The organism is Bartonella sp. AP331QHHD, assembly GCF_042195905.1.
GTDB lineage: Bacteria > Pseudomonadota > Alphaproteobacteria > Rhizobiales > Rhizobiaceae > Bartonella.
In genome coordinates, this window is record NZ_JBHIPG010000007.1 from 57,672 (window position 1) to 173,014 (window position 115,343).

The 115,343-nt window shown below is 38.3% G+C and carries 88 protein-coding genes and 8 pseudogenes (1 of these 96 only partly in view); 51 read left to right on the forward strand and 45 right to left on the reverse strand.

Annotated elements, in window-relative coordinates; translation table 11 throughout:
• The 3 genes from atpA to ACFIMS_RS00515 all read right to left on the reverse strand — a co-directional run.
• Positions 1-799 carry the 5' portion of a F0F1 ATP synthase subunit alpha gene (gene atpA / locus ACFIMS_RS00505; RefSeq protein WP_375696273.1) on the reverse strand. It extends 737 nt beyond the left edge of the window, so the window shows 799 of its 1,536 coding nt (coding positions 1-799); it begins with the start codon at positions 797-799; the stop codon falls past the left edge of the window.
• Positions 799-1,380: an ATP synthase F1 subunit delta gene (gene atpH, locus ACFIMS_RS00510; RefSeq protein WP_375611721.1), complete on the reverse strand. Its 582-nt coding sequence runs from the start codon at positions 1,378-1,380 to the stop codon at positions 799-801. Before atpH ends, atpA begins: the two co-directional genes overlap by 1 nt.
• A gap of 1,019 nt (positions 1,381-2,399) precedes the next feature.
• On the reverse strand, positions 2,400-4,595 hold the full coding sequence (locus ACFIMS_RS00515) for a primosomal protein N' (RefSeq protein WP_375681269.1): 2,196 nt from the start codon (positions 4,593-4,595) through the stop codon (positions 2,400-2,402).
• Positions 4,596-5,745: 1,150 nt separating this feature from the next.
• On the opposite strand from ACFIMS_RS00515, the gene fsa reads away from it, so the two are divergent.
• Entirely contained in the window at positions 5,746-6,399 is a 654-nt protein-coding gene (fsa, locus tag ACFIMS_RS00520) for a fructose-6-phosphate aldolase (RefSeq protein ID WP_375613172.1), read from the forward strand.
• Here the strand turns inward: fsa and ACFIMS_RS00525 are convergent.
• Together ACFIMS_RS00525 and leuS are read right to left on the reverse strand one after the other, a co-directional pair.
• Positions 6,396-7,004 carry a hypothetical protein gene (locus tag ACFIMS_RS00525; protein WP_375696274.1) on the reverse strand — a complete coding sequence of 203 codons (609 nt, stop codon included), beginning with the start codon at positions 7,002-7,004 and terminating at the stop codon, positions 6,396-6,398. The genes fsa and ACFIMS_RS00525 overlap by 4 nt on opposite strands.
• A complete protein-coding gene (gene leuS, locus ACFIMS_RS00530) occupies positions 6,991-9,633 on the reverse strand; it encodes a leucine--tRNA ligase (protein ID WP_375696275.1) in 2,643 nt (880 codons plus the stop codon). The genes ACFIMS_RS00525 and leuS overlap by 14 nt, the downstream gene beginning before the upstream one ends.
• A gap of 166 nt (positions 9,634-9,799) precedes the next feature.
• On the opposite strand from leuS, the gene ACFIMS_RS00535 reads away from it, so the two are divergent.
• The 6 genes from ACFIMS_RS00535 to ACFIMS_RS00560 all read left to right on the forward strand — a co-directional run bounded on the left by ACFIMS_RS00535 (position 9,800) and on the right by ACFIMS_RS00560 (position 17,689).
• On the forward strand, positions 9,800-10,489 hold the full coding sequence (locus ACFIMS_RS00535; protein WP_375696276.1) for a YggS family pyridoxal phosphate-dependent enzyme: 690 nt from the start codon (positions 9,800-9,802) through the stop codon (positions 10,487-10,489).
• A gap of 1,099 nt (positions 10,490-11,588) precedes the next feature.
• Positions 11,589-11,876, forward strand: coding sequence for a hypothetical protein (locus tag ACFIMS_RS00540; RefSeq protein WP_375671751.1), 288 nt, complete (start codon positions 11,589-11,591; stop codon positions 11,874-11,876).
• A 597-nt stretch (positions 11,877-12,473) separates the two neighbouring features.
• The gene (gene acs, locus ACFIMS_RS00545; RefSeq protein ID WP_375696277.1) at positions 12,474-14,417 is read left to right on the forward strand and encodes an acetate--CoA ligase; all 1,944 of its coding nucleotides are present in this window, start codon (positions 12,474-12,476) and stop codon (positions 14,415-14,417) included.
• A gap of 994 nt (positions 14,418-15,411) precedes the next feature.
• Positions 15,412-16,071: a cell division ATP-binding protein FtsE gene (ftsE, locus tag ACFIMS_RS00550; protein WP_273723097.1), complete on the forward strand. Its 660-nt coding sequence runs from the start codon at positions 15,412-15,414 to the stop codon at positions 16,069-16,071.
• The gene (locus ACFIMS_RS00555) at positions 16,064-17,017 is read left to right on the forward strand and encodes a cell division protein FtsX (protein ID WP_375611715.1); all 954 of its coding nucleotides are present in this window, start codon (positions 16,064-16,066) and stop codon (positions 17,015-17,017) included. Before ftsE ends, ACFIMS_RS00555 begins: the two co-directional genes overlap by 8 nt.
• Positions 17,018-17,020: 3 nt before the next feature.
• Complete coding sequence (locus tag ACFIMS_RS00560) at positions 17,021-17,689, forward strand: YdcF family protein (RefSeq protein WP_375696278.1); 669 nt, start codon at positions 17,021-17,023, stop codon at positions 17,687-17,689.
• A 1,369-nt stretch (positions 17,690-19,058) separates the two neighbouring features.
• Here ACFIMS_RS00560 and ACFIMS_RS00565 read toward each other — a convergent pair.
• Complete coding sequence (locus ACFIMS_RS00565; RefSeq protein ID WP_375696279.1) at positions 19,059-24,020, reverse strand: DEAD/DEAH box helicase; 4,962 nt, start codon at positions 24,018-24,020, stop codon at positions 19,059-19,061.
• Between the two features lie 731 nt (positions 24,021-24,751).
• Between ACFIMS_RS00565 and ACFIMS_RS00570 the strand changes: the two are divergent.
• Positions 24,752-24,938, forward strand: a pseudogene (locus ACFIMS_RS00570) (integrase); the annotation flags it as partial.
• 1,172 nt (positions 24,939-26,110) lie between these two features.
• On the opposite strand, the gene ACFIMS_RS00575 reads toward ACFIMS_RS00570, so the two are convergent.
• From ACFIMS_RS00575 to ACFIMS_RS00605, 7 genes and pseudogenes are all read right to left on the reverse strand, one after another.
• Positions 26,111-28,099, reverse strand: a complete 1,989-nt coding sequence (locus ACFIMS_RS00575) for a MacB family efflux pump subunit (protein ID WP_375645575.1) — start codon at positions 28,097-28,099, stop codon at positions 26,111-26,113.
• Between the two features lie 3 nt (positions 28,100-28,102).
• Positions 28,103-29,329 (reverse strand): efflux RND transporter periplasmic adaptor subunit, encoded by a 1,227-nt coding sequence (locus tag ACFIMS_RS00580; protein WP_375638250.1) that lies wholly within the window; start codon positions 29,327-29,329, stop codon positions 28,103-28,105.
• Positions 29,326-30,807 carry an efflux transporter outer membrane subunit gene (locus ACFIMS_RS00585; RefSeq protein WP_375696280.1) on the reverse strand — a complete coding sequence of 494 codons (1,482 nt, stop codon included), beginning with the start codon at positions 30,805-30,807 and terminating at the stop codon, positions 29,326-29,328. Before ACFIMS_RS00585 ends, ACFIMS_RS00580 begins: the two co-directional genes overlap by 4 nt.
• 61 nt (positions 30,808-30,868) lie before the next feature.
• On the reverse strand, positions 30,869-31,684 hold the full coding sequence (locus ACFIMS_RS00590) for an exodeoxyribonuclease III (protein WP_375611707.1): 816 nt from the start codon (positions 31,682-31,684) through the stop codon (positions 30,869-30,871).
• Positions 31,685-31,717: 33 nt separating this feature from the next.
• Positions 31,718-32,326, reverse strand: a complete 609-nt coding sequence (locus tag ACFIMS_RS00595) for an outer membrane lipoprotein carrier protein LolA (RefSeq protein ID WP_375696281.1) — start codon at positions 32,324-32,326, stop codon at positions 31,718-31,720.
• Between the two features lie 121 nt (positions 32,327-32,447).
• Positions 32,448-32,708 (reverse strand): annotated as a pseudogene (locus ACFIMS_RS00600) (DNA translocase FtsK); the annotation flags it as partial.
• Positions 32,709-33,432: 724 nt separating this feature from the next.
• On the reverse strand, positions 33,433-35,874 hold the full coding sequence (locus ACFIMS_RS00605) for a DNA translocase FtsK 4TM domain-containing protein (protein WP_375696282.1): 2,442 nt from the start codon (positions 35,872-35,874) through the stop codon (positions 33,433-33,435).
• A 733-nt stretch (positions 35,875-36,607) separates the two neighbouring features.
• Here ACFIMS_RS00605 and ACFIMS_RS00610 point away from each other — a divergent pair.
• Positions 36,608-37,885: a ubiquinone biosynthesis hydroxylase gene (locus ACFIMS_RS00610; RefSeq protein WP_375681261.1), complete on the forward strand. Its 1,278-nt coding sequence runs from the start codon at positions 36,608-36,610 to the stop codon at positions 37,883-37,885.
• 1,577 nt (positions 37,886-39,462) lie between these two features.
• Here the strand turns inward: ACFIMS_RS00610 and ACFIMS_RS00615 are convergent.
• Positions 39,463-39,750 (reverse strand): H-NS family nucleoid-associated regulatory protein, encoded by a 288-nt coding sequence (locus ACFIMS_RS00615; protein ID WP_015857007.1) that lies wholly within the window; start codon positions 39,748-39,750, stop codon positions 39,463-39,465.
• Between the two features lie 128 nt (positions 39,751-39,878).
• On the opposite strand from ACFIMS_RS00615, the gene ACFIMS_RS00620 reads away from it, so the two are divergent.
• The 28 genes and pseudogenes from ACFIMS_RS00620 (at position 39,879) to ACFIMS_RS00755 (ending at position 59,317) form a co-directional block, all read left to right on the forward strand.
• On the forward strand, positions 39,879-40,493 hold the full coding sequence (locus ACFIMS_RS00620; protein ID WP_375696283.1) for a hypothetical protein: 615 nt from the start codon (positions 39,879-39,881) through the stop codon (positions 40,491-40,493).
• Entirely contained in the window at positions 40,493-41,122 is a 630-nt protein-coding gene (locus tag ACFIMS_RS00625; protein WP_375696284.1) for a TrwN protein, read from the forward strand. The genes ACFIMS_RS00620 and ACFIMS_RS00625 overlap by 1 nt, the downstream gene beginning before the upstream one ends.
• A 117-nt stretch (positions 41,123-41,239) precedes the next feature.
• Positions 41,240-41,539: a KorA family transcriptional regulator gene (gene korA, locus ACFIMS_RS00630; protein ID WP_375681258.1), complete on the forward strand. Its 300-nt coding sequence runs from the start codon at positions 41,240-41,242 to the stop codon at positions 41,537-41,539.
• Positions 41,502-41,819: a VirB2 family type IV secretion system major pilin TrwL gene (gene trwL, locus ACFIMS_RS00635; protein ID WP_375681257.1), complete on the forward strand. Its 318-nt coding sequence runs from the start codon at positions 41,502-41,504 to the stop codon at positions 41,817-41,819. The genes korA and trwL (ACFIMS_RS00635) overlap by 38 nt, the downstream gene beginning before the upstream one ends.
• Positions 41,820-41,965: 146 nt before the next feature.
• Entirely contained in the window at positions 41,966-42,286 is a 321-nt protein-coding gene (gene trwL / locus ACFIMS_RS00640) for a VirB2 family type IV secretion system major pilin TrwL (RefSeq protein WP_375621038.1), read from the forward strand.
• Between the two features lie 132 nt (positions 42,287-42,418).
• Entirely contained in the window at positions 42,419-42,736 is a 318-nt protein-coding gene (trwL, locus tag ACFIMS_RS00645) for a VirB2 family type IV secretion system major pilin TrwL (RefSeq protein ID WP_375621039.1), read from the forward strand.
• 76 nt (positions 42,737-42,812) lie between these two features.
• Positions 42,813-43,124, forward strand: coding sequence for a VirB2 family type IV secretion system major pilin TrwL (trwL, locus tag ACFIMS_RS00650; RefSeq protein ID WP_375681256.1), 312 nt, complete (start codon positions 42,813-42,815; stop codon positions 43,122-43,124).
• A 76-nt stretch (positions 43,125-43,200) separates the two neighbouring features.
• Positions 43,201-43,518 carry a VirB2 family type IV secretion system major pilin TrwL gene (gene trwL, locus ACFIMS_RS00655; RefSeq protein WP_375681255.1) on the forward strand — a complete coding sequence of 106 codons (318 nt, stop codon included), beginning with the start codon at positions 43,201-43,203 and terminating at the stop codon, positions 43,516-43,518.
• 76 nt (positions 43,519-43,594) lie between these two features.
• Positions 43,595-43,915 (forward strand): VirB2 family type IV secretion system major pilin TrwL, encoded by a 321-nt coding sequence (gene trwL / locus ACFIMS_RS00660; protein ID WP_375681254.1) that lies wholly within the window; start codon positions 43,595-43,597, stop codon positions 43,913-43,915.
• Between the two features lie 122 nt (positions 43,916-44,037).
• Positions 44,038-44,355: a VirB2 family type IV secretion system major pilin TrwL gene (gene trwL, locus ACFIMS_RS00665; RefSeq protein WP_375610330.1), complete on the forward strand. Its 318-nt coding sequence runs from the start codon at positions 44,038-44,040 to the stop codon at positions 44,353-44,355.
• A gap of 57 nt (positions 44,356-44,412) precedes the next feature.
• Complete coding sequence (trwL, locus tag ACFIMS_RS00670; RefSeq protein ID WP_375652478.1) at positions 44,413-44,736, forward strand: VirB2 family type IV secretion system major pilin TrwL; 324 nt, start codon at positions 44,413-44,415, stop codon at positions 44,734-44,736.
• A gap of 124 nt (positions 44,737-44,860) precedes the next feature.
• The gene (gene trwL, locus ACFIMS_RS00675) at positions 44,861-45,181 is read left to right on the forward strand and encodes a VirB2 family type IV secretion system major pilin TrwL (RefSeq protein ID WP_375681253.1); all 321 of its coding nucleotides are present in this window, start codon (positions 44,861-44,863) and stop codon (positions 45,179-45,181) included.
• 125 nt (positions 45,182-45,306) lie between these two features.
• Positions 45,307-45,615: a conjugal transfer protein gene (locus ACFIMS_RS00680; RefSeq protein WP_375681252.1), complete on the forward strand. Its 309-nt coding sequence runs from the start codon at positions 45,307-45,309 to the stop codon at positions 45,613-45,615.
• A gap of 12 nt (positions 45,616-45,627) precedes the next feature.
• Positions 45,628-45,936 carry a type IV secretion system protein VirB3 gene (locus ACFIMS_RS00685; protein WP_375613868.1) on the forward strand — a complete coding sequence of 103 codons (309 nt, stop codon included), beginning with the start codon at positions 45,628-45,630 and terminating at the stop codon, positions 45,934-45,936.
• A gap of 2 nt (positions 45,937-45,938) precedes the next feature.
• Positions 45,939-48,410, forward strand: coding sequence for a VirB4 family type IV secretion/conjugal transfer ATPase (locus tag ACFIMS_RS00690; protein WP_375696285.1), 2,472 nt, complete (start codon positions 45,939-45,941; stop codon positions 48,408-48,410).
• Positions 48,407-49,174 (forward strand): type IV secretion system protein, encoded by a 768-nt coding sequence (locus ACFIMS_RS00695; RefSeq protein WP_375613870.1) that lies wholly within the window; start codon positions 48,407-48,409, stop codon positions 49,172-49,174. Before ACFIMS_RS00690 ends, ACFIMS_RS00695 begins: the two co-directional genes overlap by 4 nt.
• A gap of 191 nt (positions 49,175-49,365) precedes the next feature.
• A pseudogene (locus ACFIMS_RS00700) lies at positions 49,366-49,614 on the forward strand (type IV secretion system protein); the annotation flags it as partial.
• Positions 49,591-50,534, forward strand: a pseudogene (locus ACFIMS_RS00705) (type IV secretion system protein). The pseudogenes ACFIMS_RS00700 and ACFIMS_RS00705, both read left to right, overlap by 24 nt.
• A 242-nt stretch (positions 50,535-50,776) precedes the next feature.
• Positions 50,777-50,920: a TrwH protein gene (locus ACFIMS_RS00710; RefSeq protein ID WP_273791747.1), complete on the forward strand. Its 144-nt coding sequence runs from the start codon at positions 50,777-50,779 to the stop codon at positions 50,918-50,920.
• A complete protein-coding gene (locus ACFIMS_RS00715) occupies positions 50,917-52,305 on the forward strand; it encodes a type IV secretion system protein (protein WP_375696286.1) in 1,389 nt (462 codons plus the stop codon). Before ACFIMS_RS00710 ends, ACFIMS_RS00715 begins: the two co-directional genes overlap by 4 nt.
• A 96-nt stretch (positions 52,306-52,401) precedes the next feature.
• A pseudogene (locus tag ACFIMS_RS00720) lies at positions 52,402-52,653 on the forward strand (type IV secretion system protein); the annotation flags it as partial.
• A 178-nt stretch (positions 52,654-52,831) separates the two neighbouring features.
• Positions 52,832-52,975: a TrwH protein gene (locus ACFIMS_RS00725; RefSeq protein ID WP_375696287.1), complete on the forward strand. Its 144-nt coding sequence runs from the start codon at positions 52,832-52,834 to the stop codon at positions 52,973-52,975.
• Positions 52,972-53,793, forward strand: coding sequence for a type IV secretion system protein (locus tag ACFIMS_RS00730; protein ID WP_375681560.1), 822 nt, complete (start codon positions 52,972-52,974; stop codon positions 53,791-53,793). Before ACFIMS_RS00725 ends, ACFIMS_RS00730 begins: the two co-directional genes overlap by 4 nt.
• A gap of 296 nt (positions 53,794-54,089) precedes the next feature.
• Positions 54,090-54,791, forward strand: a complete 702-nt coding sequence (locus tag ACFIMS_RS00735) for a virB8 family protein (RefSeq protein WP_375606007.1) — start codon at positions 54,090-54,092, stop codon at positions 54,789-54,791.
• Between the two features lie 13 nt (positions 54,792-54,804).
• The gene (virB9, locus tag ACFIMS_RS00740; protein WP_375606008.1) at positions 54,805-55,611 is read left to right on the forward strand and encodes a P-type conjugative transfer protein VirB9; all 807 of its coding nucleotides are present in this window, start codon (positions 54,805-54,807) and stop codon (positions 55,609-55,611) included.
• On the forward strand, positions 55,611-56,768 hold the full coding sequence (virB10, locus tag ACFIMS_RS00745) for a type IV secretion system protein VirB10 (RefSeq protein WP_375606219.1): 1,158 nt from the start codon (positions 55,611-55,613) through the stop codon (positions 56,766-56,768). Before virB9 ends, virB10 begins: the two co-directional genes overlap by 1 nt.
• A complete protein-coding gene (gene virB11 / locus ACFIMS_RS00750; protein ID WP_375612249.1) occupies positions 56,743-57,804 on the forward strand; it encodes a P-type DNA transfer ATPase VirB11 in 1,062 nt (353 codons plus the stop codon). The genes virB10 and virB11 overlap by 26 nt, the downstream gene beginning before the upstream one ends.
• A gap of 1,168 nt (positions 57,805-58,972) precedes the next feature.
• Complete coding sequence (locus tag ACFIMS_RS00755) at positions 58,973-59,317, forward strand: hypothetical protein (protein ID WP_375682789.1); 345 nt, start codon at positions 58,973-58,975, stop codon at positions 59,315-59,317.
• Positions 59,318-61,128: 1,811 nt separating this feature from the next.
• Here ACFIMS_RS00755 and ACFIMS_RS00760 read toward each other — a convergent pair.
• The 7 genes from ACFIMS_RS00760 to rimM all read right to left on the reverse strand — a co-directional run bounded on the left by ACFIMS_RS00760 (position 61,129) and on the right by rimM (position 67,267).
• Positions 61,129-61,908: a succinate dehydrogenase iron-sulfur subunit gene (locus tag ACFIMS_RS00760; protein ID WP_005774220.1), complete on the reverse strand. Its 780-nt coding sequence runs from the start codon at positions 61,906-61,908 to the stop codon at positions 61,129-61,131.
• Between the two features lie 14 nt (positions 61,909-61,922).
• On the reverse strand, positions 61,923-63,767 hold the full coding sequence (gene sdhA, locus ACFIMS_RS00765) for a succinate dehydrogenase flavoprotein subunit (RefSeq protein WP_375681424.1): 1,845 nt from the start codon (positions 63,765-63,767) through the stop codon (positions 61,923-61,925).
• A 6-nt stretch (positions 63,768-63,773) separates the two neighbouring features.
• Entirely contained in the window at positions 63,774-64,160 is a 387-nt protein-coding gene (gene sdhD, locus ACFIMS_RS00770; protein WP_375612246.1) for a succinate dehydrogenase, hydrophobic membrane anchor protein, read from the reverse strand.
• Positions 64,161-64,178: 18 nt separating this feature from the next.
• Positions 64,179-64,580: a succinate dehydrogenase, cytochrome b556 subunit gene (gene sdhC / locus ACFIMS_RS00775; protein WP_375606014.1), complete on the reverse strand. Its 402-nt coding sequence runs from the start codon at positions 64,578-64,580 to the stop codon at positions 64,179-64,181.
• A 495-nt stretch (positions 64,581-65,075) separates the two neighbouring features.
• Positions 65,076-65,516: a 50S ribosomal protein L19 gene (rplS, locus tag ACFIMS_RS00780; RefSeq protein ID WP_375612245.1), complete on the reverse strand. Its 441-nt coding sequence runs from the start codon at positions 65,514-65,516 to the stop codon at positions 65,076-65,078.
• A 209-nt stretch (positions 65,517-65,725) separates the two neighbouring features.
• Positions 65,726-66,424 carry a tRNA (guanosine(37)-N1)-methyltransferase TrmD gene (gene trmD, locus ACFIMS_RS00785; RefSeq protein ID WP_375612244.1) on the reverse strand — a complete coding sequence of 233 codons (699 nt, stop codon included), beginning with the start codon at positions 66,422-66,424 and terminating at the stop codon, positions 65,726-65,728.
• A gap of 285 nt (positions 66,425-66,709) precedes the next feature.
• Entirely contained in the window at positions 66,710-67,267 is a 558-nt protein-coding gene (gene rimM, locus ACFIMS_RS00790) for a ribosome maturation factor RimM (RefSeq protein ID WP_375618306.1), read from the reverse strand.
• A 132-nt stretch (positions 67,268-67,399) separates the two neighbouring features.
• Between rimM and ACFIMS_RS00795 the strand changes: the two genes are divergently transcribed.
• Positions 67,400-68,221, forward strand: coding sequence for a SapC family protein (locus ACFIMS_RS00795; RefSeq protein WP_375612242.1), 822 nt, complete (start codon positions 67,400-67,402; stop codon positions 68,219-68,221).
• Between the two features lie 3 nt (positions 68,222-68,224).
• Positions 68,225-69,193, forward strand: a complete 969-nt coding sequence (locus ACFIMS_RS00800) for a tyrosine recombinase XerC (protein ID WP_375653380.1) — start codon at positions 68,225-68,227, stop codon at positions 69,191-69,193.
• Positions 69,194-69,211: 18 nt separating this feature from the next.
• Here ACFIMS_RS00800 and ACFIMS_RS00805 read toward each other — a convergent pair whose 3' ends face one another.
• Positions 69,212-69,484: a BolA family protein gene (locus ACFIMS_RS00805; RefSeq protein ID WP_375612716.1), complete on the reverse strand. Its 273-nt coding sequence runs from the start codon at positions 69,482-69,484 to the stop codon at positions 69,212-69,214.
• 124 nt (positions 69,485-69,608) lie between these two features.
• Here ACFIMS_RS00805 and ACFIMS_RS00810 point away from each other — a divergent pair, with 124 nt between their 5' ends.
• From ACFIMS_RS00810 to cobT, 3 genes are all read left to right on the forward strand, one after another.
• Entirely contained in the window at positions 69,609-70,229 is a 621-nt protein-coding gene (locus tag ACFIMS_RS00810; RefSeq protein ID WP_375696288.1) for a J domain-containing protein, read from the forward strand.
• A gap of 202 nt (positions 70,230-70,431) precedes the next feature.
• Entirely contained in the window at positions 70,432-71,412 is a 981-nt protein-coding gene (gene cobS / locus ACFIMS_RS00815) for a cobaltochelatase subunit CobS (RefSeq protein WP_375608469.1), read from the forward strand.
• A 14-nt stretch (positions 71,413-71,426) separates the two neighbouring features.
• Positions 71,427-73,322: a cobaltochelatase subunit CobT gene (gene cobT / locus ACFIMS_RS00820; RefSeq protein WP_375696289.1), complete on the forward strand. Its 1,896-nt coding sequence runs from the start codon at positions 71,427-71,429 to the stop codon at positions 73,320-73,322.
• A gap of 49 nt (positions 73,323-73,371) precedes the next feature.
• Here the strand turns inward: cobT and ACFIMS_RS00825 are convergent.
• From ACFIMS_RS00825 to rpmB, 3 genes and pseudogenes are all read right to left on the reverse strand, one after another.
• Positions 73,372-73,521: pseudogene (locus tag ACFIMS_RS00825) on the reverse strand (HaeIII family restriction endonuclease); the annotation flags it as partial.
• Positions 73,522-74,711: 1,190 nt separating this feature from the next.
• Complete coding sequence (locus ACFIMS_RS00830; RefSeq protein WP_375612236.1) at positions 74,712-75,395, reverse strand: VUT family protein; 684 nt, start codon at positions 75,393-75,395, stop codon at positions 74,712-74,714.
• A 119-nt stretch (positions 75,396-75,514) separates the two neighbouring features.
• Positions 75,515-75,832, reverse strand: coding sequence for a 50S ribosomal protein L28 (gene rpmB, locus ACFIMS_RS00835; protein ID WP_375612235.1), 318 nt, complete (start codon positions 75,830-75,832; stop codon positions 75,515-75,517).
• 296 nt (positions 75,833-76,128) lie between these two features.
• Between rpmB and ACFIMS_RS00840 the strand changes: the two genes are divergently transcribed.
• From ACFIMS_RS00840 to ACFIMS_RS00850, 3 genes are all read left to right on the forward strand, one after another.
• Complete coding sequence (locus ACFIMS_RS00840; RefSeq protein WP_375612234.1) at positions 76,129-76,911, forward strand: SURF1 family protein; 783 nt, start codon at positions 76,129-76,131, stop codon at positions 76,909-76,911.
• 719 nt (positions 76,912-77,630) lie between these two features.
• Positions 77,631-79,250, forward strand: coding sequence for a bifunctional phosphoribosylaminoimidazolecarboxamide formyltransferase/IMP cyclohydrolase (purH, locus tag ACFIMS_RS00845; protein ID WP_375638442.1), 1,620 nt, complete (start codon positions 77,631-77,633; stop codon positions 79,248-79,250).
• 346 nt (positions 79,251-79,596) lie between these two features.
• Positions 79,597-79,749, forward strand: coding sequence for a DUF1127 domain-containing protein (locus ACFIMS_RS00850; protein ID WP_273790070.1), 153 nt, complete (start codon positions 79,597-79,599; stop codon positions 79,747-79,749).
• 926 nt (positions 79,750-80,675) lie between these two features.
• Here the strand turns inward: ACFIMS_RS00850 and ACFIMS_RS00855 are convergent.
• From ACFIMS_RS00855 to htpX, 3 genes are all read right to left on the reverse strand, one after another.
• Positions 80,676-82,421, reverse strand: coding sequence for a heparinase II/III family protein (locus tag ACFIMS_RS00855; protein ID WP_375696290.1), 1,746 nt, complete (start codon positions 82,419-82,421; stop codon positions 80,676-80,678).
• A gap of 64 nt (positions 82,422-82,485) precedes the next feature.
• Positions 82,486-83,850 carry an RsmB/NOP family class I SAM-dependent RNA methyltransferase gene (locus ACFIMS_RS00860; protein ID WP_375696291.1) on the reverse strand — a complete coding sequence of 455 codons (1,365 nt, stop codon included), beginning with the start codon at positions 83,848-83,850 and terminating at the stop codon, positions 82,486-82,488.
• 47 nt (positions 83,851-83,897) lie between these two features.
• Positions 83,898-84,944, reverse strand: a complete 1,047-nt coding sequence (gene htpX / locus ACFIMS_RS00865) for a zinc metalloprotease HtpX (protein WP_375638440.1) — start codon at positions 84,942-84,944, stop codon at positions 83,898-83,900.
• An 83-nt stretch (positions 84,945-85,027) separates the two neighbouring features.
• On the opposite strand from htpX, the gene ACFIMS_RS00870 reads away from it, so the two are divergent.
• Entirely contained in the window at positions 85,028-85,243 is a 216-nt protein-coding gene (locus tag ACFIMS_RS00870) for a DUF1674 domain-containing protein (RefSeq protein WP_273790074.1), read from the forward strand.
• Positions 85,244-85,379: 136 nt separating this feature from the next.
• Here the strand turns inward: ACFIMS_RS00870 and rpsP are convergent, their stop codons facing one another.
• From rpsP to ACFIMS_RS00890, 4 genes and pseudogenes are all read right to left on the reverse strand, one after another.
• On the reverse strand, positions 85,380-85,754 hold the full coding sequence (gene rpsP, locus ACFIMS_RS00875) for a 30S ribosomal protein S16 (RefSeq protein ID WP_375612227.1): 375 nt from the start codon (positions 85,752-85,754) through the stop codon (positions 85,380-85,382).
• Positions 85,755-85,770: 16 nt separating this feature from the next.
• Positions 85,771-86,099 (reverse strand): annotated as a pseudogene (locus tag ACFIMS_RS00880) (chorismate mutase).
• Positions 86,100-86,123: 24 nt separating this feature from the next.
• Complete coding sequence (ffh, locus tag ACFIMS_RS00885) at positions 86,124-87,692, reverse strand: signal recognition particle protein (RefSeq protein ID WP_375696299.1); 1,569 nt, start codon at positions 87,690-87,692, stop codon at positions 86,124-86,126.
• A gap of 230 nt (positions 87,693-87,922) precedes the next feature.
• Complete coding sequence (locus ACFIMS_RS00890; RefSeq protein ID WP_375612226.1) at positions 87,923-88,579, reverse strand: carbonic anhydrase; 657 nt, start codon at positions 88,577-88,579, stop codon at positions 87,923-87,925.
• A 266-nt stretch (positions 88,580-88,845) separates the two neighbouring features.
• Here ACFIMS_RS00890 and ACFIMS_RS00895 point away from each other — a divergent pair, with 266 nt between their 5' ends.
• Positions 88,846-93,555 (forward strand): NAD-glutamate dehydrogenase, encoded by a 4,710-nt coding sequence (locus ACFIMS_RS00895; RefSeq protein WP_375696292.1) that lies wholly within the window; start codon positions 88,846-88,848, stop codon positions 93,553-93,555.
• 1,303 nt (positions 93,556-94,858) lie between these two features.
• Here the strand turns inward: ACFIMS_RS00895 and ACFIMS_RS00900 are convergent.
• The 5 genes and pseudogenes from ACFIMS_RS00900 to ACFIMS_RS00920 form a co-directional block, all read right to left on the reverse strand.
• Positions 94,859-95,845, reverse strand: a complete 987-nt coding sequence (locus tag ACFIMS_RS00900; RefSeq protein ID WP_375696293.1) for a DUF2125 domain-containing protein — start codon at positions 95,843-95,845, stop codon at positions 94,859-94,861.
• 587 nt (positions 95,846-96,432) lie between these two features.
• Positions 96,433-96,537, reverse strand: a pseudogene (locus ACFIMS_RS00905) (DUF4102 domain-containing protein); the annotation flags it as partial.
• 204 nt (positions 96,538-96,741) lie between these two features.
• Complete coding sequence (locus ACFIMS_RS00910) at positions 96,742-97,488, reverse strand: glutamine amidotransferase (protein WP_375606037.1); 747 nt, start codon at positions 97,486-97,488, stop codon at positions 96,742-96,744.
• Between the two features lie 146 nt (positions 97,489-97,634).
• Entirely contained in the window at positions 97,635-99,194 is a 1,560-nt protein-coding gene (locus tag ACFIMS_RS00915; RefSeq protein WP_375632428.1) for a heme biosynthesis protein HemY, read from the reverse strand.
• Positions 99,195-99,205: 11 nt separating this feature from the next.
• Positions 99,206-100,390, reverse strand: a complete 1,185-nt coding sequence (locus ACFIMS_RS00920; protein WP_375696294.1) for a COG4223 family protein — start codon at positions 100,388-100,390, stop codon at positions 99,206-99,208.
• 308 nt (positions 100,391-100,698) lie between these two features.
• On the opposite strand from ACFIMS_RS00920, the gene tsaD reads away from it, so the two are divergent.
• From tsaD to ACFIMS_RS00935, 3 genes are all read left to right on the forward strand, one after another.
• Positions 100,699-101,793: a tRNA (adenosine(37)-N6)-threonylcarbamoyltransferase complex transferase subunit TsaD gene (gene tsaD, locus ACFIMS_RS00925; RefSeq protein WP_375696295.1), complete on the forward strand. Its 1,095-nt coding sequence runs from the start codon at positions 100,699-100,701 to the stop codon at positions 101,791-101,793.
• 677 nt (positions 101,794-102,470) lie between these two features.
• Entirely contained in the window at positions 102,471-102,905 is a 435-nt protein-coding gene (locus ACFIMS_RS00930) for an EVE domain-containing protein (protein WP_375612221.1), read from the forward strand.
• A gap of 907 nt (positions 102,906-103,812) precedes the next feature.
• Positions 103,813-104,493 carry a response regulator transcription factor gene (locus ACFIMS_RS00935; protein ID WP_375612220.1) on the forward strand — a complete coding sequence of 227 codons (681 nt, stop codon included), beginning with the start codon at positions 103,813-103,815 and terminating at the stop codon, positions 104,491-104,493.
• Positions 104,494-105,394: 901 nt separating this feature from the next.
• Here ACFIMS_RS00935 and ACFIMS_RS00940 read toward each other — a convergent pair.
• From ACFIMS_RS00940 to argH, 5 genes are all read right to left on the reverse strand, one after another.
• On the reverse strand, positions 105,395-106,165 hold the full coding sequence (locus tag ACFIMS_RS00940) for a class I SAM-dependent methyltransferase (RefSeq protein ID WP_375612730.1): 771 nt from the start codon (positions 106,163-106,165) through the stop codon (positions 105,395-105,397).
• Between the two features lie 222 nt (positions 106,166-106,387).
• Entirely contained in the window at positions 106,388-108,817 is a 2,430-nt protein-coding gene (locus tag ACFIMS_RS00945; RefSeq protein WP_375628587.1) for a TIGR02302 family protein, read from the reverse strand.
• Positions 108,818-108,943: 126 nt separating this feature from the next.
• The gene (gene lysA, locus ACFIMS_RS00950; protein WP_375628585.1) at positions 108,944-110,224 is read right to left on the reverse strand and encodes a diaminopimelate decarboxylase; all 1,281 of its coding nucleotides are present in this window, start codon (positions 110,222-110,224) and stop codon (positions 108,944-108,946) included.
• Positions 110,225-110,232: 8 nt separating this feature from the next.
• The gene (locus ACFIMS_RS00955) at positions 110,233-110,412 is read right to left on the reverse strand and encodes an LPS translocon maturation chaperone LptM (RefSeq protein WP_375622099.1); all 180 of its coding nucleotides are present in this window, start codon (positions 110,410-110,412) and stop codon (positions 110,233-110,235) included.
• Between the two features lie 51 nt (positions 110,413-110,463).
• The gene (gene argH / locus ACFIMS_RS00960; protein WP_375612734.1) at positions 110,464-111,864 is read right to left on the reverse strand and encodes an argininosuccinate lyase; all 1,401 of its coding nucleotides are present in this window, start codon (positions 111,862-111,864) and stop codon (positions 110,464-110,466) included.
• 32 nt (positions 111,865-111,896) lie between these two features.
• Between argH and ACFIMS_RS00965 the strand changes: the two genes are divergently transcribed.
• Positions 111,897-112,592, forward strand: coding sequence for a TlpA disulfide reductase family protein (locus tag ACFIMS_RS00965; protein WP_375612735.1), 696 nt, complete (start codon positions 111,897-111,899; stop codon positions 112,590-112,592).
• A 2-nt stretch (positions 112,593-112,594) separates the two neighbouring features.
• Here ACFIMS_RS00965 and ACFIMS_RS00970 read toward each other — a convergent pair whose 3' ends face one another.
• The 3 genes from ACFIMS_RS00970 to ACFIMS_RS00980 form a co-directional block, all read right to left on the reverse strand.
• The gene (locus ACFIMS_RS00970; RefSeq protein WP_375612882.1) at positions 112,595-113,071 is read right to left on the reverse strand and encodes a YaiI/YqxD family protein; all 477 of its coding nucleotides are present in this window, start codon (positions 113,069-113,071) and stop codon (positions 112,595-112,597) included.
• A 30-nt stretch (positions 113,072-113,101) separates the two neighbouring features.
• Complete coding sequence (locus ACFIMS_RS00975) at positions 113,102-113,956, reverse strand: YihY/virulence factor BrkB family protein (RefSeq protein WP_375612736.1); 855 nt, start codon at positions 113,954-113,956, stop codon at positions 113,102-113,104.
• Positions 113,957-114,366: 410 nt separating this feature from the next.
• Complete coding sequence (locus tag ACFIMS_RS00980) at positions 114,367-115,296, reverse strand: prephenate/arogenate dehydrogenase family protein (protein WP_375612737.1); 930 nt, start codon at positions 115,294-115,296, stop codon at positions 114,367-114,369.
• Between the last annotated feature and the right edge of the window lie 47 nt (positions 115,297-115,343).

Genomic DNA, 115,343 nt, shown 5'->3' on the forward strand with positions numbered 1-115,343 from the left:
AAGCATGTTGCCCATTATCACGGAAATACTCACCCATAGCACACCCAGCAAGAGGTGCAATAAATTGCAGTGGTGCTGGATCAGAAGCGGTCGCTGCAACAATAATAGAATATTCCAGCGCTCCACGTTCTTCTAAAACTTTAACGAATTGTGCCACCGTCGAACGTTTTTGACCGATAGCCACATAAATACAATAAACTTTGTCTTGCTCTCGTCCAGCCCCTTTTTCATGAAAAGGTTTTTGGTTTAAAAATGTATCGAGCAAAATTGCTGTTTTTCCTGTTTGGCGATCACCAATCACCAATTCACGCTGCCCCCGTCCAATAGGGATGAGTGCGTCAATCGCTTTCAATCCGGTCGACATCGGTTCATGGACAGACTGACGCGGAATAATTCCAGGAGCCTTAACATCGACACGACGACGCTCTGTTGCTTTAATGGGCCCCTTACCATCGATAGGGTTTCCCAACGCATCAACCACACGCCCAAGCAAAGCCGGCCCCACAGGAACATCGACGATAGCACCTAACCGCTTTACACAATCACCTTCACGAATATCACGATCTGAGCCAAAAATGACCACACCAACATTATCAACTTCCAAATTGAGTGCCATACCACGCACACCGTTTGGAAAGGCGACCATTTCCCCTGCTTGGACATTATCCAAACCATAAACGCGAGCAATACCATCCCCTACAGAGAGAACCCAACCAATTTCTGAAACCTCAGCCTTTTGGTCAAAGTTTTTGATTTGCTCTTTTAGAATTTTTGAAATTTCAGATGGTCTAATATCCATCAGCTGACCTCTTTTTTCAATGCAAGCTTAAGTGAAGACAATTTTGTGAGAAGAGACGTATCAATTTGAGACGATCCCACACGAACGATTAATCCACCAAGAATTGTTGGATCCACAATGATGTGCAGCAAGACTTTTCCTCCAACAACACCTTGCAAAGCCTCACACAACTCTTGTCTTTGTTGAGAACTTAAAGGGCACGCAGAAACAATTTGCGCAGTAACCTGCCTACGAGCGCGTGCAACACAATGCTGGAAAGCACGTAAAATACCAAATACGGCACTAAGCCTACGGTTTGTTGCAATAACGCGTAAAAAATTACCAATGACCTGCCCTGCGTTTTTATCAGCAAATTTGATGTTTGCACAAACAGATTGCATCACCTTAATTTGCTCTTTAACTGAAAAGAATGGACTAAGCACAAAGCGTTTTAAATCCTTATGCTCCAAAACAAGTAAAAGATCCTCTACTGCCTTTTCAACCTTTTCAACGTTTCCGGCTTCTTGAACGCAATCAAAAAGCGCTTGCGCATAGCGTTGATCTACCAACGGCAGCGGTATGAGAGAAAATGAATCCGACACGAAATACCGCCTCTTTCCCTTGAGCGACTCTCTGATAGTTATCAGATGAAATGAAACAGACATTCTCAATCTTAAGAATCTTTTTCTTAAAACCTAGAACAAAAATCACTTGGTTTCTAGCATAGACATAGCCGACTCGCAACACCACAAATCGCTGCTTTTTAAAAATTTTAATAAAATATTCAAAATATTTTTGAAAAGCATTTTTTTTAGATATACAGGATGGCATCACAGTTTTTTTATGCCTCTTTTTGACATTCTCTGAGCGATTTTTTCACTCTCTTTGATTTTTCTTCAAATGCCCTTGCCACCATAATAAAACACTTCTTCTCTAAAAAACACTCCCTTTATCACCACAAGACCTTTAATGAGATGCAGCTGCGATTGAAAAAGTCTATTATTTCAAACTGATAAGAAAGAAAAAATAATGAATATCCTCCTAAAAATTAAAGAAAACATTGCTCTTTTTTCTTCAAATACCCACTCCTTTTAAAAAATTTCACCAAGTAATATTTTCTTGTAAGCACACTCTTTAAATATACAAAACATTGATTTATAATGATAATATATCATTTTTCATACCGGACAAGCTTCAAATATCGACAAATTCTCTCTTTTCAAATTTTTTTATCAAAATCACGCCCTTCATTAAGCCCGCATAGCTTCACTTTATATGGCACTATATTGCACTGATTTAGAAAAAGCATAGATCAATTTGAACGCGAATAGAATTGGGTATTTTGGGTGTACAGCTAAGCATTTTCAGCCCTTATAAAAAGAATCCGCCTATCAAAAGAATACTGTCCCTCATACAAAAAAGAAGTAAAAGCCGAAATGATAGTGCCCTCGAAGAAGAGAGGCGCTTCTGCTGGTTCTATAACAAAGATATTTTTTCCCGTGGCTCTACTTAATGCAATACATGTATCATATTTTGCTGCTTGGATGCTTATTCTGAATAATATAAGAGTTCAAGTAAAGCACCTTAAGCAAAGAGACCTTCACTTTATGCGATACTGGTTTTAGAAAAAACTTTGCGGATCAATATCAATTTGAACCCGAACGGAACTGGGCATTTTGGGTGTACCGCTAAGCATTGCACGTATAAACCCTTGTATATCAAAAGAACGCTGTCCTTGCAGCAAAAGCCGAAAACGATAACGCCCCCGAACCAAAGCCAAAGGCGCTTCTGCTGGTCCCATAACCGAGATATTTTTTTCCCGTGGCGCTGCCTGACGCAATGCGCGCGCATAATGTTCTGCTGCTTGGCGCTGTTGTGCAGACACGATCAAAGAGGCAAGCCGCCCATAGGGAGGCAAATGATAATGCTGACGTGCTGCAATCTCACGTGTGTAAAAATCTTCTGGCTGGCATGCAAGTAAGGCTTTGATGACCGGATGATCTGGTTGATAAGTTTGCAATAATCCTAAACTTTTCAATCCCACACGCCCTGCTCTTCCGGTAACTTGAGAAAGCAGCTGATAGGTACGTTCACTTGCGCGTAAATCGCCATTGGCAAGACCAAGATCAGCATCAATAACGCCAACCAGAGAGAGCTTGGGAAAATGATGTCCTTTAGCGACCAACTGTGTTCCAATAATAATGTCCACATCGCCATTTGCAATGGCTTGTAATTCGCTTCGCAACTTCCCAATCCCTCCTTTGAGATCTGTTGAAAGGATCAATGATCGCGCTTGAGGAAAAAGCATTTGTGTTTCTTCGGCAATTCTTTCCACACCCGGTCCACAAGCCACGAGATGATCTAAGGTTCCGCATTCAGGACAGGCTTCAGGAAGTGGTTCATGATATCCACAATGATGACATTTCAGTTGCCCTTGCGCACGATGTTCTACCAACCAACTTGAACAATCGGTACAATGAAAACGATGTCCGCAAATTCGGCATAAAGTCAAAGGTGCATAACCACGACGATTAAGAAAAAGAAGAGCTTGTTCGCCCTTATCAAGCGTTTGTTTTAAAGCCCTTTCAAGAGCAAAGGAAATAAAGCGCCCCTTTTGCACCCCTCCTTGGCGCATATCAACCACCCGCAACTGTGGAAGTGCAGCTTCTTTAAAACGGGAAGGTAAATGCACCTTTTGATAACGCCCTTTTAAAACATTGGCTTGGCTTTCAATCGACGGTGTGGCTGAAGATAAAATAACAGGAAAATGCTCAAAAGAGCCCCGTGCAACAGCCATATCACGCGCATGATAAAAAATGCGCTCTTCTTGTTTATAAGCGCTATCGTGCTCTTCATCGACAACAATCAAGCCAAGTTCATGAAAGGGAAGAAAAAGTGCTGAACGAGCCCCCGCAACGACACGCACCCGCCCTTCTGCAACTTGCCGCCAGACGCGTTCTCTACGACGTGGCGTCAGATCAGAATGCCATTCTGCTGCCGCAGCGCCAAAGCGTGCATAAAAACGATCTAAAAACTGCTGCGTTAAAGCAATTTCCGGCAATAAAATTAAAACCTGCTTACCTCCTCTGAAGGCTTGAGCGACCGCTTCAAAATAAACTTCCGTCTTTCCTGATCCGGTAACACCATCAAGCAAAAAAACTTGAAACTGAGAAGATAAAACACCTTCCCGCAATAATGTTGCTGCTTCATTTTGCGCTCCCTGCAACTGAGGGGGACAAAAATCAGGATCAGGCATTGCCACAAGATCAGGAGCAGGAACCTTAACATCTTCAAAAATTCCTAGCGCTTTTAAACCTTCAACAACAGAAACCGAAGTTCCAGCCGCATGTGCCAGACCAGAACGTGTCCATATCTTCTCATTACGCACCAATTCCAAAATCCGTGATCGCGCTGGTGTGAGACGTTCTACATTTCCACCACAATATCGCAAACCCAGCATCTGCGCTTCCGGCTCTAAAGCAGCCGGTACCGACAAAACCAATCGTGCTACAAGACCAAAAGGTGCCATTGTATAGCGACTAACAAAACGCAAAAATGTGATCATTTCTGCCTTTAATGGGGGACAATCAAAAACATGAAGCAGAGAGCGTAATTTTTCACGCGCCACAGGAGCAGACTTTTGCCCATCGGCTGTCTGCTCTCCAACGTCCACAACAAAACCGCAAAGCTCACGCCCCATCAACGGAACCCGAACAAAGGAACCAACGTTCACCTCCATAGAAGATGGAACTTTATAACTATAAGCGTGAGCAACAGGAAGAGGAACCAATACGGATACAATCTTTTCCTCTATCATGTTTGAATTCATCTTTTAAACCAATCTACGACCTATTGAACACCAACAGGCCTAAACCTTAATCTTTAAACACTCTTATAAAATTCATTGCAGGATTCAATCCCCCCGATTACAACACTTTTCTAACAAAAATTCTTTTTAATACTCATTTCATCACCAAAGTGCCAATAAAAGAACCAATCTCATCGTCTATAATAAAAAACTCTATAGCAAAAAAAACAGCGCCATTCTTCTGTGCAAATAAAGCGCATCACTATTAAGCATTCAACATGCTATCGGTTAAGTGCATCCTTCAACAAAGCGATCCCATAATATGACTTCTTCCCAACGCACACTTTTATTTTTTTACCGCCTCATATCTCAATTTATCTTCAACAAACTGATTTATAAAGATATAATCATCATTTTACCTATTGTAATAAAACCCTCAATACGATGAATTTTTCTCATTTCAACCCCATCGAGGAACATTTGTAAATCCTTATTGATGAAAGAGTATCCCATGATTTTAATTATAGGGAGAATAATATTGCAAATGGAGCCGTTACAATATTCACCTTGGCTTTGTGCCAAAACGTGAAAACACGTGTATACATCTTTCAGCTTGATTGAGAATCAAGCAACAATACAAGCAGCACAAAAGCGTATTGTTGAAGAATGGAGAACACAGAATAAATCAATGTAATTGACCATAAAAAAACCCTTCATGCGTAAAATTTTACAGGCGTTCTTCAACAGTGTTTTACGACAAAATAAATCCATCCGCTTTCATCAAAAACAAAGTTAAACATACCCCCTAAAAAAGGAAGGTATCTTATGATGCACTCTCAAATATCAAGAGCAATCGCAAATAGGAAATGAGCAAAGTGTTTGATAATGCTAGCTTATTTCCATAAATATAAAAACACCGCTACGCAAAGATGCCAATACGCAAAAATGTTGGTACGCAATGAATTCTATACCTTATCACGAGTAACACTATGAAATGGGTGTGGAAACGATAAATCATATTTCTTTACCGAAAACGGGTACATGATTAACACCATAGCATTCTTGTTCTTTACACAGATATTAATTCTTTCTCTTGCTTTTGCAGTCAACAATAGCGCATAACAAAAAATAGGATAAAGCTAAAAAGAAGAGGTTAGAGATGAAATTTTTTGTGGATAGCGCCAATATTGAAGAAATTCAAGAGTTACAGAATTTAAGCCTTGTTGATGGTGTTACCACCAATCCCTCTCTTATCCTAAAATCAGGACGCAATATTCTTGATGTTACAAAAGAAATTTGTGCTCTCGTTAGCGGACCTGTTTCTGCTGAAGTTGCAGCAACGGAATTTGAAAGCATCATGAAAGAAGCAGCTGTTTTAGCAAAGATTGCCGACAATATTTGTATCAAGCTTCCTTTAACACTCGATGGATTAAAAGCCTGTAAAGCCCTCACAGCAGCAGGACTAAAAACAAATCTCACACTTTGTTTTTCTGCCAATCAAGCCTTATTAGCCGCCAAAGCAGGCGCAACATTCGTTTCACCTTTTATTGGTAGACTTGATGATTGTGGAAATGATGGAAGTGAACTGCTTCATGAAATTCGCACAATTTATGATAACTATAACTTTGAAACACAAATCTTGGCCGCTTCAATCCGCACCGTTAATCATGTCAAAGAAGCAGCACTCAGTGGTGCTGACATTGCAACAGTTCCACCAGCAATCTTAAAAGCACTGGTCAAACACCCTCTCACCGACAAAGGGTTGCAAATATTCCTCGACGACTGGAAAAAAACAGGACAAAATATTGCTTAATATCTAGAATTTTTATTGGAAAGATCTTTTGAAAGTAACAAAAAGATCTGTTCAGCCAACTCTTCCGCAACACGTTTTTTTGCATCTTCTTCTGCTTGCAGCGTTGCATATTCTTGACGAAGTCGCTCAAAAGATGCATTCATCATTGCTGTTCCTTTTGCAACAAGAGTATTTTTCATATCCTGCAAAGTGTAAGAAGCTCTGCTCATAACAGTTCCAACAGAAGGTCGTCCCTTTCTCTTTTTCTCGAAATCAACCTCTATCTGCATAGATTCTCTTGTAAAGACGGATATCTGTAATGCCAATTGATAAGCAGGTAGAGAAGGTTTAGCATCATTTCCATACAAAAGAAAAAGCAGATGGTTGCGCACCATTTGTCCAAAACGATCCGAAGGTTCTTCCACAACAATAGAAGCAAGCTTTTGCGCTAATCCCAAAGAAGCTTGTCCAGAAGGGTATCCAGAAGCAGGATTCCCATAAGAAGCAGAATCCATTGTCATTGCACTCTGCAACTCTTGACGGTAAAGCGGTTCAACTTTGCATCCACACAACAGTGTGAATACACCAGCTAAAATGACAAGAATAGAACTTCTAAAAAACGACATTCACAATCCTTTGTGGAACAACAATGATTTTTTTCACAGGCTTTTCAATTAGCTGCGCCTTTACAAAATCTAACGCCAAAACCGCTTCTTTAATCATCACCTCATCAGCAGTTGCTGCAACGCTCACCTCACCACGTTTTTTACCATTAATTTGTACTGGCAAAGTATAGCATTCCGCAACGGTTAACGTGGGATCATAAATAGGCCAAGCAAGCGCAGATATTAAATTTTTTCCCCCTAAAGCAGCATGACATTCTTCTGCTAAATGGGGCATCATGGGTGCAATCATAGCAAGAAAAAAATCCATAGCTTGACGTAAAGAAGCTTTCATTTCATCGTCAACACTTTCTATCCTATTTAACAACGGCGCCATAATATTCAAGAATTCATAAAGGCGTGCAATAGCCCGATTAAAAGCGAATTTTTCCAAATCATCTTCTACAGCGTGGAGCGTGCGATGTGCGACCTTTGAGAGTTCCAAAGCCGCTCCCTGATGCCCTGCACAAGGCGCCACATCCTTTAAAATAGAAGCACTCACAGCCACATGGCGCCAAACACGCTGTACAAAGCGATGTGCACCTTCAACACCAGATTCTGTCCAAATGACATCCCGCTCGGGAGGAGAATCTGACAACACAAACCAACGCACAGTATCAGCGCCATAAGATGCAATAATATCATCAGGATCAACGACATTCTTTTTTGATTTTGACATTTTCTCAATCAAACCAATCGTCACTTCACTTTGATCGGTTAATTTATAAGCACACCGCTTTCCATCTTTTTCAACAATGGAAATATCCGCTGGAGAAACCCACCCTTGATCATCTCGATAGGTTTCATGCACCACCATACCTTGGGTAAAAAGCCCCTTAAAAGGCTCATCTACCGTCACATGACCGACCAATTTCATAGCACGCATAAAAAAGCGCGCATAAAGAAGATGCAAAATCGCGTGCTCAATTCCACCAATATATTGTTGCACAGGCAACCATTCAGCTGTTGCTTGTTTATCAACAGGTTCCTGCGCAAAAGGAGCCGTAAAGCGTGCATAATACCAAGAAGAGTCAACAAATGTGTCCATGGTATCGGTTTCGCGTTTGGCCGGTTGACCACAGGAAGGACAAGTAACATTTTGCCATGTTTCATGTCGTGCAAGAGGATTGCCCGGTTGATCAAAAGTAACATCATCAGGCAACACAACCGGTAAATTGGCACGTGGAACAGGAACAACCCCACAAGTTGTACAATGGATCATGGGAATGGGGCACCCCCAATAACGTTGCCGTGAAATCCCCCAATCACGCAAACGAAATTGCACTGTTTTCTTCCCTTGCGGTTGCCCATTGAGCATTTGTTTTTCAAGCTTTTTAGCAGCTTCTTCAAAAGCTTGTCGGGGTGTCAAACCATCCAAAAAACTGGAATTGATCATCACCCCATCACCCGTATAAGGTGTTTCAGGTGTGACAAAATCTTCTGCTTGCTCTCCTTTTGGCAAAACCACGGGTTTTATTGGAAGATCATATTTACGCGCAAAATCGAAATCTCTCTGATCATGAGCTGGACAACCAAAAACAACCCCTGTTCCATAGTCCATAAGCACAAAATTCGCGATATAAACAGGAATATGTACTGTTGAATCGAAAGGATGAACTGCCAAAAGGGGCGTGAGAAACCCTTGTTTTTCAGCTGTTTCAAGTGCTGCCGTTGTCGTTCCACCACACCGACAATTTTCAATAAAATCACTCAACGCTTTGTCTTTTCTTGCCAAAGCTTGTGCAATAGGATGATCAACAGACAGAGCCAAAAAGGAGGCACCAAAAAGTGTATCAGGACGCGTTGAATAACAAACAACCTCATCAAATTTCTCACAAACATCATCAGCATCACCTGTCGACTTTAAAGCCCAACGAATCAGCAAACCTTGTGATTTTCCAATCCAATTTTTTTGCATGGTGCGAACTTTTTCAGGCCACTGTTCAAGCTCTTCAAGCCCTGCCAAGAGATCTTCACTAAAGTCGCTAATTTTGAAAAACCACTGCGTCAATTCCCGCTGTTCAACCAACGCACCAGAACGCCATCCCCGTCCATCAACCACCTGTTCATTAGCCAAAACAGTATGATCAACGGGGTCCCAATTCACCTTAGCCACTTTACGCGCAACCAACCCCTTTTGATAAAAATCAAGAAACAGCATTTGCTGGCGGTGGTAATATTCCACATCACAAGTCGCAAATTCCCGAGTCCAATCTATCGAGAGCCCTAATTGTTTTAATTGCCCACGCATCACCGCAATATTTTGATAAGTCCAAGTTTTAGGGTGCACTTTATTTTGCATAGCAGCATTTTCAGCCGGCATCCCAAAAGCGTCCCACCCCATAGGATGAAGCACATTAAACCCCTTTGCGCGTTTATAGCGTGCCACCACATCCCCCATGGCATAATTGCGCACATGCCCCATGTGAATGCGCCCAGAAGGGTAAGGAAACATCTCTAAAACATAATATTTTTCACGAGCATCTTCTTGGACAGTCTGAAAAATTTTCTTTTCATCCCAAATTTTTTGCCATTTTTTTTCTCTCGCCCGTGGATTATAGCGTTCGCCTATCTTATAATGCTCAATCGTCATTCCCATTATACTCTTTTAATAAAACTGAACCAAAAAACTTGTTTTATTATGCTTGACCATGGATTAACCTCATCGTCAACATTTTCGTGAAATATTTCCCTAAGTATTTTATAAAACTTTAAAAAAAACGACCAACTCTTGAACAAAAACGGTAAAGCACAAACATATGAAGATACAAACTCCCCTTGATGCCCCTTCCATTGAATCATGGCAAAACCTTCAAAAAGATATTGCAGCAATATGCCAAGAGTTACAACGCCCTGTAGAAGAAATTGAACTTATCGCTGTTTCAAAAACTGTTTCTGCTATTGATATACGACCCCTTTTGCAAGCAGGCCAATCTTTGTTTGCAGAAAACCGCGTACAAGAAGCAGCACAAAAATGGCCTGCTTTACGTCAACAATTTGAAAATATTAAACTCCATCTCATCGGTCCCCTACAATCAAATAAAGCTGCTGAAGCTGTCAAAATTTTTGATGTTATTCAAACGGTTGATCGTGAAAAAATAGCCAAAGTTTTGATGGAAGAAATGCAAAAGCAAAAAAAGCATCTTCCCTGCTATGTTCAAGTCAACATTGGGTTAGAACCGCAAAAAAGTGGTGTTGCACCCCAAGAAGTGATCCCTTTTGTTTCTCAATGCAAAAACAACTATGGACTCGATATCATCGGTCTTATGGGCATCCCCCCCTTAGACGAAAATCCCGGTCCCTATTTCGCACTGTTAGCAAAGCTGGCAAAACAAGCCGGTCTTCCAAAACTTTCCATGGGCATGTCCAGTGACTTCAAAACCGCTCTACAGTTTGGCTCTAACGTCCTTCGCATTGGCTCTGCTTTATTTGGAAAACGCCCTGTTTAAAGCCATTATGTAAATTCATTCTCCCTTAACACAAATTCCCATTGAAAATTCTACGAACAAGCCAAAAACAGCAGAAATGAGAAAAATATTCCCCTCAATCTCAATAAAGGAGCAATTCTAGCAAAAAAGATTCCAGTCCCTCTTTCATCCTGTTAGCAAAATAAGCAAAAAAGCTAGTCTTCTCAAATTTCTCACCGGCACATCCACAACCCGTACAATAGCTTCAAAATAGTATTGAAATTTGGCTCTCATATTCTCGCACATTGGTTCTACTTCACCTCCCCTCTGACCGCCTCTCCACCAAAAGCACGCAAAAAAGAAATCCTGAATGTAAAAGCAAAATAACAAAAATAGAGGCGTTGCACATGAATGAAAAAACTGTCGCGAAATAAATAATTGCAAAAAAATATTGACTACGATTATCGCAATGATTGCCATTAAAAACCACGAATTCTCTTAACTTCTCCAACACGCGTAAACAATTTCCCCACATGCCAATGGCATAAAGCAGACAAAAAGAGGCTTATGGTTGCATAATACAGTAACAAAACTCTTTCATGTAAGCCACTTAGCAAAATAAACATCTCAAATGCCCAATAGAGCACCAAAAGCCGCGCTAAACAACATGAATAGCAATCTATAAAGTCTAACGATAGCATAAAGACTTTCTATGCTCTACAAAGCGTAACATACGATCAATATTCGCCTGAAACATAAAAGAACAAATCCCAAGCATATGCGCATAATACATGCAGGCAAAACAATGGCAATGAGATAGATCCCAATAACGATATTTCTTTATCGTTCTCGTAAACAAAGAGAAAAACTTCAACTTTTCATATACGCAATTTTTCTAAACTTAAACTTCAATTAAGAAAAAATATGGTGTCATTTCTTATATCTTAAAAAAATTATAAGTAATATTATTATCTTTTTAAGAATAAAATTTTATATATACATAATGTATATATGATTTATAAAGTATTTTTATTGTTATTTTTAAAATTTATCTTTGACATTTTTCTAAAAATACGCGATAGCCATTTGAAATGTATCATTGTGATACTACTTTTAATGTAGATAATTAAGGAGAATTAATATGTTTGGTTCATTCAACACATTCGGTCATATGGTGACAAAGCCTTCTTTTGGTCATTCGCACAATTCAAGACCTACTCATGGAAATGCATGCAGTCCTAATGCTTTTCTTTCTCACATGAATGCACAAGGTTTTGACTATGCAGTTGCAGGAGGGATAACCGGAGCAGCATTGGGAGCTGCAACTGGTCCAGGTGCACTTATGGGTGGACTTACTGGTGCCACGACTGGTTTCTTCGGAGGTTTTGGTTTAGGGTTCGTACAGAAAGTTCATGAGTGTTGGTTCTAATTTTTAGAGAGCAACTATAAAGATATCTCTGAAGTTAATAATTTGTAATTTTTTTCGAAAAATATCTAAATTATATTATCTACAATTATTATTGAGACGGACTTCAGAGATATTTATAATTTGTAATTATATTATAATTTGGATTGCGTGATGACAGATCTTATCTCTAAAATTATTGAAACGCTTATAGCAACATTTTTTTTTTGGTTTAATATATCTTTTTTATTATAATTTTATTTCTTATAGTTGGAAAGATTCTCTAAAAAAATCATTATTAATAAGCTCAATATTCTTTCTTGTTAGTCTTTTATTTAACTATATTGGTTTATATCAAATTCTGAGAAATATTTTATAATAGACATTTTTAAAATGTCTTAGTGTGTTTATAAAAAGCTCTATACCGCAATAGGTTTTGCTATATTTGAGTATCCTAAAAACATAGAATACCTTCTTTAATATCATCACATCAGATTTAAAAATTGACTATTCTAATCTTTGTCATTTAGTCTAACCTCACAATAAAAAGCTTTTGGAATAACTCTGCCAAAATATAAAAATACAATGGCTGATTTTTCTAAAAAATAAAAAGAGGGAAACATGACTGAAAAAATTTATCCAATATCAGAAGAGATCAAAAAAAATACTTTACTCGATGAGGAAACTTATCAACAATGGTATCGAGAAAGCATTAATGATCCAGAAAGCTTCTGGGCAAAACATGGTCAACGCATTGAATGGTTTAAACCTTTTACAAAAGTAAAAAACACTTCTTTTAACGGAGATGTCTCCATTCAATGGTACGAAGATGGGATAACAAATGTTACCTATAATTGCATTGATCGCCACCTGAAAACCCATGGAGACAAAATCGCGCTCATTTGGGAAGGAGATAATCCTTATCATGATAAAAAAATAACCTATAACGAGCTTTATGAACATGTTTGTCGTTTTGCCAATCTTTTGAAAAGTCGTGGCATTAAGAAAGGCGATAAAGTAACCATTTATCTTCCTATGATTCCCGAAGCAGCCTATGCCATGCTTGCTTGTGCCCGCATTGGAGCCATTCATTCGGTTATTTTTGCTGGCTTTTCTGCTGAAGCAATAGCAGGACGCCTTGTCGATTGTGAATCAACCTTTATGATTACCGCTGATCACGGCTTGCGTGGCGGCAAACGGATTAACTTAAAAGACAACGTTGACCATGCCATTGAGATAGCCGCGCGCCAAAATGTGCATGTGGACCAAGTTATGGTTATACGGCGAACTTGTGACCCCATTCAATGGGTAGAGGGGCGTGATTTTTGGTACCACGAAGAGATAGCTCATACCCAAAGAGACTGTCCAGCAGAACCCATGAATGCTGAAGATCCACTTTTTATTCTTTATACTTCAGGCTCAACCGGCAAACCCAAAGGTGTTTTGCATACCACAGCAGGCTATCTTATTTTTGCCTCGATGACTCACCAATATGTTTTTGATTACCACCCCGATGAAGTTTACTGGTGCACAGCTGATATTGGTTGGATAACCGGTCATTCTTACTTGGTTTATGGACCTTTATGCAATGGTGCGACCACTTTAATGTTTGAAGGCATACCAACCTTTCCTGACAAAGGCAGATTCTGGGAAATTGTCGACAAGCATCAAGTCAATACACTCTATACCGCACCAACAGCTATCCGCGCCTTAATGGGAGCAGGAAATTCGTTTGTTGAACACTCAGACAGAACATCGTTGCGTCTTTTAGGCACAGTAGGAGAACCTATTAACCCAGAAGCATGGGAATGGTTTTATCATATAATTGGAAATGACCGTTGTCCGATTCTCGATACATGGTGGCAAACAGAAACAGGGGGGCATATGATCACGCCCCTGCCCGGTGCAACCCCCCTCAAAGCAGGATCGGCCACACGTCCTTTCTTTGGTGTTCAACCCCAAATTGTTGATGCCCAAGGCAATGTTTTAGAAGATGAAGCAGAAGGCACTCTTTGTATCAGTGATTCATGGCCCGGACAAATGCGCACACTTTATAAGGATCATGAACGCTTTATTCAAACTTATTTTTCCTCCTATAAAGGAAAATATTTTTCAGGCGATAGCTGTAGGCGCGATAGTGACGGTTATTATTGGATCACAGGACGGGTTGATGACATACTCAATGTTTCAGGGCACAGGCTAGGAACCGCTGAAATTGAATCAGCGCTTGTTTCGCATCCCTCTGTATCAGAAGCAGCTATTGTGGGTTACCCGCATCCCATTAAAGGACAAGGAATTTATAGTTTTGTGACCCTCATGGAAGGAACAGCGCCAAGTGAAGAATTGCAAAAAGACCTTATCAAGCATGTGAGACAAGAAATAGGTTCTATTGCCATATTGGATAAAATTCAGTTTGCTCCGCAGCTTCCCAAAACACGATCAGGGAAAATTATGAGACGTATTTTACGAAAAATCGCTGAAAACGATTTTGATACTCTCGGAGATATTTCAACCCTTGCCGAACCACAAGTTGTTGAAGATCTGATTGCCAACCGACAAAATTAAAGAAACCATGGTTTAATGCACAATACCACCGGTAAGCTTTAGCCTTTTACTGAAATAAACCTAGCATTTTTGCTAAAGCTACCGGTAAACATCCAAACCAGCACCACTATTCTGTTTGCAACCCAAAATATTGCCACCACTCTTATAATATAATCCTTAGACAAGGTATTGATTTATAATGATAATTCACTGTTTTGTATGTTGAATGAGAGTCTCGAATAACGTAGGATTCTCTCATTTCAAAGCTGTTTATCTTGAATCAATCAAAACCACTCATTTGCATATAACAAGTGGGATGAGTGTGTGGATCAAATTTGTATAAAAAAGGAATAAAATAGCTTTTATGAACCGTCTTAATGCAAGATCTGTCGCAACATTGGGGAGCTGGCAAATATAATGATGGTGCCAGCTTGTTACTTCATAAGAGATATATTTAAACTTCAGATGTTTTTATCCACACACACACATTTCAAGTCGCAAACGAATGCCATAAAAAACTTACCATAAGTAGTAAATTTTACTGTCGGTAAAACTTTTTTATCAATTTATCAAATTGTAAAATGATAAACTATTCTTATAAATCAATCTATTTCAGCAAAAGAAAAAACAATAAACAGACTTTCAAAGTCTTTGAAAAAAATAGTTTTTTCCATAACCAATAAAAAACAAACTAAAGATTAAAATTATAAAAGATGCGCTTTAACGCACATTAAAGCGAAAAAAGCACAAGCCCCATCAACCACAAAACGAGTAAGATCAAGATCAAATCGAAAAACAGGTAAAGCAGTTCTTATGTTTCTGCTAGAAACGCCTTGGAATTCCTGCTAAAATCATAAATAAAGATAAAATAAAGCAATATAAGAGATTTTTACAAACAATACTTCTCAAGCACAAATTAAGAAATATTGGAGGCTGTGAAGCATGAATAAGATATAAAAATAGGAGCAAAAGTTCTGAAAGTAATACACTATAAAAACGGAAGTGGTAACGAAAAGTGATTCATTTTGAAAATGTCGGCCTACGCTATGGAATGGGCCCTGAGGTCCTTCGTGATATTAGCTTTCATATTCCTCCTGGATCATTTCAATTTCTCACAGGTGCCTCTGGAGCAGGGAAAACGTCGCTGATGCGTCTTATGTTTTTGGCACTCAAACCCACCCGCGGTCATATTGATCTCTTTGGAACAGACACAGCATTACTCAAACGACAAGAGCTCCCTGCGCTGCGACAACGTATTGGGGTGGTTTTTCAAGATTTTCGTTTACTCGACCACATGACCACTTATGAAAATGTCTCCTTACCTTTACGCATTAAAGGACAAGAAGAAGCAACCTATCGCAGTGAAGTGGAAGATCTTCTCTGTTGGGTAGGTCTTGGAGATCATATTCATGTTTTACCACCGGTTCTTTCCGGTGGGGAAAAACAAAGGGTAGCCATTGCACGCGCACTCATTGATCAACCTGAAATTCTACTTGCCGATGAACCCACCGGAAATGTCGATCCGCCCTTGGCAAAACGCCTACTGCGTTTGTTTATTGAATTAAATCGTTTTGGAACAGCTGTTATCATTGCTACCCATGATATTGCCTTAATGGAACAAGTTGCAGCACGGCGTATGCTTCTCCATAACGGACGGATGACGATTCATGAATAAGTCTTTCCCCATTTTTACAAGCAATAAAAAAAATACAACAGCGATTATTCCCAGTGGTAATATTTCTGGAAAAGCATTAGTTGCCGTGATTGCTATTATGACATTTCTTTCAAGCCTCACCTTAATCGGTGTTGATTTGGTCCAACGTGCCGCCCAAAATTGGAGTAATCAGATTAGCTATGAAGCAACAATACAAATACGCCCCATTGACAATGTTGATATCAACAAAGCACTCCGTGATGCCGTACAATTGGTTAAAACATTTTCTGGTGTACAAGATGCAAAAATTGTTGACCAAAAAGCTACAGAAAAGTTACTGGAGCCATGGCTTGGAACAGGCTTCAATGTCAATGAACTACCCCTTCCCCGCCTCATCATTGTGACCCTGAAGAGAGATGAAAAAATCAATTTTGCAGCCATTAATCACGCCATTAAAACCCAAATTCCAGGAGGTCAATTTGATGATCACCGTGTTTGGGTTCATCGTTTTGCGACCATGGCACACACCACTGTTTTCATTGGTTTTTCAATTTTAGCATTGGTTTTAGGCTCTCTTATCCTCACCATCATTTTTGCCACCCGCAATGCATTGGCAGAAAATACACATATTATCAATGTCTTATATTTCCTTGGTACTGAAACTCTTTTCATTGCTCGCCAATTTGACTGGCATTTTTTTAAAACTGCGCTGCGTGGTGCTTTATATGGTGGTCTCACAAGCATATTTCTATTTTCAGCCTTTTGTCTCTGGACGAATTATAACTTGGGAAGAGTAGAAGCTAGCCAAGTAACAGCTTTGTTTGGACATCTTTCCATAAGTTCCATCCCCTACGGAAAAATCATTTTTCTTATTATTTTCGTTTCTTTTCTCACCACCCTTACAAATCGCATGACTATTTTAGCGCAACTGAAAAAAATCGATCAATGTGAAAACGGTTTATTTTAATTTATGACTCACAACACTTTCAACTCATTGACGCAAAACAATTTAGAACGTCCTCTTCCAAAACGGCCCCACTATAATAGTTGGTCTCCATGGCTTTTATTTCGCTATTTTCCACCGACAACCCTTACTCTTTCAATCATTGTTTTAATTTTCTGGGGCGGTTTTATTATTTTTTCTGAAAAAACTGAACGACTCTCTCCCCCAACACCTCTCCCCAAAGCGGATGCCATTATCGTGCTTACAGGCGGAGAAAACCGAATAGAGACAGGACTTAATCTCTTACAAAGGGGGCTTGGTTCACGTCTCCTCATCAGTGGCGTAAACACCACAACCAATCTGAAAAGTCTCATGTACAACATGCATATTACCCCACGGCTTATCTCCTGTTGTATTGACATCGGGCATCAAGCGATTAACACCAGAGGAAATGCTAAAGAAAGCGCCGATTGGATCAAAAAACACCACTATAAAACCCTTTATATCGTCACCCATGATTACCATGTGTGGCGCTCAATGCGAGAACTTAAATATTTAATGCCTGATATCCATTTCATTGCCTATCCTGTTAAAAAGAACAATGCTGAAAGCGCAATACAACAGATCAATCAAATCCGCATTCTTATATTCCAATATATTAAAACGCTCCAAGTCTATATCAGAACCGCATTCTGACCTTTCTCCCTGATCTTTATTCTTGTGACTTTAAACCTTGCTACCCTCTGACTGCTTTACCCTTCTCTCCATACCTTTCCACACGAATTACCGCCATAAAAGCCCGCCAGAACTTCCCCCCATACAAAGCACAACGCCCCGATACACGTGTCACTGTCTTGCACATTAACCAAAAAACATCTCTTACATCCCAAACTTGATCTCACAACACGTGATCTATCTAATGCCATCCCCAATATAGAAGACAGCTCTTGTAAATAAATCTTCCCAGATAGCTATAAAATCAAACTTGTCATAAAAATCTATTTACACCACTGTCTTACCCTTCATAAAAAATGCAAACCGCCCCACCCTATATTTTGCCACCCCCCAAGTATTACGATAGCTCTTAAACCTCTTGGGATGATTGGTAAGAGGCATGCATTACGCCTTTCTTAAACACGAACATACCAACCTCATATGACATGCAAAGAAGTAATTTTAATAGATTTAAAATAAGAAAATTTATAATACTTAGATTTCTCATTTAACAGAGAGAACATTAAACTATCATTATAAGTCAATATATTAGTAACAATCTCTTATTCTAAAAAGCATCTTCATAAGAGCATTTTAGATCACAGATAGGAATAAGCTCAAAACGCACACCGCGACAAATACCCTACATTTTTTATCGCAATCTTTTTTGAAATCATTTCGCTCTCTAAGATCACTTTTTGTCTGGTTTCCTCTCCCAAAAAGAACGAAAATTTTTAAACTCTATTGATCTGTAAACAATAATAACTCAGCTTCTTGTCTAACGCGTTCCACCTGCTCACTTCAATATCAGAACATCTCAAAAGACAGATTTCATGAGAATTGTCATTTCCTCTCAACATCTCAAAAGGCGACGATTCTTATTAGCAACGATTTGTAAACAATCCACTTTCTCTGGACAAGTTCCTCTCAGCTTCCCCATTTATATGGTTTACTCACATAAAGCTCGATAAGAAAACCCTGCCTGAGAATATTCATCACTGCCGCTAAAGCTCATGCGTCATAATTTTAGCGACCTCACTGCCTAAGGTGCTTTATCACATACAATATATTGATTTATAATGAAAATTTATTACGCTACAACTTGAATGAGAGCTCTCAATATCATCAGATTCTCTCATTTCAAATCTGTTCTCTATTGAATCAATCAAAACCATTTTCTTGCACATCACATAGGACTTGCACATCACAAAGGAAGAGAGCCTGCGCAGCGTAAAACTGTACAAGAAAGACATGCCTCTTATGGACTTGTCTCAAGTGCCAAGGGCTGTCGCAATACCCACGAGCTGGCAAGGTGTATGATAGTGCCAGTTTGTTACGACTCAACACTTTTTTACCGCACAATGGATAATTTAACCTTTTCAGTTTCTCTCACTTCCAATTTTGGCAGGTTGCGCACAATTTTCATTGTTTCCAAGCTTACAGTAATAACCCGCTGAAACAATTCCAATGGATAAGCTGGATTACCCACCGTTTCAACAGCATAGCGATTGGCATCATTCACAATCCCACTCGCTTTATCCGTTTTGACAACCTGCCGCTCCATAACCCATTCAAGAGCAGGCCTGCCATTGATCACATACTCATAAGCTTCAAGAGGAATATTCTGCATCGTGATATGCGCATTATAAATCACTGTGCTTTTGTCAATAGCACCACGCTTACCAGCAAATTTCATTGCTTCAACACGATAAAAACTCTTCTCATCAGAAATCACCCAAGTTCTTGGATCACCCTGTTTATAGGTAACGGGATAGGGTTCAACTTCTTCATAATTCATATGCAAATCACCAAGCTTTCGCCCCGCTGTAACAAAAGCCCAAAAATCCTCTACCTTTTTAACTGTTGGAATACGCGGCAATTGTTTAGACAGATTATGCGCATAACGAGCACGATAATCTTCAGAATGCAAAATCCCATAAACATAATAAAACAAATCATCCTTTGTAATCATTTCACCAGGATAAGCTGCCTTAAAATAAGCCAACCCTTCATCCGTAAGAGCATCACGCCGCTGTAAACCAGTTTCTTTGCTTTCCTCTGCAAAATTTGCAAACAAATGAACCTGATTCCCTTTTTTAGCTCCTAAGGGTGCAACATCTTCATAAACATACCGTGGAAAACATTGACCAGTATCCATTGCATGAAGATTAGATAAATTCTTAGTCATCAGAACAGAAAATCCACTGCTTGCTCCAACTCCCGTAACTTGTATTACTCTGTTTTCAACCGCTTGCTTCATAGGGAATATACGCGGCATTTGATATACTCTTTCGTTAAAAGTACGGTTATAATAAAGCCATTGTTGTGTAAAAGGACGATAAAGACTTTGAACTAAGCAATTACTTTCAAATTCAGAAAACTTTCCTCTTACCAATTCCTCTTTAAGACTACTGCTCCAACTGATTTTTTGGGTATCTGTATCAACAAAATCGTTCACAGCATTTGCACGTGCTTTGCGGTCAGAATGCGCATAAACATTATTAAAACGTTCCACTTCATTGTTATAGAAAGTTATCGTGTTACGCATATTCTTCGCTAGATTTTCACGGCTTGAATTATATGCCCAGGCATCGCGAGTAGTTATAATCCCACGAGAAAACGTTTCAAAGAGCTTTTTATCACTGCCTTTCTTATCACCTAAGGCCAGAAATTTTTTAAAATCACTGTTGCGCTGATTCAGCCAATCGCCATATTCATCTGGCGTAATCATCTGCCAGCCGTGTTCACGCTTGATACCGCCAACACTACCCAACCGCTGAAGTTGAGATAATTTCTCCTTTGTCGTGAGATTATCACCAATATTGTAATAGTGAATTTTGCAATGCTCCGTGACATTTGGATTTTTAATAAATAGTGTCACAGCGATTCCTGCCATACTTCCACTTCCGAAAACATTTTGCCCTTCTCGAGCAGCTCCTTTGCTCATCATATTTTTGCGAATATCACCACGCAAATTGAAAACATAAATGCTCGAAAATTCTTCATTCAATTCTTTTCGTAATCCACTCGTAGAATATCCATTGATAAAACCTGAATTTGTCACAAAACCAATAACACCACAGTCTTTTATGCGATCACTTGCCCAACGAATGGCACGAATATAACTGTCATAAAGTCCATTAACATTGCTTGCTTTGGATTGAGCAGCATAAGTTTCACGAATGCGACGATCCAATTTAGGATAGCCAATATTCTGCGCATTGTCGTTTTCACTTTTTTGTCCAGAAGAATAAGGGGGGTTGCCAACAATAACACGAATATCCAGTTCCTTCTGGTGCGCCCGACGTGTACTGTTATCCACCAGCAAATCACTGATCAGGTCTTTTTCTTGCTCATAAAGCTGGAATGTATCGGTCAAACAAATTCCCTCAAACGGAACATAATCGCCCCCCATCAGACCATGATAGGTCGTCTCAATATTAATGGCTGCAATATAATAGGCTAAAAGCACGATTTCATTGGCATGAATTTCACGACAAAATTTGTGTTTCATCTCCTCTAGTTTTATCAAACCCGATTGTAAAAGCCGTGTGATAAAAGTCCCCGTTCCAGTAAAGGGATCCATGATGTGCACACCCGATGAGCCAAGCGTTTGCCCAAATTCTTGCTCTAATACATCATTGACAGAGTGCAAAATAAAATCCACAACCTCGACGGGGGTATAAACAATGCCTAATTTTTCTACAGTGCGTGGAAAAGCATAACGAAAAAACTTATCATAAAGCTCTACAATCAACCTCTGTTTTGCTTTTGGATCCGTAATGCCACTGGCTCGTAATTTTACACTTGCGTAAAATTTTTCCAGATCTTTGGATTCCTTATCAAGATTTGCCTCATCAAGCACATCAAGCATACGCTGCATAGCACGCGAGACAGGATTCTCACGTGTGAACTGATAGCCTTCAAACAACACCTGAAAGACAGGACGCGTGATAATATGCTGTGCCAACATCTCAATCGCATCAGCTTCTGTAACAGCATCATTTAAGTCATCACGCAGTTCTGCCACAAACCTGTCAAAGGCTTGACGCGCCTCAGTATTTGGCTCTGCCAGAATGCCTGTTAAGCGCGTGATATGATTCTTAGCAATTTCAGCAATATTGCTCGCCCAATCCTCCCAATAATCACGTGTCCCACATTTCTTAACGATCTTTGCCAAAATCGCACGAGAAAGTTCATCTACGCAGAAAGAAAGCTCCTCGTTTACCTGCTCTGTAAGAAAGCAATCATGCTCCAGACTTCCAATTCCCGCTCGTGCAGGCTGTGAGCGAACCGGAAGATTGTCTACAACAGCCGTAACAGCCTGTAACTCAGTGCTCTGCGTGACACCAATAATCTCAATCACATTGCTGATATCTTGCCCGAGGGATGCCTTATTAATCGTCGCATCAAAACGATCATCATGCGCACGCAAAGCATTTAAAATTTGCCAGATAACCCGATATTTATCATTGTTGTTCAAAGCCTGTTCCACTGGAGTATCAGGAGGAATACCAATTGGCAAAATGACATATCCCATCTTTTTACCTTCAGAGCGACGCATCACCCGCCCAACCGCTTGCACAACATCAATCTGGCTTTTGCGTGGATTTAAAAACATGATCGCATCAAGAGCCGGAACATCCACCCCCTCAGACAAACACCGAGCATTGGTCAAAATACGACAAACATCCTCACCACTATCAGCTTTCAACCAGTCAAGTAATGCACCACGATCCTTCGCATTAAAAGTGCCATCAACATGCTCAATTTCACACTTCAGAAAATGCTCATTTTCTGTATCCTCTTTCGTATAATCAAGATATTCTCTAACAACCGTAGAAAACTCATCACGCACAAGTTCAGAACTTTTAATAGTTTTACAAAACGCTAAAGCACGATGCATAGGATATAAATCCGCACCAACATCAGCCTTCATATTTTGTTTTGTCAAAGCCTTATAACAGCCAATAATCTTTGTTGCATCATCAAGAATAAGCTCAGTATCGCTATCACTAAGGCGCTTCTGAACAGCGGAACTGACCAATTTTTCGTCCATTGCTAAGACAATAACCTTATAATCTGTTAAAAGATCATTTTGTACTGCCCATGAAAAACCCCGATAAAAAAGTGTTTTACCAAAAAGCTTTTCATCATCCATAGAAGCAAGAACAGCATTAACTTCATTCGCGCGACTTTTTGCGTTATCACCAAAAATACGTGGTGTCGCTGTCATATAAAGGCGTTTCTTGGCACGAATAACATCATTGGAATGCACCTTAACAAAATTGGATTCATCCTCGCCCACCAGCGTTGCCCCTGTTGTACGGTGCGCTTCATCACAAATGATAAGATCAAATGTTGGCAAACCATAGTTTTTCTGAGCATCAGCAATCACCTGAATAGATTGATAGGTTGCAAACACCACGATCATCTTATCTGCAACACTCTTCGCCACCTGTTCTGCAAGTTTAGCAGCATCGGTTGTCGCCGGAAAAGCAAGATCAAACACATCAATTTCAGCAACATCATCACTATTTTTACGACGCTTTCCCACTTGTGTATCGGAACAAACAGCAAAAGATCTCAATCCGATTCCTGCATCCGTTGTCCATTCACGAACCGTCTGTGACATCAGTGCCAAGGAAGGAACAAGAAACAAAACAAACTTGCCTTCACCCGCCAAATCCTCAGCAATTTTAAGACTGGTAAATGTCTTACCAGTACCACAAGCCATAATAAGCTTCCCCCGATCTGCTTGAGCAAGCCCAGCACGCACATCACGCAATGCTTCCAATTGATGTGGACGGATTTTCTTTTTATCCTCCAAAACAACTTTGCCCTGGGCTGCAAAAGTTTCCCAACGGATCGGACTTTGTTGTATATCGGAAAGATTAATCCGTATAACAGGAATATCCTGCCCCCGTATCATTGTTTCAGCGTTATCACTCCAAGTACTTTCAGTACTATCTATAATAACACGCCGCTTGAATGGAGCTTTCCCTGATGCCGAAATAAAACTATCAATATCTGCTTTTCTAATCCGATAGGCTGCATCATAAAATTTACATTGGATTGCCGCAAAACCCCCTCCATCACGAAGCTTTGCCACAAGATCGATACCAGTATCACGACCATCCCAATCATTTTCATGAGCCCAATCTTTAAAGGTTTGAACCTTCTCATAACACCCAGACTGAAGAGGATCATGTGTCAGATAAGCAAGAGCAAAACGCTCAAAATATGTACCTTTATCTCGTTCGGTACGCGCTTCATCACGATAGCTCTGTAAAAGCGATTGCAGCGTCGTCATGCTTTTCTCTCTATTAAAAACATCTTCAATTATCGAATCTAGACCTATTCATTAATGCCTCTTGTTCTACCCAAAAAACTTAAAAAAAGCTTAAAATTGCTTGATTTTAAGATATTTCTTCTATGCTTAATTAAATCAACAAGAGAGAATCTTTTGATCTTTTTGAGTATCCCCCAAATCATATGATGCATTTATTGATGTCTATATCCCTATGGAAATAAACGGTAAGGCGTGATGATTTTGAAAATATTTTTTGCCTTTTGTTAAGAATACACAATAAAGTGCGCAATAATTTTAGGATTTAGCTTAAGAATGAGAGGAGGAAATGGATAGGACACCTGCGAACACACAAGACACCAAGGAAGAAACTCTACACACAAAACAGCGCATTTTACGAACGATCATGCATATAATTTCACTATAATACGCAAAATATTAGTCGTGATATTCAAAATATTGATTTTTGAAATATTTCTTTTTCTTTTGTTCTTTCGTAGACTAATTATTCGCTTCTTATACTTTATAGCGGGTGGTTTTAGAATTCTTTTTTATATGTACAATATATTGATTTATAATGATAATATAGCGTCATTCATATTAAATTAGAACTCTGAATAACGTAAGATTTTCTCATTTCAAATCTGTTTATCTTGAATCAATCAAAACCACCTGCTTGCACATCACAAGCGGGATGAGTGTGTGGAGAAAAACTGTACAAGAAATGACTAAAAATGGCTCTTATGAACCGCCGCCTTAATGCAAGGTCTATCGCAACACCCACGAGCTGGCAAATATAATGATGGTGCCGGCTTATTACTTCATAAGCGTAAAGATGGAGGTGCTCAATAGATTTACCATGAACAGCGTCGCAAAATAGGCTTGGATACCTTGAGAAATGTTTCTTTAAAACAAGAGTGTTAATGTGCAACACAATGGCGCTCTGTATCGAACTTGTAGCAGGAGGAAGAATACCATACCAACTAGACATACCATTGCTCATCACTAGCGCCATTATGTTCTTTAGCAGCATAACTGCAGCTTGGTATTACTATGCTCTTACTTCATCTCACATCTGCTGAATATGAGCTTATTCTTTTTCAATAAATGAAAGCCCCTTTCATTTATACATCATTCAAAATAAGAAGTTATCCGCCTCTCAAACTTTTTGTCGTCCTCACCAAACTCATGAAATCAAACCCGCATCTCACGGTATTAGTTCCTAAGATCACGCCCCCTACCGAGTATCTGACGGCATCCTTACCCTAGAAACTCAAATGGTTTGTTTATCCTTCAGCTCCAAAATCATGAGATAAGGCAGAAAAAAGCGATGCCTTAAACAAAATATTCTAAAGAAAGCTAAGTTACTCGCATAAAGGAACAGAAAATGGCTGTGTCTTAGGTCACATTTTAAAACTTGAGCACGATCATAATTTATTTGCATAAACCTAAACACCTATAATTTGCACCACCTTCTGCAAAACTAAAAGTGAGAAATCCTCATAACCTCTTTTCCGAAAATCTTAAAAAGACTAAACGAAACCTCTTAAACTGCTCAACTATCTCGATACCAGTTCATTTTTTTGGAAGAACGGAGGTTTAAGCTGTTTTTGGCATCAACCTTCTTTTTTGTTCTTTTGTTTGTTAGCAGATATACTATTCCCTCGCCTCTTTTTAGGTTAAATCTTAAGAATCGCCGCGCAGTATATTTCATTTGTCCTCCTCTTCACATCTCAGAAGACGAGAATTTTTAACAAAATTCAGTCTGCAAGCAATCTCATTCTAACGGGTTCTATTTAATTTCTCCTTAATAGGATTTACTTCCATAAGACTCGACAAGAAAGATTTAAAATATTCATCATGCATTCTCAAAACATTTAATGCCTCAAGAAGGCTTATATGCCTACCATATCTCACATGATGGGGTGCCCTATAAAACGTTCACCTCTAGTGGTACGCTCCACTTAATGAACAAAGCGTTTTCTAAAATAGAGCAGCAAATAATGCTAAACTTTTTCCATTCATGTTTCGCTTCATAAATGCTTCATCCAAGTGGAAAGCATCACGAACAAACATGCCCCAATTGATAAAGCTTAATCGCGTGAAAGAGCGACAACAGGGTCAAGCCGTGAAGCTTGCCGCGCTGGAGAAAAGCCAAAACATATTCCTATGAGGGTTGAAAAAGTAAGAGACATAATGATCGATTCAATAGTATAAACCAAATGAATAGGTGCCTTAAACAGAAGAAACAAGCCACCGATAGAAAGTCCAAGCAAGATCCCCAAACCACCACCAATCACACAAACCAAAATCGCTTCAATGAGAAATTGCTGTAAAATATCACTTTGCCGTGCACCAACTGCCATACGCACGCCGATTTCATTGATCCGCTCAGAAACAGTGACCAACATAATATTCATCACCCCAATACCCCCCACAACCAAGGAAATAGCTGCAATTGAAGAAATTAAAAGTGTTAAAATATTTGTACTCTCCATAACACGTTCACGGAAAAATTCAGAATTTCTAATGAAAAAATCCTCCCCGCCATGCCGCATAATGAGAAAACGTTTTATCATGGTCTCCGCTAAATGTGAATCAATATCATCAGCAATCCTAACAGTAATCGCACGAACTTCTGTTGTACCAAGAAAACGCGTCTGCACTGTTGTATAGGGTAAATAAAGCTGTAAAGTATTTGATGTATCTCCACTTGCATTATTTTGCGAATCAACAACACCAATAATACGCGCAGGAACATTACCCACATTCACCACCTTTCCAAGGGGGCTTTCATGGCTATGGGGGAAAAGAACAGACAATGCTTCTTTCTCGATCACGAGATCAACCGCCCGATCATGGACACTTTTTTGATCAAAAAACTGTCCTTTGAAAACTTTGAGCCCCTGTGTCTGAAAAAATTGTTCTCCCACCCCCGCAATAATGGCATTGACTTCAACTGCACCAAAACGCACTTTCGAGCTTGCTGAAATCTGTGGTGTTACACCAGAAACATAAGGTAATCCAGACAAGGCTTCTGCATCAGCTTCAACCAAACTGGTTATTTTTTCTGCTTGTGGATCAGAAAAACTTTTACCAGGAAAAATGGTTAATGTATTAGTACCCAAACTTTTAAAATTTTCCAGAATTTTCTCTCGTGTACCATTCCCTAAAGCCACCATAGCAATAATCGCCCCAATACCGATAATCACCCCAAGCATTGTTAGAAAAGTCCGCATGCGATGTGCATTCATTGCCAACAGAGCCATCACAAACGCCTCACGGAATCGCTCAACAAAAGAACGAAAAAAGCCCAGTTTTTGTTGGCCTTTTAGATTTTGTTGTTCCTGAAGAGATTTTCCACCAACTTTTGTTTTTGCAACCTTTGACCGCTTATCAGCAATAATTTCCCCATCACTGATTTCGATAATACGCTCTGCTCTTTCAGCCACCTGCATATCATGGGTTACAATGATAATGGTACGCCCCTCTTGATGAAGTTCATCCAAAATATGCAATACTTCTTGCCCACTCTTTTTATCCAATGCACCAGTTGGCTCATCCGCAAGAATGACCTCCGCATTATTCATGAGCGCCCGAGCAATAGAAACACGTTGTTGCTGACCACCAGAAAGCTGATTTGGACGATGATTTATCCGATCCCCCATGCCCAAACGCGTTAAAAGATCCTGTGCCCGCTGTTTCCTTGCTTCCACGGCACATCCCGCATAAATAGCCGGAATTTCAACATTACCAAGAGCTGTCAATTCATTCAACAAATGGTAACGCTGAAAAATAAAACCAAAATGATTACGTCGCAAAGCCGACAATTCATCCGCAGAAAGAGAAGCTGTTTCTTTACCAGAGATCCAATAACGACCAGAAGTTGGACGATCAAGACAGCCTAAAATATTCATCAAGGTTGATTTACCTGAACCGGAAGCACCTACAATTGCCACCATTTCACCACGTTTAATGGTAAGATTGATGTCTTTCAAAATGGTAACAAACGCTTCGCCCGCAGGAAATTTGCGCACAATATTTTCCAAGACGAAGACAGCATCTGCTTGATTTGTGCTCATGCTTTAACTCTCGTCTTCGCTGTGCATGTGAGAAGACTCTGGCATCACTCCATCAGACGAACTGGTGACGACGACATCACCCTCGTTAAGTCCTGAAACAATCTCTGCCATAACCTTATTATTCAACCCAACGCTCACCTGTTTAGTAACCACCTTATTTTCCCCCACCAAAACAGAAACCCATGCTTTACGCTCTCTTGTCTCATCGCGTAAAGCATCACTTGGAACCAACAAAACATTCTGTGCGCGCCCTAAGATAATATGAACTTGAGCAGTCATATAGGTTCGCAAAAAATTGTCCGCATTATCAACATGTAGAATTCCATTGTAATAGATAGCCGATGATATTAAAGCACTAGAACCACTCACCATACCAGGATTAATACTCACATCAGCACGAATTGCTTCAGGAGCCGGCTCTACTTTTTCTAAAACGCCTTCATAACGACGCTGTGAATTACCTAGAACTGTAAAATAAAGTGGTTGTCCAGCTCGGACTTTAAGAACATCTGCTTCTGAGATTTGCGCCTTGATCGTCATCTTTGATAAATCACCCAAAATAACAATCGTTGGCGCCGACTGAACCGCATTCACATTCTGCCCTTCTTCCACAACTGTTGCCAAAACCGTTCCCGCTGAAGGGGCAGTGATGCGTGTATAACCTAAATTAACCTCTGCACTCTCCACATCAATTTGTGCTTGCACAATCTGCTGACGAAGTTGTTCAATTTGCGCCTCGCGTATTTTCACCTGTGTCGTAGCCTCATCGAGGTTCGCACGTGAAACCGCACGTGTTTCAATCATTTTTTTCTGACGCTCTAAATTTTTCTGTGCAAGAGAAAGATAGGCTTCTTGTTCTATCAAACTCGCATAATAATGCGATAATGCTGCTTTTTTTCTTTTTAAATCATTTTCCTGATCTGTAGGATCAATTTCTGCCAAGAGATCGCCTTCTTTCACAACACTCCCAGGGGAAACATGCATTGACACCACACGCCCTGTTGCTCGCGCACCAACAGCCACCAACCGGTAAGGACGTACAAGACCAGAAGCTAAAACACTTTCCTCAATATCCCCACGTTTCACCACCGCTGTTATATAAGTTGGAGTAGATGTTCCAAAAAAAACAGAACGTAACCATAACAACAAGAGAATGAGAAATATAGCAGTTAAAAAGAAGGAAAGTTTTTTGTGTTTTGTAATGAAATTTTTGAGTAAGTTTTTTTTCATTTCCCTACCTTTGCACGCGAACGAGGTGCATTATCAACGACTTCTGGACGCGATACATCAACAACGCCATCCCAGCCCCCCCCCAATGCTTTCATCAACGTGATATATTGCGTAACCAAAGAAACACGGCTATCTTTAAGCGCCATTTGTGCAGAATAATAAGAGCGATCAGCATTTAACAATTCAAGAAAACTAGTATTTCCATTCTCAAAAAGGTTCCGTGAAAGTTTTAAGGAATGAAGAGAAGCTTTATTCGCAACGATTAGCTTTTCTAAGCGTTGATGTTCCTTCGTTAATCTTACAAGCGCATTTTCTACATCTTCTAAAGCTTCCAACACAGCAGCTCGATAAGTAATAAAAGCTTGATCACGCTGCGCGCGCGCTACCGCAATAGAAGCCTCGACCTGACCTCCATTAAAAAGAGGAAAACGAAGACCAGGTCCAAAAGACCAGCCAATCGTTGAATTTTTCCATAATTGATCAATTGCCGTTGCTGCTGTCGAAATATTACCTGTTAAAGTAAGTGATGGATAACGATCTGCTTCACGTTGACCAATCCGTGCTGTCGCTTGCGCATATTGACGCTCTGCCCGTCGCAAATCTGGACGTGTTAACAAAATATCGGCTGGAATTCCTGCTGGTATCGGCCAGCGTGGTTGTGGAATCTTTGCATGCTTAGCATTTTTTTGTAAAAGATCCTTCAATGCCGTAGGCACACGACCAGTTAAGACAGAAAGGCGATGAACGCTCATTGCTAAATTCGCTTCCATCTGTGATATATCTGCTTCTGTATTTGCCATTTGTGCTTGCGCATTTGAAACATCAAGCTCAGAAACATCACCAGCTGTTAATCTAGCGCGCATCAGTTCATAAGTTTTACGTTGTGATACAGCAATTTGCCGCACAATAAACAACTTTTGTTGCCAGCCACGCATTTGCACATAATTTGTTGCCACATCTCCTAGTAATGTCACCATGGTAGCGCGCATATCTTCCACAGCCGCATCAAGGCCATAACGCGCTGCTTCAACCGCACGTTTATGCCCACCAAAAAAATCAAGCTCCCAGCTTGCATCAAAACCACTACTATACTGGTTTAACAATGCATCAGACTGTCCAGAACGACTACGGGTTCCTGAAATTGAATTGGACACATTTGGCAAAAGAGTTCCCACAACCTGTCCTAAACCCGCACGCGCCTCACGTACCCGAGCTTTGGCAACAGCAACATTATTATTTCCAGAAATCGCGTAATCCATTAACGCATCTAGAACAGGATCATTCAAATGCCGCCACCATCCGGCAAGCGCAACGGGCTGCCCAGCAGTCTGTGCAGATTTTTCTCCCCAAACTGCTGGAACACGAAAAGATGTTTTCTGGTAATTAGGACCAACCATACATCCTGACAAAAGCAAACACAACAAGACACTAAAAAATAATCCACGAGAAGCGCCCCATTTGAGATTTCTGATATACATCCAGTCTCCCGCATTCTTTCAGAATCATTATTTAATATTAATACTTTATTTACCTCTTATTTCAAACTTGACGTGAAAAATCAAATACAGTTTGCACAGGAATATGATCTGAAGGACGTTCCCATCCGCGCGCATCACGAAAAATCGAAAGATCTACAACAAAAGGGGCTAAATCTTGAGAAGACCAAACATGGTCAAGCCGCCGCCCATAATCAGTAAATGCCCAATCGCGAGCACGATAACTCCACCATGTGTAAAGCTTGGTAGGAACAGGAATATGCAACCGCATCAGATCAACCCATCCACCTTGACAACACAAATCCTGCAAACGCTCGGTTTCAATGGGAGTATGGCTTACAACCTTCAACAATTGCTGATGAGACCAAACATCCTCTGCCAAAGGAGCAATATTTAAATCTCCCACCAAAAGAGAAGAAAGACCATCGCCTTGATCCGCACGAATGGAGGACATTTCTTCTAAAAAATCAAGCTTATGACGAAACTTTTCATTCACATCAGCATCAGGGATATCTCCCCCAGCAGGAACATAAAAATTATGAATCCGCAAGCTTCTCCCATGGGCTTCCACAATAACTGAGATATAACGGCAATCTTGGTTTTGGCAAAAAAAACGCTTTTCTACCTTTTTAAAAGGCAAACGAGAAACAATAGCCACCCCGTTATAAGATTTTTGTCCACTCAATGCGATATGCTTATAACCCGCTGCTTCAAAAGCCTCCACTGGAAATAAAGCATCTGGACATTTTGTTTCCTGTAGACACAAAACATCTGCGGAAAAGAGTTCCAAATACTGAAAAACCTGTGCAAGACGCAAACGAATAGAATTAATATTCCAAGTCGCAATACGAAAGAACATTTGTTTTAATCCCAATGACGTAACACTCTTTCTTCATTTCTTCGAAGGAAGTGTGAACATCCCATTAGCGAACCGGACGTCTGTCCGCACATTCATAATCTGCACAGTAGTTTCCAAATTTTGTTGGTCAACAATTGTCCACTGTCGCAAAGCAGAGCCTTTAGAATCAAAAACCATCCTTATTTGCCCTGCCCCAATCGTCTGATCACGCAGAACAATCGTCACGGCCCCTGGATCTTCGCGAAATGCGAACAAGCGCCCAGAAGATACATCAATTTTATCATCCAACAGAAATTTCATTGGCGTTTGCGAAAGTTGTGAAAAGTTCCAAGTATTCAAAGCCCGATTGTTAATGCCCACAAATTGGCCATCTGAAATAATCTGTAAAGGCATTTTTTTGTAAATGAAACGAATTTTCCCTGGACGCTCTAAATAAAATGTCCCCTGAGACATTTTTCCCTTTGGACTAAACTGAATAAAATCACCTGTCATTGTTTTGATTGCCGCAAAGTGATTCACAACATTTTGCGCCTTTATCACTTTATTAGATACTTGCGAAAAAACAGGAAAAGTTAAACACCAAAAGATAATAATTCCCACCAACCCAAAGATTCTTCTTTGCGGTAAAAAAGACGTTTTCATAAAAAATGCTCCCAAGCAATACTTAATTGACTTTATAATTCATAACTTAAGTGATCAACGACGAATAAATACCCTTCTTTATAAGATAAAGATATTGTTTGAAAAAAATATCAAAAGATTTTTAAAAGTATTCTTCTTCGACAGTCTCCAAAACTTTTCGCTTACCCATATCATTTACTGGACTAATGATGCCTTCTTCTTCCATCATTTCAATCAATGTTGCAGCACAGTTATAACCAATGCCTAAACGACATTGAATATAAGAAGTTGAAGCCTTACGATCACGAAGCACAATAGCAACAGCTTGACAATAGAGATCATTTGCTAAAGAAAAAACTAAAGAAACATCCTTTTTTATTTCTTGCGGTATCGTTTCCAAATAACCAGTCTGCGTTTAAGTTTCCGAAATCATCAAATTTTCCTGCTTTTCTGCTGATTTTCTAAACGCATAATGTATTCTTTCCCACCCCTAATCTATGAAGCAACATAAATTATAGTCAATACATAATGGATTAAGGACTAAACATATTACTCGCGAACCTGAAAGCTCTTTTAAGTATCAAAAATGCTTTTTTGACTTCCTTCCCACCCAAAAGAATAAAAATCTTCATCCGAACCACTCTGTAAACAGTTTGGAGTTTAGCAAATTTCACTTAGCTTCCCACCCCATATAATTCATTTATATTAAGACTCGACAGATCAGCCTTGCCCTAAATATTTAGAGCGCACTTAAAAAGACACTTAAATACCAAACCTTACATGCTTTTACCCCCCTCTACACTCGCAATGACATTATTTTATACCAAGATATTGATTTATAATAATTTATCTTTTTAACTTAAATCATAACGCCAAATACAATAAGATTCTCTCATCACATACTCTCTCATATTAAATCAATTCAAATCATTTGCTTGCACATTACAAGCAAGGTTGATGTATGGATAAAAGTTATATAAGATTAAAGAATCCCCTTATAAGGAGTCTCAAGTACCAAGGAGCTATCGCAAATTGAGAGCTGGTATATGAAAATGCAGACTTTCTACGATACAATAGGATAAACACTTATTTTATAAGGTATTATAAAAAACAACTATAAAGATTTTTCAAAAGCGCTCTTCTTCAGCAGGCACTAAAATTTCTCGTTTCCCTGCGTGATTTGCTGGACTAATAATACCTTCTTCTTCCATCCTCTCAATCAATGTCGCAGCGCGGTTATAACCAATGCCTAAACGGCGTTGAATATAAGAGGTCGAAGCCTTACGATCACGAAGCACAATAGCAACAGCTCGACTATAGGGATCATCTTCTGAAGGAGAAGACAAAGAAACATCAGCACCATCCTCTTCAACTTCTTGCGTAATTGTTTCTAAATAATCAGGTCGTGCTTGCGCTTTGAGATGCGCAACAACCTGCTCCACTTCATCATCCGCAACAAAAGGCCCATGCACACGCTGAATACGTCCTCCTCCCATCATAAAGAGCATATCTCCTTGTCCCAATAATTGCTCGGCCCCCTGTTCGCCTAAAATTGTTCGGCTATCAATTTTTGAACTCACAGAAAAAGAAATACGTGTAGGAAAATTGGCTTTAATCGTCCCAGTAATAACATCGACGGAAGGACGCTGTGTCGCCATAATTACATGGATACCGGCAGCACGTGCCATTTGTGCTAAACGTTGAACCGCTCCTTCAATATCTTTCCCAGCAACCATCATCAAATCAGCCATTTCATCAATAATGACAACAATATAGGGCATAGGACTAAAATCAAGTGTTTCCGTTTCATAAAGAGGCTCACCGGTCTCGCGATCAAATCCAACTTGAATTGTCCGCACCATTGTCTCTCCCTGACTTGCAGCTTCCCTAAGACGTGCATTAAACCCATCAATATTACGAACGCCTAGTTTTGACATTTTACTATAGCGCTCTTCCATTTCACGAACAGCCCACTTTAAAGCAATCACGGCTTTTTTAGGATCTGTCACCACGGGTGTTAATAAATGGGGAATGCCATCATAAACCGAAAGCTCAAGCATTTTCGGGTCCACCATAATGAGACGACATTGTTCAGGTGTCATACGATAAAGCAATGATAAAATCATTGTATTAATAGCAACAGACTTTCCTGATCCTGTTGTACCAGCAACCAAAAGATGGGGCATTTTTGCTAAATCTGCAACAACAGCTTCTCCTCCGATTGTCTTACCCAAAGCAAGTCCTAGCTTTGCTTTGCTGTCAATAAATTCTTGCGCCTGCAACATTTCTCGTAAATAAACCATCTCACGCTTTGCATTAGGCAATTCTATTCCAATAACATTACGTCCTGGAACCACCGCAACACGCGCCGAAATCGCACGCATCGAGCGTGCAATATCATCTGCCAAACCAATGATACGGGAAGACTTAATACCTGCAGCCGGTTCAAATTCATACAAAGTTACTACCGGTCCAAGACAAGCATCTATAATTTTTCCTTTGACCCCAAAATCTAACAAAACCCCTTCAAGTTCCTGAGAATTTGCTCTTAAAACAGCAGGAGAAAGTTTTGCATCCCTAACAGACGGTGGTGGAACCGAAAGATAATCTACAAGAGGAAGAACAAAACCACCATTTGAAGAAGCTGTTAAAGACTTTCGATTTTTAACAGGAGAAACATAGGCTTTATTTTGATTTTTCTCACACTTTACTTTTTCACCCAAAAAAGTTGGCTCAATCCGATCAAATGGCTTTCCTTGCCCTTTACTCTGAAAACGCCTTTTGAAACAGAATAAACGAAAAAAACGCGCTTGTAAAAAATAAAAAAGATGCAAAAGAGCGCCACAAGTTGTCGCAAAAAAACCATGATTTTCACGATCCTCCTCTGCGGCATATTCCGTATCTTCTTCCAACTCAAAGACTGGATTAACGATTTCGTCTTTTGGAATGCTTTTTTCTTTTCTTTTCTTTGTTCGACGCCGCCATATCACATTACCAGCAAAAGCAGCGGTGAAAAAACCTAAAAGAATAAAAACAACACTGAAAAACACCGTGTAAGGAGGAGAAAGAAAAAGAGGAAAGACTGAAGAAGCAACACTTAAAACTTTATCTCCTAAAACCCCTCCCAATCCCATTGGCAATGGCCAATAAGTAAAAGAAGCAACAGGTGACATAAGGGCAAAAGCAATTAAAAAACAAATCGTTGATAGCACCCATAAAAAAAAGCGCAAAGTCAAATTGTAGATATTCTTTTGCGCCAACAAGAGAAAAGACCAAAATAACGGTGGCAACAAAACAGAAAGACTTGCCAAGCCAAAAAACTGCATAATAAAATCTGAAAAAATTGCCCCCATCCACCCCATAAGGTTTGTAACCTCATTTGTACTTGCATGGGTTAAAGATGGGTCCGCAACATTCCACGTCGCCAAAGCAAACACACAAAAAATAATAAAGCCCAAAAGCCCAAGCCCAATAAATACTCCTATCTGACGTAAAAACATCTCAATAAGACGCGAACCTTGAGAATTTCGCACTTCTAATGAATCATAAGGAGAAGAACTTCGGTGCATCTATCAATTCCAAATACAAAACTTTCATATTTTAAAGAGTTATAACTCCCTCTCTCTCTTAAAAAAGAATGAAGCTTAAACTCTGTGCCGATTTGTAAACAAATCGCCTGTAAACAATCCGACTTCTTATCTAGCGCGTTCTACCTTCTAATCACTTCATATCATTCATATACCCACCACCCTAAGAGACAATCGTTCATAAGGCGCACAAAAAGCCCTCCCTGAATATTTATCCACACGATCAACCAAAAAACACCTCATGTGTAAAGTGTTACATGGGTGCTATAAGCACCTTCCTAAACAAATAATATTTTTTACGCTACACCATGATAACGGCAAAATATGAATACTGTTTTAACCATCACGAATGACCACAATTTTTATCTATCATACTAACGAAATGGCCCCTTTCAGGACAAGCATACTGAAGCAACTCACACAACTAAAAAAATACACAACCATCTTTGTTTATTTTTAGTTTTCTTTTTTATCAACCAAGTGTAAAAAGAATTGAAGAAGATATTTAAAAAAGCTTATCCGATAAATCTGTAAGATGAATCACATAAATGATTAAGCAGAAAAACTCTGAAAAACCAATCTGTCATCAGATTGGCGCTAAAAAGAAACCTCGTTTTTGTAAAGCAGAGAGAAAAGTAAAGGTTAAGATATTTTAGCAATGTAAAAAGATATTCTTTTTAAAAGAAAGCAAACTATAAACAATGGAAGAAGTATTGTGTGTTCTAATCGCAATAAAAACGTACAACCCAATAAAAAAATTAAATCTCATAAAACTAAACAATGTGATCTGCTCATTGCAGGGGGGGCAGCTGTCGGTTTAACCCTAGCGATAGCACTCAAGCAAACAGCCCCTAATCTGAAAATAAAAATCGTTGATGCTGCTCCACAAGGAGATACCCCTGCTTCTAACATACGAACCATTGCCCTTGCTGCTGCTTCTATTCGTATGTTAAAACAATTACAATGTTGGGAATCTATAAAACCCTATGCGCAACCCATTCATTCAATGATCATCACAGATACAAGCACAAATGATCCTGTCAAACCCACTCTTTTAACCTTTGAAGGCGACATTAATCCCGGCGAGCCCTTTGCTGCTATGGTAGAGCATAGAGAACTCATCAACACTTTAAAAAAACGTGTCAAAGATCTCAATATCCCTGTTATTACAAACACCCGTGTCATTGATTTTCATCAAGAAGACCAACATACAACCGTCACTTTAAATAATGAAGAGGTTTGGCAAACAAAATTGCTTATTGCAGCTGATGGAGCCCATTCGAAATTACGCCAAAAAGCAGATCTTAAAAACTTTTCTCATCCCTATAAACAAACAGCAATCATCTGCACAGTTGAACATGAAAAACCCCATAATGGTCAAGCAATTCAACATTTTTTACCTGCCGGTCCTTTTGCTCTTCTCCCTCTCAAAGGCAACCGATCCGCCATTGTGTGGAATGAAGATCATAAAACTGCGCAATATTATCTCAAAGCTGATGCACTTATTTTTGAAACAGAACTCGAAAGACGCATTGGCCATCGATTAGGCAAACTCTCTTGGGATGGCGAACGTCAAGCTTTTCCTTTGAGTCTTTCTTTAACACGTCAATGCGTTAAACCACGTTTTGCTCTCGCTGGCGATGCCGCCCATACCATCCACCCCATTGCAGGACAAGGACTCAATTTAGGATTACGCGATAGCGCTGCGCTGGCTGAAGTGATTATTGAAACAGCACGACTAGGTCTTGACATTGGCTCCCTCACGGCTTTAGAGCGCTATCAAAGCTGGAGACGTTTTGAAATTGTCCGTATGGCTTTAAGCAATGATTGGCTTAATAAACTCTTTTCTAATGATAGCCTTCTTTTACGGATGCTCCGCGATACCGGCCTTGGAATCATTAATCAAGCACCAAAAATAAAAAAATACTTCATTCAAGAAGCTGCCGGACTCTCTCCAAATGCCCCACGTCTTCTACGCGGCTTCCCACTTTAAGCAAAAATTCATACTATTTCACTTTTTTTACAACCTTTGCCTTCCTCCTTCAAAGAACAAAAAATTCCTATCTCATCCAATCTGTTTACAAACCGGATTCCTGTCGAGTAATTTTTTCTTGACTTCCTCCTCCCATATTTCACTTAACATTAAACTCGACAAGCAAGCTACATTCTAAGAATATTCACCATACACTGAAAAAACGTTTAATATCTCAGAGAGGTTGTTGCTTTATATCACCACACCTTAAAAGAAGCCATTTCACGGCATAATAAAATAAACAAGACTTTTTAGCACACAACACTTTTATTTATAATAATAAGTTCATTGTTCTCATATTGAGTGAGAAATCTAAAGATCATAAAATACCCTTATTTCAAATCTCTCTCATGTTGAAGCAATCAAAATCATTCGCTTGCACATCACAAGCGAAAGTGTCGTATAAATAAAAACAATTAAACAAAGCGACAAAAGCCTCCCTCTCTCAAGAACTAAGGACTTTAGCAATATTGGAGGCGAGTAAAGTGTATAAGGACGCCGGCTTATACTTTTTATTGAAGTAAAAATGGTGGTGTACAATGAATTTTATATGATCATAGGGGCTTTTACGTTATACTATTCACGAGAAGCGCCATAAAATAAGCTTAGTTGCATTGAAAAATTTTTCTTTTAAAAAAGCGCGTAAATTGGAAACACAAATGCATTCCGTTTGGCGCATTCTGTTTCTCAGACAAACCCTTTAACTTATTGTGGAATACCACACAATTTTAGAAAAAATATTCCGATATATAACAAAGTATTCCGCACTCTATACCATCACACACAATTGTAAACCTGCATACCCCCCTATTTCACACCATAAAAGAAGATAAACCGCAATAGAAATGATCCAATCCTTTTATTTTCAAATACACTCTTTATTCATTATTCATAAACGCTCATAAATGAATTTTAATCACAAACGCTCAGAAATATGTCATAAATTCTATAAACCCCATAACAGCCATAGAAATTTTCCATTTTCTACACACTCACTCATCTCAACTAACGATAAATAAAGTAAATGCCTCATATATAATCTTACAGAAAAAAGCCCAAACAAAATCTATAACATCAGGCTTGTTCTACAGAACAGTATTTCAAAAATATAAGTATACTAATTTATTAACATATTAATTGATAAAATTATCATTTTACATATTGAGTTAAAATCCCTATGCAATAAATTATTCTCATTTCGACCATTTTTGTAAATAATCAATAAAACTCTTTATTTACATAGACTAAAAAGAGCAACGTTAATGAAACGATAAAAAGAAGTAAAATATCCCCCCTCTCTCACATGCCAAAAGCAATTACAATATTCCAATCTGGCATCATCATTATGCTTGCCAGATTATGACAACAAGACCTTTTGCATTTAAATAAATTGTTCACGCTCCCTATCATTGTATTTGGTAACTCAATACTTTAATATATTCGTTCAGTATATTTATACAATTAAATTACCCAAAAGAGCATACTTCTTGCATTTACATTCCTTGGTATTCCCTTATCTTGTAAAGATCGCACACGTGTTACGTTACTTCGAGTTCATCAAGTGTATACCCATTCTCCAACCACTCTTTAATCCACTTAGGTCTACGTCCACGCCCATTCCATAATTCCCATTGGTTATTGGGATTTCTATAATGGCGCTCTTTGCTCACAAGATCAGCGATATCAATTCCATGGGCATTAGCAATTTCAAGAATTTTTCGTCGCGCATTTTGCTTTTCCTTTGCTTGCCGTTTTTTTAATTCCACATCGATTTGTGTACGCATCTCTTGTAGCTCATCAAAATTCATATTTTTGAGATCATTCACCTTAATTACTCCCCTTGCAAAAAAGAATCTTTTCTTGCCATATTTTAAACACAATTATAGACAATTTCTGTCTATTTATTATCGAAATTAAAATTACGATACATATATCACTTTGACGGAGATGTGCTTTGGACCACAAAGAGCTGTTTATTGGTATATCAGTTACCACCACTGCATCTTTTTTCAGTTCAATTTCTGAAACTACTAAATGCAGTGCTCAAGCGCCATCACACCTCTCTGAATCTTATGAATCAGTAGTCAAAAGTAAATATAAATCGTCACTCTATAAGTTATGGCAATACGCAACAAAGAACAAGCCCTCTCTGTATAATGATAGTGTAGTTCATTATGACAAGAAAACCTCCCCTCATACACAACGGCTTTTTACTTCGTATAAATTTTTTTTGAAAAGATTTTTGCAACTAGAGGATTATATAAAACAAGCAGCTTCAATACAGTATCAAAGATTATTATTTTTTAAAAGCAGCGCCTTTCTTCGTGATTCGAATAATATTGGTTGGCGTAATATGCTCTATTTTATTCAACACTTTTATCTTGTTGGTTGGATATTTGCATATATTAGAAATCTTCTTAGAAGAGAACAAAGCAATAATCACAAGGAATATTCTAAGCTAAACAATCTCATTCTGCAAATTTATAAAATCAAAAGACAACGAGAAAAAGCACAACACAGAATTAGCATTTGTATTAATAAAATTCTTCATAATAAGGTGTATTGCTAATGATTGTTCCAGATTTCACATTTTTTGCTGCTGCATACATATCCAATATGCCCCCCATGACATTTTCAGTTGTTGCCGAACAAGAAACGCGGGACAATGTCTATGTAACAGATGATAAAGATAACTTGTTCTATCAATCATCTCAGCTTAAGGAAACAATCGCAACAGCTGAACAGAATGAACATAATTTTAACATAATTTTAGGGCAAATTGATGTTGGAAATATGAAATTGTTTTCTCTTTTTGATGCGTTTGATTTTTGCGGAAATATTACAGCTGTACAAAGCGCTTTAACTTACTGCTATCAACAAACAACATCAAAGTGCATCTTTGAAAAAGCGACTTTGCAGTCTATGCTGAATTTTTACAATACAGAAAACTCAAGCCACACCCGTATGCAAAAAGTTACTTCATATGTTGGAGTAAAAGCTGCTGTACGAGGAAATGAAGGCTTGCAGGAGCCTATAAAGCTTAAAAAAGAAGAACCAGAACAGACAACTAAAGTAGATTCTCTTCCTCTCTCTTCAAAAGGAGAGGAAGATGCATTTACACATAAAGAAAGTAGCGCCCACGATGCTTTTTCAGCTGAAGATTTTTCTTCATCGAGAAGATCGCTGAGTGATGACTGATATTTTCACGAAACTCCAGAAATTTGATAGGATATTATAATGAAAGGTAGATAAGAAAATGTTAAAGCTCTAATTAGTAAGATTGAACAAAATCTCTTCTAATTGAGGGCAAAGATAATGAAAATGATAGAACAAAGCAGCGTTGATATAGCATTTAGTCAAAAAGCAGCACGTGAGATTACAGTCGTGATGCTTTCAGAAAGGGAATGGTATTTCACGTTTATTTCCGATGATCCAATCACCGGAAAGCCAAATAAATATACATTACTTACACAAAGAGGAAAACTAAGAACTTGGGCTGATCCAAAATATCTCTTTAAATTTCTTCATGAAAGAGGGGTCATTTGTGGGAGTTTTAATCTTAATCAGGATAAAGAACATGAAACAATTAAATATTCTTCACACAACAGCTCGTAATAAAATTGCTGCATTTTCTGCAGCTTTAACTGTATTTTTTATGACCGCTCCTGTATCCACCCAAGCAGCGGGTTTAGAGCCTGCAAAAAAAGCTTTAGGACTGCTTCAAACAGATTTAAAAACGATTATCCCTATCGCTGCTGCCGTAATACTTTTGTGCTTAGCAATTGGTTATGCAGGGCGCTATATCGGAAAAGACACATTTGTACGGTGGGCAATCGGTGTTGTTATCGCTGGTTCAGCAACTGAACTTGCTAGTTTATTATTTAAACCCAACTAATAAATCTTTTGAAACATGAAATGCTTCTTTCATGAAAAAAGAATTTTAGACTTTAATACTTTTATTCCACATCAATTCAATGAAATTATCCCTTATTTCATGGAAAAAATACTTGCGCCAAATACAATTTGATAAGGTTGAACAATATGAAAAAATTAATCAATTTTCAATTGAATGATAATAATAAAATTACCGCAACCTCTGCAGTTTTAACTGTATTTTTTATGAACAATCCCGTATGGGCTCAAGCAGCAAAAGGTTTGAAAAACGCAGATACAGCTTTAAACGCGCTCCAAAAAGACTTGAAAGAAATTATTCCTATTGCTGCAGCCGTGATACTTCTGTGCTTAGCGATTGCTTATGCAGGGCGCTATATCGGAAGAGATACATTCGTACGATGGGCAATTGGTGTCGTTATCGCTGGTTCAGCAACTGAACTTGCTAATTTGTTATTTAAAAACCCCTGATAAATCTTATTAAACACTAAGTGTATCTATTATAAAAAACTTAGATTTCTGTATTTTATTTAGTGAAATAACAAACTATATCAAAAAAAGAGATTATTTATACCAACTGTAATCTAAATTGGAATAAGCAATATGAAACAATTAAAAACTCTTCAAACAATAATTTGGAATAAAGCTACTAAAACCTCTGCAGCTTTAACTGTATTTTTTATGGCCAATCCTGTTTTAGCCCAAGCAGTAGTTCTACAACCTGCAAATAACGCTTTAACTGCACTCCAAACAGACTTAAAAACGATTATCCCCATTGCTGCTGCCGTGATACTTTTGTGCTTAGCAATTGGTTATGCAGGGCGCTACATCGGAAAAGATACATTCGTACGGTGGGCAATTGGTGTCGTTATCGCGGGTTCAGCAGCTGAACTTGCAAATATGTTATTCAAAAGCGCGTAATAAAAATGACTATAAAAGTCATGCTGTATAAAATATCTTTTTATCCTAAAGAGAAATCTAAATTGAGATAAACAATATGAAAAAATCAAAAACTCTTCAAACAATAATTCGGAATAAAGCTACTAAAACTTCTGCAGCTTTAACTGTATTTTTTATGGCCAATCCTGTGTATGCTCAACAATTAACAACTGCAAAAAGTGCTTTAGAAAAACTCCGTGATGACTTAAAGTTGCTTATCCCTATTGCTGCTGCCGTGATACTTTTGTGCTTAGCAATTGCTTATGCTGGACGCTACATCGGAAAAGATACATTCGTACGGTGGGCAATCGGGGTCGTTATCGCTGGTTCAGCAGTTGAACTTGCAAATATGTTATTCAAAGGCGCGTAATGAGAATGACTATTAAAGTCATGCAGTATAAAATATCTTTTTATTCTAAAGAAAAATCTAAATTGAGACAAACAATATGAAACAATCAAAAACTCTTCAAACAATAATCTGGAATAAAGCTACTAAAACCTCTGCAGCTTTAACTGTATTTTTTATGGCCAATCCTGTGTTAGCCCAAGCAGTAGTTTTAGATCCTGCCAACAAAGCTTTAACTGCTCTCCAAACAGACTTGAAAGCGATTATCCCTCTTGCTGCTGCCGTGATACTTTTGTGCTTAGCAATTGCTTATGCAGGACGCTACATCGGAAAAGATACATTCGTACGATGGGCAATCGGTGTTGTTATCGCTGGTTCAGCAACCCAACTTGCAAATATGTTATTCACAGGCGCGTAATGAGAATGAATATTAAAGTCATTCAGTATAAAATATCTTTTTATTCTAAAGAGAAATCTAAATTGAGACAAACAATATGAGACAACCAAATACCCTTCAAACAATAGTTAGAAATAGAAATATTAAAATTTCTGCAACTTTAATTATATTTTTTATGAGCAATTCTGTATATGCTCAAGTAAAATTAGCAAATGCAAAAACTGCTTTGGAGGCTTTACAGAACGACCTCATTGGAAACATTATCCCTATTGCTGCTGCTGTTATACTTTTATGCTTAGCCATTCTCTATGCAGGGCGCTACATCGAAAAGGATACATTTATACGATGGGCAATCGGTGTTATCATTGCTGGATCAGCAACCCAACTTGCTAAAATGCTATTTACAGGTGTTGTGTGAATAAGTATAATACAAAATGTTTTTAAGATAAAATTGTATCTAATAATTATTAATATGGCAAAATTCTATTCCATTTATGATAGAAATACAAAGCATTCATGAAACTTTAATAAGAGTAAAATATGCAAAAACTAATCAACCTTCAATCAAAAAATAACAACAGAATCATTGTAATTTCTGCGACTATAGCTGCGTTTTTTATAACGTATCCCGCATATGCAGAAATAAAGAATGCTAAAGACGCTTTAACAGCTCTACAAACAGACCTTATTACCAATATTATTCCTGTTGCTGCTGCCGTTATACTTTTATGCTTAGCAATTGGTTACGCAGGACGTTACATTGAAAGAGATACATTTATACGATGGGCAATCGGTGTTATCATCGCTGGATCAGCAACCCAACTTGCGAAGCTGTTATTCACAGGTACAGTTAGTTAAAACTAAAGATAGTAACTATGATACAAAATGTTATCTATAACCTTCAATGAGAGAAATATGCGAAAATTAATTAGCTTCCAATCAAAGAACAATAACAAAATCATCACACTTTCTGCAGCTATAACTATATTTTTTATGATACATCCCGTATGGGCCCAAGCAAACGGTTTAGCTCCTGCAAAAAAAGCTTTAGAAGAACTCCAAAAAGATCTTAATACTAATATTATTCCTGTCGCTGCTGCTGTTATACTTTTATGCTTAGCAATTGGTTATGCTGGACGCTACATCGGAAAAGATACATTTATACGATGGGCAATCGGCGTTGTCGTCGCTGGCTCAGCAACCCAACTTGCGAGCCTGTTATTCAAGGGGCAAGTGTGAGTCTTTATAATACATAATGTTTTTAAATTAAGAGTTTATATTTGCTAATTGTAACATATAAAGATAGTAATTTGTTTATGTTAAAAAATATAAAATATTCATGAAAATTTAATGAAAGCAAAATATGCGAAAATTAATTAATGTCCAAACACAAAATAACAACAGAATCATAGTAATTTCTACAGCTATAATTACATTTTTTATAACACAGTCTGCATATGCAAATGCGCAATTAGCTCCTGCTGAAAAAGCTCTGACTGCTCTAAAAAAAGATCTTATTGATCACATTATTCCTGTTGCTGCTGCCGTGATACTTTTGTGCTTAGCAATTGGTTACGCAGGCCGCTATATAGGAAAAGATACATTTGTACGGTGGGCAATCGGCGTTGTCATTGCTGGCTCGGCAACCCAACTTGCTAAACTGCTATTTACAGATCAAGCATAAATTAGTATAATACGTAATGTTTTTAATGTTCGTTGATTATAGATTTGTACCAGTAATAATATCGCTCATACTACGAAAAAAGGAATATTATTTATAGTAACTTTAATTAAAAGGGGATAAAAGATATGAAAAAATTAAATACGCTTCAATCAAAAATATGTAAGATTAGTGCTATTTTTATAACTTTGATTATGTTATTAATAACTCAATCTGCATATGCTCAGACGGAAACAAAGAGTTTAGATGTTTTCATAGGGATGCAATATGGATTAAGTATAATTATTCCTATCGTTGCTGCTATCATTCTTTTATTACTTTTGCTTATTTATATATTTCGCATTATCGCAAGAGCTACATTTATGCGATGGGCATTCAGTGTCATTATTGCTGGTGCAGCTTTTTATATTAGCCACATATTATTTCACCTCCAGTGACGAGAACATTCCATGAAATCGCAAGAAAAAAAAGAATTCCCCCTATTCAAGGGAGCAACACGTGTTCCAACGATATGGGGTGTCCCCATGATGCCATTTATCGTTATGGTTATGGGGGTTGCTGTTATTGCTATGACAGTAAGTATCTTTTTGTGGATTATAGCACCTCCATTATGGTTTATTATGGTGCAAATTACTAAAAACGATGATAAGGCGTTTCGTATCTGGTGGTTATGGATCGATACTAAATTTCGCAATCGCAACAAAGGTTTTTGGGGCGCATCAAGTTATAGTCCCTCTGATTATAGTAAAAGGAGATAAACATGACAGCTGTTGAAAGCAGCAAACGCCTTGCATCAGAGACACCTGTAAGCCTGTTTCTGCCTTATTCACATCATATTACAGATACGATTATTTCTACTAAAAATGCGGAATATTTGTCAATTTGGAAAATTGATGGGCGTTCGCATCAAAGCGCTTCAGAAGAAGATATTTTTCAATGGATAAAAGAGCTTAACAATACTCTACGGGGTCTTGCATCAGCCAATTTATCATTTTGGACGCATATTGTGCGCCGCCGTGTTTATGAATATCCTGATTCAACATTTGATCAAATGTTTTGCTATCAACTTGATGAAAAATATCGACAAAGCTTTACTGGTTATAATTTGATGGTCAATGATTTATATCTGACTGTCATTTTTCAACCGATAGCGGATAAAATTATGTCGTTCTTTTCTAAACATGAACGTGAAACGCTTGATCAAAAAAAGATGCGACAAGACACATGTATCAAAGAACTCAATGACATCAATCGTACTTTAGGCCAATCTTTAAACCATTACGGTGCAGAACTTCTTGGTGCTTATGAAAAAAATGGGCATGCTTATTCTTCTGCTCTTGAATTCCTTGGAATGCTTGTCAATGGTGAATATCGCCCTATGCCAATTTGCCATAACCGTTTTGCTGACTATATGTCTGTCAATCGACCTTTTTTCTCAAAATGGGGCGCTCTTGGTGAACTGCGAACAACCAGTGGAATGCGTCGATTTGGAATGCTTGAAATTAAAGAATATGATGCAACAACCAAACCAGGACAATTAAATGTTTTGTTGGAAAGTGACTTCGAGTTCGTATTGACGCAGAGCTTTTCAGTGCTCTCCCGACATGCTGCTAAAGACTATTTACAACGGCATCAGCGTAATCTTATTGATGCACGAGATGTGGCAACGAGCCAAATTGAACAAATTGACGAAGCACTAAACCAGCTTATCAGTGGGCATTTTGTCATGGGAGAACATCACTGCACATTGACGATCTATGGTGATACAATTCAACAAGTTCGCGACCATATGGCCAAAGCAAGTGCAGCATTACTAGACGTTGCGGTACTGCCCAAACCTGTAGACTTAGCGATAGAGGCTGGCTATTGGGCACAACTTCCTGGCAATTGGAAATGGAGACCACGTCCTGCTCCGATTACATCATTGAACTTTTTGTCATTTTCATCTTTTCATAATTTTATGTCAGGAAAACCCACTGGCAACCCATGGGGACCAGCCGTCACAATTCTTAAAACAACCAGTAAAACACCGCTTTATTTCAACTTTCATGCCTCCAAACTTGAAGAGGACTCGACAGATAAACGTTTACTTGGTAATACCGCACTTATCGGACAATCTGGTTCCGGTAAAACCGTGTTACTCGGCTTTTTGTTAGCACAAGCACAAAAATTTAAGCCGACAACTGTTGTTTTTGATAAAGATCGTGGCATGGAAATTGCCATTCGGGCGATGGGTGGAAAATATTTAACATTCAAGCCAGGCAGAAAAAGTGGTTTCAATCCTTTCCAACTCCCACCCACACAAGAAAATCTTATTTTTCTGAAACAATTTGTTAAAAAATTGGCAGAAGCTGGTGGTGAAGTCACGCATCACGACGAAGAAGAAATTAACAAAGCAGTTATGTCTGTTATGAGTGCTAACATTGACCGATCACTCCGTCGTTTGTCCTTTCTAGTACAATTTTTACCAAATCCACGTTTAAGTGATTATAATGCTCACCCATCTGTTCATGCTCGCTTACTAAAATGGTGTGAAGGTGGTGATTATGGGTGGTTGTTTGATAATCCCCATGATGCTCTTGATCTCTCAACACATCAAATTTACGGCTTTGATATCACGGAATTCTTAGATAATTTTGAAACTCGCACTCCAGTGATGATGTATTTGCTTTACCGCACAGAAGGCATGATTAGCGGACAGCGGTTTATGTATATCTTTGACGAGTTTTGGAAGCCTTTGCAAGATCCGTACTTTGAAGATTTAGCCAAAAATAAACAAAAGACCATCCGTAAACAAAATGGTATTTTTGTTTATGCAACACAAGAGCCTAGCGATGCCTTGGAAAGTAATATTGCCAAAACACTTATTCAACAGTGTGCAACTTACATTTTTCTAGCCAATCCCAAAGCAAATTATGAAGATTATACAAAAGGCTTTAAACTAACAGATGCCGAATTTGAACTCGTTAAAGGACTTGGTGAGTTTAGTCGCCAATTCCTCATTAAGCAGGGTGATCAATCTGCGCTTGCAGAACTGAATCTTGGTAAATTCCATCTAACACGCGATGGAAAAACCATCGAACACGACTTTAGTGACGAGCTCTTAGTGTTATCAGGAACGCCTGATAACGCAGAGTTAGCCGAAAGCATTATCGCAGAAGTTGGTGATGATCCGGCAATATGGTTACCAATTTTCTTACAGCACGCAAAAAATGACAGGAGGGAAACATGAAAAAAAAGGTCATTTCAATAGTAGTTGTAATAACTTTAGGGGTTTCAAACCCAGCGATGGCTTGGGTTTGGGGCGCTGGGTCGGCGGATTTATCGGCATCCGTTCCAACGAAGTGGCCCAATTTTTTTGGAAGTTCATCTTCAAATACATCAAAGTCTAAAAAAACTCCACAGCAAAAGAAAGCGCCACCTGATGCCCAACTTCTCGATATGCTAAAAAAACACCTTGAGGAAGTAAAAAAGATACACGAGTCTATAACGGGAAGCCAAAAATTCGACACTAAAAAACTTAAAAATGTACAAACAGATCACAGTAGCTTTTTTCTCAAAAATCCAGAGAATCTCTACAATAGAAATAAAACTTCTGCTCTATCTACATCACTTGAAAATATTTTAAAAGAAGAAGAAATTCCTGTCACTATCCATGAATCTAGCAGTTTTATCAACAAGCGTATCCAATATGCAGCCATCACTGATAAAGCCGTAAGTTTAAAAACTTTTCAAGAAGCAAACAATCGTTTTCAGCAAATTGAAGAACTATTAAACGAGATCACGACAACAAAAGATCTAAAAAGTATTGCCGAGTTACAAGCACATATAATTGGAATGCTTGCTATGCTACAAAATGAAACAGCAAAACTACAAATGGTTACACATTTACGCAATGCTGAACATACACTTATCAAACAACAGAAAGATAAACATAACATAAAAATTTTGAATAGTAAAAACACGAACATGCCTACCATAAGATTCATTAGGTAAAGCTTTTTGTAGCAATATTTTGTATATTATTTTTCCTGTATGCTCGTAAAAAGAAAAAGTTAATGCGTAATACTCAATTCTCTCTCATAGATCGAAAAGGTCTACGAAGTTTCATTTTATCCTTAAAAAAATTCAACGAAAAATGCTCAAAAAGCATATAAAAAGTTGAAAATTCGTTAAAGAGGAATTCCATGGACTTTACAGTGTTCACGCAACTTTTCAGTAAAATTGATCAGATAACAAAAACATATGTCACGGATATTTCCTCAAAAGCAATTGTTACAATTACACCCTTTGTATCAATCGGTATCACAATCGCTTTCATCATCTATGGTTGGCTCATCATCCGGGGCGCTATCGATATGCCTCTCTCCGGATTCGTAAACCGTTTCCTACGGATAAGTATTATTACTTCAATAGCTCTTACCACAGGACTTTATCNTTTTACAGTGTTCACACAACTTTTCAGTAAAATTGATCAGATAACAAAAACATATGTCACGGATGTTTCCTCAAAAGCAATTGTTACAATTACACCCTTTGTTTCAATTGGAATCACAATCGCTTTCATCATCTACGGATGGCTCATCATTCGTGGCGCTATAGATATGCCTCTCTCCGGATTCGTAAACCGTTTCCTACGGATAAGTATTATTACTTCAATAGCTCTTACCACAGGACTTTATCAACCAGAAATCACAAATTTAATAACACAAATGCCCTATGAGTTATCAAAAGCGCTCATAACAAATCCACTCGATGATNGAGTGAAATTGCCAATTTGATAACACAAATGCCCTATGAGTTATCAAAAGCGCTCATAACAAATCCACTCAATGATACACAATTAATGAATTTACTTGACAAAACAGCAGGCGGAGGATTTCAATATGCAGGCCGCCTTTTCCAAGAAACCGTCTTCTTCGAGTCCAATGGACTGCTTTACAGTCTCTTAGGCATCATTATCTTGCTAGCAACAAGCTTCGTCGTAGCAATCGGTGGTGGCCTCGTTCTACTGACAAAAATCGCTATTACACTTCTTGTAGGATGGGGACCATTCTTCATCATTGCTTTGCTCTGGCAACCAACTCATCGCCTTTTCGAGCAATGGATAATCCAAGTCGTGAATTATATAATCCTCTTTCTACTCTTAGCAACTGTATTTAATCTAATGATGAATATCTTTGCAAACTATTTGAGTGATATGAAACTCGATTACAATCAGAATGTAGCATACATGTTTGGAGGAGCTCTCATCTTGTCTATTATATCCATCATGCTGTTACTCAAACTATCAAGCATGGCCAATTCTCTCGCAAAAGGCATTACATTCGGACATCTATGGAGACATAAAAACTAGATGAGATAAAAAGCAATGGTTCCCGTAACAGACGCCCTTAATATCCATATGACAAAATAACGAGGATATCCAATCCTAAAGTAAAAAATATTTGCACTGAAATTGAGCTATTTTCATAAATTAAAAAATGAAATTAAGAAAAGATAAATTATCGTAAACTATACACTTTACTTTAGTGTCAAAATTATAATAATGACAACAAATATCAGAATGTATATAACAGTAAAAAGAGTCATATTAAAATGAAGTCGATCATTCTTGTGATTTTGATTGCAAACCTTTTATCGGCTTGTGCATTAGCACCAAAGCTAAAACAGCCCAATGATAGGAACCGTGTGCCTATTAATAAAACAATCCCTGCCGAAATCAAGCGAGGAGACAGATGAAAAAGCGATTTATTATAACAGGAATGATTACCCTTTGGGGAATACTGAATCTAGCTCCAGCAAATGCAGGTGTAAGCGTAGTAACTTTCGAATCCCGAACACCACCTAAGGACCCAACTGTAGACTTACCACCTGCTTCACCGCCACAATCTGCTCTACCAGCAGAATATCTGGAGCTTATTGATCTATTAAAAAAAGAGGAAATTATTGAGCTCTTAAAAAAACAGCTTGCGTTAAAAAAAGAACAACTTTCACAAACAGAAAAAGCTTATCAGGCTATAACAAAGAGTCAGAAAACAAACCCAAAGCAAATAGACTTTTCTAGTTTTTTTCTCAAAGAACCAGAATCGCTCTATAAGAAGAAGCAGCTTTCAAGGGAATCATATCAAAAGGTATTGGAGGAAGAAAACAAAATTTCTGGGACTTTTGATCAAATGAGCAAAGCTATTTCTGGGCATTTACAATCTGTATCGGTTCTAGATAAAGTTGTAAATTTGAAAAGTTTTGAACATGTAGAAAATCGTTTTCAATACCTCAAACAGTTATTCGATGAACTTCAAATAAAAGAAAACCTGAAAGACATTGCTGATCTTCAAGCACATATCGATGGTATATTAGTCATGATCCAAANTCTTTTGGGGATGATAAATCTGGCACATGCAAGCAATGTTGATGGAAATCATTTAGGTGGTAACGTGCGGCTAAATCTTTTAAGGGCACAGATTCTTTCGGAATCAGATACTAAACAGAATTCACCTGCTCCATCGCCACAACCTGCTCTACCAGCAGAATATCTGGAGCTTATTAAGCTATTAAAAAAAGGGGAAATTATTGAGCTCTTAACAAAACAGCTTGCGTTAAAAAAAGAACAACTTTCACAAATAGAAAAAGCCTATCAGGCTATAACAAAGAATCAGAAAACAAACCCAAAGCAAATAGACCTTTCTAATTTTTTTCTCAAAGAACCAGAATCTCTCTATAAGAAGAATCAGCTTTCAAGGGAATTATATCAAAAGGCATTGGAGGAAGAAAACAAAATTTCTGGGACTTTTGATCAAGTAGGCAAGTCTATTTTTGCTCGTTTAGAATTTGTATCGACTTTAGATAAAGCGGTAACTTTAAAAACTTTTCAACATGTAGAAAATCGTTTTCAATACCTCAAACAGTTATTTGATGAACTTCAAATAAAAGAAAACCTGAAAGACATTGCTGATCTTCAAGCACATATCGATGGTATATTAGTCATGATCCAAAATGAATCTATAAAGATGCAAATGGTAGCGCATTTACGTGATGCTGAATACTCACTTATCAAAAGGAAAAGACACGAACTTGATATGAAATTTTTTAACCATGAAAAAAAAGAGATGCCTAGCATACGGTGAAAACACTTAGGTAATGTATAAATGCAAATGAAGCGTTTAGCATATATCTATGTTTCAAGGTGATAAAAAGTTGAAAATTCGTTAAAGAGGAATTCCGTGAATTTTACAGTGTTCACGCAACTTTTCAGTAAAATTGATCAGATAACAAAAACATATGTCACGGATATTTCCTCAAAAACAATAGCTACAATTACGCCCTTTGTATCAATCGGTCTCACAATCGCTTTCATCATCTACGGATGGCTCATCATTCGTGGCGCTATAGATATGCCTCTCTTCGGATTCGTAAACCGTTTCCTGCGAATAAGTATTATTACTTCAATAGCTCTTACCACAGGACTTTATCAACCAAGATATCCAATCCTAAAGTAAAAAATATTTGCACTGAAATTGAGCTATTTTCATAAATTAAAATGGAATAAAAAAGTAAAATAATTACACACCATGCACTTTACTTTATGTTCAAAATAGGAATAATGACAATAAATATCAGAATGTATATAACAGTAAAAAGAGTCATATTAAAATGAAGTCGCTCATTCTTGTGATTTTGATTGCAAACCTTTTATCGGCTTGTGCATTAGCACCAAAGCTAAAACAGCCCAATGATAGGAACCGCGTGCCTATTAATAAAACAATCCCTGCCGAAATCAAGCGAGAAGACAGATGAAAAAGCGATTTATTATAACAGGAATGATTACCCTTTTGGGGATGATAAATTTAACTCTAACATCTAATTTTAGTTGGGGTTCTGATAATAAGGATTCAACTGCCCAAACTCTTTTGCCTTTTTCAAAAGAAGAATATCTGAAAATTATTGAGTTATTAAAACAACAAATTACAACAAACGAAAGCCAGATCGAAAACGCGAAAAAAATCCATCAATCTATAACAGGAAACGCGAAAAAAATCCACCAGCCTATAACAGAAAGTGAAAGTGAAAGTGAAACAAAAGACTTAGAACACACAATACACACCTTAACAACAAAAAGCATTCACTATTTTTTACAAGATCCGCCCTACCCATCCCCCCACAAAAACTACAAGAACATGGGTTCTAGCCTATTCAAAATGTATAGTTATATCGAAGTCCTTATGACTGCGGTTAACGGCGAAGATTACAGGGCCATCTTCTCGTCATTGCCGCAGAAGAAGATATACGATATAATTAATACACGTCTTAACTATAATGGAATTGTCGAGAAAGCCGTAAGTTTGCAGGCTTTCCAAGACGCAGAGAAGCGCTTTACACAAATTGCTGATTTCTTAAATGATATAGATAAAACAACAAATTTGAGAGAAGTTTTCGAGTTGCAAACACGCATCAAGAGCATGTCATCCATGCTCCAAAATGAATACACAAAGTTACAAATGGTCAGAAATTTAAGCAACAATGAAAAGACTCTTATCGATATACAAAAACGTCTATTGTATAAAAAAATTATAAACTCTGCCAACAAAAGAATCCCCCCAATAAGATTGAACTAATAAAACTCTTTACAACATTGACTTTTTTTCATGAAAACAAAAGCCACTGTAGAAGGTTCAGTACTATCTGAACAATCAAGAGAGGCACAAATATTTTATCAAAGCTAAGATATCGTAATGAAAATACTTAGGTAATGTATAAATGCAAATGAAGCGTTTAGCATGTATCTATATTTCAAGGTGATAAAAAGTTGAAAATTCGTTAAAGAGGAATTCCATGGACTTTACAGTTTTCACGCAACTTTTCAGTAAAATTGATCAGATAACAAAAACNCCGAAATCAAGCGAGGAGACAGATGAAAACAAAACAAGCAAAACCAGTGAAAGCCGAACAACTTAGAAGTTATTATGAAGAAAGCCGTGGCTTAGAACGTGATCTTATCAATGAATTTATAAGGTCGCGCAGAACGGCATGGCGTGTTGCGAGTACTGTGGGTCTTTTTGGCTTATTCGGTATGATATGTGGAGTTGTTGGATTTTCTCAACCAGCTCCAACTCCCTTAGTATTGCGCGTTGATAATACGACGGGTGCAGTTGATGTTATCTCAATCATGCGTGAACACGAAGAAAGCTATGGTGAAGTTGTAGATAGATATTGGCTAAACCAATATGTACTTAACCGCGAAACTTACGACTACGATACTATTCAACTGAACTATGACACAACAGCACTTTTAAGTGCGGCATCTGTTCAACAAGAATATTATAAAATCTATGATGGAGAAAATGCACGGGACAAAGTGCTTTCCAACAAAGCACGTATTACAGTTAAAGTACGATCAATCCAGCCTAATGGACTCGGTCAAGCAACTGTACGTTTTACGACTCAGCAACTTGACAGCAACGGTGCTGCTACTGGACCAAAACAGCACCAAATTGCAACAATTGGTTACACCTATGTTGGTGCACCCATGAAATCATCTGATCGATTGCTTAACCCCCTTGGTTTTCAAGTAACAAGTTACCGTTCTGACCCAGAAATACTGTTGAATGATTAAGGAATTGATTGTTATGAAAAAACTTGCGTTCGTTGTTCTATTGTCTTCGTTTTCTTCTCTTTATACGGTACCTGTGCAGGCGCTCAAAAGTCCATCAAATTCACAATATGATCATCGCATTCGCTATATAACATATAACGAAGCCGATGTGGTTCAAATTGAAACAGTTCTTGGTGTGGCAACACATATTATTCTTGAAGAAGGTGAACAGTACATAACTCATGCCTTTGGCGATTCTGAAGCCTATGCCTTTGCTCATAAAGGGCGGCATATTTTTATTAAACCAAAAGCAGAACTTGCCAATACCAATCTCATCGTTGTAACCGACAAACGGAGTTATAAATTCCGACTACAATTTCGGAATGACCGTGCGGGATCAACATATGAATTGGCTTTCCATTATCCCGATTCAAACGATGAAAAGTCAGAAGAAAACAATCGGCGCCTTGCGATTGAACGTGGTTTTCACCAAAGCGTCAACGGCTATAATCTCAGTTATACCATGAGTGGTCACCAAGATATTGCTCCGATAAATGCTTGGGACAATGGGCGTATTACTTACTTTAAATTTCCCGCTAACATGGATATGCCATCGATTTATGTCGTAGATGCTGAAGGTAATGAAAGCTTAATACCACGCACCGTTATCGGCAGTTCTAATGATATTATCGCCGTTCATAAGGTCAATCCTAAATGGCTTATACGGCTTGGTAAACGCGCTCTAGCTGTTTTTAATGAAGCCTATGACCCCAATGGCGTACCAAACACAACAGGGACAGTATCTTCGGTGGTTTATCGTATCAATAAAGGAGGAAAATGATGTTTGACAATAAGGAAGGAGAGGGAAAAGGTACAAAACTGGACAACGTCGAACAAAAACATATTGAAGGTACCTATGGAGGGTCCGAACTAGGTTCTGAACGTCGTCCAACAATTCCAGGTACCCGTGCATTGTTAATGGTAGGACTTATTGTCATAGTAGCGATACCGATTGCCTTGACTTGGAAAGCTTTTAAAATGCGTAATACCGTGGAGGTTGAGGAAGAAAAACCACAACAAATAGTACAGCAAATTATACCAAACTATGTCCCTCGGATTATAGAAGAGCCAAAGATTGTAGAAGAAGCAGAAAAATCAACACAAACAGAAGATTCAAACTTGGATATTCCACCGGCATTGAGTAAACTTCTTCAAACAGCCATTCCTCCACATATGCTCCAAGATTCTGAAGAATTAGCACGCAAACGTATGCTCAGTTCTAGCCTTAACAACGGTGGTAGCGAAGGATCTACAGATACAAATAATAAAGCATCGAATAATGATAGAGGTAATGGCGTATTATTTGATAACCTTCAGCCCGTGCGTTTAGGTCAATCACATGCGATGCAACTTCGTAACCGTGACTTTTTGATTACACAAGGAACGCAAATAGATTGTACGTTAGAAACAAAAATCATTACATCACAACCCGGAATGACGACGTGTCATTTAACACGCGATATTTATTCCACGAGTGGACGTGTTGTTTTGCTTGACCGTGGTTCTAAAGTTGTTGGTTTTTACCAAAGTGGCATACAACAAGGACAAACGCGCGTGTTTGTGCAATGGTTACGCATTGAAACGCCTTCTGGTGTTGTTGTCAATCTTGACTCACCAGGCACAGGTCCTCTGGGTGAAGCGGGTATTGGTGGCTGGGTTGACAGACATTTTTGGGAACGATTTGGTAGTGCAATTATGGTAAGCATTATCGGTGATTTAGGAGAATGGGTAAGAGGAAAAGTTGGTAAAAGCAGCAAAGAAAATAAAGATAACTCACAAAATAAAGGAGCTCAGAATGCTGAATCTATAGCAATCGATGTTCTTCAAAATTCCATCAATATCACACCAACACTTTACAAAAACCAAGGCGAACGAGTAAATATTTTTGTTGCTCGTGATCTGGATTTCAGCGATGTCTACAGTCTCGTCACACGTTAACCCGATACAAAAAGATCAAGCAGTTTTTCAGCTTCTGCAACCGCTTGATTGTTTTTTAGAAGATCCCACGATCACTGAATTATCGATTTGCCGCCCCTGTGAAGTATGGACGAAAAGCTTTAAGGGTTGGCAACTACATAGCGTACCAGAGTTAACAACCACTTTTTTGCAAACGCTTATTACAGCTATTATCGTTTATAACGGTATGGCTCCCAGAAGTATTAATTATGTGCTCTTGCCTGGTGGACAACGTGGTACAATTATACAAACACCAGCTGTTGTTGATGGTGCTCTTTCCTTTGTAATTCGTAAACATTCTCTCATAGTTAAAACGTTAGAAGAACTCAAAGAAGAAGGGGCATTTGACGATTTTTCTGATGTAAGTTTTAATAAGCCTTCAGCAAAAGAAGCCAATAACTTGTTATCGAGGCAGGACTTCACACGGTTGGAACCATTTGAAGTTCAACTCTTACAAAGTAAACGTGAGGGAAAAATTCTTGAATTTTTGGAAGAATGCGTCCTTCACAAACGCAACATTATTATTGCAGGCAAAACAGGATCTGGTAAAACAACATTTGCTCGCTCTTTAATTGAAAAGGTCCCTGTAGAGGAGCGTATTATCACAATTGAAGATGTTCATGAGCTTTTTCTACCCAATCATCCCAATCATGTACATATGATTTATGGTAACAATGTAGGCCGTGTTTCAGCTGAAGAATGCCTAGATGCGTGTATGCGTCAGTCGCCTGACAGAATTTTTCTCGCTGAATTGCGAGGCAATGAAGCATGGGAATATCTCAATTCGCTCAACACTGGTCATCCCGGATCGATTACAACAACGCATGCCAACAGCGCTTTGCAAACATTTGAGCGATGTGCCACCTTGATTAAAAGATCAGAAATTGGCCGGCAACTCGAGTTAGAAATGATAAAAATCGTTCTCTATACAACAGTTGACGTAGTGTTGTTCTTTAAAGATAGAAAACTCTCTGAAGTCTTTTACGACCCGATTTTTGCTAAATCAAAAATCGCTTAAGGGGAGCTTCCTCTCTCGGTAATATGAAGCAAACAAAAATAGCCGTAACTAATTGTTACGGCTATTTATTTAACTTTTCCTATTCTCTTTGCTTCTCCAATGGATTTTCTACACTCTTCATGAAGAAAAAAAGAAAAAAGTTAATAGACAACAACTCTACGAGAAAACCAAATTATACATAAGGCTCTCTTTATTCTCTTGCCTTTGATCATTCTTTCCATTTACCTTTTGAAAAAGTATCTTTGATGCAAAAAAGAAAAAATAGCTGCAAAATAAATATTTAAACAAAAGAAAAGAATAAATTTTGATTCGCCTATCAATGAAAGCTTCGTAAAATAGGTACTTTCGATCATCACAAATAATTATTGTCATCAAGACCAAAACTTATCGTTTAAAAATTCTAAGCGCTATTTTCAAGTGATTAATAAATATGTTTTTTAACCAAACAATCTCCAAATACGGAAAACCTCATACGAAATAAATTATCATTTCGATTTAGCATCCATAAACCACGTTCTATTTGGTAATAAAAAGTATAGTAGTATATACGACGTCTTCTTCGGACGAAGAAAGATTCTTAACCTCCAGTTGTTCGTAAACAACCAAATTTCTCTTAAGCAAGCTTTGCTAACCATATCACGTGGCTTATGTCCCTCTCCTAAAGATGATATCCATAGACTACATAAGGTAAGCTCTACTCTGAATATTCCTGCTCTCTTCTCTGCACCACAAAAAGCAAAAATTCCTAAAAGAACAGATCTACAATCACTCTTCTTAAGATGCATCACATTGTCTTATAAAGAGTGTTCATTATTTTGCGTGTTGGATAAAAGATCTTAGTACCGTAGGATTCTCTCATTTCAAAGCTGTTTATTAACCAAAACCATGTCTCTTGCACATTATAAGTAAATAAAGCCGTATAGAATGAAACTGTACAAAAAAGCACTAAAAATGCCTTTTATAAACCATCCAAAATGCCAAAAATTGTCACAACATTGGGAGTTTGCAAAGTGTCTAATGGCGCCCAACTTGTTCTTTTATGAAGTGTAAAAATGGAGATGCTCTATAAATTTTATATTATTCATCGGGGCTTTACCATTATACCATCCACGAACTCTGTAGTGAAATAAGCTTAGGCACCTTAAAGAAAGGTTTCTTAAAAACAAGCGTGCAAATTGACAAGCAAAGTGTATTTGGTTCGGGGCGTTCTGTTTTACATAAGGGTTTTGATCTTATTAAAGAACGAGAGAAACAAAAGCGTGAAGCAATGTGTAATCTCTATTATTTAAAAGACATTACTCTAGATGCTTTTGAAAGCCGTAAAGCAGAATTAAAAAATGATGCTAAAAATGGAAACTGGTTTGCACCTTTACAGCTTCATATTCTCCTCAAATTAGGCGGCTGTAAGCAACTTTCAAAGATTGCGCCAACAGAGATACATAATACTCTTAACTCCCATCTGATAAGTAAAAGCTGCAACAGCAAAAGCTCTTTTAAAAAAACAACGCCATAAAGTCATTAATAAACCGGCAATGAATTGGAGAAATGTTCCAGATTTTTATCAAACACTCTGCAAAGCAACAATAATGATACAACTGGCTTTGCATCTGCTTATTCTTACAGGTGTTCGTACCCATCTCTTGCATCAATTCGTGAAGATCAGATTGAAGAGGATATATGGACAATTCTTGGCTCGAGAATACGAACGGTCTGCGTGATACTACAGGAAATTTCGCAGGCCCTTATGATCACAAATATTAAAAATTTTAAAACAAGCACGCTTGTTTTTTCGCAATGATTTCTATTTTCTGTAACCGGCCGTAGTCCTTATTAATGTGAATTTCCTATCACAATATATAAGAGAGGTTAGGTTAAAAACCTGTCCACGTAGATTTCTCTCTCATTTACGTAATTGGCTAACAGACTCCACCTATCACACCTCAAAGGACGAAGCCTCTTAACACGCCACTGATCTGCAAACAATCCGCCCCCTCACCTAGCAGATTTCACCTTCTAACCACTCTAATTACCACATCCTAAATAAGATAGTGTTTTACAGCACAACAGAATAAATACCAAAACAATGACTGATTATACCGTTAATACTTGGACACCTCTTTTTCATGTTAAGAAATATCTTTTATGCTGAAAAATAAAAAACACTTTTACTGCTTAAACAACTTTCTTAAGCATACATACAAGAACAATGAAATACCCTAACATAATAAATAAGATCTAAACCTAGAAATCTCTATTTTTTATAGATAAAAACATATAAAATCAAAACCTCCGAAACTCGTCAAAATACAACATATTTTCTTTGATGATTGAATTTATTCAACTCAAACGAACCTACAAACACCGCTTATTCCACATTCGCAACACGTGTTCTTAGAATTCTTACTATCATTTTCTAAATTTTTAGAGAAACCTATAAATTTGCTATTTTTCAAACGTCTTATCTGCTCTTTAATGAATTTAAATCTATGACGTTACAATAATTTTAAATTACTTCCCCCTTAACTGTATGATCTATCTCTACAATAGAGAGGGATTTTACGTTCTCCATTCTTTGAGAACTATAAATTTTGTTTTTTAATGCGATTAACAATCCAATCTTTAAAATAAAAAATATGACCTTTATATATATAATGATATTATCAAAAATTCCTAATCCTTGAATATTAGCAATGTTTTCGATATTACAATAAATGTGTCGTAAAATGACGAATTGTCATAATGATCACTCCTTTGTATTTCATTTAGATAATTTACATGCGTTTAATATTTGTATCAGCATTTGTTTTTGTGCTATATTTATACAGAGTAATCATTTTTTATAAAAAATGATTACTTAAATCTGTATCAAAGTATAAATTATGATGCGAATTTAATAAAAATAAAAACACATGGCATATTGATTTTATTGTTTTTACATAGAACGCTATTTAAAGTATAGTTTACTCGAAAGACTAATGCCTTTTTAAAGGCAATAATAACTATACTAACCGCCTCATAGAAGCCAATAAATTTTTAGAGATTAAGCCTCAAAGAGGCACAAAAACATGCACAATTTTCTATTTTTCTTTTTACTGTTCGTTAATCGGTCAAATTTCAAAGATAATATTCAACTATGAGTTTTCTGCTCAGCCATTGCAAGGATTGCTTCTACAAGGATTGCTTAATTTTTAGAGATTACTTCGCTTTTAGAATGATTATAGCTACTGCGCCCCCATAAGCAGCCGATCTTCTTTTAGAGATTTAATTGCTAAAAGGAGATACAATTTCCCACCTTGCGCTTTATTTTGATCAATCAGTAAATTTTCAAAGGCGGCGTTCAACCATGAGTTTTTTAATTTCAGCAATCGCTTTCGCTGGATTTAATCCCTTTGGACAAGTTTGCGCACAATTCATAATCGTATGGCAACGATAAAGGCGGAAAGGATCTTCTAAATTATCAAGACGTTCACCACACATCTCATCACGTGAATCCGCAATCCAGCGATAAGCTTGAAGCAAAACAGCGGGCCCCAAATAACGATCACCGTTCCACCAATAACTTGGACATGAAGTCTGACAACACGCACACAAAATACATTCATAAAGGCCATCGATTTTTTGGCGATCGGAGTGACTTTGTAACCATTCTTTTGCAGGTTCAGGAGAAACTGTTTGCAACCAAGGCTCAATGACTCGGTGTTGTGCATAAAAACGCTTTAAATCAGGAACCAAATCTTTAACAACCGGCATGGAAGGCAACGGATAGACCTTAATGGGATGTTTTACATCATCCATCCCTTTGGTACAAGCTAATGTATTGGTTCCATCAATATTCATCGCACATGAACCACAGATGCCTTCACGGCATGATCGACGAAGTGTCAAAGTTGGATCAATATGGTTTTTAATAAACAAAAGCCCATCAAGAATCATAGGACCACAAGCAGAACGATCCACATAATAAGTATCTAAATGAGGATTTTCCTCATCATCAGGCGACCAACGATACACGTGAAATTCCGTCAGCTTTGTAGCACCTTCAGGTTTAGGCCAAACCTTTCCCGGTTTTACTTGGGAATTTTTGGGAAGCTTAATTTGTACCATATTTCATTCTCCCCTTAATAAACCCGTTTTTTAGGTGCAATGCGCTTTAAATCGATCCCACCATCAGCTTCAGATGTTAACGGGTCCACATGGACAGGTCGATATGATAATGTCACCTTACCCTCTTTTGACAAATGTGAAATCGTATGTTTACGCCAGTTTTTATCATCACGCTCTGGATAATCTTCACGAGCGTGAGCGCCACGGCTTTCTGAACGTGCTTCGGCAGAATAAACAGTCATGATTGCATTCGCCATAAGATTTTCAAGCTCTAATGTTTCAACCAAATCAGAATTCCATATCAGAGAACGATCTGTGACTTTGAGATCCGACAATTCCCCCCAGATTTTATTCATCCGTTGACATCCCTGTTTCAAAGAATCTTCTGTACGGAAGACTGCTGCGTCTTCTTGCATCGTGCGTTGCATTTTTTCACGCAATACAGCTGTTGGTATTGCCCCTTGTGCAAAACGTAAACGATCAAAACGCGCTATAATTTCGTCAACAGCTTCTTCATTGATGGGTGAAATTTCTGCATTCCGATCAATAACTTCACCCGCGCGAATGGCAGCAGCACGACCAAACACCACAAGATCAATTAATGAATTTGACCCCAAGCGGTTAGCTCCATGAACAGAAGCACATCCTGCTTCTCCTACCGCCATCAGCCCTGGTTGAATACGATCAGGCGAATCAGCCGTTGGATTGAGAACTTCCCCGTAGTAATTGGTAGGAATCCCACCCATATTATAATGAACCGTTGGCAAGATGGGGATAGGCTCTTTTGTTACATCCACCCCTGCAAATATCCGTGCTGATTCTGAAATCCCTGGTAAACGCTCATGCAAGATTGCAGGATCAATATGATTGAGAACCAAATGAATATGATCCTTCTTAGGTCCAACGCCACGCCCTTCACGAATTTCAAGTGTGATACAACGCGAAACCAAGTCACGTGAAGCCAAATCCTTAAAGGAAGGTGCATAACGCTCCATAAAGCGTTCACCTTCAGAATTGATTAAATAGCCTCCTTCACCACGAGCTCCTTCTGTAATTAAGCAGCCAGAACCGTAAATCCCTGTCGGATGGAATTGCACAAACTCCATATCCTGAAGTGGCAATCCAGCGCGTGCGATCATTCCACCACCATCACCCGTACAGGTATGCGCCGATGTCGCAGAAAAATAAGCCCGTCCATAACCACCGGTTGCAAGAACAACCATTTTGGCAGAAAAACGATGTATTGTACCATCATCGAGATTCCATGCCACAACCCCCGTACAAACCCCATCCGTCATGATGAGATCGAGTGCAAAATATTCAATAAAAAATTGCGCATTATGCTTTAAGCTTTGTCCATAAAGCGTATGCAAAATGGCATGGCCTGTACGGTCAGCTGCTGCGCAAGTACGCTGAACAGGCGGACCTTCACCAAATTGTGTCGTATGTCCACCAAAAGGACGCTGATAAATTTTGCCTTCTTGCGTTCGCGAAAAAGGAACGCCATAATGTTCTAATTCATACACAGCAGCAGGAGCATTACGCACCAAATATTCCATTGCATCGGTATCGCCCAACCAATCAGAACCTTTCACGGTATCATATAAATGCCACTGCCAATTGTCAGGTCCCATATTTGAAAGCGATGCAGCAATTCCCCCTTGTGCTGCAACCGTATGTGAGCGCGTTGGAAAAACCTTCGTAATACAAGCTGTCTTTAATCCTTGTTCTGCCATACCCAGTGTCGCACGTAATCCTGCACCACCTGCCCCAACAACAACAACATCAAATTTATGATCTACAGTGCGATAAGGGGCGTTACCTGCTTTAGCACCCAGAGATGATCCTGTACCCGCCATACTTGTTTAACCCCCTAATGCAATTTTCAAAAGAGAAAAAATAATGATACCACCTATGAGAAAACAAAATAAAATATTTAACGTCAAAAAGAATATCCGAAAACCTTCACGTGGAATATAATCTTCAATCACTACCTGCATACCAAGTTTCATATGATAAAGGACCGAAAAAGTCATCAATCCCATCAAAATAGCAACAATAGGATGTGCAAGTCTTGCACGCACAATACTATAATCCTTTCCCACAAGCGAAAGAATAAGAACAATAAAAAATATCAAAAGTGGTAGATTGATAAACCCCGTCAAACGTTCTAGCCAAAAATGCTCTGTTCCTTCATGAGCACTGCCACGCCCCCGTACTTTTCCAAGTTCCGTTCGAAAATCTTTTTTCATGTCTCTTTTCACCCCCAGCTAAACAACGGTATATCCAATAATCCAAATCGCAAAAGTAACAATAAGAGAAATAAACACTGTCGCCCAAGCAGTGACTGTTGCCTTTTCTTTTGCCAAAAGGCAAGGCTTCAGATCCCAAACAATGTGGCGAACACCACCAACCATGTGATGAACCCCTGCCAAAGTATAAAGAAACAAAATACACAATCCAAACCAAGAACTATAAATTTCGTAAACTGTTCTAAATGTCTCCTCGCCACACGCAATAGCAATTAACCAAACAGCAAGAAAAACCGTTCCAACATAAAGTGCCATACCCGTAATGCGGTGTGCAATGGACATGGCCATAGTAATTGTCCAACGATAAATACTTATATGAGGGGAACGAGGGCGCTCTTTTATCCTAGTTGTCTCTATCATAAAATATCCTGACCTGGTTTATCATAAAATATCCTGACCTGGTTTTTGCAACCGCAATGAACGAGAAAGTTCGCGCAAAACGACTAAACATACTCTCTCGTTTTTACTTGTTTGGCATCTCAAGATACCGATATTACAGGTCGGTTGTCTCAAATAACGGATTAAAGGTCACGCATAAAAAAACCGATTACTCTCCGGATATGATCCGCAAAACTCGCCTTAATCTAATACACTTTTATCTTCACGTCAAAGGTCTAAAATCTTTTCCAAATATAAACAGACATTTTTTCAGATTAAACTTATCCTTTTGAGTATTCACGATATATGCAATAGTCTCTTAAACTGCACCCATAATTAAGAATAAAAAGAGGAAAAATTGATAGATTGAACATTTTTATGTCCACTCCAAGCCTTTTAAAAGGCAAAACGAATCAAGAAAGACACAAATAAGCGGCATAAAAGCCGCTTTTGCATAAAGTTTAGCCGATATAATCTTTACTCAGAAACTTGCTTTTCAACATCTGTGCTGACAGATGCTGCTTCTACTTTCTCAACAACCTTTTCAGCTTTTTTCCGATAATCTCTCTTTTCAGCGATACGTGCAGCTTTACCTCTCAAGCCACGTAGATAATAGAGTTTTGCACGGCGCACTTTACCACGGCGCACCAGCTCAACACCTTCAATCAAAGGAGAATAAACAGGAAATACCCTCTCCACCCCTTCACCATAAGAAATCTTGCGTACTGTAAAGGTCTCATTCAACCCACCGCCTGAACGCGCAATACAGACACCTTCATAAGCCTGAACACGCGTCCGTGTACCTTCTGTCACACGCACCATAACACGGACTGTATCTCCTGGCTGAAATGCTGGAAATTGGCGCTTTTCTTCAATTTTTGCACATTGTTCAGCTTCAAGCTGTGCGATAATATTCATTTCTTTTATCCTTCATGTTCTTTATCGAACAGTCAGAGCGCTCAACTCTTACCAAAAAAGCCTTTATTAAGAATAAGGAGCTCTTTAGGCTATGTCTTACACAGGAGCGAATACACCATTCCTTCATTTTAATTTTGGAACTACAGAAAACCTTTTATAAAAAACTCTCTAAAAAGAGAGCCATGCAATACACCACCTTATCATATGAATCAAGTTTTCTGATGATTTTTATTATAACGCGCATAAAGATCAGGGCGACGTTGACGTGTTAACAATTCGGCTTGGCTTTGACGCCAATCTGCGATCGCTTTGTGATGACCTGAGAGCAATACAGGCGGAATACCCCGCCCTTCGAAAAGAGAAGGGCGGGTATATTGCGGATGTTCCAGCAAGTCATTTTCAAAACTTTCACACCTTGCAGAAGCTGCATTCCCCATCACTCCAGGCAGAAGACGTATAATAGCATCTAAGATAACCAATGCAGCTGTTTCACCCCCTGAAAGAATATAATCACCAATAGAAACTTCTTCTAATTCTCGTGCTTCTATGACTCGCTCATCAACCCCTTCAAAACGTCCACAAACTAACGTTACACCCGTATCACGAGCCAAGCTATGCGCGTAAGCTTGGTCAAAAGGACGCCCACGTGGACTCATCAACAATCTTGGCGAATCCTGTGGACAGCAATCAAGAGCAGCCGCCAATACATCCGCCCGCATTACCATACCAGCTCCCCCACCAGCAGGTTTATCATCAACGCTATGGTGTTTGTCTAAAGCAAAATCCCTAATCTGTACCGTCTCCAGTGACCAAATTCCACGCTCTAAAGCTTGCCCTGCTAAAGAATACCCTAAAAAACCAGGAAACATTTCAGGATAAAGGGTTAAAACGCGCGCCTGAAATTTCATTTTATTTCTTATCCTTATTTTCTTAAACAGACTCTTAATAGCAAAAATAGCACAAACAAGAATTTTAACGCTATAGCGTTAATCTGAGTCTTCTTGATCTGCGCCATATTCAATACGATCCTTCTAAATACTTACACTAAAAAAAGACTCTAAAAATTCAGGACTATTTCGAAATAAAGTGCTTACAATATCTGCTCAAAAGAGCATTTTTAATATTTTCACACATTCCACTTTTTATTGACGAAATTCATCTGTTGTTTTTTACCTTCATCTTTATTTTTAGATTCAAGCTATTTCCTTTTTATCATTGTCTCCCCCATCAATTAAACCAGCGGCCATGGGATCAACAACAAGAAAACCAGAATCCATACAAATTTCTGGTACCGCCGCCTTACTAAAGGGAATAAGAACTCTTTTACCTGTATTCAAACGTATTTCAAGCAAATCACCAGCCCCGAAATTAAAAAAACCACACACTTCACCTAAGATTTTCCCCCCACAATCTTGGACACACAAGCCTATTAAATCGACTTGATAAAACTCATCCTCCATCAAATCATCAATTAATTGATCACGCGTCACATAAAGGCGAATCCCTTTTAAAGACTCAGCCGCATTACGATTTTCTACCCCTTTAAAACGTACAATCGCCTTATTTTTTTGTATGCGAAGAGTTACAATTTCATAAGAACGCCCCATATCATCATAAAGAGTGCTGTAAAACTTGAAACGCTGTGGCTCAGCACTTAGAATTTTAACAAAAACATCTCCTTTTATACCATGAGGCATACCAATAATGGCAAGATAGACTTTATTTTTAAGCTTTTCTTTATTATACTTCATGCAAAAATATTATCTCTCAAAAATGAACCCTTCAATCTTATAGTTTTCTATTCAATCTTGTTGCCATATGAGACAATCTTCTAAAAGACCTTTCTTGGTAACAAAAAACAAATTAATAAAGGAGAAAGTCTTATGGCAAATATTATGCTATTTTACAAAGATATCACACCAATCAACAAAATTTCCCATAAAAATCTAAAATTTGCTCCTCCAACTGATATGTCTTTTGCCAAGGATACTCATTGGGTTCCTTTAGCAAGTACTGAATATTTTCAAGCAGCGCTAGACTATCCTATTTTATTTATGTGCGCCGAAGATGAACAAAAAAAACGGCACTACACATCCGCAGCTCTTGTCGGTCTTTCTAATGACGAAAATGACTATATCGCTTCTGATAAAAGTTGGAAAAACAATACTTATGTTCCAGCTTTTGTCCGTCGCTATCCTTTTGTTTTGGCACAAATTAGCAATGAAAAAGAACTTTCTGTCTGCTTTGATCAACAGTCCGGTATGTTTAATGAAGTTGCAGGAACAGAACTTTTTAATTCCGATGGCTCTATTTCTCCTTTTATGGAAGAACGTATTCGCTTTCTTGAAAGTTTTAAAATCGCTATGGAGAAAACCTCTGAGTTTATTGATGCTCTTGTAGAAATGGATCTTCTAAGCCAAAAATCCATCAATGTGAAAAACGATAAAGGTCTCTCAGCGCAATTGGAACATTTTTGGGTTGTTGATGAAGAAAAATTGAATAAATTATCAGCAAGCCAACTTGCCAAACTTCATAAAAATGGCTTTTTAGGATTAATTTTTGCGCATTTGATGTCAACACACAATCTTGTGAAAATACTCTCTCTCAAAGGTGAAAAGCAACTTATCAATCGTGAAGAGCAACCCCAAAACAAGAATGGTCATTCTAACGATGAAAAATCTAAAAAGAAAGAAACTCTCAACTAGATAATGCCCATCAAAAACGACAAGAGAAAAGATGAAAATATTCCTCTCATTCCAGCAGACCATGCAATTTTAAACGCAAGGAAAAATTGGTTAGAGTGTCTTACCCAAACACGTCGTATGTCAGCACAAACAGTGCAAGCCTATGAACGTGATACGCGGCAATTTTTGTCTTTTCTCTGTCAACACTTAAGCCATACACCAACCCTTACAGATCTTGCTCATTTACGCATCAGTGACTTGCGTGCTTATCTTGCTTATCGGCGTACAAACAATGTAAGTGCGCGCTCTTTAAGCCGCGGAGTAGCAGGCATCCGTTCTTTTTTCAAATACTTATCACGTGAAGGAATCGTCAATGTTCCCGCGGCTCAACTTATCCGAAGCCCCAAACACCCCAAATTGCTCCCAAAACCTTTAGCGATAAAATCAGCACTTCACATAGTCAAACAAGAAAATCAACTGGAAAATGAACCTTGGATTAGCGCTCGTAATGCTGCTGTCCTCATGCTTCTCTATGGCTGTGGAATGCGAATATCAGAAGCCTTAAGCCTCACACCAGAACAATTTTCTGATCCTGAAAAAACAAGTTTATTTATAACAGGAAAAGGCGGCAAAACACGCCTTGTTCCTCTCATCAAAATTGTTTACGAAGCTGTACAAAATTATCTCAAATGTTGCCCATATCCTTTAGTGGATAACCAACCCATATTTCGCGGGGCACGAGGCGGTCCCCTACAGCCCGCCATTATTCAGAAAACTGTACGCAACTTACGAGCAAGCCTTGGTTTACCAGAAACTGCAACGCCTCATACACTGCGCCATTCTTTTGCCACCCATCTTTTATCACGGGGGGGAGATTTGCGCACGATTCAAGAGCTTCTTGGGCACGCTAGTCTTTCCACCACACAAATCTATACCCACGTTGATACAGACCATTTGTTAAAAATCTATCAAAAGGCCCATCCCCGTTCCTAAAAACGTCTCATCAAAAAATTAGAGTGTTTCAACCTCAAGTGCCAAAGCATGAACACAAGTAGCTAACTCTTCTTGTAAAACTTTATAAATCGCTCGATGTATTTCTACGCGTGTCATATTAGAAAAAGAAGAAGATAAAATTTTCACTCGAAAATGTGTTTCTCCTTTACCATCAAAAGCATGTTCATTATGAGGATGTCCCTCATGAAGATGACTTTCGTTAATCACTTCAAGCTTTTGCGGATGAAAAGCATCCTGAAGCTTTCTCTGAATTATTGTTTCTATAAACATTTTTCATTCCTCAAACAAAATGAACGTGCAAAAATACACCTTTTTCATAATAGAATAAGTGTGAAAACAAATTTTTCAAAAGTCAATTCTTGTAAAATTAATCAATTTTGCATAAACCAATAATATGACAATAACATCTAAATTATTCGATTCAATTCGCATAAGCTCAAATAAAAAACAAAAAGCTGAGACAGAAGCACAACAGTGTCAGTGGGAAGGTTGTGAAAAAACAGGATCCCATAAAGCACCAGCAGGTCGAAATCACGAAGGACAATATTTATATTTTTGTATTGAACACGTACGCGCCTATAATAAAAATTTTAATTACTTCTCTGGTCTTAGCAATAAAGATATCGCAAAATTTCAAAAGGATGCTCTCACAGGACATCGTCCGACATGGCCTACAGATCTGAGCAATGGTACATCGAAAAAAACAGCCGCGAATTATGCAAAGATTCGCTCTGGCACAGCTGCCTATCAAAATCGCATGCGCGATCCCTTCACGCTTTTTACTGGGCAGCATTCAAGCAATAAGTTCTCACGAAAATTAAAGCCCTTAGAAGCAAAAGCTTTTGATACACTGGGACTACAGGCAAACGCTTCAGCAGAAGACATCAAAATGAAATATAAAGAGTTGGTAAAAAAGCACCATCCTGATTCCAATGGTGGTAATCGTGCTTCAGAAGAGCGCTTTCGTGATGTTTTACATGCTTACAATTTGCTAAAAAAGTCTGGTTTGTGCTGAAAACATGCGCTTATATGAGTCTATTTTCATTTAGACCATCATTATTTGCGCAAAATGTTACTTTTTTTGCAAAACATTATAGAATACGTAAAAAAATCTTTCTTCAATATCTAAGGCTCTCATTATAGAGCATTGCATAAATACTTTAACTCTTGTATCGTTTCTAATGAATAAATAGCGTCCTCTCCCTTCCAGAAACATAATGACAAATCTTACCGTTGAAAATTTGCCCGATATTACACTTTGTGCTCGCGATCTATTTCATATTGAAACAGATCTGAAAGTCCCTGCTTTTAGCACAAAAAGTCCCCACGTTCCTGATATCGATCCTGATTATCTTTTTGATCAGCAAACAACTTTAGCGATTCTCGCAGGTTTTACCTTTAACCGCCGTGTAATGGTTTCTGGCTATCACGGTACAGGGAAATCAACGCATATTGAACAAGTTGCTGCACGTCTTAACTGGCCTTGTCTTCGCATTAATCTCGATAGTCATGTAAGTCGTATCGATCTTGTAGGAAAAGATGCTATCGTTTTAAAAGATGGCTTACAAATCACTGAATTTAAAGAGGGCATTTTGCCATGGGCTTATCAAAATAATATTGCTCTTGTTTTCGACGAATATGATGCGGGGCGTCCCGATGTTATGTTTGTTATCCAACGCGTTCTTGAAACCTCTGGAAAACTAAGCTTACTTGATCAAAGCCGTGTCATCTCTCCCCATCCAGCGTTTCGTCTTTTTGCAACGGCAAACACCATTGGTCTTGGCGATACAACGGGTCTCTATCATGGTACCCAACAAATTAATCAAGCTCAAATGGACCGCTGGTCTATTGTTACAATACTCAATTATTTACCCCATGATAAAGAGGTTAATATCATTTGTTCAAAGGTCAAATCCTTTCAAACGACTGAAGGAAAAAAGATAATTTCACAAATGGTTCATGTTGCTGATATGGTACGCCAATCTTTTATCAATGGAGATCTTTCAACTGTCATGAGTCCACGTACCGTCATTACTTGGGCAGAAAATACAACAATTTTTCAAGATGTCGGCTTTGCCTTCCGATTAACCTTTCTCAATAAATGTGATGAGCTCGAACGTGCCACTGTTGCAGAATTTTATCAACGCGCCTTTGGACAAGAGCTTCCCGAATCACTCATTCATGGTGTTTCGCCTTAAGGAATCTGTCACTCATGGCTACCGATATTGGCGACAACAAAAATCCGGCAAAAGACTCTTCAAACAACACTCTTAATACTGAAGCTTTTAAAAAAGCACTTTCCACCTGTATGCGTGCGATTGCAGGCACAAACAACCTTGAAGTTTCCTTTAGTCATAACCGACCATCTTTAAGCGAAAGTTGCGCGCGTTTACCAGAATTACCTCAATACGCAACGAATAAAGACATCACTATTACCCGCGGACTAGGTGATTCCATGGCTCTGCGCAAAGCATGGCATGACAACCGCATTCACATGCAATTTTCTCCACCAGAATCAGAAGCACGTGCTATCTTTGATGCCCTCGAACAAACACGTGTTGAAGCAATTGGTACTTTAGCCATGGAGGGACTTGCAAAAAATCTTGATGTCATGCTCGCCGATAAATACAAAAGAGCCCATTATCATAAGATTAGCGACCAAAGTGAGGCTCCCATCCAAGAAGCGATTGCACTTTTATTGCGTGAAAAAGTAACAAAGCGCCCTGCCCCAAAAGAAGCAGGCCCTGTTTTAGAATTGTGGCGTCAAGAACTCGAACAAAAAGCCGCAGCAGAGCTTAATGAACTTACACATCATATTTACAACCAACAGACTTTTGCACAGATTGTTCGCCAAATGCTTGTTACACTCAAAATGACAGTGCAACAAGCTGAAGCTTCTAACAGTGAAAACAATAAAAAATTAAAAAATGCGTGTGAACCTCAAGACCAAAGAGAAGAAGAGAGTAAAAACAAAAAACACGCTCAAAGTGAAGAACAAACCAGCACTGAACAAGAAAGTGATGTGCAAGACGACGGAAAAACACAAGCGACACAATCAAACAACAATGATCAAGCTGACGGCGAGCAAAAAAATGGACCTTGGCAAGAAAAGCCGCACAAACCCAAACACCTTTTTTCTGATTCGGAACAAATGGAAAGACTTGGCAATTATCAAATATTCACCCGTCAATTTGATGAAATTTTGGAAGCAACAGATTTTTGTTCTGAAAACGAGTTAGATCACTTACGCCGTTATCTTGATAAGCAAATCAATCATCTCCAAAACATCGTTGGGCGTTTAGCAAACCGTCTCCAGCGCCGCTTGATGGCGCAACAAAATCGCAACTGGAAATTTGACCTTGAAGAAGGATATCTTGATACAGCACGGCTTCCACGTCTAATTATTGACCCCATGCAACCCCTTTCTTTTAAAATGGAAAGTAATACCCAATTTCGGGACACAGTTGTTTCACTTCTCATTGATAATTCTGGCTCAATGCGCGGACGCCCCATTAGCGTTGCTGCAAGTTGTGCCGATATTTTGGCACAAACTCTTGAACGTTGTGGTGTCAAAGTTGAAATTTTAGGTTTTACCACTAAAACTTGGAAAGGAGGAAAATCACGCGAACAATGGCTTAACCAAAACAAACCCCATAATCCTGGACGTCTTAATGATTTATGCCATATCATCTATAAAAGTGCTGATACCCCATGGCGTCGCGCACGACGCAACTTAGGTTTGATGATGCAAGAAGGATTATTAAAAGAAAATATTGATGGAGAAGCTTTGATTTGGGCGCATCAACGCCTTTTATTACGGCGTGAACAACGTCGCATTCTTATGGTCATTTCTGATGGTGCTCCTGTTGACGATTCGACACTATCGGTCAACTCCAGCAATTATCTAGAAAAACATTTACGTGCAGTGATTCAAGAAATCCAAACCCATTCCCCCATCGAACTCATTGCCATTGGAATTGGTCATGACGTAACACGTTATTATCAACGTGCTGTAACAATTATGAATGCTGAAGAACTTGCCGACGCGATAACAAAACAATTAGAAGTACTTTTTAGTGATAAAAGTCCTCATAGTTATAAGAAATAAGCCTTCCTTGAATCAACAACGATTACATTTTAAAAAATTATTTCTATCATTAAACCATCGGAATTTGATGGCTAAAAACCTGAGAAGATAATCCCACAAATTGAATATCGAACTTTAAAGAAGCTTCTACTTTTCTGGATGCATTATGAATTCTAAAAGAAATGCTCCAACCATCTTCAAAAATTATAATGAGTTTGTTTTTACTTTCTGGTTATATTGCGACTGATAAAGTTTTGCTTAGAACTTTCCATTTACGACCATATCCCAGAGTACCCTTCAAATTAAAAGACTGAATAATCACCCATTTTTGTCTCGATCTTGTGTTATTTTATTATATTTAAATATTGAAATACACGTATATAGAAAAGTATCTCCTCTAGACATAGCTCTAAAATGCTGCTCTCACAGAAAATATAATACCTAAACTTTCACCTTCAGTAATACAAAAAGATAAAAGTTGTATTTATTATACGCAAAAGAAGAATCATCCAAAGAGGATATTTTAAACACTAAGAATTATTTTATAAAAGAATCGGCATAAATGGATTCATAGCAATTTTTCGGCAAAAATCGCTAAAGCAAGAGAAAGCCAACCTGTCCCCTAACCTTCCCAAAACAGTACTCACCACGGGTGATCTAACAACATAAGCTCCCATCTCATGGATAAAAGAAGAAATCTTTACTCCCATAAAATATAAGAAAAACACGAAAAAAAATATTACTTCATTCACGAAAAAGAACACACCATTATATATCTTATCCGCACTCCTACTTTAAAGAAACATTCTTCCTTGCTTCCAAGCTTATTTCACGACAGCGCCCATATATGGCATAATGCAAAATCCAGAATCATCCTTTACTTTACAAGCTACAAGCCAAAAGCAGAATCCTACTTTCAAGTTTCCAATGTTTTTAAGATAAATCAATATACTTTCAGCGCCTAATATTGCACTTTTATTGCATTAAAGCTCTTCATAAGAAGTATTTCTTTCTCAAATGACGTTGTCCGCACGCCAATTCCTCTTATAACATAGGCAAGCAAATGATTTTTATTAACTCAATATAAGAGTATTTAAAACGCGTAAAATTTTATGATATTGGGCTCTTTCACTCAAATGAAAAATATAAGTTATCATTTTAAATCAATCTATTAATAAACATCAGTTGCAATTTCTGTCACATTGAATCATTTGTAAAAGCATATTTAGCCCCTTCTCAAACAAATGACTTTATCTTTTCCTCACAAGAGAATTTTGAAATAAAAAAGCGTTTTGTGTTGGAGTTCTTACTTAAGTTGGTAAATGATAAAGTATCCATTATAACTAACGTGTCACACCAAGCATAGCGTACAATTTTCTTGGCTTCAGGAAAACAAAAAGACAAAAATCCTTATTTGTGACAAACAAAAGAGGAATCATCTTTTGAATGACATTGATAAAGAGGAAGCTTTACGATGTTAAGAATTGTCCCATAAGGAATCAACATCAACAGACTCATAATAATTTTTACCGAAAAATCACCAAAAGCAAGCGATAGCCAAACTGGCATGCCTATCCCTCCCAAAACAGTACTCTCCACCAGTGAACTATCTGCATACCCTGTTATCTTATCAAAAACAGCAAACGAGCTAGAAAAAGCAAGAGCAAAAAACAGCACTGTATCCAAAGCTGAACCAACCAACGCTGCTGCTAAAGGTGCTTTCCACCATGTTTTACGTCGCAAAGGAGTAAAAACCACAATATCAAGGAGTTGCCCAAATAAAAATGCAAAACTAGAAGCAAGTGCAAGCCGTGGTGTCGCCAATATCCAAGAAACAAAGACACCCGTAAAAAAACCAGCATAAACCACACGCCGCGCAGCAGATGGACCATAAAAACGATTGGTCAAATCATTGATTAGAAAAGCAAATGGATAGGTAAAAGCCCCGTAAGTCAACAGCTCATTCAAATCAAACCAATAGACAGGATATTGAACTAAAATATTAGAAGCCGTGACAGCAAGGCACATTGCAAAAATAGAAAAAACAACATACCTTTTCTTTTGCTGTTCTAATAAAAGACCGCTTGAAGACATTTTTTTAACCTGGGATATGGAACCAATAAAATGAAACGATCAACCTGCAAAAAACTTAACTTCTAGAACAGAAAACCGAAATCAAAGCATTAATAAACCAAAAAGAATGGCGCTAACAATTATGCTGCCTGTTCAGCCTTTTGCTCACCTTCTTGCTCAGCTTTTTTCTTAATGATTTGGCGTTTTAGCAAACGCGCACGTTGCGACAACTCTTTATCGTCTGCTTTAATCAAAAAACCATCAAGACCACCGCGGTGCTCAACAGAACGCAATGCATTTGCTGAAATACGCAAGCGATAACTTTGCTGTAACACCTCTGAAATCAATGTCACATTGCAAAGATTTGGTAAAAAACGACGCCGAGTCTTATTATTCGCATGGCTAACATTATTACCATACAGAACCGTCTTCCCTGTCAATTCACATGCACGAGACATAAACTTCACCCTTAAACTCTAAGAAACTTTCAAATCCCCATACCCAAAAGACACAATGAACGCAAAACACGCGCAATGCAACCTTGAACGGGCATCATTGGGAAGTTTCTTTCTAATAGGGGGTCGACAACAAAAGGTCAAGTCTTTTATAAAACCTTTTTCATCTCTTGTTGGCTCATTTTTCATCTTTTTCCTCAATAAGGCGTGCAAATTCTGCCAAAAAGCGTACAAAATGTTTCTTTTAATATATACCATGTTAGAATAAAAGCCTATTGTCCCGAAAGGAAGCACAAATCATGAGCAAAAAAGACCCCCCCATGACAAAGCTTCAGGGAAATTCTTGCCGTTTTTCTTCTTTTTTATTTGGAACTTTATGTATTTGTTTTTTTCTTCTCTTCAGTGCATTAGGTATATGGCAAGTACAACGGTTAAACTGGAAAACAAATCTTATCACCAGTACCAATCAGCGCATTCATTTACCCCCCATAAAAGCCCCTCCAAAAAATCAATGGTCAGATGTTACTTTTGAAAAATATGAATATCAACCTGTTATTATCACAGGAAAATTTTTAACAGATAAAAATATTTTAGTCACTGCTGCCGCTCAAAATACTACAGGCTATTGGGTTTTGACTCCCTTACAAACTGCTGATAATATACTGATCTTTATCAACCGTGGCTTTATCCCTATGGATGAACGTAACAATTTTCAAAACACAGAGCAATCGCATACAAATGCCTTATCTCAGCAAAATTCTACCACGGACACAGAACAAACAACGATTATAGGTTTATTACGCATGAGTGAAAAAAATGGATTTTTCCCGCGTAAAAATAATCCTGACAAAAATTTATGGTATACGCGCGATCTCCCCGCTATGGCACAAAAACTTGGTTTGTCCACTGTTGCCCCTTATTTCATTGATGCCAGAAAAACATCTCCACAAGCAAAACTTCCCGTCGTTGGTCTTACGATTATCCATTTTCGAAATAATCATCTCGTTTATGCAATCACGTGGTTTATTTTAGCTGCTGGTGTGTTAGGAGGTTTTCTTTTTCTGCTACGGCAAAAAAACTAAAAAAATACCTCTTCCATCTCAAGTAACAAAAATTTTTAGAATCTTGAAAACTGATAAAGAGAATAAAATCTACCAACTTGCGCCTTTGTTAAATAAAGATCATAGGCATACAATAGATCTTTATACCATCCACAAAAGATTTACGCGACACTCTTTAAAAAATCATCATAAAACGAGGGTTTATTCATTAAAAATGTAATGCCCAAAAATGTGAAGCAATGCATTATCTCCACTCTATAAAAAATTCACTCTTAAAAAACATTGTCATAAACGCTTTTGAAAAATATAAAGTTAAATTTAAAAATGATAGGAAAGATGAGCACTCATTTTTGCCTTTATAATTTTATATTCTTGCTTCATTAGATTATTTCCCATTTCAGAGATTACTCCAATTGATATACGCAATACTTTCGCCTTCATCTAGTATAAAGGCTAATATAGCAGAGAACATACGGATGCATTTTTTGTTTCAAAACTGCTATGAAGATGAGATATTGAGTTATAAGCAACAAAAAAATATTTAATGTCTCAATGAGACTTTTATACCTATCACCACACCTCAAATGAGAGGTTTTTACAGGATAATAGAAAAAGGTGAATCATCCTATATTCTAAAAAGACAGTTTATCCTTTCAGTGTATTTTGCTAAAGGCTTATGCTATAAACGTATAAGCGTGTTTTACTAGAATTTTAACTCTTTCATTTTTAAGGCTTCTGTTATGGGTGTTGTTGCCAAAAATTTTCCCATACCTGATCTTCATCGGGTTCGTCGTGTTCTCTTTTCTGTGTCTGATAAAACGGGTGTGGTTGCTTTTGCACAAGCCCTTCATGCTACTTACAATGTTGAATTAATTTCAACAGGAGGAACAGCAAAAACCCTCATAGCAGCTGGTTTACCCGTAAAAGATGTTGCTGAAGTTACCGGATTTCCTGAAATAATGGATGGGCGTGTAAAAACACTCCATCCTTTGATTCATGGTGCTTTGTTAGGGGTAAGAGAAGATCCTAACCATAGGGAAGCTATGGAAAAGAACAGCATTCATGGAATTGATCTTTTAGTGGTGAATCTTTACCCTTTTGAAGAGACGATCCTTTCGGGAGCTGATGGGCAAACGACTCTTGAAAATATTGATATCGGTGGACCGGCGATGATTCGCGCTGCGGCAAAAAATTATGCTTATACCGGTGTTGTAACAGCGATAAAAGATTATGATTCGATTCTAGCTGAATTAAAGCAGCATAATGGATGTTTAAGCTTATCTATGCGTCATCAGCTAGCAATGCGCGCTTATGCACACACCGCTGCCTATGATACGGCAATAGCATCGTGGTTTGCACGGGATTTAAAAATTGAAACTCCATCATGGCAGAGTTTTTCCGGTCATCTTGAAAGTGTTATGCGCTATGGGGAAAATCCACATCAACAGGCAGCATTTTATCGCAATAATGAAAAACGTTTTGGTATTGCAACAGCAAAACTTTTACAAGGCAAAGCGCTTTCTTATAACAATCTGAATGATACAGATGCAGCCTTTGAACTTGTGGCAGAATTTGATCCGCAAAAAACCGCTGCTGTCGCTCTTATTAAACATGCCAATCCTTGTGGTGTTGCGGAAGGAGAAAATTTGAAAGACGCTTATTTGAAAGCTCTTATGTGTGATAATGTATCGGCATTTGGTGGAATTGTTGCTTTAAATCAAACCCTTGATGAGGAATGTGCTGAAGAAATTGTTAAAATTTTCACAGAAGTGATTATTGCTCCTGATGCCACAATGGCGGCACGTGAAATTATTGCCAAGAAAAAAAATCTTCGTTTGCTCATTACAGGTGGAGTTCCTGATCCACGCTGTGGAGGACTTCTTGCGAAAACACTTGCAGGAGGCATTTTAGTACAATCACGTGATAACGTGGTAGTCGATGATCTTAAATTGCAAGTAGTGACAAAGCGGGCACCAACTCAAGATGAAATGCGTGATCTTCAATTTGCTTTTCGTGTAGCAAAGCACGTTAAATCAAATGCTATTGTGTACGCGAAAAATAGCGCAACAGTTGGAATTGGAGCCGGACAAATGAGCCGCATCGATTCAGCAAAAATTGCTGCAAGTAAAGCAGCAGAAAGTGCGCAAAGAGCAGGCTTAACAGAAACTCTCACAAAAGGATCTGTTGTTGCATCAGATGCATTTTTTCCTTTTGCTGATGGTTTATTAGCAGCAGCTGAAGCAGGAGCAACAGCAGTTATTCAACCAGGAGGCTCCATGCGTGATGAAGAAGTTATCGCCGCTGCTGATGCACAGGGGTTAGCGATGGTTTTTACAGGAACACGTCACTTCCGCCATTAATAATTTTGCTGCTTTTCTTTTCGTATGAGACAAATGTTTCAAGGAATTTTTCATAATTATCGTATGACTATTGATAACTGTTGAAATGGAAGCAGTTATTCAATCCAAAGAAGCTACACGTGAAGAAGTTTATCACCGCAGAAAATGCACATAATTTAGCCATTGGTTAGGGATAAGATGTTCTTGTTGATATTTTTAATGGTTACCCTTTCGCATGAGGAAAATGTTAAAGGGACATTATCTTGTATGTAGATGCATACCTGCTATGATATTATAACACAACTCTTTTTAGTAATATACTCTATTCTTAAACTAAAGAGTGTAATGAAAAGTTTGAGTAGGGGATATGAATATTCTACGTTTTTATAGTAATTGGCGCCGTTATCGTCGAACCGTTAATGCGTTAAGTCGTCTTTCAACATATGAACTTAGTGATCTTGGAATTTGTCGAGGTGATATTGATTCAATTGCACGACGTTATTCGCGTAAATCTTTATGAAAATTGTTTAAGATATTTGAGAGAATGCTTTGCTATAAAAAAGCGCGCATTTTGTGGTTTGTTATTATAACTTCATTTTTAGTATAATAACAAAGAGCAGAAGAGTTATTTTTCTCGGCCATTGTTATGTATTGTTTCTCGAATTTTCAATGCTTCTGTGATGTACAACATTTGATTTGTAATAATAATTTAGCGTTATTCATATTAAATTAGAACCCCGAATACCGTAAAATTCTTCCATTTCAAATCTGTGTATGTTGAATCAACCAAAACCATTCGCCTGCACGTTACAAGCGCGGGGAGAGCTGTATGGATAAAAGCTATTAAGAAAAGGCTAAAAATGCCTCTTATGAACTATCTCTAGTGCCAAGAGCTTGTTACAAACATTGGGCACTGATCAATAGTGTGATAGTGCCGAACTGCTCCTTCATAAGCATAAAGATGGGGGGGGCTTAATGGATTTACCGTTATACCCATCACGGGCATCGTCGCAAAATAGCTTGGAAGCGTTAAGGAATTTTTCTTTAAAATAAGTTCGTGAATATACAATACAATAGCGCTCTGTTTTTCGTGAAGAACGTAATCCTATTAATGCAACTCTCTCAGAGAGAAATATTGATCCCAACAGCACACTTAAAAATTTATCGAAGATAAGAACGACTTAATTTTCTCTCTATATCTTTAAAGGATCAAAATCCTTAACTAGTACTCATCTGTCAACAATGGTCTTTCAAAAACCTTTTTTTCTGAAGCCAATTCCTTTAGCATCACCTCATGAGATTCTATGAGCAAACCTTGCCTAAAAACATCCAACCCATACTCCCAAAAAATGCTTCGTGTATAAAATTGATATGATCTTCAAATTTTGAGAATATTACCACAATAAACAATAATGTTTTGCGACACGCAAAATAAAACGCAATATACTATGGGTTGGAACAATGTTCTAATTTTTTATTAAACGCTTTACGGATAAAACGCCAACGAACTTTTTCCTGAAATGCAGGACGAAAATATAAAACAATCTGTTGTGTCCGTTGTGGACCTGTTAATTCTGCAAAATCAATCGAATCTTCAAGACAAATATCTGCGTCAGGCGATATAAAATACCATATTTGTTCACTCTTCACGTTCTCGTTCTTTACGGCTAAACACACACGTTTGCCATCATAGTTAACTTCAACTTGTGGATGAAGATGAAACCGAACAGCAACATAATTTTGTTCATTTTGCACACTCTTGTGTCTCTTTCTCCCTTTATTTGGCATAAAAAAGCGATCAAAACCTTCGATCGTATCTCCATTTGTCGCCAAAATAAGACCACGCTCATGAATAAGATTAAAGGGTCGCACATAACCATTATGACTCGCAATAAAACCTGTCTTCTCTGAATCCTCTATACGGCACACTTGAACATCTGTTGGTCCATCAAACAAAAATGGCGCGCCATTTTTCTTTTTATGATAAAAAGCACCCACTGAACAATCATTAAGCGTAGCTGTTGAATGTGCTGCAGTAACACGCCCTAAATGTCGATACTCTTCCCGCCCATCAGGATTAACACCGGCATTGATAATAAAACGGTGCCCTTGTGAAGACATTTCAAAAGACAAACACCCCGAACAAGCCTGCTGTGCTACAGAGCGAGGTGGAAACTTTCCTGTATCTGCAAGCACTGTTGTTTGATTGGCTTTTAAGCGCTGAAATCCTGAATAACGGGCATAACTAAAAGGATGTCCTCCTGTTTCATCAAGCTCCAAAAGTGATGATAACCGTTCCGATACAAGGGGACCAACCCCATTAAAATGGGCCAACGTTTGATCCTCATGGATAAAGAATCGTAAAGCTGGCAACATACGCTCAACAGAATCAATCAAAATACGGGGTGCTGTTTCATTGCTACGCATAAAAAGATGCCGTAACGACAATAAATCCGATAACAAATTCAGCAAAATAACAGGACTACGGGAAATATGCCCACCATCAACTAGGATTTGACGGGAAAGCTCCTCTATAAGTGTGGTTTGTACCTTTTTTTTCACTGCCGCTGAAACAGGCAAAGCAAGAGATGCGAATGTCAAAGCCACTGCTGCTTGTAAACGTTGATCATTGTGCTCCATACTACAAACTGTTACGCGCAAATAACGAAATTGCAAACCAAGTGCACGTAAAAAGCGTTTTTCAAACCGTTCACTTGCCCCTTCTAACAACATTTTCGAATGACAAATCCATGAAATCAAGCGCCGCGCCACAACAGGATCACTCCAAGCAAGCCCTTTTACCTTCTTACCAGCATGGTCAAACCAGTCTTCTAAAAGAGAGCGTGCATGTGCAGAAGCTAAATCACTTCCTGCTGCCTCCATATGGCGCAACCAATGAAAATCATGTAGAGCCGCTTCCCATTCTAGCGTTGGTGGAACCAATGAAAACGGCGAAACAGCACCAGAATGAACAATGTGACCAGCAAAAGCAAAACGACCATGATAAAATTCATGCGCCATCATCGGATCAGCTACATGCAAATCCATGGGATGCGCTAAAATTTTATGAGGACGAAACCCTGAAAATCGCCAACGAAACAATGGTCCAACCCATAAACGCCGCATAACATTCTGTATCGTATCGATACAGGCTGCCACTTTTACCTGAGGAGCTTTTACCGCAACCACCAAAATTTCATCTCCATTTATGCTGAATCAAATACAATTTCGACCATTTTTGTAAATGAAGCGTTAATTAAGCAATTTTTCGTAAGCGCGCAGCAAAAAAACCATCCATTCCTAAAAATACGGTTTTCTCAGCATCAAAATTTTTATGACAAAAATCCGCAGGCGTTGTCCGTAACATCCCCCCACAAAGCAAATGTTCCAGTGCTCCCATTTCCTCTGGATAAATAGGGTCTAAAACAATGTCATTGCGTATCGATAAAATTTTCTCAATAAGATCTTCACCTTCTTCTCTTGCCAATGAACAATTGGAAAAAACAATCCGCCCCCCCTCCTTTACCAAGGCAATTGCAGCGACAAGCAACTCATATTGCAACGCTGCTAACTTGATGATATCCTCCCTCGACTTCGTCCATAAAATATCTGGATGACGACGGATTGTTCCTGTAGAAGAACAAGGAGCATCAAGAAGAACCGCATCAAAAAGCTGTGTTGAATGGAAATTTTTCACATCGCCCTGCCAAATATGAACTGAAAAATGAAGCCGCTCCATATTTTCTTTTAAACGCTTTATGCGGTTAGCAGAAAGCTCAATTGCTGTCACTTCTGCCCCCTGCAAAGCCAATTGTGCTGTTTTCCCCCCAGGGCTTGCACAAAGATCAGCAACGCGTTTACCCCGAATATTCCCAAGTAAACAAGCAGGCAAGGCTGCGGCAAAATCTTGAACCCACCAAGCTCCTTCACAATAGCCTGGTAAATCAGAAACAGAACACTCCAGACGATTCAATCGAACAGAGCCATTAGGCAACACAACACCGCCAAGTCTTTCAGCCCATCCACCACTATCAGATTTCACTGTCAAATCGAAAGGAGGTTCCACACTTTGAATTGCGATAATCTGATGTACCTTTTCTGTTCCATAAGCTGATATTAAAAGCTGTCCAAACCACGCTGGCACACCTTCAATGGTAGGAACTTGTTGGCGTAAAGGCTCTGCCTCACGTGCAACATTGCGCAAAAGAGCATTCACCACCCCTGAAAAACGGCGCATTCGAGGATCAAGTTTCGCCACACGCACAGCTAAATCAATAGCCGCATGATCGGGAATATCAAGATAAAGAATTTGTGCAACACTGATATGCAAAAGATGCTGAAGTGAAAGTGCTTGTGAAGGCAAAGGACGCGCCAAAAAGCGTGAGAGAGCCGCCATAATCTGCCCTCGATGACGCAATGAAGCTGTTAAAATAGCCCGACATAACAAACGATCTCGTTGTGAAAGCTTCAAATATTGTGGATGTCCGTGTTCATTATCCGTCAAACCAGACAGAGGCGTGTACTTATCAACTACCGCTCCCAAAAGACGCACACACACCTGTCGAACAGCTAATCCTGGAACATTTTTTTCAGACACATGCCCCGCTTTTTTGTGTTTCAAAACACCACCTTTATATCACAGTTTTCTCAAGAGCTCTCTCAATAATTCTATGAACGAGATCTTTTTGAATTTTCATAACGAAGCCAAGAAGGACGTTTTGTAACACGCTGAAAAGAACTGTTTTCTTGCTCACCTAATGCATGAGCCTGACCACTATGAAAATCTCCATAGTTCATCCCGCTGCTTTTTTCATGTATAGCGTCTTCTTTATTCCATCCCACACTTTTGGCAAGAGCCCCTTTCATCTCTTCTGCTTGCTGATAAAGAGCAGCGATACGATTTGCAGTTGCTGGATGTGTCGAAAAAAGACTATCCGCTCCCTCACCGCTCAAAGGATTAATAATAAACAGATGCGCGGTTGCTGGATTATGCTCTGCTTCTTCATTATATACCCCACGTCCTCCATCAGCAATCTTACGCAATGCCGAAGCCAACCATAAAGGATTACCACATATTTCAGCCCCTCTACGATCCGCAGCATATTCCCGTGTACGGCTAATCGCCATTTGCACCAGCATCGCTGCAAAAGGCGCCACGAGCAATGCAATAAATCCTCCAATTGCCCCAGCGCCATGAGAATCTTCTGAAGAATTACGCTGTCCTCCCATAAAGAAAGCAAAATTACCAAGCATCGAAATTGCCCCTGCAATCGTTGCGGTTAGAGTCATTGTTAACGTATCACGATGCTCAATATGTGCGAGCTCATGCGCCATAACGCCGGCAATTTCCTCAGCGCTTAACCGCTCTAACAACCCAGTACTTGCAGCAACAGCTGCATTTTGCGGATTACGTCCCGTCGCAAAAGCATTTGGCTGTGCATTCTCAATAACATAAACCTTTGGTTGAGGAAGAGAAGCTTTTTTAGCTAAATCGCTTACAATCTTATAATAAACTGGTGCTGAATGCTGATCAACTTCACGCGCCCCGTACATGCGTAAAACGATTTTATCTGAATTCCAATAAGAAAAAAAGTTTAAACCACTTGCCATCAAAAGAGCAATGACCATGCCACCGCCCCCTCCAACAAGATAACCAACTCCCATAAAGAGAGCAGTTAAAAAAGCCAAAAGCATAGCTGTACGCATTATATTCATTACTCAAAAAACTCCATGATAAAAGTCAATCAATACTATATGATGGTGTTTTCTTTCTGCTTCTTCAATGGAATAGGTGTAAAATGAATAAAAAAGATGAGAAAACAAGCAAAAAAAATGCAACTGTCGTTAAACAGCAATCTCTTTCTCCCGCAGCACAACGCGCCCTTAAAGAAGCTGAAGAAAGACGAAAACGCGCAGCAAAAAAGGAACAACCTTTAGAAAACGGCGGACGCGGCGGCAAAGACCCTTCCCGCTATGGAGACTGGGAAATTAAAGGCCGCGCCATTGATTTTTAAAACCATTGATTTAAAAAAAAACGGCGCAATTTAAACAAGCAGCTTTTTAATGAAAATCCGTTTTTGATAGACAAAAACGGATAATATTTATTTTTCTAAAGCTTTTAAAAACACGTTGATTAAACAACCATGCTTCTTATGCTGTAGCAGATTCTGCTTCAGCCGCTGCAGCTGCTTCTTCTGCCGCTTGCTTTGCTGCTGCTATACGTTCTTGTGCTTTTTTACCCGGTTCACCTTTATGTGGATTATTACGAGTTGGACGCTTTTTCAAGCCAGCTGCATCTAAAAACCGTAAAACGCGATCTGTTGGTTGAGCCCCTTGCCCAAGCCAATATTGGATACGTTCTTCATTAAGTTTCACCCTCGGTCCATCTTTAGGCAACATTGGATCCCATGCACCAACACGTTCAAGAAACCGCCCATCGCGCGGACTACGAACATCTGCAACGACGATATGATAGTAAGGACGTTTTTTTGAACCTCCACGGGACAAACGAATTTTCAATGCCATATTTTATCTCCTATTGTCAGCTCTGGCTTTCGTTTAAATTGACTTTTTTGTTTTTTGCTCTTCAGCAATAACTTCATGATGACTCACAACTTCTTTAATAATAAATTTTAAAAATCTTTCAGCAAAATCAGGATCAAGATGACTATCTATAGCCAATTGCCGCAAACGCGCTACCTGATATTGCTCACGCAGAGGATCTACTTTAGGCAAATCATAACGGGCTTTTAAGCGCCCAACAGCTTTCGTACAACGAAACCGCTCTGCTAAGATATGAATCAAGGTTGCATCAAAATTATCAATGGATGCTCGTAAATGTGCCAATTCGTTTAATACTGTTTCCTGCATTATATTCCTTTCCCTCTTTACATCTTATTTTTTCTTAGGATGCTGAGGAAAATTTCCCCCATCGACAATGCCATTGGAAAGACCAGGAAATGTAGGTCCACGCTTAGGAAGTCCGGGCAAGAGCTTCCCTCCATTACCATTTTCAATTTGCTTTTGAAGCATTGAGAATTGCTTTGGATCCAATCCCGACAAATCCGGTATAGCTGGAGAATCCCCTCCCAAGTTTCCCACACCACCAAAACCCATTTTGGAACCAAGGCCTCCCAACATTTTTCCCATAAAACCACTTTTTCCTTTACCACCCATGGCTTTCATCATATCAGCCATTTGGCGATACATCTTCAAAAGTTTATTAATATCAGCCGCTGTCGTACCAGACCCCTTAGCAATTCGTTGTTTGCGGCTATGTTTTAAAAGCTCTGGATTCGCCCGCTCTTTGGGTGTCATAGATGAAATAATGGCCAATTGACGATCAAACAAACGATCATCAAACCCCGCAGCCGCAATCTGCTCTTTGACCTTCCCCATTCCTGGCAACATGCCCATAATACCGCCCATTCCACCCAGTTTTTTCATTTTCTGCAACTGTTCTGCAAGATCATTCAGATCAAATTTTCCGGCTTGCATTTTTTTTGCAAAAGCAGCAGCTTTCTCGTGATCCATTGTTTCAGCAGCTTTTTCAACCAAAGAGACAATATCCCCCATTCCGAGAATACGATCAGCAATACGACTGGGATGAAATTCTTCTAAAGCATCTATTTTTTCACCAGTTCCAATTGCTTTAATTGGTTTACCTGTAACAGCACGCATAGAAAGAGCAGCGCCACCACGCCCATCACTATCCATCCGTGTTAAAATAATCCCCGTAATCCCGACACGCTCATCAAAAGAACGAGCAAGATGAACGGCATCTTGCCCCGTCAAACTATCAGCCACCAACATAATCTCATGAGGAAGGGAACATGCTTTAATTTCAGCCAATTCGAGCATCAAAGCTTCATCAATATGATTACGTCCTGCTGTGTCAAGAAGAAGCACGTCATAACCACCCAATTTAGCAGCCTGTACGGCACGTGATGCAATATCAACGGGCAGCTGACCCGCAATAATAGGCAAGCTTGCAAGTTTTGCCTGTTCTCCCAATTGGCGCAATTGCTCCTGTGCAGCGGGACGGCGTGTATCTAATGACGCCATGAGAACTTTTTTATTGTGCTTATCAGTAAAACGTTTTGCAAGCTTTGCTGTTGTGGTTGTTTTTCCCGAACCTTGCAAACCAGTCATCATGATAACAACTGGAGCTGGTGCATTTAAATCACTCAGAACGCTTTCACTTCCAAGAATATGAACCAATTCATCATGAACAATTTTAACCACCATTTGGCCTGGTTTAATTGATTTAACGATTTCGGCCCCAACAGCTTTTTCCCGAACTCTATCGGTAAAAGAGCGCACAACATCAAGAGCAACATCAGCTTCCAATAAAGCGCGACGAATTTCACGCAGCGCCTCTACAACATCCTGATCCGATAAAGCGCCACGTCCCGTCAAATGAGACAGGATAGAACCAAGTCGCTCTTGCAAGGATTCAAACATCATTTACCTCATTGTTGCATAACAAACAAACCAAAATAGCATCCGAGAACGCATCGCGCCGTCGGATGTTGACCTCTGAGATCTCTTTATACCCTTAAACTGGGGTCTCAGTCGGTGGCTCCAAGTTAATTTTGTCACTGAAAGCTTGCTCCTTCAAACAATAAAACCCCAGCTTTGTCAAGTTTTATCATAAAATATCTTTTTATACGAAGAAATAAAAACAACAAATACTATACTTCAAAACTTTCAACTTCAACACGCATAAAACAACCTGTTTCCTGTTCCATGCTCCATAATTTTCCGCTAGAGATATCAAACCAAACACCATGCAATGTCAAAAAACCTTGATCTTTGCGAAGCTTTATCCACGGAAACGTCTCTAAATTTCTCAACGAATGGCGAATAGAAAGCTGCTCTAATGCCGTCTGTTTTTCTGGCCAAGACAACGACTTATTATTCAAAACGATTTCTGCTGCTGGTGCTAAGAGACTTATCCATTGACCGATAAAATCATTTGATAATAAAGATTTATATGTCTCATTAAGAGCAGTACGAATGCCTCCACAATGGGCATGACCAAAAACGACAATATGTCTCACCTCAAGCAATTGCACAGCATATTCAAGAGCTGCTGATGTTGCGTGATATTGGTCATCAGGAGAAAAAGGAGGAACCACATTCGCCACGTTGCGCAGGGTGAAAATTTCCCCTGGCTTAGCATCAAAAATCATTTCTGGTACTGCACGCGAATCACAACAAGCAATGACCAAAACTTCAGGTTTCTGCCCCTCAATCGCCAATTGCTGATAATCTGCTATTTTATATAAAAAATGATTGTTTATAAAGTTTTGGTAACCACTTAAAAGTCTTTCTGGTAAATGCGCCATTCTCTCTTTACTTTTGCTTCTTTTTTTACTTTCATTTTGTATATTTTAAAAAACAAACTATTAACATACAAAAATACTAAAAGTGCCCTTTCCTTGAAGCAAAATATTTCTTTAAAGTACAAAATATTACTAAAAAATAGCAAAAACAAACTCATTCTTTCCAAATAAAGAGCTATTTTCTTTAGAAAGAAGGTGTTACAGTATATAAAAAATATAATGGTCTGCTTTTAATAAAGACCCCTTAAGAGCAAAAAGGGAGAGTGAATGTGTTGCAACAAAAAAAAACAGAGACAAAAAACACCCAAGATAAAATAGAACAAATCCTTTTTGCCCAAACCGATAAAGAAGATATTGCTTATTACGAAAATGAAGAACTTCAAAAAGCCACAGCCATCGCGGTAAAAGCTTTTAATCTCCATCAGACGGGAAAAAATACCATCTGCTTTGAGCAAAATTTAACCCGCAGTAACAGACCTATAACCGTTATCACGCTTGTCAATGATAACAAACCCTTCCTTCTGGATTCTATTTTAAATGTTTTTAATCAACACAAAAACCATATCTATTTGATTGCACACCCCATTATTGATTGTGCTTCTGGAAAACGCATCAGTCTGATGCAAATTCACATCGAGTCATTAAACAAACAGCAAATACAAAAACTTGAAAATGAACTCACCTTAGTTCTTGAACAGGTTAATGCTGCTGTACAAGACTGGAAACCTATGCTTGAAGAAGTTGAAAAGCAGATTCATGCCTACCAAATAAGTCTTCCCCCACACTACAAACAAGAAGGCGAAAAAGCTATTGAATTTCTTCACTGGCTAATGGATGATAATTTCATTTTCCTTGGTATGCGCACTTACAACTTCATCAAAGACCAAAAACCCCTAAAATCCTTTACAGCGAGTAATATTGAGCTTGGTATACTCACGGATGCTTCTATTCATATTGTTGACGATAAAAGCATGAAAGAACCTCCTCAAGAAGTTTTATCCTTCATGGAAAGCGATAATCTGTTTATCGTGACAAAAGCGAACAGCCGCTCCAAAATTCACCGTTCTGTTTGGCTCGATTATATTGGTCTTAAAATCTTTGATAAAGAAAACCAACTCTGTGGAGAATTACGCATTGTAGGGCTTTTTACCTCCTCAGCTTATACACGTTCTATTTTGCAAATTCCTTTCTTAAAAGAAAAAGCCCGAACTATTATTCAACGTCTTGGACACAATCACGCCGATTATTCAGGTAAAGCACTCATCAGTGCTTTAGAAACCTATCCAAGAGATGAAATGTTTCGCTCTGATGTTGATACATTGACAGAAAACACTAAGCTTATTCTACAATTAGATGAGCGCCCACGTTTACGAGTTCTTGCCCACACTGATTCTTTTGGACGCTTTGTTTCTATCCTTGTCTACGTACCGCGTGACCAATATAGCAGCAGCCTGCGTGAAAAAGTTGGCGAACATTTTGTTGAGCTTTATAAAGGTGACTTTTTTGAATCTTATCCGCTATTTTTGGAAAGCACCCTTATACGTGTCTATTATATCATCCATCGCAAAGGAAACGAAACTGTTCCCCTTCATGAGCGCTCCACACTTGAACAACATGTACGTTCGATTGCACGAAGTTGGGAAGACAGGGTTCAAGCCATCGCTCTTAACAAGAAAATAACAGAGCAACAAACACGTCTAGCCAGTGAATTCCCCAACAGCTATCGTGATTTATTTTCAGCTGAAGACGCTATTAACGATGCCGGACATATTCTAAGTCTTCATGATGAAAAGCCCCTTTTCGTGATCTTTTATCACGCACAAAACAAAGAAAAACAGTGCATTTCTCTTCGGCTTTTTCACCGCCATGAAGCACTTGCCCTTTCCAAACGTGTACCACTCCTTGAAAACATGGGGTTTCGCGTTATTGCTGAACAAACCCTTGAATTACCAGATGGCAATGGGCGCTCTGTGTATCTTCATGATATGCAGCTAGAAAGTACTTTCCAACACTGTATCGATTTTGAAAAAGACGGTCAAAAACACGCCGAAACCTTTGAAGCCATTTGGGCACAAAATGCTGATAATGACGGCTTTAATGCTCTCACCCAAACAGCTGAGCTTGATTGGCATGAAATTGTTATTTTGCGCCATTATGGGCGCTATCTCCAACAAGCTGGAATTCCTTATTCGCAAGATCGCGTTGCCCAAACTTTAAATGCTTATCCTGACATTACCCAAGATCTTTATGCTTTATTTCATTTAAGATTTCATCAAAGCCATACAGAAAAAGAACGGGAAAAAAACCAACAAGTCATTCAAAAGCGCATTGAAGAAAAATTACGGAAAGTCTCTGGTTTAGATGATGATCTCATTTTACGCCGTTATTGTAACCTTATCGAGGCGAGTTTACGAACGAATGCCTTTACGCCTCTTCCTGATGGAAGTCCACGGCGTATTTTAGCCACCAAATTAAATCCGCGCCAGATTGAAGGTTTGCCTGAACCGCGCCCTTACCGAGAAATTTTTGTTTATGGACCAGAAGTTGAAGGGGTCCATTTGCGTTTTGGACCTATCGCTCGTGGCGGAATTCGTTGGTCTGACCGTGCATTAGATTATCGCACCGAAGTGCTTAGCTTAGTCAAAGCCCAACAAGTTAAAAATGCGGTTATCGTTCCTGCAGGTGCAAAAGGTGGATTCTATCCCCATCGGCTTCCCCAAACAAATGACCGTGCTGTCATCATAGAAGCAGCACGACAAGCTTATACAGACTTTATAACAGCTTTGCTCTCCATTACAGACAATCTGATTAACGGCAAAATAAGTTCTCCCCACAATGTCATCTGTCATGATGACCCTGACCCCTATTTTGTTGTTGCGGCAGACAAAGGAACAGCAACTTTTTCTGATACAGCCAACGCCATCAGCCAAGCAAACCACTTTTGGCTTGATGATGCTTTTGCCTCTGGAGGCTCAGCAGGTTACGACCACAAAGACATTGCTATTACAGCTAAAGGTGCATGGGAAGCCGTCAAAAGACATTTTAGAGAGTCATTTAATCACGATATTCAAACAACGCCCTTCACCTGTGTCGGTGTTGGAGACATGTCTGGTGATGTTTTTGGCAATGGGATGCTGCTTTCCAAACAAACAAAATTGATTGCCGCTTTTGATCACCGCGATATCTTTATTGATCCAGATCCGAACATAGACGAAAGCTATGTAGAGCGTACGCGTCTCTTCAAACTGCCTCGCTCAAGCTGGCAGGATTACGATAAAACCAAATTATCAAAGGGCGGTGGCATCTTCTCACGAAAAGAAAAAACCATTACTCTCTCACCTGAAGCAGCACAAGCCATTGGTTTCGAAAAACAAACAGGAACACCCTTTGAAATTATCTCTGCTCTTCTCAAAGCCCCTGTTGATCTTTTATGGTTCGGTGGCATTGGTACTTATATCCGTGCTGCAACAGAAAACGATGCCCAAGTAGGTGATCGAGCAAATGATGCAATACGCATTACCGGAGAACAAGTGCGTGCAAAAATTATTGGTGAAGGAGCTAATCTTGGTGTTACACAACGTGGACGGATTGAATATGTCTTAAATGGTGGTCGATGCAATACGGATGCCATTGACAATTCTGCTGGTGTGAATTGTTCTGATATTGAGGTCAATCTCAAAATTGTTCTTGCATCAGCACTACGTGCCAAAACGTTAACCCGCGAAGATCGCAATAAGCTCTTGAAAAAAATGACGCCTCAAGTCGAGCAACTCGTCTTGCGCAACAATTATCTACAACCCCTTGCGCTTTCTTTGGCGGAAAACCAAAGCACTACTGATTTGCCCTATCAAATACGCTTTATGCACGATTTGGAACAAAAAAAGCTTCTAGATCGCAGAGTTGAAATACTCCCTGATGAGCAAATTTTACGACAAAGAACAACCCAAGGCAAAGGTCTTCTCCGTCCAGAACTCGCCGTTATTTTTGCCTATGCTAAATTGACCTTAAAAGAAGAAATTGCTAATAGCCCCATTGTTGATGATCACTATTTCAATACAGCCCTGCTGAACTATTTTCCAACCCAAATTCAAGAAAATTTTAAGAAGGAAGTTATTAACCATCAATTGCGTCGTAATATTATCGCAACGCTGATTGCCAACGATATTGTAAATCGTGGAGGCCCCACTTTTGTTAATAGACTACACGATGCAACAGAACAAAAGACTGAAAATATTATTCGCGTTTTTATTGCCATCCGCGATGGTTTCGAAATTCCTCAATTGTCTGAGCAAATTGATAAGCTTGATAATAAAATACCCGGTCTTGTCCAAAATAAATTCTACGCAACAATGACCCCAATGCTCTTTGAAACAACCAATTGGGGTTTGCATAACATAGATCTCTCACGTCCATTAGAAGAAATTGTAAAAACAATAAAGCAAGCCCGTAGCATTATTGAAAAAGAGCTTATGCATTCTCACGACAACGATATTAAGCAAAAGATTGAAGAAAAAGCATTACACTACAGCGAAGAGGGAGCACCAAAAGCATTAGCGAAACAATTAGCTCTCTTGGAAGCTGCTTCAACAATCTGTGATATTTCTTTAATTGCAAAAAAAAGCAACAGTGATCTTATTAAAACCGCAGAGATCTACTTTTCACTTGCGCAAATCATTCGTATAAACCGTATTAACGAAGCAATTCGTATAATCCCTGTAGTAGATTATTATGATAGTATGGCTTTAAGCCAAGCCAAAGAAAATGTTTCTGAAAGCTTTCGGCAAATCGTTATGAAAATTCTCAAAAATTATGGAAAGAAAAAAGATCCTTTTGACACTTGGAAAAAAACAGAAGAAGATCATATTCACAACATTACAAACCGCATTAGCGCCCTTATTGAAAATGATCTCAATATTTCTCGTTTTACTTTTGCAGCAGGATTGATTTCTCAGCTTCAAAATATTGGCTTTCAAACCTAAAGTAAATACAAAATGACCCACTCAATCTCCCGTTCTATCCCACCACCACAACAAACTAACAAAAATAGAGAGCGGGAGTTTGCATTTTTAGGCAAGGTTCCAAAAATAAAAATCTCGCTATCTATCATAATAGAATTGTTTGCAACAATTTCAAAAAAACAACAGGATTGATTTTTCACCCTAAAACATAAACTTTCAGACTTAAAAGCAGTACAAAACAGCTAAGCTTTTGCTCTGTTCTATCCATCCGTGACTAATCAGCAAGGGAAGAACGGAAACCCTATCCCGCATTTTTAGACAGAACACTCAAAATAAAAAATAAATTCAAATTTTACTGTCAAATATCCTTCATCATAAAAATATAATATATTGATTTACAATCATAATTTTATCATTTTTATGATAACTGATATTCTAAATTTGTCTCATTTAAAATCTATTTATATTCAATTAATTAACCCCATTTCCCCTTGCATATTGCAAATGGGAAAGCCGAATAGATAAAAACAGTAAAGAAAGGACTAAAAATGCCCCTCATAAACCGCCTCAAGTGCCAAAAGCTGCAGTAACATTGGGAGTTAGCAAATATAATATGATGATGTTTTCCCCTAGCTTGTTACTCCGTAACCGAAAAGATGATGGTGCTTAATGGCTTTATCCTTATACCATTCATAGGCGACATCGTGAAATAAGAAGCACTGAGAAATATTGTTTTAATAAATACGTAAATATGCAATACAAATATATTCTGTTTTACGTGGAAGACATATGGCTTCATTAAAAAATATCAGAAATAAAAGGATAAGCTTAATCCATTATTTAAAAGATATAACTATAACTGCTTTTGAAATGCGTAAAATCGAATAAAAAATGACAGTAAAGATGGATGTTGATTTTCCCCTTTACAACTTCATATCTTCCTCCAACTAGGCTATTTACTTGTTTTAAGAGGTTACACCCAAACAGATATATGCAATATGCTCATTCCATATATAAAGAAAAAGGTTCCTAACAAGTACCACACCACCTGTATAAAAAGGCAATTCAGCATACTTTAAAATGCCACTTTTTCCATAGAAACACTGTTGCTATATGTAGTTTGACATAAGATTTTGTACTAAGTGAAAAGAGGTTGGACGAGTTAGGAGTAAGTGGTAATTTTTTATTTTTATAGCTATTTTTTTACCATTAAATACGCATTTTGTTAAAATAGATTTTGACACTCTAAAATTGCAAAAAAGTGTGAAAATCAGAAAAAGTCGAAATTTGATAGTAAAGATGAAAAAAGGCTTTGGTACAACACCTAAAGTGGAGCAAGACGACCAAGTTTTAAAAATCCCAGTTTTACCCACCCATTGTTAATGAGCAAAGAAAGAACGGGAGCGCCGTCCGCATTTTTAGGCAAAGCACTCAAAATAAAAAATAACGCTTGAAGATTATTGGCTTGCGTGGGAAATAAGCGCTGCAGAGTGTCAAGAAGCTTCATGGACTGAATAAGGACAAGTTCAAATTTTGCTGTCAAATATCCTTCATCATCAAAAGAAAAAGGTCCACTAATACGCACTGCACCACCTGTATGAAAAGTCAATTCACCTTGCTTTAAAAGTCCACTTTTTCCATACAGTCGCTGTTTCCAATTTTTTTCTTCATCTTCAGACAAAAAAGAAATGTCATTTAAAATCCATTTCAAATTGCCATCAATTTTAGGAATATCAACAAAAGAAGATTTTAAAAAAGGAGAAGCATCAAAACCGTCAAAAGTTATATGTCCCGATAAATCATTCTTTTCATGTTTTAGATCAAAACGCAAAAATTCTGCCGTTATTTTTGGGGAAGCTTCTTTTGGCTCTAACGGCTGAATAATCACGTTATGCGTATTTTGCAAAGATGCCGGATCTTCAATATTTTCTTGTGTCGTTTTTTTATCTATCGTTTGTGCTCTTAATGCTTCTTGAAGCTTTTGATCTTCAGGGGAAGAGGAAAAAGATGAAATCTCAAGCCCTTCAGCTATAAACTTCAATGTTTTACCCGTTTTCCAATAAGGCTCTGTTTCAATCACCAAATTGCGCCAATGCGATACTATGGGAGTTTTTCCGGAAAAAACAATTAATGCAGGAGAATGAACATTAAACTCGACCAAATGAGGTGCGTAAATTGGTGCACCAGCTGTCAAACGCCCCGTCGATAAAGAAAACCCATGTAAAGGCCAAGAAAATTGAAACTTGTCACAAACAACACCGACACGTAAAGGATAACCATCCTTGTGCACATTCTCACATACCGCCGCCATATTATGGGAAGATACTTTTGTGAATATATCAGAAACATAGTCTTCTATTTTACGTGAAAAAAAAACCAGAGTGCGCTATAAATAAATATCAGAGCAAAACAAAAGAGCCCACAAATTAAATAACTCAAAGAAAAACTTTTTTGTGATGATGGTATTTGAAAGGATTTAGACAATATTCAAACTTTCTTTATCTCTTAACTTCCTCCCCACCCTAAAAAGGATAAAGATTCCCANTTTTTGTGATGATGGTATTTGAAAGGATTTAGACAATATTCAAACTTTCTTTATCTCTTAACTTCCTCCCCACCCTAAAAAGGATAAAGATTCCCAACCACATTCAGTTTATACACAATCCAACTTCTTAATCGATCGGATTTTATCTACTGATCACTTCAAGAAGTCCCTATACATCATTCTAAAGTACAGTATCTCATAAGCTTAATAAACAAGATTTTCTTAAAAAAAAACCCATTACACCCTTTAACAAAAAACACCTCATGTGTAAAGTTTTACATAGATTTTCTACCTCTGCCTTAAACCATACTGTTTTACAGCACAACAAAAATGATAATGAATAGTGTCTCTTAACGATAAAGCCATTGAGCTCCCCCATCTTTACGCTTATGGAGGAGCCAAGCCAGCACCATCATTATATTTGGCTAGCCTCCAAATGTTGCGACAACCCTTGACACTTAAAACAGTTCATAAGAAGCATTTTTAGTCTTTTCTTATACAGTTTTTGCCCACACGCCAGCCCTACTTGTGACATGCAAGCAAGAAGTTTTTATTGAATCAACATATACAGGTTTGGAATGAAAAAACTTTACTATATTCGGGGTTCTCATTCAATATACAAAACCGTGAATTACCTATATAAATCAATTCGTTGTCAACAATCACACAAGTACGGGCGGTGTACAAAAAATCTGGTGTAATGCGCTTTCAAACCATTGGCTCAAAGCTCGATCATAGATTAAACGACCTTTCAAATGTGCACAAGCAGGTTGAGCACCTTTTTCAGTCAATTTATGTGCCGAACGCACGACCAAACGCCGCATCATAGCGCGTGTAAATTCAGCATGGAACTGCAAGCCCCATGCATTGTTTCCATAACGAAAAGCTTGTGTAGGATATGTATTCCCTGTTGCCAAAAGCATTGCCTCTTTCGGTAAATCATAAATACCTTCATCATGGAAATGGTAGACCATCTCTGGCCAATTCATCAATTCCTTCCCTTGTGGGGTTGCTTCTAGTGGATACCAGCCGACTTCAACAGTCCCATCACTTCTTGTACCAACGCGCCCCCCTAGATTTCGCGCTAACATTTGTGCTCCAAGACAAATACCCAAAAAAGGCTTATTTTCCTTTAGTGATAACGAAATCCAATCAATTTCCTCACCAATATAGGCTTCGCTGTCATTCACACTCATCGGTCCCCCTAAAATAACAACGCCGGCATAATGCTCTAATGTATCAGGGAGTTTTTGTCCAAAAATAGGACGATAAATATCAAGAACAAAACCATTTTGTTGTAAAAATTTTCCCAACCGACCAGTATAGGTAGAGCGCCGATGAATAACGACAGCAATCCTTGGTTTGTTATTTTTTTGTTTTTTATCAAGACATCTCTGATTTAAAAACATTTTTTAACCAATCACCTCTGCTACCAAGCAAAACTTTATTTTTAAAGCATAAGAGAATAATTTTATTGGACAAGACTAACGATATTTTTTCTTCTAGGTCAATTGTTTCTTCTGAGAAAACATTCGTATTATCACATTGGTGCAATTTAAAATAAACGAAATTTTTTCCTCGATAAAGATGTTTCTTCTTCTGTTTTAACCCCTGGATCATCAACATTTAAGTGAGTTTGACTGAACATTTTTACATCTTTTTCTTTTATATCTTGTTTCTCCACCTGCACATTATGCAAAAGAGAATCATCTATAGGTGTTAATTTTTCAAGCTTCTTATCTCCAACATCATCACTTTTTCCCATAACATACTCTTTGTCTTGCCTTTTCGACACAATATTGTCCGCCTCTAATGTGAGAGAAGGCATACAAGGAGGTGCCTTCCATTCAAAACAGCCCAAACGTCCACTGATTGGAGAAACCACTGACCAAGAAGAAAAAATGGCCCCATCACACATCCACACTGGATCACGTTCAGCACGAAGTGCTAAAGAAAGCCATTGACGCACAGCACCTTGATTGTTTCCCTGTGCCTCTTCAATATCTGCCAACAATAAATAAACACTTTCCCGTGGATGACATTGTAATGCTTTTTGTGCCTTCTCTCTTGCTAATGCTGTTTCACCAGCATCCAAAGCTGCTTTAGCAATAAGGAAAGCCGACTCAAATGCATCTTTATTATAAGAAGCAAGTGTCTTAGCCCTTTTCAATCGCCCAATGGCTCCTTCTTCTCTTTCAAGATAAAGCGCTCCCAAGTCAGGATGAGGCTCCTTTTGCCAAGCCGCTATAATCATTTTATCCGCTTTACGCGTTTCGTTTAATTTATAAAGAATATCAGCAGCAATAACTATTATTGGAACAAAATCAGGCGCCAATTTATGGGCTTTCAAAATAGCTTCACGTGCTTGTACAGGATGTGTATCAAACAAAGAAAGTGCCTGCCCACTTAGTAGTAAAACCTGTATATGCTGCCGCTCTGGAATCGCGCGAATAGAACGCGGGAGAGCTTTTTGCGTTCTTTCAAAAATAGTAAGTGCCTTATCCCATTTACCCTCAGTACTTAACCGATCAAGCACCGCCTGATGCGCCCATAAAAGTGCTGGCGATAAAGTCAGTGCCTCTTCAGCATATTGTTGCGCTGCCTCATAAGCTTTACTCTTCATTGCTTCACGAAACAAACCATAAAGTCCAACCAGTTTTGTCGGATCTTCCTTTCTCATCTCTTCATAAAGACCGATGGCGCGAACAGAGTCATTTTGTAAAGACAAGGTTTGCGCTTGTAAGAGTTTTACCAATGGCTCTTGTTTCCCTGCAAGATATTTAGCAACACGTGCTTCCATTTTTTGCGCAACCATACTATCACCAGCAAAAGTTGCAAGAATCCCCTTTGAAAGAGCTTCGTAACCACGCTTTTGATGGCGTTTATAAAAATAATTGGAAAGAGCATTCGGTATGGAAAAAAAGAAAGACAATAACCACCATAAAAGCACCAGCGTTACAAAAAATAAAATAAGCACACTTAACACTGTAAGAAATGAAGCAGAAAATCTGAAATGCAAAAATGTGAGAACAAAAATACCATTGTGATTAGCAACCCACGTGAAAGCTAAACCGAGGATACAAACAACAAAAATATAAATAAAAACACGTATCATCTTGGGCCTATTTACATCTTTGTTGCTTTAAAAGATCCTTGTTGCACAGACAATAACAATTGCTGCAACAACTGTTGAATAGCAATATGTCTTTCAAGCTGCTTAACAAAATCCATTGAAACATCTTTTGCACTTTGGGGCAATGATTGCCATTCGCTCAAAGCCTTTTCGTAATCACCAGCTTGAATGGCAACTTCCATGCGTGCCGCAATAGCCCCCAGCGTTGTCCCTTCAACATTTCCAATCGGTCGCGAAACAATGAGCCCTTTTATCCACGCTAAAATTCGGTCAAAAAAACCAGCATCTGACGCAACAAGATTTTGCGTACCAACAATTGCATCAGCAACATGAGCAAAATCAACTGAAAGTTGTGCTGAACTTGGAAGACCCACAGTAGCTGTTTTTTGCAACACATCAAGTCCATTAATCGAAGGCGATAATTGTTGTAACAGCTTTAATTCATTATTATAAGATCCACCACGCTCTATAGCATTTTTTAATGAACTAATTGCAGTAAAGAGCGCGGTATCTATTTCTTTTTTCTCACTATTTTTAACAGCAGTTTCTTCCTGTAGTGCTTCTAACTGTTGTTTTAACGCAGCAAGATCATTTGCATTGCTCTGCCCAACAGACAAAGCCGTCTCTATCTCTTTCGACTTTCTAACAAAAGTTTGTACAATTTCTTCAAGAGCTTTTACTTTTTCCTCTAAAATCGCAAAAGCTTTTTTGCTTTCTTCTTTCGATAGTTCATCATTTTTCGTTGTTTTAAACTGTTGTGATGAAAAAGAAGAAAACTCTGTTTTTAACGTATCAATTTCTTGAAAGACCCGCCTCAATTGTTCCTTTGTGTCTTCACCTTGACTTTTTGCGGCTTCAGCAATCTGCAAAGCTTTTTCTCCTCCAGCAGAATTTTCCACAAAAGGAGAAGGAAAAAAACCAGCCCATTGAAGCCCCATAAAAACTCCCAAAGCAATGAATCCTCCCAAAATCCCAGAAAGGGACAAGAAAAGCCAAGTTGTACTAGAGATACTTTTATCCTGACCTTGCATATTCTGTTTTTCTCGCGCATGAGATTCTACAGAATTATGGATTTTTTCCTCTGAATCATGGGGAACAGCTTCATGTTCAATAACTGGTTTCTTACGGCGCGTACCAGCATAATGTGGTTTAACTTTTGGTTTTGAAGAATCGACCATCTCTGTCACTTTTCGTGCACACTTTTTTTAATGATAAAATAATAAAATGAAAAAAGTTTTAAAAACGCAGCTTTTCTCAATAATATTTACAATTATCGCCTTTAATAGACAAGTTTAAAAAAAAACATTTGCATTTTATACTCGAAAATACAGCTTTATTTTTTAATCCATGATATCATAAAATTCAAAGAAAATGCCAAAACACATATTTTTCATAGAAAAATCAATTCTAAGAGAAATACTTTGCATCTTTTTCTGTTCATGGTACGCACGCAGGAAAGAAGCTTCAATATAAGGTTTTGTTTAAAATGCGTCTGCTGGGAATAGAAACAAGTTGTGATGAAACGGCAGCAGCTGTCATTGAATATAACAATGAATCAAACAGCCAAATTCTTTCCAATGTTGTTTGGAGTCAAATTGATCACCATGCACCTTACGGCGGTGTTGTTCCTGAAATTGCTGCTCGTGCCCATGTTGAAGTTCTTGATCATTTAATTCTGCAAGCACTAACAGAAGCAAACACAAAATTAAAAGATATTGATGGCATTGCAGCCACCAGTGGACCTGGTTTGATAGGAGGATTGTTGGTAGGCGTTATGAGCGCAAAAGCACTCTCTCTTGCCACTGGCAAACCATTTATTGCGGTAAATCACTTAGAGGGACATGCTTTAACAGCTGTGTTAACGCACAACGTCAGCTTTCCTTATTTATTACTTTTAGTTTCAGGGGGTCATACACAAACAATCATTGTTCATGGAGTAGGCAACTACCAACGTTTAGGAACCACTATTGATGATGCATTAGGAGAAGCCTTTGATAAAACAGCAAAACTTTTAGGTCTTCCTTATCCTGGTGGACCAGCACTTGAAAAAGCAGCTTTATTTGGTGATAAAAATCGCATCCCTCTTCCACGTCCTTTAAAAGGTGAAAAACGATTAGATTTTTCTTTTTCAGGACTCAAAACTGCTGTTCGACAAGCCGCAACAGCCATAGCTCCTCTTACAGAAAATGATATTGCTGACATTGCCGCAAGTTTTCAAGCCGCCGTAACCGATACAGTACGTGATCGCGTTCACCTCGCTCTACAACACTTTGCCCACCAATATCCTCTCTCTCATAATCAAGAAAAGCGTTCTCCTGCTTTGGTTGTCGCAGGCGGTGTTGCCGCAAACCAAGCCATTCGCTCTACATTACAAGAACTTGCCCATCAACATGGTTTTGAATTTATAGCCCCTCCTCTTTCCTTGTGTACCGATAATGCTGCAATGATTGCTTTTGCCGGTGCACAAAAGCTTGCACGAGGAGAAACAAGCCCTCTTGATATTGCCCCTCGCTCACGCTGGCCATTAGATGAAAAAGCCCCCCCCTTGATTGGGATGGGTCGCCGTGGAACAAAAGCATAATAAAATTGACGTCCTACACACATATTAAAGAACGAAGATTTCTACTCAATCCGGTCTATAGATAGTCCGAATTCTCTATCGAGCAGATTCCACCTGCTTCCCACTCACACAATTCACTTAACCCAAAGATCGATACGTAAACCTAAATATTCACCACACATTCTTAAAAACTTCATGTTTCAAAAAACTGCCTTATATCATTACACTTCAAATGACGGTATTTTACAGCATAATAAGACGCACTCTATCCCACAAAGCATAGATATGAATGCCATTCGTTGACCTCATCATCTTTGATCATTTATTCGTTTCATTGTCATTGTAATTTTAAAGCTTTTTAGAACCAATTTTCTTGCTAAATTCTCTCCAACGCAATGCTCCAATGATCCTATAGTAACTACATTTCAAACAGCAGCTGAAAAGATGATTAAGCTTCCACATGGCTGAGCAATTTTAAGTCTATTACTTCGATACACTGATATATTTTTCTGCTACAAGATAAGCAAAATACCTTTATACAACATAAAATATCAATGGAGCGCATTTTTCTATATACAAGTTATTTTGAAATAAGAAATTCTTTACCCCATTTTTAAAATTATCGTTAAGGATATTACGAAAATACTTATAAAAATCCGTATGATAAATACATAACAGTCTATGAAAAAGGAGAACTCATGGCTTATTGGCTTTTTAAATCTGAACCCCATAAATGGTCATGGGAGATGCAAAAGAAAAAAGGAGCTGATGGCGAACAATGGGATGGTGTACGCAATTATCAAGCTCGTAATAATATGCGCACTATGAAATATGGTGATAAAGGTTTTTTTTATCATTCAAATAAAGGTTTAGAAATTGTAGGAATTGTAGAAATATGTGCTGAAGCACACCCTGATTCTACAAGCTCTGATCCACGCTGGGAATGTGTGGACATCCGTGCACTTTGTGACATGCCAACACCTGTTTCATTAAAACAAATTAAAGCTAATCCCAAACTAGCAAATATGGTGCTGGTCAAAGCCAGCCGCTTATCAGTGCAACCCGTGACAGAAGATGAATGGAAAGAAGTCTGTTTGATGGGCAACCTTAAGAGGGAAATGCTTTTATCTTAAAACAATAATTTTTATTCATTAACTCATATAAAAAGATGCTTCATAGCGCAGAAGAATAAGCACAACACCTCCTTCTGTTGAGGTATTCTCATGCTAAATGCATAAATATGATATTTTTTTTGTCATTTTTTATCCTGCACTCTTTCTCAATACAGTCTCCTTCCAAATTACACAAAAAACCTCTTTATGATGCATCTTTTCGGCATTGCTAAAGGCAAAGCTTGCTCAACAATTATAATAAGCAACACCACGAACATAACACACAGCCCCTTCACACACAAATGCAACAAAAAAACAAAACTGAACGTGGATAAAAAACAATAAAAATGATCGTGAAATTCTCCTAAACAGTGCATATGTGCTAGGTGTTGCACAATTCTCTTCACGCTTAAAAAACGCATCATATTGCGTGTTCATTGTTTTGCATGTTGGACGAGTGCGCCTCATACCGCAGGATTCTCTCATTCCCAACCTGTTTATATTGAATCAATCAAAGGCTATTTGCTTGCACATTCTAAACGGAGAAAGTCCCATATGGAAAAAACCGTGAAAGAAAGGACTAAAAATTCCTCCTATGAATCGTCTCAAGTGCCAAGGACTGTCCGCAACACCCACGAGCTGGCAAAGTGAATGATAGTGCCACACCTTGTTTCTCCATAAAGCGTAAAGATGATGACACTCAATAGCTAAAACACGTTCTAGAACATAAAAAAACGCTTCCAACCAATACGTAAAATACCCTGCAGACGGAATACCGTCTTTTCAGCAAGCAACCATTAGAAATTATAAAAGTTTATTTTTTAGAAGCGCTCTTTTTTAATTTTCCTCTTTTAATTTTTCTTGCATGAAATCTTATTTTTCATGAAACTATATCAATCAGTGCATCAACATGCCTATAAGGAAAAACATGAACCACTATACTCTTTTAATCGTTGAAGACGATGATCTACGCCCTATTTTAGTAGAACAATTGCAAATGCATCAAGAGTTTAAAATTTTCCAAGCAAAAACAGCAGAAGCGGGAATGAGAATAATCCAAGAAGAAAATATTGATCTCACTATTTTGGGATTTCAACTTCCTGATCTTGATGGCTACAAAGCCGTTAAACAATTACGCACCCAAGGATTTCGTGCCCCCATTATCATGATAATAAATTATGATACAGACTGTGATAATATTTTAGATCTTGAAACAGGCGCCAATGATTATGTAACAAAACCCTTTCGCTTTGCGGTGTTATTAGCGAGAATTCGAGCACAGTTGCGCCAATATGAACAAAATGAAGACGCAACCTTTCATATTGGTCCCTATACTTTTAAACTAAGACAAAAACTTCTTCTTGATCAATGCAACAATAAAATCTGTCTCACAGAAAAAGAAGCAGCGATCCTTAAATGTCTCTATCATGCCAATGATAAAATTGTCAGCCGTGAAACATTGTTAGAACAAGTTTGGGGATATAATGAAAATATTATCACCCATACTTTAGAAACCCATATCTATCGTTTGCGACAAAAAATCGAAAACGATCCCTCCAATGCGCAAATTCTCATAACAGATCAAAATGGTTACCGTTTAAATCTTTAATTCGAGATTTTCTGTTTCAAAAATAATTTTAATATTCTAAATGAAAACAGAAACGAGATGAAAAAACCTTCGCATATAATTCGAATGCTATTACATAGAACTTACTCTTATGACAAAATATATAACATTATGAATAAAAAACGAAATATTCCAACATGAGAACCAAAAACAAAAATGCTTTCAACCCTCACGATATACTTTGTAACTTCTGTTTCACATGCTTTTGTTCTTTCTAAAGTTTTTAATATGTTTCGCATATAAATAATCGTGATATCTTTTAGCAACATTCTTGATCATAACTATCATCTTTAGATGAGTGCTATTTATGATTATTTTTTTCAGAAAAACCGCTCCACGCACTGCTTTATCTCACATTCACTAACCTAACTTGAGAGATGTTTTTTATCTTTATAGTTTTCCTCCATTCTTTATGACTTTATCTCCTCTTAAGAGGTTATATAATTCATGATATAACGCTAAATGTTTATCCTAACGATAAAGCCACTGGGCATCACCATCTTTATGCTTATAAAAGAACAAGCCAGCACCATCACACACTTATGTTAGATCTCTATGTTGCAGAGGAGCCCTTGATACTTGAGATGGTTTATAAGAAGCATTGTAATCCTTCCTTGTACAGTTTTTAACCACCATAAACCATATTATGTAAGATCTCTTGGACTCTGCTATTTTTACGTTTACGAAGATACCAGCATTTTTTTCTTTTAAAATGTTTCCACTATTCATGAAATATGGTTCGGTATATAGATACTTGAGATTTTTATTCACATACCAATTCCACATATTAATGTACAAAAGAATATTTTTTAATTGTAAATGCAAAAAATTGAAATAAGAGAATGCCTCTATATTTGCGATTCTTATGACAATGACAAAATGATTAATTATCTTTATAAATTAAAATATTTCTTGTCTGTGGTGATAAAGCAGGAATAAAAATACGTCGCGACTGACGACGCTGTACGAGCAAACCCTGATAAACACGTTTTTGTGCCTGACACATTAAGAGTCCACCAAAATAAGGCAAAAGATAGCGAGCAAATGGCTCGTAAAAAAATGAGAGCAACCGCGAAAAATACCCCGTAGAGGGCATATAGTGTACAATTTCTTGTATTGGTCCAGAAACAAAATTTGTTTTTTCGAACAAACGAGTAATTTGTTGCCGACTATAGGGTTCGCCATAACCAAAGGGCGTAGTAATATTGCGCGCCCAAAAGCCAGAGCGATTAGGTACAATAACGATCAAGTGGCCATTGGGTGCTAAAACACGCCATATTTCATTCAACGTTTCAAATGAATTTTCTGTATATTCTAATGCATGTACCAATAAAATACAGTCAACTGACGCATCCGGAAGCGGCAAATCTTCTTCAAAAACAAGCGCTGTAGCAACTTGCTCAGAACAAGGCCAAGGCGAAACACCCTGAGAAGCTGGCATAAAAGCAAAACATTGTTGGGCACGTTCACGCAATGTAGAAAGATAAGGAAGTGCATAACCCAATCCCATAATCCGTTTATCCGTAAGATCAGGCCACCATAAATTCAATTGGTCACACAGCGTTTTTTGTACACGCAGTCCAAGTGCAGAAGCATAAAAATCTTTCAGCGTAACGATATCCAACTCAACATACCATGTAGAAACAAATTTCAAACATTACAGATTTTCATATACCAAACCTATATGGACTTCTGCTTTTTTTCCGCAATAGCGAACATTTCAATATTGCATATTTTAAACTTAAATGATTAAAAAATCAGTACAATAGGATGATTATTGCCTTACAAGCACTTTAATCATTTTTTTGGAGATAAACCCCATAGAGGTTCTTCATATACTGTTTTTGACATCAATTAAGAAAAAAGCCAACACTGGTTAATTAAAATGAAGCAATCTTTCAAGATAGTTTTTTTCTTCTTCTGAAAGATGCTCTTTACCAAGACGTTTGCGAATTTCATCCAAAATCTGCCGCGTACGCATTTGATCACTTTCTTGTGGTAGTGCCTCGCCTTCTTGTTCTTCATCTGTTGTTGAAGAAAGTGGACGTCCTAACGGATCTTTAGGACCAAAATCAGCATTTTGATCATCTCCCGTTTCTTTAAGTGTTTCGCGCATTTTTTTCAAAACATTTTGTGCACCTTGCCTCAAAGATTCCAAAGCATCAGACTGATTTTGTATAGATACCTGATGATTTCCATTATCAAGAGCATTTTCCGCAGAATTCATTTTTTCTTCTGCCCTTTTCAACGCCCCCCCTGTTTCAAATCCTTGTTCTGATAATTCTTTTTCTAATGTTGATAATTCAGATTGCAATTCAGCTTGACGTTTTTTTAAAGATTTTTTTTGTGTTTCCGGTACATTTTCTCCGCGTTTTTGTTCCATCTCTAACTGATGTGTTTCATTGAGAATTTCTTGCTGACGACGCATTAAATCTCCAAGCTGGTCCATCTTTTCTTTCATTTGTGCAGATTGGCTTTTTTCTCCCTCATTTTGATTGCCTTTTTGCACATGCAAATGATCAAGCGTCTGTTCAACTTCCGCCAAGAGTTGTTCAGCTGCTAAAGAAGAGCCCGTTTTAGCCATTTCCTCAATTAAATTTAGCTTTTCTTGTAATGTAGATTCAGAAAGATTAGGACTTTTTGAGCTTTTAGAATTTTTAGAAACTTGACTATCCGGTGCTTTTTCAGCCAAAGCACGAATATACTCATCCATAGCTTGACGTAAATCTGCCATAAGCCGTTCAATTTCTGCCGCTGAAGCACCGTAACGCAATGCATCACGTAAAGCAGCTTGTGCTTGTTTTAACTTTTTTTGCACGGATTCAAGCTGATTATCTTCAATACCCAAAGCAATTTGCCATAAATAATCCACCACATCGCGCAAATCCTCGTCTGTTTGTGCTAAAGAAAGTCTTGTCCACGCACTTTGTAGAACAATAAAATGCGATGCATTTTGCAACCCCTTTTCTGGACGCACAAGCAAAGCAGAAAGCATATCCAATACACGCTCTTTCACAGAAGCATCAAGAGCTAATAGACGACGCAATTCAACCACTGCGCGTGCAACAGGATTCGAAAAAACACGCTGTGGTAATATCATAACAAAAGTTTTGCTACGCCCTTTCTGCCCCGCACCATCTTCTGCCACCAAAGTAATTTTGACTTGCGAACCTGCCCATGGATGCGCTGATATATCCTGCACCATTCGCATTTTCCCCTTTCCACCACGCGGAAGAAGAAGTTCTATTTCCGGAGCATTATAAAGAGAAGAAGCACTTTTATTCTGAGGAAGAAAAGGCTCTATTTCAACAAAAGCCTTTGTCACACCATAATCATCATCCACCACATATCGTAACTCCAATGATCCCGTTAAAATCCTCCCTGGTTTTTCCAACCAATGAATTGTTGGACGCGTGTCCTTAATTATCTGCAAATGCCATTGCTGTTTTTTACGACGTGATGATACAAATAAATTTATTGGATGCTTTAAATGTGTTTCAAAATGAACAATTGGATCATTCAAAGCTGTTTGTTCCGTTTTCTCTGAAAACGAAACTTCCCTCCCATCTTCTACAGACTTTGCTTTTACTGTAATGCCAGCCCCATTGACAACACGCACAACAACATTACTCCCTTCAGGGATTTCTAGTTGTGTTTTCTCATCTTTTGTCAAATAAATCGGTGCCACACCGGTATAAGCAGGTGGTGTTACCCAAGCATCAATCCGCATGAGTTTTTCATCAACGATAGGACGAAAATCAAAGGCATCAGCCAAACGCCCCCCTTGTGAACCAAAAGAAAAACTAAAAGCGCACACAAAAAGAAGAGCACACAAAGCCCTCAAAGCCAAAGGATCATAATCCGCATTATTAAGAGAGATAAATCCAGTTTTTAAATGGTATAATTGCTTTGCCATTCGGCGTTGATGTTCACGCCAAATAACAGCACTAAAATCTTCATCATTTTCAGAACATAAACGATCTGTCTGAATATTCAAAGGCTGGTGTCTAAGATCATTGACGCGTTCAAGGCGGCAATTTACTTCCCGCATTGTGGGAAACCGAAAACGAATAAGAAAAAATAAACTCGCCCCAGCACAAATAAGTATAACCCCAAGTAAGAGCAAATGTGACCAATAGCCCAAAATACCAAAAAGTCCCAACCAGCTAAACGAACAAAAGAGACTAAGAACGAGGAAAAATGGCAACAACCGTACCCACATCCGTTCAAATGAAAGGATCCCCCACATCAAAATGCGCACACACAAAAGCTTCATTGCAAAACCTTTGATGTTTTTATTTTTCATAAACAAGCATTTATCCCCTTTTATCGTGGTGCATTAAGATCATAAACCCCATACAAAACAATTTCTAGAAAATAAATTGTTTCATCAAAGTTTAGTAAAAATAAGACCCAAAATATTTAATAATGCTCAATCTAATTTGGGCTCAATCCAATCTGGAATATGATCACAGCCTATCAATTGTGCATAATCAAGGCGTGGACGAATGACTGCATAACGCGTATCCTGAACCAGAACTTCCGGCACCAAAAGTCGACTATTATAAGTGCTTGCCATCACTGCGCCATAAGCCCCTGCTCCTGTTAACATCAAAACATCACCCGCTTTTAACACTGGTAAAGAACGTTCCAAACCTAAATAATCACCAGTTTCACAAATAGGACCGACAATATCAGCATTAATCAGAGGGGCATCTATTGGTGTTTTTTTCACTGGCATTACATTTTGCCACGCATCATAAAGCGTTGGACGCATGAAATCATTCATCGCCGCATCAACAATAACAAAATTTCGTCCTTCCCCCTTTTTAAAATACACAACCGATGTCACCAACACACCGGCTTCACCAACAATACTACGCCCAGGTTCTAGGATAATATTGATCCCTAAAGGCGCAATATGTTTCTTTACCAGTGCTGCATACTCAAAAGGAGAAGGTACTGGATGCTTCTCATAACCATAAGGAATACCAAGCCCGCCCCCAATATCGATATGGGTTATCGCATAACCATTATTCCATAATTGACGCACAAAATCTGCAACAATAACAAATGCATCTTCAAACGGTTTTAAATCACAAATTTGACTGCCAATATGGAGATCAACACCACACACATGAAGACCAGGCAATTGAGCTGCTTTTTTATATACATCACCCGCCAAAGACAGTGGAATACCAAATTTATTCTCAGACTTACCTGTTGTAATTTTCTTGTGAGTCTTAGCATCCACATCAGGATTAATGCGTAAAGAAATACGAGCCGTTTTTGAAAGCGCAGCAGCCCGCGCCGATAATTGTTCAAGTTCTGGCTCTGATTCAACGTTAAAACAATAAATATCTTGTGCAAGAGCAAAATCTATTTCTCTCACTGTTTTACCAACACCAGAATAAACAATATTCTGCGCAGGAATACCAACAGCAAGTGCACGCCGTAATTCCCCTTCTGAGACCACATCAGCTCCCGCTCCATTGTTAGCTAAAAGTTGTAAAACTGCTTGATTGGAATTCGCTTTAACCGCATAAGCAATTAAACTCGGCATATCATGAAATGCATTCTGATAATCTTTAAAATGTGCAACGATTGCGCTAGCTGAATAACAATAAAAAGGTGTTTCAACTTCTCGCGCAAGTTCCAAAAGAGAAAGACCTTCAGCGTGAAGCACACCCTGATGATAAGAAAAAAAACGCATAAAAATTCCTATTGTATTAACCGATCAAGAATAAAAGGTTTATCTGTTTTACCTTGAGAAACAAAAGTTCCTTGTGAAGAATTCACTCCTGTTGAAGGAGGTAACTCTAATGACCCTTTACGCCCACACCCAACGATACCCAAGCCCCCAAAAAGGACAATTATCAACCCCTTTAATATAATTTTCATCTGTCCTCTTTCCTCATCTCGATCTCTTTGTTACCTTTAAAATACAATCACTCAAGCGCTCACGAGACGCTTTTTCCAATACGCAATTTGCCGAAGAACCTCTGAAGGCGCTGTTCCCCCAAAGCTTTTACGACTTTCAACAGATTTTTCAACGGTCAAAACATCAAAAAGTGTCGCATTGATATCAGGACAAATTGCTTGAAGTTCATCTAATGATAAATCATGAAGGCGACACTGTTTTTTTTCTGCCAATGCCACAGCACACCCTGTGATGTGATGTGCTTCGCGAAAAGGAATCCCTAAATTGCGTACAAGCCAATCCGCAAAATCTGTAGCTGTTGCATACCCTAAATCCGCTGCTTGTTTCATGGCTTTTTTATTCACTTTCAAATCAGCAATCATCCCTGTCATTGCTGCTAGTGATAATTCCAAACTCAAAGCCCCATCAAACACATATTCCTTATCTTCTTGCATATCCTTTGAATAAGCAAGCGGTAATCCTTTCATCACCGTTAACAATCCCATAAGTGCACCATTCAATCGACCTGCTTTCGCTCGTACTAACTCTGCCGCATCAGGATTTCTCTTTTGTGGCATAATGGAAGACCCTGTTGAAAAAGCATCTGATAAATGAATAAAACAAAACTGTTCACTTGACCAAAGAATTATTTCTTCTGCTAAACGTGAAAGATGTGTTGCACAAAGAGCGCCAGCGCTTAAAAATTCCAATGCAAAGTCACGATCTGAAACACTATCAATTGAATTGCGTGTAGGTTCGCGAAAGCCTAGCGCTTTTGCTGTCATAAAACGGTCAATTGGAAAGCCTGTCCCCGCTAAAGCAGCCGCCCCTAAAGGCGATTCATTCATTCGCTCAAGAGCATCACGCATCCGCGATAAATCTCGACCAAACATTTCAACATAAGCCATCATATAATGACTCAATGTTACGGGTTGAGCCAATTGTAAATGCGTAAAGCCTGGCATAAAGGTATCAACATGTTGTTCTGCGCGAATAAGTAATTGCTCTATCAATCCTTTTAAAGCTTGTGCTATCTTTTGCGTTGCTTCACGTACCCACAAGCGAAAATCAACAGCAACTTGATCATTGCGTGAACGCGCCGTATGCAAACGCCCAGCTACAGGACCTATCAATTCGCTCAGCCGCGCTTCAATATTCATATGAATATCTTCAAGCTTTCGTGAAAAAACAAATTTACCGTCTTCAATTTCTTGGCGAATAAGTTTCAAACCATGAACAATTTTTTCATAATCTGATTGTGAAATGATTTTCGTTTGCGCTAACATAGCTGCATGAGAAAGAGAACCTTCAATATCTTGTCGATAAAGTTTTTGATCAAAATCAATAGAAGCATTAATTTCTTCCATAATTGCAGCAGGGCCTGCCGCAAACCGACCACCCCACATTTGGTTCTTTAACTTCTCATCTGTCATATTCTGAAAACACCCATCCAAAGGACAAAATTATGATTTTTCAAATTTTCATCAGCAAAAAAAACAATAAAAAAAGGCAACTTTCCCTTGCATTCTTTATCATTGCATTGAGTTTATACGCAACCATAAACTACGATACCAAAAGAGAGTTTTTTCTTTTCAATTTCATTTCAGCAGCACAAGCACAAGAAATAAATACTGATAAAGCACGAGCAGAAAAAATGATGGCGATACGAAAAGCAGCAAAAGGCTTTTTTAGCCACATACGATTTGCTGATACGCCCTCAGATATGAATAAACTCTCTTTCAAGGATATTCTAGGAAAAGAGCACACACTCAGCGAATTTATCGGAAAACCAATGCTGGTCAATCTATGGGCTATTTGGTGTGCACCTTGCCGCACAGAAATGCCTGAACTTGCGCAATTAAAACGTGAATTAGGTGGAGAAAACTTTGATGTCATAGCTATAAATATCGATAAAACTGCTTCTCCTGAAAAAATTCAGCAATTTTTACAGAATATTCATTCAGATAATTTGCTTTACTATCGCGATGAAACAATGGATATTTTCAACAATGTTAGAAAACAGGGGCTCGCTTTAGGACTCCCCATTACATTGCTCATTGATAAAGAGGGATATCTCATTGCTTCCTTCAATGGTGCAGCTCCATGGGCCAATGACGATGCCAAAGCACTTATAAAAGCAGTCATTAAAGAAGCCCTATAACTTTAATAACCGCGTCTTTTTAAACGTTGTATAACAAGATCCAGTGCTGACAAAAAAGCAGAACGGTCTTTACGAGAAAAAGGACGGGGACCACCTATTATACTGCCCTGTCCACGCAAATCTTCCATCAAATTGCGCATCGCCAAAGCCTGACCAATTGAATTTACATCAAAAATACGCCCCGTTGGCGAAAGACAAAAACCCCCAGCTTGCACAACCCGCGCTGCTAAAGGAATATCACTGGTAATAACGATACTTGCCTCATGCACATGTTCTACGATCCAATCATCAGCACCATTGAATTCACCAGCAACGACCACTCTTTCAATGAGTGCTTCATCTGGAAGGGACAAAGAACGATTTGCCACAACAAATGTCTTAAGCTGATAACGATTCATCACACGATAAACTTCATCTTTTACAGGACAAGCATCTGCATCAATCAACAAAGTGATAGCAGGCTTTATTGGGATAATCATACCTTGGCTTTCAAGCAATAATAAGCTCTTTCATTTATCTGAATGTTGCAAATCCTTGCGATAAAACATTATCGCCGCGTTTATTTCTCCTCCCAAAATAAAAATTGCACTCAATATGTACAGAAAAATAATAGCAACCATAATAGATGCCAACCCTGCATAGGTAGAAATATAATCAAACATCGTTAAATATTGCGCAAAAGCGATAGAAGCCATAAACCATATAAACATTGTCACCACTATTCCTGGTAAAATATCTATAATTTTCCGCCGCCCTGCTGGAAGCCATTTATGAACAATCAAAAGACTGATAAACAAAATAACGATTGCAACTGTATAACGCCATACACGAATAACAGCAATATATTCAGTCATAAAAAAAGAATGATTTTGCATAATTTTGATCAACAAAGGCGCCAGAATCAATAAAAAACTAATCACAACAAGACCAACAGCTCCAAGGATTACAAAAAACAGACTTTGAAAACGACAAAATAACAAACTCCGTCGATCAGTAACACGGTAAGCTTTATTTAAAGCCGTACGCAAAGCCTCTATCCCATTAGAAGCAAAATAAGCCGCTCCAATGACAGAAAGCGTCAACACACCTCCTCGATGAATGGTTAAAACATTAACAATTTCCTGAGATAAAGGCTCTGCAATAACATCAGGCAATAACTGCACCAATGCTTTAATTTTTTGCGGTGTATAAGTAAAAGCACCTAGAAAACGAGCAAAAGATGTTCCAAAAATAAAAAAAGGGAAAAATGCTAAAAGCCCCGATAGCGCAACATGGCTTGCAAAAGCACTCCCATTATCACGCCAATAATGACTTACTGCGTCACACAAAATACGATAGCTATACCAAAAGATATTTTTTAACAAAACTCAATACTTTCTGGTAAAACTCTTCCTCAGTCTATTTCAAGTTTTATAAAAATCATCAAAACTCTGCAAATAAACATTTTGCAATGTTGCAATATAACGGTCAATAATCAATACGGTCAAGCCCGACTTTATACCAAAACAAAAACAATAACCCACTCTATGAAGTTCTACAACGACCTCATTTTTTTGTTACTTCTACAGATCAGTAACCTCTTCTGTACATCATATGCCCTATAGAGAACTAAGCAAGATGATCGTGCACACATAAAACCTTTTGAAGTCATGGTTATCTATATCGGAGCAATCGCCACTCTTTTTTATTGCAATCTATGACTGAGTAGAGAAAAAACTTCTTATCGGTTTTTAGAAAAAACCAACGAAATTCAACAAAAACCTCTTGTTTTTACTCACCCTTTTTTAGAAACATTCTGACGCCCAAAATCAGGAGCATCAATTTCCTGTCCAGCATCAATAATATTGCGGCGTACAGCACGCGTACGTGTAAAAAAGTTAAACAGTGTCTCACCATCTCCTAAATGAATTGCCCGTTCTAAAAAAGCAAGCCCCTCACTAAAACGGCTCAACATTTCTAAAATAGCATCCTTATTATGCAAACAAATATCTCGCCACATAACGGGATCAGAAGATGCTAAACGCGTAAAATCACGAAAACCGGAAGCGGAATAAGCAATCACTTCCGAATTTGTTACTTTTTCTAAATCACTCGCTGTCCCAACAGTATTATACGCAATCAAATGGGGTAAATGTGAAACAATAGCCAAAACAAGATCATGATGCTTAGGTTCCATCTTTTCGACACGCGCACCACAAGCTTCCCAAAACGCTGTTAATTGTGCGACAGCAGCAGCATCGCTATCCGCAAAAGGCGTTAAAATACACCAACGATTCATAAATAAATCAGCAAAACCAGCATCCGGTCCTGAATATTCCGTTCCAGCAATTGGATGCCCTGGAATAAAATGAACCGTTTTTGGCAATAAAGGTGCCATTTCCGCAATAACCAACGCTTTCGTAGAACCAACATCACTCACAATCGCTCCAAGTTTTAAATGATCACGAATGGTTTTTGCCACTTCTGCACTAGCCCCAACAGGAACAGAAAGAATAACCAAATCTGCTCCTTCAACAGCTTTTGCATTATCTGTCGTATAAAAGTCCCCAAGCTCCAATTCTCGCGCTCTTTTCAGGGTTTCTGGACGACGTGTTGCAATAGAAATCTGAGCCGCAAGATTTTTCTTTTTAATCACTCTTGCTAAAGAAGACCCAATCAGACCGATCCCAATGAGTGCTATTTTTTCAAACTGAGTATGGAGCATCTTTCACCTTCAAAGATTCTTTGCAAATGGCAATAAAGACTAATTGT

Coding starts and splice junctions, on each gene's coding strand:
- ACFIMS_RS00515 (WP_375681269.1), bottom strand. CDS start 4,595: ATGATAGAGGAAAAGATTGTATCCGTATTGGTTCCTCTTCCTGTTGCT.
- fsa (WP_375613172.1), top strand. CDS start 5,746: ATGAAATTTTTTGTGGATAGCGCCAATATTGAAGAAATTCAAGAGTTA.
- ACFIMS_RS00525 (WP_375696274.1), bottom strand. CDS start 7,004: ATGTCGTTTTTTAGAAGTTCTATTCTTGTCATTTTAGCTGGTGTATTC.
- leuS (WP_375696275.1), bottom strand. CDS start 9,633: ATGACGATTGAGCATTATAAGATAGGCGAACGCTATAATCCACGGGCG.
- ACFIMS_RS00535 (WP_375696276.1), top strand. CDS start 9,800: ATGAAGATACAAACTCCCCTTGATGCCCCTTCCATTGAATCATGGCAA.
- ACFIMS_RS00540 (WP_375671751.1), top strand. CDS start 11,589: ATGTTTGGTTCATTCAACACATTCGGTCATATGGTGACAAAGCCTTCT.
- acs (WP_375696277.1), top strand. CDS start 12,474: ATGACTGAAAAAATTTATCCAATATCAGAAGAGATCAAAAAAAATACT.
- ACFIMS_RS00555 (WP_375611715.1), top strand. CDS start 16,064: ATGAATAAGTCTTTCCCCATTTTTACAAGCAATAAAAAAAATACAACA.
- ACFIMS_RS00560 (WP_375696278.1), top strand. CDS start 17,021: ATGACTCACAACACTTTCAACTCATTGACGCAAAACAATTTAGAACGT.
- ACFIMS_RS00565 (WP_375696279.1), bottom strand. CDS start 24,020: ATGACGACGCTGCAATCGCTTTTACAGAGCTATCGTGATGAAGCGCGT.
- ACFIMS_RS00575 (WP_375645575.1), bottom strand. CDS start 28,099: ATGAGCACAAATCAAGCAGATGCTGTCTTCGTCTTGGAAAATATTGTG.
- ACFIMS_RS00580 (WP_375638250.1), bottom strand. CDS start 29,329: ATGAAAAAAAACTTACTCAAAAATTTCATTACAAAACACAAAAAACTT.
- ACFIMS_RS00585 (WP_375696280.1), bottom strand. CDS start 30,807: ATGTATATCAGAAATCTCAAATGGGGCGCTTCTCGTGGATTATTTTTT.
- ACFIMS_RS00590 (WP_375611707.1), bottom strand. CDS start 31,684: ATGTTCTTTCGTATTGCGACTTGGAATATTAATTCTATTCGTTTGCGT.
- ACFIMS_RS00595 (WP_375696281.1), bottom strand. CDS start 32,326: ATGAAAACGTCTTTTTTACCGCAAAGAAGAATCTTTGGGTTGGTGGGA.
- ACFIMS_RS00605 (WP_375696282.1), bottom strand. CDS start 35,874: ATGCACCGAAGTTCTTCTCCTTATGATTCATTAGAAGTGCGAAATTCT.
- ACFIMS_RS00625 (WP_375696284.1), top strand. CDS start 40,493: ATGATTGTTCCAGATTTCACATTTTTTGCTGCTGCATACATATCCAAT.
- korA (WP_375681258.1), top strand. CDS start 41,240: ATGAAAATGATAGAACAAAGCAGCGTTGATATAGCATTTAGTCAAAAA.
- trwL (WP_375681257.1), top strand. CDS start 41,502: ATGAAACAATTAAATATTCTTCACACAACAGCTCGTAATAAAATTGCT.
- trwL (WP_375621038.1), top strand. CDS start 41,966: ATGAAAAAATTAATCAATTTTCAATTGAATGATAATAATAAAATTACC.
- trwL (WP_375621039.1), top strand. CDS start 42,419: ATGAAACAATTAAAAACTCTTCAAACAATAATTTGGAATAAAGCTACT.
- trwL (WP_375681256.1), top strand. CDS start 42,813: ATGAAAAAATCAAAAACTCTTCAAACAATAATTCGGAATAAAGCTACT.
- trwL (WP_375681255.1), top strand. CDS start 43,201: ATGAAACAATCAAAAACTCTTCAAACAATAATCTGGAATAAAGCTACT.
- trwL (WP_375681254.1), top strand. CDS start 43,595: ATGAGACAACCAAATACCCTTCAAACAATAGTTAGAAATAGAAATATT.
- trwL (WP_375610330.1), top strand. CDS start 44,038: ATGCAAAAACTAATCAACCTTCAATCAAAAAATAACAACAGAATCATT.
- trwL (WP_375652478.1), top strand. CDS start 44,413: ATGCGAAAATTAATTAGCTTCCAATCAAAGAACAATAACAAAATCATC.
- trwL (WP_375681253.1), top strand. CDS start 44,861: ATGCGAAAATTAATTAATGTCCAAACACAAAATAACAACAGAATCATA.
- ACFIMS_RS00680 (WP_375681252.1), top strand. CDS start 45,307: ATGAAAAAATTAAATACGCTTCAATCAAAAATATGTAAGATTAGTGCT.
- ACFIMS_RS00685 (WP_375613868.1), top strand. CDS start 45,628: ATGAAATCGCAAGAAAAAAAAGAATTCCCCCTATTCAAGGGAGCAACA.
- ACFIMS_RS00690 (WP_375696285.1), top strand. CDS start 45,939: ATGACAGCTGTTGAAAGCAGCAAACGCCTTGCATCAGAGACACCTGTA.
- ACFIMS_RS00695 (WP_375613870.1), top strand. CDS start 48,407: ATGAAAAAAAAGGTCATTTCAATAGTAGTTGTAATAACTTTAGGGGTT.
- ACFIMS_RS00710 (WP_273791747.1), top strand. CDS start 50,777: ATGAAGTCGATCATTCTTGTGATTTTGATTGCAAACCTTTTATCGGCT.
- ACFIMS_RS00725 (WP_375696287.1), top strand. CDS start 52,832: ATGAAGTCGCTCATTCTTGTGATTTTGATTGCAAACCTTTTATCGGCT.
- ACFIMS_RS00730 (WP_375681560.1), top strand. CDS start 52,972: ATGAAAAAGCGATTTATTATAACAGGAATGATTACCCTTTTGGGGATG.
- ACFIMS_RS00735 (WP_375606007.1), top strand. CDS start 54,090: ATGAAAACAAAACAAGCAAAACCAGTGAAAGCCGAACAACTTAGAAGT.
- virB9 (WP_375606008.1), top strand. CDS start 54,805: ATGAAAAAACTTGCGTTCGTTGTTCTATTGTCTTCGTTTTCTTCTCTT.
- virB10 (WP_375606219.1), top strand. CDS start 55,611: ATGTTTGACAATAAGGAAGGAGAGGGAAAAGGTACAAAACTGGACAAC.
- virB11 (WP_375612249.1), top strand. CDS start 56,743: ATGTCTACAGTCTCGTCACACGTTAACCCGATACAAAAAGATCAAGCA.
- ACFIMS_RS00760 (WP_005774220.1), bottom strand. CDS start 61,908: ATGGTACAAATTAAGCTTCCCAAAAATTCCCAAGTAAAACCGGGAAAG.
- sdhA (WP_375681424.1), bottom strand. CDS start 63,767: ATGGCGGGTACAGGATCATCTCTGGGTGCTAAAGCAGGTAACGCCCCT.
- sdhD (WP_375612246.1), bottom strand. CDS start 64,160: ATGAAAAAAGATTTTCGAACGGAACTTGGAAAAGTACGGGGGCGTGGC.
- sdhC (WP_375606014.1), bottom strand. CDS start 64,580: ATGATAGAGACAACTAGGATAAAAGAGCGCCCTCGTTCCCCTCATATA.
- rplS (WP_375612245.1), bottom strand. CDS start 65,516: ATGAATATTATCGCACAGCTTGAAGCTGAACAATGTGCAAAAATTGAA.
- trmD (WP_375612244.1), bottom strand. CDS start 66,424: ATGAAATTTCAGGCGCGCGTTTTAACCCTTTATCCTGAAATGTTTCCT.
- rimM (WP_375618306.1), bottom strand. CDS start 67,267: ATGAAGTATAATAAAGAAAAGCTTAAAAATAAAGTCTATCTTGCCATT.
- ACFIMS_RS00795 (WP_375612242.1), top strand. CDS start 67,400: ATGGCAAATATTATGCTATTTTACAAAGATATCACACCAATCAACAAA.
- ACFIMS_RS00800 (WP_375653380.1), top strand. CDS start 68,225: ATGCCCATCAAAAACGACAAGAGAAAAGATGAAAATATTCCTCTCATT.
- ACFIMS_RS00805 (WP_375612716.1), bottom strand. CDS start 69,484: ATGTTTATAGAAACAATAATTCAGAGAAAGCTTCAGGATGCTTTTCAT.
- ACFIMS_RS00810 (WP_375696288.1), top strand. CDS start 69,609: ATGACAATAACATCTAAATTATTCGATTCAATTCGCATAAGCTCAAAT.
- cobS (WP_375608469.1), top strand. CDS start 70,432: ATGACAAATCTTACCGTTGAAAATTTGCCCGATATTACACTTTGTGCT.
- cobT (WP_375696289.1), top strand. CDS start 71,427: ATGGCTACCGATATTGGCGACAACAAAAATCCGGCAAAAGACTCTTCA.
- ACFIMS_RS00830 (WP_375612236.1), bottom strand. CDS start 75,395: ATGTCTTCAAGCGGTCTTTTATTAGAACAGCAAAAGAAAAGGTATGTT.
- rpmB (WP_375612235.1), bottom strand. CDS start 75,832: ATGTCTCGTGCATGTGAATTGACAGGGAAGACGGTTCTGTATGGTAAT.
- ACFIMS_RS00840 (WP_375612234.1), top strand. CDS start 76,129: ATGAGCAAAAAAGACCCCCCCATGACAAAGCTTCAGGGAAATTCTTGC.
- purH (WP_375638442.1), top strand. CDS start 77,631: ATGGGTGTTGTTGCCAAAAATTTTCCCATACCTGATCTTCATCGGGTT.
- ACFIMS_RS00850 (WP_273790070.1), top strand. CDS start 79,597: ATGAATATTCTACGTTTTTATAGTAATTGGCGCCGTTATCGTCGAACC.
- htpX (WP_375638440.1), bottom strand. CDS start 84,944: ATGAATATAATGCGTACAGCTATGCTTTTGGCTTTTTTAACTGCTCTC.
- ACFIMS_RS00870 (WP_273790074.1), top strand. CDS start 85,028: ATGAATAAAAAAGATGAGAAAACAAGCAAAAAAAATGCAACTGTCGTT.
- rpsP (WP_375612227.1), bottom strand. CDS start 85,754: ATGGCATTGAAAATTCGTTTGTCCCGTGGAGGTTCAAAAAAACGTCCT.
- ffh (WP_375696299.1), bottom strand. CDS start 87,692: ATGTTTGAATCCTTGCAAGAGCGACTTGGTTCTATCCTGTCTCATTTG.
- ACFIMS_RS00890 (WP_375612226.1), bottom strand. CDS start 88,579: ATGGCGCATTTACCAGAAAGACTTTTAAGTGGTTACCAAAACTTTATA.
- ACFIMS_RS00900 (WP_375696293.1), bottom strand. CDS start 95,845: ATGGCGGCGGTATGTGAGAATGTGCACAAGGATGGTTATCCTTTACGT.
- ACFIMS_RS00910 (WP_375606037.1), bottom strand. CDS start 97,488: ATGTTTTTAAATCAGAGATGTCTTGATAAAAAACAAAAAAATAACAAA.
- ACFIMS_RS00915 (WP_375632428.1), bottom strand. CDS start 99,194: ATGATACGTGTTTTTATTTATATTTTTGTTGTTTGTATCCTCGGTTTA.
- ACFIMS_RS00920 (WP_375696294.1), bottom strand. CDS start 100,390: ATGGTCGATTCTTCAAAACCAAAAGTTAAACCACATTATGCTGGTACG.
- tsaD (WP_375696295.1), top strand. CDS start 100,699: ATGCGTCTGCTGGGAATAGAAACAAGTTGTGATGAAACGGCAGCAGCT.
- ACFIMS_RS00930 (WP_375612221.1), top strand. CDS start 102,471: ATGGCTTATTGGCTTTTTAAATCTGAACCCCATAAATGGTCATGGGAG.
- ACFIMS_RS00935 (WP_375612220.1), top strand. CDS start 103,813: ATGAACCACTATACTCTTTTAATCGTTGAAGACGATGATCTACGCCCT.
- ACFIMS_RS00945 (WP_375628587.1), bottom strand. CDS start 108,817: ATGAAAAATAAAAACATCAAAGGTTTTGCAATGAAGCTTTTGTGTGTG.
- lysA (WP_375628585.1), bottom strand. CDS start 110,224: ATGCGTTTTTTTTCTTATCATCAGGGTGTGCTTCACGCTGAAGGTCTT.
- ACFIMS_RS00955 (WP_375622099.1), bottom strand. CDS start 110,412: ATGAAAATTATATTAAAGGGGTTGATAATTGTCCTTTTTGGGGGCTTG.
- argH (WP_375612734.1), bottom strand. CDS start 111,864: ATGACAGATGAGAAGTTAAAGAACCAAATGTGGGGTGGTCGGTTTGCG.
- ACFIMS_RS00965 (WP_375612735.1), top strand. CDS start 111,897: ATGATTTTTCAAATTTTCATCAGCAAAAAAAACAATAAAAAAAGGCAA.
- ACFIMS_RS00970 (WP_375612882.1), bottom strand. CDS start 113,071: ATGATTATCCCAATAAAGCCTGCTATCACTTTGTTGATTGATGCAGAT.
- ACFIMS_RS00980 (WP_375612737.1), bottom strand. CDS start 115,296: ATGCTCCATACTCAGTTTGAAAAAATAGCACTCATTGGGATCGGTCTG.